Raw genomic sequence first — 111862 nt, 5'->3', positions numbered from 1 at the left:
GGAGGGCGGCCGCGTGGCGTACCGGGCTCGCCGCCCTGAACGGTGATGACGCGCACTGGTCGGCCCGCCGGGACGAGGCGCTGGCGGGGCTCGCCCCTTGCGCGCCGCGCGACCGTGCCCGCGCGCAGTGGTTCCTGGCGTTCGTCGGCAGCGAGACCGACGATACGGCGACCGGGGAGAGGCTGCTCGACAAGGCGCTGGCGACGTTCGACGAGCACGGCGACCAGTGGGGCGAGGCGGCGACGCTGATCCTGCGGTCCAAGCACGCGCACGCGCGCGGGGAGCCCGCGGCCCTGGAGCGCGAGGGCGAGCGCGCCACCCGGATGTTCGCCCGGCTCGGCGACCGGTGGGGGCAGCTCCAGGCCGCGGGATGGCTCGCCGCCCACGCCGAGCTGACCGGCGAGTACGGGCGCGCGGGCGTCCTGCAGCTGGACGCGCTGCGCATGGCCGAGGAGCTCCACCTGTGGCCGGATGTCGCGATGGGGCGGGTCTTGCTGGGGTGGATCGCGATGCAGCGCGGCGAGTTCACGGAGGCCCGCGCGTACTGCGAGCGGCCCCTGGAATCCGCGCACCAGCCCGCCACGGTGCTGGCCGAGCTGGTGCTCGGTTTGCTGGCCCGCCACGAGGGCGACGCCGACGACGCCGAGTCGCGCCTGACGGCCCTGCTCAAGTCCGTCCCGTTGGACGAGGACGAACCGCCCCCGCTCTTCCTGCCGCTGGTCTATGTGGGCCTCGGCTACACGGCCGAGCTGCGCGCCGACCCGGCGAGGGCCTTCGCCATGCATCAGGAGGCGTTGTCGGTCGGGTTGCGGATCGACGGCCCGCGTGACATGGCCTTCTCCCTTGAGGGCATGGCGAGCGCGCTGAGCCTCGCGGGCCACCCGGAGACCGGCGCCCGGTTCCTGGGGGCGGCCATGGCGATCCGTCGCACGACCGGGTTGACGCCGGGTCCCGTCGAGCGCGCCGACATCGCCCGTATCGAGGCCAGGATCGGCAACGCCCTGGAGCCGGCCGCCGTGGAAGCGGAAATGGCCGCGGGAGCGCTGCTCACCCCCACCGCCTGTCTGGACCGCTCGCGTTCCCTGGCACTCTGACAGTGGAGAGGAGCGGCGATCACGCGCCGCTCCTCTCCACATCACCTCGTCCTACGAAGCCCTCACCTGCATGCCGTAGCGGGCGCCGGCCGCGACGACCCGCTGCAGGTCGGCCTGGGCCGTCGAAGCGGGTGGCAGCTCCCGTGCCGTCGCCGGTTCCCCGATCTCGGCGAAGAACTTGTCGATGTCTTTGCCGGGCAGGTACTCCGCGAGCACACGCACGGTGCTCATCGGCTCGAAGTGCTCCCAGGTGCCCGCGGGGATGTAGAAGAAGGAGCCGGGCTCTCCCTCCATGGTCTCCTCGCCGATGTGGAAGCGGAGCGTCCCGTCGAGGACGTACACCGCCTCGGCCCCTGGGTGCGTGTGAGGCATCGCGCCCATCCCCTCGGGGATGGTCATATGCATGACGACCAGCTCGCCGTCGGACTCCTCACTCGACACCTTGACCTCGTAGAGACCGCCCAGCACCCAGTAGGCGTCCCCCACGGCCGGTTTACGCGCGACTACCGTGGCTGTCACGTGAGTCCCCCTTTCTCACGTTCCCGTCGCGTCGCCAGGGCGGCCATCCACCCCCTCCCATGAGACGCCCAACGCACAGGGCCGTCAAGGAAGCGGACTCGGCGCCGCGAGAGCGCGCGCGACCGCACGCCGGTCACCTTTAACGGGTTCGGTTCGTCAGGGGGACGACGGCACTGATGGAAGGCTGCGCCCCGTGGATGACAAGGACTTTCTGGCCGACCGCTTCGAAGGGCACCGCTCGCATCTGAGAGCGGTGGCCTACCGGATGCTCGGTTCGCTGAGCGAGGCCGAGGACGCTGTGCAGGAGGCGTGGCTGCGGCTCAGCCGTGCCGACGCGGACGGCATCGAGAATCTGGGCGGCTGGCTGACCACGGTCGTCGGGCGGGTGTGCCTTGACATGCTGAGGTCGCGGACGGCTCGGCGGGAGACGCCCCTGGAGTCGCATCTGCCGGACCCGGTCGTGAGCCGCGAGGACGGCGCCGACCCGGAGGAGGCGGTCCTGATCGCCGACTCGGTCGGGCTGGCGCTGCTGGTGGTGCTCGAATCGCTGAGCCCCGCCGAACGGGTCGCGTTCGTCCTGCACGACATGTTCGGCGTGCCGTTCGATCAGATCGCGCCGCTGGTGGGCCGTTCGGCCGACACGACGAAGAAGCTGGCCAGCCGGGCCCGCCGCCGGGTGCGCGGCGAGGCGCCCGTGCCCGACTCCGATCCGGCCCGCCAGCGCGAGGTCGTCGAGGCGTTCCTGGCCGCGGCGCGGGAGGGGGACTTCGAGGGGCTGCTCGCCGTCCTGGACCCGGAGGTCGTGCTGCGCGCGGATACGGGTGCGGCCGCGGCGGGTGGCATGCGGGTGCTGCGCGGTGCGGCGGTCGTGGCCGGGAACGCGGTCGGCTTCCAGCGGTTCGCCACCGCCTACGCCACGCGTCCCGTGCTGGTGAACGGGGCCGCCGGGATCCTCAACAGCCAGGACGGCCGCCCGGTGTCGGTGCTGAGCTTCATCGTCGTGGACGGCAGGATCGCCGAGATCCACGTCCTGTCCGATCCCGACCGGCTGGCCGGGCTCGACCTGACGGCGTTCGACGGCTGACGGGTGGGGGCCGGGCGCGGTGCGCCCGGCCCCCGGCCCCATCCGGGGGCTTACTTGAACGCGGGCATCAGCTCGTCGTGGATCAGGCGCAGCTGGCCGTCCACGTCGGGGACGCCCTCGAGGTCGCGGCCGGTGAACGACTTCACCAGCCCGGCGTCGGTGATCGCGGCGATCAGGTGGTTGACCCCGGTGGGGGCGATCTCGCTCTCGATCTTGGCGCGGACCTCGTCCGGGGTGCCGGCCAGCGACAGCTTCTCGGTGATCTCCGGGGTGGTCAGCTCGATCGCCTTGGCCAGGTCGCCCGCGCCGATCGCCTCGATGATCGGGGTCACGTCGGCCGGGTCGACGCCGTTGCGCTGCAGCTGCTCGACCGGCATCGCCGAGGCGTACAGGCCGACCATGCTGCGGGCGGCCTCCTTGGCCGCGGCCGAGTCCGGGCCGACCGCGAACACGACCCAGGCGCCGATGTCGAGCGACTGCGGGTCCTTGCCGGCGCGCTCGGCGCCGATCTTGAAGTTCTCGACCGCGTACTCGTAGGCGCCGCGCGAGTAGCTGAGCGCGTGGTGCACGCCGTCGGAGAACTCACCGGCGGCCTGGAACGACTTCGGCCCGCGCATCGCGCCGATCTTGACCGGGAGGTGCTCCTGGACGGGCCGGGCGAAGGTGAACAGGCCGTCGTAGCTGTAGAACTCGCCGTCCCGGGTGATGGCGCCCTCGTCGAGCAGGGTGCGGACGACCTCGACCGCCTCCTTCACGCGGGTGAGCGGCTTGGTCTTGGCCCAGTCGATCTTGTACTGGGCGAGCACGCCGAAGTTGCCGCTGCCCAGCACGACCTCGGCGCGGCCGTTGGTCAGCTCGTCCAGGGTGGCGGCGGCCTGCGCGATCAGCGACGGCTCGCGCAGCGTGACCGCCGAGACGGACGGGCCGAGGCGGACCTGGGAGGTCTGTGCGGCGGCGGCCGCGAACAGCAGCCACAGGTCCTTGTGCCACGGCTCGTCGGCCGCGTAGACGGCGTAGAACCCCAGCTCGTCGGCGAGCTTGATGGAGGCCAGCGACTCCGAGAGCGGGTAGTCGGGCAGCATTGCGTAGCTGAACTTCACGGAAACGTCTCCTTATGGTGCGCCATCGCACTCGTACGGGGATTGGGAGATCGGTTGTGCTGCTGTTCGGTCAGGGGCTCGGGGCGGTCACCTCTTCTATCCCTTGATTTCTGCCCAGGCCTGCGACCAGCGTGAGTAGTCCACGCAGGAGTCGCCCCGGTCGTCGCCGCAGTTGGCCACCGGCGTCTTCCAGAACGCGATCTTCTTGTAGAAGTCGGCGTCGCCGATCTTGTACTCGGAGCAGAACGACTTGGCGGTGTAGCGGCACGCCTTGGGGTTGGCGGCCGCCTGGCCGAACCACTGGGCCACCTGCGACTGCACCTTGGCGGTGGTGATCCAGTTCATCCAGCGGTACATGCAGTTCGGGTTGCGGGCCCGCGAGGAGATCATCCAGGTGTCGGACCATCCGGTGGCGCCCTCGACGGGCAGCACGGTCTCCACCGGCGCCTTCTCGGCCTTGGTCGCCAGCGCGGTCACCTGCCAGGAGGTGCCGGCGGTGATGTCACCGATCTTGAAGGCCTGGACCTCGTCGAGGAAGTTGTGCCAGTACTGGCCGACCAGCGCGCGCTGCTGCTTCAGCAGCGCGATCGCCGCGTCGAACTGCTTCTGGTCGAGCGCGTACGGGTCTTTGATCTTGAGGTCGGGACGCTTGGACTTCAGGTACAGCGCCGCGTCCGCGATGTAGATCGGCGAGTCGTAGGCGGTGATCTTTCCCGCCGCGGGGGAGTTCTTCTCGAACACCACGCTCCACGACGTGGGCGGCTGCGGCAGCTTGTTCCTGTTGTACATCAGGTAGTTGGCGCCGTAGCCGTGCGGGGCGCCGTACATCTGCCCGCCGACCGAATTGTAGGGCTGCTCCTTTAGGTAGTCGGCGATGTCCGGGTAGTTGGTCAGCAGCGAGGTGTTGACCGGGGCCACGTCGCCGCCGTAGATGAGCCGCAGGCTGGCGTCGCCGGACGCCGACACGCCGTCGTACTTCCCGGTCTTCATCAGCGCGACCATCGAGTCCGAGGTGTCGGCGATCTTGGTCTGCACCTTGCAGCCGGTGGCCTTGGTGAACGGGGTGACCCAGTCGACCTTCGGGTCGGTGGTCCCGTCTTCGGCGTACCCCGCCCAGGCGATGAGGTTCAGCTGGCCCTCGGTGGCGCCGATGACCTGCTGTGCGGGGATCTGCGGCAGCGCGGTGCGGGTGGCGTCGGAGGAGCCGCTGCAACCCGCGGCCAGTGCCGCGGTCAGCGCCGCGGCGGCGGCCACCGCCGTCGACAGCCGCCCGCGTCCGTGGGGGGACCGCACGCCGGACGGGCGGGAGCCGGGCGTGGTCGGTCGGCGTTGGAGCTGATTGGGCAGGCTGTTGAAGATCACGCTCGCGGATTGTACGGGGGCAGCTACCGGTCATGCCCAGCAAACCGGAATGATTTGGATCTCTGTCCACAACTCACGCAAAGGATCACGTAGCCCTGTACCCTCTCGTGCGGTTAGTGACCGTCGGCTAACGGAGAGCCTCCCCAGTGCAAACAAGGGACCGTCGAATGAAGTCACGCATCAGTCATCGGCGTCCACGACCCGGGTCCGGACGGTTCAGGACAGTACGTTTCAAGGTCACGGCGCTCGTGCTCGTCTCGCTGGTGTCGCTGTCCATCCTGTGGGCGTTCGCCGCGAGCGTCACCCTCGGGGAGGGCCTGAACCTGCGCAACGTCGAAACGGTCCAGGACCACTACGAGTACCCCTCGGGCGCCCTCGGCAGCGCCCTGCAGGTCGAACGCCGCACCACCATGGTCTACCTCGGCTCCAAAGCGCCGACCGACTTCGCGGTGATGGAGTCCGCCCGGCTGGTCACCGACCGCCAGGCCGGCCTGTTCCGCGAGCTCGCCGGGGACAAGGGCGCCCTGGAAGACGCGCCGCAGCAGACCCGCCAGCTGGCCAACGAGATCGTCACCGGCCTGAACGGGCTGGCCGGCAAGCGCACCGCGATCGACACCGGCGGCACCGCCCGCGCCCAGGCGTTCGCCGACTTCACCGCTCTGCTCGGCGGCATCGGCACCCTGCAGGGCACGATGGCCACGCTGAGCAACGCCGAGGTCGCCAAGGACGCCCGCAACCAGGTCGCGCTGGCCCGCGCCCGGGAGGCGCTCTCCCAGGAGGACGCGCTGCTGGCGGGCGTGCTGGCCGCGGGGCAGATCACCCGCGCCGAGCACGCCGAGTTCGTCAAGCTGGTCGGCACCCAGCGGGCGCTGTACGACATCGCCTCGCCCGAGCTGCGCACCGGCGACCGCACCTACTTCCGCCGGGTGACGAGCACGCCCGAGTACGCCCGGCTCCGCCAGCTGGAGGACCGGTTCGTCGCCGTCCCGCGGATGCCCAGGGGCGCGGCCGACGAGACCCCGGCGCTGTGGAAGAACACCGTCGACACCAACCTGATCAAGCTGCGCGGCCTGGAGCTGTCGCTGATCGGCGCCGCCGAGCAGCGCGCCAAGCCGATCTCGGACGCGATCATCCTGCGGGTGGCGCTGGCCGGCGTGCTCGGTCTGGTCGCGGTGGTGCTGTCGGTCACGCTGGCGATCTGGGCCGCCCGCTCGGTCATCCGCGACCTGAACGGCCTCAAGCGGGAGGCGCTGGACCTGGCCAGCTCCCGGCTGCCGGGCGTCATCCAGCGGCTGCGCCGCGGCGAGGAGGTCGACGTCGTCGCCGAGGCGCCGCCGCTGTCGTTCGCCACCGAGGAGATCGACCAGGTCGGCCAGGCGTTCAACGCCGCCCGCCGGACCGCGATCCAGGGCGCGGTCGAGGAGGCCGGGCTGCGCCGCGGCATCAGCGAGGTGTTCGTCAACCTGGCCCGCCGCAGCCAGACGCTGCTGCACCGGCAGCTGAACCTGCTGGACTCCATGGAGCGCCGGATCACCGAGCCGGACGACCTGGAGGACCTGTTCCGGATCGACCACCTGGCCACCCGCATGCGCCGGCACGCGGAAGGCCTCATCATCCTCTCCGGCCAGGCCCCGGGCCGCGGCTGGCGCAACCCGGTCGCGGTCATCGACGTGGCCCGCGCCGCCGCCTCCGAGGTGGAGGACTACACCCGGGTCTCGGTGGCGCCGATGTCGCAGGCCGCGATCACCGGGGTGGCGGTCGCCGACGTCATCCACCTGCTGGCCGAGCTGATCGAGAACGCCGCCTCGTTCTCCCCGCCGCACACCAGCGTGCAGGTCACCGGGCAGGCGGTGGCGCGCGGGTTCACCATCGAGATCGAGGACCGCGGCCTGAGCATGGACGAGGCCAGCCTGGCCGCGGCCAACGAGCGGCTGGCCAACCCGCCCGAGTTCGACCTGTCCGACAGCGCCCAGCTCGGCCTGTTCGTGGTCGGCCGGCTGGCCCAGCGGCACCGGATCAAGGTCACGCTGCGCACCTCCCCGTTCGGCGGGATGAGCGCCGTGGTGCTGATCCCCGAGGACATCGTCGTGCACGACACCGACGAGTACGACGCCGACGCCGAGGCGCAGCTCGCGCTCACCCGGCGCAGCCAGGACGCGCTGATGCCGGTCGGCGTGGTCCGGGGCGCCCCGGGCCACGACCGCGCCGCACTGCCCGCCGGGACCGGCGGGCCGGTGCTGCGCCTGCACTCCAACGAACCGGAGGTGCCGCAGGGCTCGCGGCACCGCAGACCGCACGGGGAACCGTCTCAGCCGATGCCCGAACCGAACGCTCCCGTCCCGCCGCATGCCGTTCCACCGCAGGCCGTGCCCCCGCATGCCGTGCCCCCGCATGCCGTGCCGCCCGCTCCTGTGCCCGAGCCGATGCCGGAGCCGCCGCCGGCGGCGCCCCGGCCCGTCCAGGAGGCCCGTTCCGAACGGCGGGCCGGCGGCAGCGGCGGCGGGAACACCGGGCCGCCGCGCCGCCCGCCCGGCGGTGGCTCGCGCGGCGGCGGGGGCGGCCGCGGCGGGCGCGGCGAGCGCCCCGACCTGCCGCGCCGGGTCCGGCAGGCCAACATGGCACCGCAGCTGCGGGACGAGCCGAGCGGGGAGAACTCCCTCCCCGCCGACCAGCCGGCGCCGCGCGCCGACCGCTCGCCCGAGGAGCTGCGCTCGATGATGTCGTCGATCCAGCGGGGCACGCAGCGCGGCCGCACGGAGTCGACGATCGAGTTCGACGAGGGGTCGTGACAGTTCGATGAGCGGCCCCGGAAACGAATGGCTCGACGAGGACGCGGGCCCCCTCGTCCGCTCGTACGCGCTGACGCGGGGTCGCGCCCGGCCCCGCACCCGCGGCGAGGGCTTCGAGATGATCGCCATCATCGCGACGGTGGCGACTCCCGCCTCCGCCTCGCCCGACATCGGACCCGAGCACCTGGCCATCGTCGATCTGTGCGTGCGGCCCCATTCGGTGGCGGAGGTCTCCGCCCGGATGGGGCTGCCGCTGGTCGTGGTGCGGGTGCTGCTCGGCGACCTGCTCGCACACCGGCTCATCGCGGTACGGCGTCCGCAACAGGAGAACCAGACCGTGACCGAACATCTGCTCAGGGAAGTGCTCCATGGACTCGAGGCGCTCTGACTCTCCCGATGCCGCGATGCCCCTCGCGGTCAAGATCCTCGTGGCGGGGGGCTTCGGCGTCGGCAAGACCACCTTCGTCGGCGCGGTCAGCGAGATCCGCCCGCTGCAGACCGAGGAGGTCCTCACCGAGCAGAGTGTCGGCATCGACGACATCTCCGGCGTGGACCGCAAGACGACGACCACGGTCGCCATGGACTTCGGCCGGATCACCATCCGGGACGGGCTGATCCTGTACCTGTTCGGCACGCCCGGACAGGACCGGTTCTGGTTCATGTGGGACGAGTTGTCGCACGGCGCGCTGGGGGCGATCGTGCTCGCCGACACGCGCCGGATGGCCGACTGCTTCCCGGCGGTGGACTACTTCGAGAGCCGCGGGCTGCCGTTCATCATCGGCGTCAACTGCTTCGACGACGGGTTCGACTACGCCGCCGCCGAGATCCGGGACGCGCTGGACCTGAACCCGCAGACGCCGGTCGTGCTGTGCGACGCGCGCAGCCGCGAGTCCGCCAAGAGCGTGCTGACGTCGCTGGTGAAGTACCTGCTTCAGGTGAACGGCGGGGAGCGGCCTTCGTCGCGGAAGGCCGGCCAGCTGAGCTGACCCTCGGCTCAGCCGTCGAGGGCCCAGTCGTCGGACTCGGTGTCGGACTCGGTGTCGGACTCGGTGTCGCACTCGGTGGCGGTGTCGGTGACGGGGGCGATGCCGATCCCGGGGTCGGTGTCGTCCCAGTGCGGTCCGGCGTCCACGGGCGGGGCGGGCGGCGGGATGAACATCGCCAGCCGTCCGTCGATGGCGCGCAGCAGCGCCACGTCCTGCGGGGTCTCGCGGTAGAGCGCGGCACGCAGGTCGCGCAGCTCGTCGGGCGTCATGGCGTACAGGGGCTTGGAGATCCAGGCGGGCGGCGCGGCGGTGAATTCGCGCAGCGACGCGTTCACGCCTCCCCCCTGGCCAGGACGACCAGCCGCTTCCTGTCCGAGCCCTTGGGATGGCAGCTGATGAGGGTGAGGGCGCTGTGCCGGGGCGCCTTGCCCCGGTGGAACGGGACCGGTGCGAGGACGCTCGTCCTTCTCGGGGAGATGATCTGCTTCGAGTACACGCGGAAGGTGTGCGTCGTGCGGCCGGCGCGCACGATGACGCGGTCGCCCGGACGCATCCAGTCGATGTTGTGGAAGGGGGCCAGGTAGGTGGTGCGGTGCCCGAGCAGCACCGCGTTGCCGATCCGGCCAGGCATCGCTGTCCCGGGGTAGTGGCCGATGCCGCGGGCGAGGACGCGCTGGGACACGCCTTCGCGGATGGGGCGGTCCTTCAGGTTCAGGCGAGGGATCGAGATCCGCGCGAGCACGCGTCCGGGAGCCTGGGCAGGAGCGGCTGCGGGGGCGGGCGCGGGGGCGGTCACGGAGGGGGGCAGGTGGGCCGACGCCGCGGCGGGTACCGGCGCGAGCGTTACCAGCAGGACGCCGATGACGGCCGGTGAACGCATGTCCTCTTGCTCCTTCGGCTGGTGTCCGGGGGTGTGTGTACGGGGGGTGTGTTCGGGGGTGGGTGTCCGGGCGTGCCGGTGCGGGCGCGTGTGGAGCGGCGCGCCCGCACCGTCACGGGTGAACCCCGGTCTCCGGTCAGGGGCTCAGCGGAGTCCCGCGGCCGATGTTGATCGGCAGCCCTTCCAGCGGCAGGGTCGGCTTGTTGGCCTTCTGCTGCTGGTCACCGTCGGGCCTGGGGCCGCCGTCGGACTTCGCGGGCGACTGCGCGGGCGGACGGCCGGGCTGCTGCGTCTGCGACTGCTTCTGCAGCTGCTGCTGGAGAGGCTGCTGCGGCTGCGTCTCCTGCTCGTCGGCCTGGTCCTCGGTGGGCACCTTCACCTGCTCGAACGGGCGGACCGGGACGCCGAGCGCCTCGACCAGGTCGCGCACGGCGTCGAACGGGTCCGGCGGGTTCTGGACGGCGAAGCGCTTGGCGGCGGGCGCCGGGAGCGTGGCCGGGTCCTTGGCGCGCGCGCTCTGCCCGGTCGGGACGTCCGTGGTCAGCGCCATCCCCTCCATGATGCTGTCGGTGAGGCCCTGCGCCCCGGGCAGGCCGGTGGCGTCGGGCAGCCCCTCGGTGGCGGGCAGGCCGAGCGTGTCGGCCATCCCGCGCGTGAGGCCGTCCGAGTCGGGGACGTCGCGGCGCTGGTTGGCCGTGCCCTGCTCGCGCTTGGTGGACGGCAGCTTGACCGGCGACGGGACGTGCAGCGGCTTCTTGGCCGCGGGCGACTTGGCGACCGGGGCCTTCTTGACCGGCTTCTTGGCGGGCTTCTTCGCCGCCGGAGGCACGGCCTTGGGCGCGGGCGCGGCGGGGGGCGCGGGCTGGGGCAGGGCGGGCGCCCTGTCGGGCAGGCCGATCGAGCCCGCGAGGTCGCCCACCGACCGCACCGGGTCGGCTCCGTGCAGCGGCCCGGTCGGCAGCCCGTCCAGGGCGCCCGCGGGGGCCTTGCCCGAGCCTTCGGCCGAGGTCCGGTGCTGCGAGTAGCCGTGGCCGCCGTTCGGCTCGCCCACCGTCGCCCCGCCCCGGCATTCGGCCTTCGCGACGCCGATGACGCCGATGGCGTTGCCGCAGACGTTGATCGGGGTGTTGTCCGACCGGTCGGTCTGGTTGCCGCTGCCGATGCTGTGCTTGCCGGAGGTGACGTTGCCCTTGCCGTGGTACACGTGGGCGCCGCCGTAGCACCAGGCCTTGGCCACGCTGACGATGCCGACGGCGTTGCCGCAGACGTTGATGGGCGTGTTGTCGGGCGCGTACAGCTGGTTGCCGCTGTAGGCGCCGTAATCGCCGTTGGTGATGTCGGCGGTGGCGGAGCCGGGGCCTAGCCCGGCCCCCACCATGGCGAGGCCCGCCGCCACCAGGGCGGTGCGGGCGATGTTGTTCGTCCAGTTCCGCATGTCCTACTCCTTCAATGCGCAATGCGGTCTAACGGATCGGATGGATCGGGCAATGGCGCGCGGACGCCCACTGCGTGAGATGGGTGAAGCGGTCGTGCTGGAAGCCGGGATCGAGTGGGCGGCACTTGGCGGCCGGCCTGGATCCGTTGGGCGCACCCTCCGCGGTTGGAGGGCGCGGGCCGGTACTGGCGACCGGCCGTGGACGTCCTAGTCGGGGACGACCATCGGGCGCGCGGGGGAGGACTTGTCCTCCATCGCCGCCGCCGGCAGGGCTCGCGCGTCCACTGTCGCGGGCGCGGCCTGAACAGGGGAGGGAAGGGTGCCGCCCGCCATCGGACCGGGCGCCTGGCCCGTCTGCAGGAACGCGGCGCTCACGTCCTCGTGGCCCGAGGGCATGACCGGCTGCGGGGCGGACGGGGCGTGCCCGGTGCGGGCGCAGGACCGGCAGCCGGCCCCCGCGGACGCGCCGGAACGCAGCCCCGGGGCCATCGTCGAGAACGCGTCCCGCGGGCTCTCAGGCCGCCGTGCGTCCGTTTCGCTGTCCTGGGCGTCTCCGGGAACGCTGAATCCGCCGGAGTCGAGCAGCGTGCCGTTGGGCGCCTTCTGGCCGGTAAGCGGGGACAGCAGGTCGTCCACCGCACGCCGGTCCGAGGGAAGGCCGGTCTTCCTGATGAGCGCCGTCCCGGCGGGACGCAGCTCCTCCAGCCCGGACGCGTCGGAGACCCTCCGCACGCCGTCCACCAGCCGTCCGACGGTGGTGGAGGGGGCGTGCAGCAGCCGCCTGCCGCCGACCACGCCGTCCAGCTCCCCGGCGGGAGTGTGCGAGAGCACCTCGCCGTACGCCCGCTCAGTGTGCGCGGTAAGGGCGGGGGCGAGGTCGCCCGTCTCTCCGCCGAGGTCCGTTGCGGACGCGGAAGCGGCGGCCCCGGACAGCGCGGAGAGCAGGAGCCAGCCCGCCAGCGCCAGCCCGGCGACGGCCGCCGCCTGGGCGAGCCGACGGGAGAGGCTCCGCGGGGGCTCGGCGGCGGACCGCCGTGCGCGGGCGCACGGCACCGGACCCGGGGCCCAGTGGGCCCCTTCGCGGATCGGTGCCGGCTGCATGCGCGGAACTCCTTGGAACGTGCGTCCGATTGACGTTGGGCGACAATAGCAGCACTGACAGTAATCATCGCCCGTATTGGTTTCCGGTTGGCGTGTCCTCGTGTTCGCACCCAGCCTGTGCCGCGGCGCCGTTATGGGCGCGGCGTTCTACCGATTGTTTGCCTTGCTGTGGCGACCTTTGGATCGGGTGTGCCCGGTCGGGTGTGCGCGATCAGCCCGGCGGGGTGGTGCCGGCGTACGGCGGCGCGTCCCGCGCATCATCGGCCCTGGTCACAGAGCTCTTGCTGGACACGCTCCCGCTCTTTGCCCGCGCCGCGATGTGCGCGGCGATCCGGCGCGCGGTGAAGTCGGCGCCGTGCACGAAGCGCATGACCGGCCCGAAACTCGCAGCCGCGGCCAGCCCGGTGAAATACAGCTTCGGCAGAGAACTGTCGAAATAGCCGCCGAGCACGGGCGAACCGTGCGTGAGGCGTACCCGCTCCCGCAATTCCGGCGCGAGTATGCCGATCCGGTCGAGGTCGGGAATGTATCCGGTGGCGGCGATGACGTGGTCGACCTTGTGCTCCCACCGGTCGCCCTCGCGCCCGGTCGTCGCGACGACCGCCTTGCCGCCCGCCTCCTCGGCGCCGGTGACCACCCGTCCGGTCATCACGTGCACGCGGTGGTCGAGCCGGTCCCGCAGCCACCACGCCCCGGCGGGGCCCATGGTGGTGCGGACGAGATGCCGCCGCGCCCCGTCGGGCAGCAGCCGCGTCGCCCACGGGTGCTCGGACCAGATCCACGTGCGGTAGCCGCGGCCGAGTCCCGAGTGCGGTCCGCGCACGGCCCGGTCGGCCAGCGACGGCGACGGGACGGGCACCGCGTTCCAGGCCAGTCGCTGGGTGCGGGCGAGGACCTGCGGCCGGGCGCCGGCGTCGGCCAGCAGCACCGCGGTCTCCAGCGCGGACTGCCCGGCGCCGATCACCGCGACGTCCTGGCCCTCGAACCGGCTCAGATCGCGGTGCGCGACGCTGTGCGTGGCCAGCTCGGCGGGCAGCGCGGCCAGCTCGGCGGGCGTGTGCGCGAACGCCCGCACGCCGATCGCCAGCACGACCGCGCGTGCCCGCGCCACCTCGCCGGTGGACAGCTCGACCGCGTAGTCGTCCCGCCGGTCGTCCCGTTCGACGCGCACGACCTGGGCGTCCTCGGTGTCCGGGACGTGGGTCTCGGCGAACCAGCGTCCGTACTCGACGAACGTCCGCAGCGGGATGGGGCGTCCGGCGCGCCATCCCGGATGCCGGTCGGTGAACGTGGCGCCCGCGACGGGGGCGCCCAGGCTGGAGGCGAACGGCTCGGACTTCAGGAACATGCCGCGCGGCATGCCGGTGTCCCAGAACTCCATCGGCGTGCCGATGACGCGGACGTCGAGGCCGAGGTTCCCGAGGTGCGCCGCGGTCGAGAGACCGTAGGGTCCGGCCCCGACGATGAGCGCGTCGGCCGTCGAGTCGTGCATGCGTTCCCCCCGTGGTGGTGGCCCGTGGTGGTGGCACGTGTGATGGTGTTCCGGCTACCGCCCGGTCCTGCCGCGCCGGGACCCGGCGCGGAGGCCGCGGTCGAGGCCGCGCTGGAGGACGCGCTGCAGGCTCCGGCGGGTCATGGACGCGAACGGGGCCGGGTCGTCGGCGGCGAACCAGGCCCGCTCGCCGGCCTCGCGCAGCCGCCGCAGGATCGGCGGGCGCCCGGCCGGGTGGGTCAGCGCGTGGTGCAGGAAGTGGTTCTCCACCAGCAGCGTGCGCCCGTACCGGGGCCGGACGGCGGGCACGGCGCGGCCGGACTGCTCGAGATGGACGATCCTGACCAGGTCGAGGTCCAGCCCGTCGCGGAACAGCCGGAACTGCGCGCCGAGCCGGGGGTTGAAGTCGAGCAGGTGGTAGGCGCCGACGCGGGCGTCGAAGCGGAAGTCCAGGTCGGCGGTGCCGACGTAGCCGAGCATCTCGACGATCTTGTGGGCGAGCCGTTCCAGCGCCGGGTTGAGGACCCATTCGCCGAGGACGGTGTGGCCGGCGTCGCGGGGATGGGCCAGGTGCTTGCGCCCGGTGGCGCCGAACAGGCAGGCGCCGTCCCGGTCGAAGTGGCCGTGGAAGAACCAGTCGCCGCCGTCGGGCGGCACGTGCCGCTGCAGGATCGGCGGGCCGGCCGCGCCGCCGCCTTCCGGGCCGCCGGGGTCGCCGGTGGTGCCGGAGGCGAGGAGCCGGTGGACGCCGGCGGCGGTGCGGGCGACGACCGTGCCGCGCCGTCCGGGCGGCAGCAGCCACGGCCGGGGCCACTTGACGACCAGCGGAAGGCCCAGCCGCGCGATGGCCGCGTCCACCTCGGCGGGCGAGCGGGGCACGCTGCTCTCCGGGCAGTCGATGCCGTACCGCTCGCACTGCTCGATCAGCAGGGACTTGTCGGCGACGCGCCGCGGGGCGGACGGGTCGGGCGCGGTGAAGGTGAAGCTCTCGGCGAGGGCGGGCGCGTGCTCGGCGATGAAGATGGCGCCCGCGTCGTCCAGCGGGATCAGCAGCGGGCGGCGGCCGATCCGCCCGCCGACGAGCCGCAGATGCTCGGCCAGCGCCTCGGGCGCGGTGTGCGGCGACGGCCCCCACGGGTGGCGCCGGCGCAGATGGCGCGAGCGCGCGGCCGGGACGGAACGGCCCTCCAGGATCGCGTGCACCGGCACGCCGGCGCGGCCCAGGGACCGGATCGCGCCCAGCGTCCCGTGGTGGAACGGGTTGCGGTCGGTGCGCAGGAGCAGCACGGGGAGCCCGCCGTCGAGCGCGGGCGTGCCGGCCGGAGCGCCGGCCGGCAGAGGCGGCGACATGGTCAAGCCGCCCATTCCGCTGGGATTTTCATTCTTTTTGGTGCTTCCTCTGGAAACGTAAATTCTGCTTTCGGTGCGGTGGTCCGGCTGTTCATCCGCACGGCTCATCGGGCATACGATACGCATGAGATCCGGCGCTGACCATCGTGCCCGGCGGCCATTCGGCCATGGCCGGGCAAGATCTCCTTTTGGTATTCTGTGCCGAACGGCGGCGGGTCTGACGGCCGTCGTCGCGGTGGCGGTCACGGCGATCGTCGAGACCCGGCCCGATCCCGGGGCCGCCGGGCGGACCGCGCGCGGAACCCGGCCCGGAACATCCCCCGAAAATCTTCCCGAAAACCTCCCCGGAACGGCGCGCGAAAGGCGCCGCGAAAAGCGGTCCGGCATACCGCTGGGCGCGTTTCTCGGGTCCGGTGCCGAGGGGGTCGCGCGGGTCGCGGCGTTCGAGCGCTGGCTCGGCGCCCCGGTCACCGTCGGCCGCACCTACCTGCCCGGCGGGACCTGGCAGGGCGTCGAGGGCCCGGCGGAGGTGCTGCGGCCGTGGACGCAGTGGCGGCGCGGCGGGCGGAACCGGATGCTGGTGGTGAACGTCCCGATGCTCGCGCCGAACGAGCCCGGGATGCCCGACCCGGTGGTCGCCGGGCTGCTGCGCGACGGCGCGTCCGGCGCCTTCGACCAGCACTTCCGCACGCTGGCCGAGCGGCTGGTCGCGGAGGGGGCCGGCGACACCGTGCTGATCCCCGGCTGGGAGATGAACGGCATCAGCTACAGCGGCCGGTGCGGGCCCGACCCGATGGCGTGGAAGGGCTACTGGCGGCGGATCGTGGCCACCATGCGGGCCGTCCCGGGCGCCCGTTTCCTGTTCGACTTCACCGCCTCGCGGGGCCGCGACGCGGTGCCGTGGACGGAGTGCTATCCGGGGGACGACGTCGTCGACGTCATCGGCTCGGACAGTTATGACCAGCCGCCGGGCGGAACCTTCGCGCAGTATGTGCACGAGCCGTTCGGGCTGGCCGACCAGGCGCGGTTCGCGGCGGTTCGCGGCAAGCCGCTGTCATTTCCGGAGTGGGGGCTGTTCCGAAACTCCGACAATCCGGATTATGTGCGGGGGATGTACCATTGGATGGCCGAGAACGGCGTGCTCTACCACACCATCGCCGATTACTGCCCGCACGGCGTGTGGCAGTGCAAGGAGAATCCGCGTTCGTCGGCGGCCTATCGCGAGCTGTTCGGCGGAAGGGGCGGAAAGGCGTCGCCCGCGCGGCCGGCGGCGACCCCGGATTCCGTGCCCGCGTCCCCCGAGGGAACCGGCACCGGCCCCCGTCCGGCCAACTCGGCGGTGAGAGCGGACAGCAGCCCCAGCGTCCCGGACAGGTCGAAGCCCTCGGACGCGACCGCGCCGGCACGGCCCTCGGCGTCCACGTCCTCGGGACGCGCCAGCCTTGAGACCAGTTCGGCGGCGAGTGCCCCGGGTTCTTCGGGCGGGACGAGCGCGCCCGCCCCGTAGGGGAGGACCTCCGCGAGCCCGGGAACGTCGCTGCACACCAGGGACCGGCCGCGCGCGAGAGCCTCCAGCGCCACCAGCGGCAGCCCTTCCCAGCGGGAGGGCAGCACCACGAGGTGGGCGGCGGCGAGCCAGGCGCGCGTGTCCGGCATCGGCGGGACGAACAGCACGCCCGGCAGCCCGTCCGCCGCCCGCCGCAGCCGGGGCAGATCGTCCCCATCGCCGACGAGGGCCAGCAGGGCGCGCGGGCAGCGTTCCCTGACCGCGGGCCACGCGGCGAGGAGCACGTCCTGGCCCTTCTGGCGGGTCAGCCGTCCGACGCACACCGCGAGGGGCGCGTCGGCGGGCAGGCCGAGCGCGGCCCGCGCGGCCCGGCGTTCGGCGTCGCCGGCGGGGGTGAACAGGCTCCGGTCGACGCCGTTCCTGACCAGCCGGTACGGGCCCCGCACGCCGGCGTCCTCGCCGAGCCGCAGCTCGCCCGAGCCGACGCAGACCAGCGCGTCGGTGCGGCGCCGCGCCGCGTGCCGTTCCCAGCGCAGCGCGGCCGCCGCCCCCGCGCCGGTCGCGGCCAGCCACGACCAGCCGTGCGGCTGGAAGATCGTCGCGGGCCGCCGCGTCCCGGCCGGGCGGAGCAGGCGCCCGGCGAGGCCCGCCTTGGCGGAGTGCAGGTGCAGGACGTCGGGTGCGAAGTACCGCACGATCCACCGCAGCGCGCGGGCCTCGTCGAGCGTGCGCGGGCCGGGCGAGCGTCCGGCGTTCCAGGGGATGTGCGGGACGCCCGACTCCGCCAGCCGAGCCGGGAGCCCATCGCGGCCCACGCGGGTCTCCGGGCAGGCGACCGCCACGTCCCAGCCGCGGCGCGCTTGGTCGGCGGCGGCCTGCGCCACGTACACCGCGACGCCGCCGTCGGTGGGCTGGCTGACGTGCAGGACGCGCACACCCTCAGCCACGCGCGGCCCCGCCCGCGGGCACCGCGCCGCGGCGGCGGTGCCTGCGGGCGCTCAGCTCGGCGCGGCAGCGCGCGGCGGCCGCGTAGGTGGAGGCCACCGAGGGCGTGCGCGCCAGGATCAGCCGCTCGTTCGGCACGGCGAGGGGCCGCCACTTGCGCTTGTACGGCTCGTCCCCGCGCAGCATGCTGAGCGACGGGACGCCCGTCCCCCGCGCCACGCCCAGGTCCTGCCGCAGCAGCATCAGCGTCACCTCGATGATGTCGCGCAGGCCCGCCTCCGCCCCGTACAGGTACGCGCCCACGAAGTCGTGGCCGATCAGCACCAGGTCGGAGGCCACCAGGCCGCCCTCCCAGCGGTACTCGAAGAGCGCGGCCTGCTCGTCGCGGATCATGCCGGTCAGCGCCTCGGCCAGATGCCGGCGGAACCGCGGCCGGGTGTGCTCGGGGTTGATCGGACGGCCCTGCCACTGCTGGATGTGCAGGTCGAGCAGCCGGTCGACGCCGGCGGCCGCGAGCCCGGCGGGCACCGGCGCGACCGCGATCCCGCACGCGTCGATCCGGCGGAGCTTGGCGCGCAGCTTGCCCGCGCTGCGGCCCGGCAGCCGGGCGATGATGTCGCCGATGTCGGCGGCGGGCAGCTCCAGGCAGGTGGACGCGGGAGTGCGCCACGACGGCCGCGGCCACGTCTCGGCGACCGCGTGCGCCGCCGAACCGGGCCTGACCTCCTGGAGGTCGAGCGCGGACCAGCCGGGCGCGGCCAGCAGCGCGCGCGTCAGGTGCCAGACGGCGGCCTGGCCCTCGTCCCCGGCCACGAGGAAGTCGGTGTAGTCGCTCTGCGGCGAGGCCAGCGGGATGAGCACCGGGCAGCCCCAGCGCCGCACCGCCATCATCGGGGCGGCCGCCACCAGACGGCCGTGCCGCCGGACGAGCACCAGGCGCAGGCCGCCGCGCTTGCCGTAGTTGCGCCACCACGCCGTCAGCCACGCGTGGGTCTGGAACGGGGTGGCGGCCGGGCTCCGCGCGTAGAGGTCCCGCCACTCGCCGGCGAGACGGTCCAGCATGGTCCCGTCACGGTAGAGCTCGGCGGTCCAGCCGGTGGAGCAGCCGCTTCCCACGCCGGCCACCGCATCGGTGACGGTGGCGGCCTCCACGTCCGTCCTCACTCCGACGTCGGTCATTGGCCCGCCTCCGCTGTTAGCGCGGATCCCTTCGTCTTGGCCTCCTTAGGCTCCTTGGCCTTCTTGCCGGCTCCGGCTCCGGCCTCGGCTTCCGCGGCGATCTCGGCCCTGGCCGCGGCGGTCGCGGTCTGGACGACCTCGCGGACGCGCGCGGCCACGCCCGTCGCCGCCACCAGCCCGCCCAGCAGCAGCCCGGTCGCGAGCCCGACGGCCGCGTTCAGCGGCGGGTTGGGCGCGCTGGGCGCGAGCGGCACCGAGGCCTGCGTCATGAGGGCGACGCGCACGCCCGTGTCGTGCTGGTGCGCGTTGCCGTACCGGACGAGCGCGTCGGCGGTCGTGTTGGCCAGCTCGGCCGACAGCATCGCCGTCGCGGCCGAGGCGGTGAGCCGAACCAGCGGGGTGTCGGGCGAGGACGACGCCTGGATGTGCGCGCGGGAGCGTTCCAGCGCCGCGGCCGGGATCGGCTTGGCGGCCCAGGACAACGTCTCCCGCAACGCGGCCAGCCGGCCGTACGCCTGCGCGAAGTTGGTCGCCGCGGGACCGCCGTCGGGATCGGACACCACCAGGACGTAGGCCGTGGCCGAATAGGTCGGGGCCTTGAAGAGCCCGTACCCGAGCCCGCCCAGAAGGCACGTCAGCACGATGGCGATCGGCACGCCGAACCGGCGGCCGAGATTCTTCAGGACGCGAACGGTGAGAACGCGCATTACTTGCATGCCTGGCCCTTTCGATGGAGGCGCGAATTTCGATGAAGAGTTCGATGGAGGCGCGGGCGTGCCTGTCAGGTGGCCGCGCGGGTCTTTGCGATGAGCACGCCGTCGGATACGGGCCGGACCGCTGCCGGGCCGTCGTGGTAGAGGTCGATGAGCTGGTGGACGCGGGCGTGCACGGAGTAGTGCTCGACCGCCGGGGGCGGCGGCCCGTGCGGCGCCCCCGGCAGCGGCACCTGCGGGAGGGAGTCGATGGCGGAGCTCCAAGCCGCGAGCCGCGCGGGCAGCTTCCGGGCGCCGGGCGCCATGCGCGGCGGCAGGTCGTCCAGGGCGGGGCAGGTGGCGTAGAGCACGGGGAGCCCGGACGCCAGCGCCTCCAGGACGCCGAGCCCGAAGGTCTCCTGGGTGGAGGGGGCGGCGTACGCGTCCATCGCCGCGAGCATCCCGGCGACGTCGCCGGTGTCGCCCGCGAAGACCGTGCGCCCGCCGACGCCGACCCGCTCGGCCAGTTCCTCCAGTGCGGGACGGGCCGGGCCCGCCCCCACGACGAGCAGCCGCCCGTCCCGTTTCGCCCGCGCGAACGCCTTGATCAGCGCGTCGACGCGCTTGCCGGGCACCAGGCGTCCGGTGGTCCCGACGACGAACTCGTCGGGTGCGATCCCCAGCGCGCGGCGCGTCGCGGCCCGGCTCTCCGGGACGAACGCGAAGGCGGCGGGGTCGATGCCGTTGGTGATGGTGACCAGGCGTTCCGGCCGTAGACCCCAGTCCCGCAGCCGCCGTGCGACCGTGGGGGACACCGCGACGGTGGCGTCGCCGAGCTGTTCGGTCGCCCGATACAGCATGCGAACGCCGGCCGTCGTGCGACGCCCTTCGATATGGCCGTCGCCAAGGGAGTGCTCGGTGGCGATGATGTACGGCGTCCCGGCCAAGCGGGCGGCCACACGTCCAAAGACGCACGCGCGGTACAAGTGCGTGTGTACGACGTCGTACCGGCCCCAGCGGATGAGCCGGACGAGCCGTGGCAGCGCCTTCACATCACGGTTGCTCCGCATACCGATCTCATGGACCGGGATGCCCTCGGCCCGGATGCCCTCGGCCAGGGTCCCGCCACGCGTGAGGACGGCCACCTCGCACTCGACGACGTCCTTGGGCATATGACGCAGCAGCAGCGCCAGTTGCCGTTCGGCGCCGCCGTACTCCAGCCCCGTGATGATGTGAAGGACTCGCGTCATACCCGGACCAGCCACTGCAACTCGTGCCGGACGACCTTGGCGCGCAGCCGCAGCCCCCGGTCGCGCTCCCCGACATAGGTCCGGGCCAGCGCGTGCCGGCTCGGCTCGTCCGGACGGATGGCGCAGGCGTAGTCGTACCCGGCGATCCTGACCTCCGTCACGTCCCTGGGGCTGACATGGCCGTAGGGGTAGGCGAACCCCGTCACCGGCCGCTGGACGATCTCCTCCAGGGCGAAGCGGCTCTGCTGCAGCTCGTCCCGTACCTCCTCGGCGGGCGCCCCGGGAAGGGACACGTGCCGCACGCCGTGGGAGGCGACCTCCATGCCGAAGTCGGCGACGGCGCGGAGCTGGCCCGCCGTCATCAGCGGCTTGGGCGGCCCGGAGTCCCAGGTGTTGTACTGGCCGACGTGCCCGGCCACCGCGAACACCGTCGCCGTGAACCCGAACCGCACCAGCGCGGGCACCGCCCGGGTGGCGAAGTCGGCGTAGCCGTCGTCGAAGGTCAGGCCCACCAGCCCGCGGGTGCCGCGCTCGGCGTGCGCGCGCAGCAGCTCGCCCACGCTCACGCCGCGCAGCCTGCGCGACTGCAACCAGCGGAGCTGCCGTTCGAAGCGCTCCGGCGTGACGGTCACCAGATGCGGGTCGCGGTCGTAGTGGTCGACCGAGTGGTACATCAGGACCATCGGCATCCCGGTCAGCGGATGCTCAGGGTTCTCGGGGTGATTCACGAGGCTTCCTTCTGCCATTGGTGAGAGAGCCGAGCGGCCCGGCCGCGCGGGCGCGGCCGCGTACGGCCAGGGCCAGCGCGGCGGCGAACACCACGGTGATCACCGCGAGACCGCCGCCGACCTGGTAGAGCGGGTGGGCGTCCGCCGGGACGAGCGGCACCGGGCCCGCGAACCCGCCCGTGGCGGCCAGGCCCGCGACGCAGGCGGCGGACGCGGCCGCCAGCAGCGCGGCGATGTCGCCGCCGACCGCGCGCGCGGACACCGGCGCGACCCGCCTGCGGACGAGGTACAGCAGCGCCACCGCGGCGACCGTGATCCCGGCGGCGTTGGCGGCGGCCAGCGCGCCGGTGCCGCCGGCGCCGACCAGGGCGGCGCCGAGCGCGCCGGTCACGGCCAGCCCGGCGGCCATGGCCAGGACGGGCTGCCAGACGGGCCGGGCGCGGGCGAAGAAGGCGCGGGCGGCGACGCCCACCATCGCCTGCCCCCACACGCCCAGCACGTAGATCCGCAGGATCAGCGCGGTCCGCTCGCCGTCGGCCGCGGTGAACCGGCCGTGCTGGAACAGCAGCGCGACGATCTGCGGGGCGAGCGCGATCAGGCACGCGGTCGCGTACAGCACGATGCCGCTGACCACGACCAGGTCGGACTCGACGCGGCGGCGCACCCGCTCCCGGTCCCCGCCGGCCGACGCCCGGGCCAGCCGCGGGAAGGTCACCGTCACCAGCAGCAGCGAGGCCACCATCGGCACCTGGCCCACCTTCTGCGCGTAGTTGAGGTGGGAGATCGACCCGGCGGCCAGGCCGGAGCCGAGGAAGCGCTCGATGAAGACCTGCGACTGCCGGGTCAGCGTGTAGACGACGATCGGCGCGGCCGCCGCCAGCGTCACCACTGAAGTGCCGGGTGCCGCCGCGACCTTCGAGGGCCGGGGCCGCGGCCGGCGGCCCGCGCGCAGGCACCGGACGAACGCCGGGACCTGCACGGCCACCATGAGCAGCCCGCCGCACGCCACCCCGAGCGCCGCGCTGGTGATGCCCAGCGGCACCGCGAACGCCGCGACCATCCCCAGGATGCCGAGGTTGTAGGCGAGGTAGATGGAGGCCGGGGGCCCGAACCGGTGGTGCGCCCGCAGCGTCGCGCTCATGAACCCGGCGACCCCGAACGCCAGGACGGTCAGCGCGGTCAGCCGCACGCACCGCGCCGCCGGGACCGGGTCGGCCAGGCCGGGCGCGAGCACGTCCACCAGCGCCGGCGCAGCCAGCACCAGGACCAGCGACGTCATCGCCAGCCCGGCGCACAGCCGCGGCAGCACCGTCGCCACAAGCCTGCCCACCCCGTCCGGCTCGCGCAGCAGCCGCGTCACGACCGGCACCATGAGCAGCGCCATCGCGTCCTCGATCAGCAGCGGCGACACCGTCTCCGGGATCGTCCAGGCGACCAGGAACGCGTCGGTGCCGCTGCTGGCGCCGAACCGGTACGCCATGACCAGGTCGCGCAGGAAGCCCAGCCCGGTGCCGGCCGCGAGGAGCAGCCCGGTCAGCAGGGTCGCGCGGCGGATCGAGCCGTCCCGGACCGGCTGCCGCGCCCCGACCGCGGTCATGACGCCGTGCCCCCGCCCGGTTCCGGCTCCGCGGGGCGGGCGGTGGCGGCGCCCGCGGCGACCAGCCCGAGCGTGATCGCGACGAGCATGCTGCTCGCGCCGCTGACGTCCGCGTACAGGAAGTTGATCAGCAGCCCGGCCAGGAAGCCCGCCCCGGCCAGCCACAGCGGGTCGCGCGGGTCGCGGCGGCGCCACAGCCCGTACAGCAGCGTGCCGAACAGCACCACCTGGCCCACCAGCCCGACCACGCCCTGCTCCGCCACCACCAGCAGGTACTGGCTGTGCGGCGACAGCAGCGCCTGGCGGCGGTAGCCCTTGGCCCGGTCCTGGATCTCGCCCGCCGACGACAGCTCGATCGGCGCGTACGCGTCGCGGTGGGCGGCGAAGTTCTTCACGCCCACGCCGGTGACGGGATGGTCCCCCCACATGCCGCGCGCGGCCGTCCACAGGCTGTAGCGGTCCACGACGGACTGGTCCGGGTCGTCCATCACCGAGGTGATCGACTGCGCGCGGGCGGCCAGCGACGCCCCGCCGCCGTCGGAGCCGGGCCCCAGGCCCAGCCCGCCCACCGCGACGACGGCCAGCGCCGCCGCGACCACCGCCGTGCGCAGCGCCAGCCGGCGGCTGTAGGCCACCAGCACCAGCGCGGCGGCGGCGCCGATGGCGATCCAGCTGCCCCGGCTGAGCGCCAGCACCAGCGCCGTGCCCAGCACCCCCAGCGCCGCCCCGGCGAGCGGACGGACCAGGCGCGGGGCGGGCAAAGCGGTCCCGGCCAGCAGGAACGCCAGCGTGATGACCACGCCGAACCCGGCGACGACCGACAGCGCCATCACGTCCCCGGCGCCGAACGTGCCGACCGCCCGCACCGTCTCGCCCGCGATCGCGGCGCCGTTGCCGGTGAGCGCCTGCCAGATGCCGTGGCACGACTCGATCAGCGCCACCGCGACCACCGCGCCCGCCACGACCAGGCCGTCCGCGCGGTCCCTGACCAGCGTCAGCACGGCCAGCGGGACCAGCACGAAGACCTGCACGATCCGCACGAACCCCGGCATGCTCGACGCGATGTCCTGCGAGCACAGCGTGGCGATCCCGGCCGCCGCGGCCACCGTCCCGAACGCCGGGAGCGTCCACACCGGCGGGGGCTCGACCCGGCGCGCCGCGACCAGCACGGCCGCGACGGCCACCAGCACCACGCCGGCCAGGTCCCCGGCCGAGATCTGCACCGCCGCGGGCCCGCTGAGCGTCTCGATCCTGGTGAACTCGGCCAGCCGGGCGACCATCGCCGCCCCGAGATCCGGCGGCACGCACACGCACAGCGCGGCCGCGGCCACCAGCAGGCTCCGCGACCGCCGCGCCAACCCCGCCGCGTTCACGGGACGTTCCTGGTCAGCACGGCCCGGACGGTCATCAGCAGGATCCTCAGGTCGGCTCCGAACGTCCAGGTGTCGATGTAGCGGTTGTCGAGCCTGACCCGCAGCTCGATCGAGGTGTCCCCGCGCAGCCCGTTGACCTGGGCCCAGCCGGTGATGCCCACCGGCATCCGGTGCCGCAGCGCGTACTCGGGGCAGGTCTCGGAGAACAGCCGGACGAAGTGCGGCCGCTCGGGACGCGGCCCGACCAGGCTCATGTCGCCGCGGATCACGTTCCACAGCTGCGGCAGCTCGTCCAGCGAGGTCTCCCGCAGGAACCGGCCGACCGGGCCCATCCGGGCGTCGCCGTCCACCGACCAGCGGGTGTCGGCCTCGTGGTCGTCGGCCGGGCGCAGCGAGCGGAACTTCAGCAGCGTGAACGTGCGGCCGCCGAGCCCGACGCGGCGCTGCCGGAACAGCACCCCGGGGCCGCCTTCGAGCCGCACGGCCAGCGCGCAGGCCAGCAGCACCGGCCACACCAGCAGCAGCACGACGATGGCCGCGGCCACGTCGAACACCCGCTTGGCGGTCCGCGCCGCCCGCTCGCCCGGCCGCGGGCCGAGGCGCAGGTACGGGACGCCCTCCAGATGCTCCACCGGCGCGCGGCCCGTCCGGGATCCGGCGCGCGCGACGAGCAGGTCCGCCGTCGCCGGCACCAGCAGCGTCTCGCAGGCCAGCGCGGTGCAGACCCGGACCAGCGGGTCCAGCCGGGACCGCGGCACGTCCTCGGCGACGATCACGACGGTGGCGGTGCCGTGCGCCTCCACCGCCCGCCGCAGGTCCAGCGGCCGGCCCAGGACGGGCAGCCCGGCGGCGGGCGGGTCGCCCGGGTCGCCGGCCAGGATCTGGCCCGCCGGGTCCAGCCCGAAGTCGCGGCGCCGGCGCAGGACGGCGGCGACGTGCGCGGAGGCGGGACCGGCGCCGATGAGGATCGTCGGCCGCCCGCGGCGGCGCAGCCTGCGGTACGCCCGCACCGCCGTGTGCACGACCAGCCGTCCCGTCCCGGCGAGCGCGCAGTACAGGCAGGCGATCCAGAACCATGTCGCCGCGGCCTGCGGGAAGCCGGCGCGGAAGGCGGCGCACACGAGGGCCGCCACGAGCGCGGCGCGGACGGCCAGCGCGGGCGCGTCCTCGGCGAGGGAGGGGCGCCGGCGGCACCGGTTGAGCCCGCCCGCGGCGTTCACCGCGACCGCGCAGGCGGCCGCCGCCGGCGTCGCCGCCGCCGGTACCGCGGCCGTCCACGTCACGGCGGCGGCCATGGCGAGCCCGTCGGCGGCGCCGAGCGCGAGCGGGTAGAGCGCGGGAAGCGTCCGCCGCCGGGGCGCCCGGCCGGGACGCGGCGCGGTTTCGCGCGGGACGGGGAGCACCCCCGTCGCCGGCGCGGTCATGGTGAGCGTTTCTCCGCCGTGCCCCTCGGGCCTTTCCCGATGATCGTCCAGATCCCCTTGGACGTCCCCCTCGACGGCGGGGACGCTCAGCCCCTGAGAGCCCATCGCGGTCGTCCTTTCCCAGAGGGGCTAAGCGGCTGCCCGGTCCTGCTGATCCACGCTGATCACGGAATTCTGTCCGGCGTCTACCCGTTGATCGCCAGGACGCCACCAGGACGTCCCAGGGCTTTAACAAAGGCCGACACGCTTTTGAGGACGATCGTGCCGCCGACTGCGAATGATCAGTGGATTTCCCGTTATCGCCGCCGAATTGTGCATATTTCGGCGGCCCTTGTGGGGCGGATTTTGGGCATCGATGGTTTTATCTCGTGAGCCGCGCGCTCAGGAATGCGATGTGCTTTCACACATGCTTCGGATGCGGTCGCTGGCCGTCGCGATGGCGGCCGCCGGTTGCGCCGCCCCGGCACCGCCCGCCCTGGCGGGCCCCGCCGTCGCGGACCGGTGCCGTCCCCTGGAGGCGGGCGCACTGCCCCAGGTGGTGGAACTCGACCGGTGCGACGTGCGCGGAAGAGTGATCAGGGGCGTGAGCGGGGCGGCCGCGACCGTGCCCGCCGACGGCACCTCGGTCACCGCGCGGACGCTGCGCCCCGAGGGCACCGCGGAACTGGAGATCCGGGTGGACGGGAAAGCCCGGACGGCCACCATCGTCGAACGCCCGCCCGAAGCCCGCCCGCACCCGGCCGCCGCACCCCTGCGCGCCTGCTCCGACACCGCCCGCAGGCTCGCCACGGTCCGATGGCCGCGCGGATCGCGGATCGACTGGCACTACTACCAGGGCAGCGCCGCGCACAGCGGGATGCGGCCCGCGCTTGCCGCGACCGCCGTCCGGCGCGGCGTCTCCGGCGCGGTGAACGCCCGCACCGACTGCGTGCGCGGCTCGACGACCTACCGTCCGAAGCCCGACATCGGGCAGCGGTACGCCGGCACCACCCGCGCCTACCCGAACATCGGCGGCCCCGGCGACTGCCGGGACCGCGACGGCGTCAACTCCTTCGGCTATGCCACGCTCTCGACCGTCGACGCCGACGCGCTCGCGGTGACCTGCACCTGGCACGTGGGCGGCACCATCCTGGAGGGCGACATCGCGATCCAGACCAACGGCAAGCGGTGGTGGACGCCCCGCTCACAGCGCCGCGGCAGCGCCCAGCCCGTCCCCGGCTGCCCGGCCGGACGGTACGAGGCCGTCTCCGTCATCACCCACGAGATGCTGCACGTCCTCGGGCTCCAGCACTACGAGGGGGCCCGGCACCAGAACCTCAGCATGAGCCCGTACGTCCGCACCTGCGACGACCGCGCCGCCACCCTGGGACGGGGCGACTACCAGGGCCTCATCGCCCTGTACGGAGCCGATTCTCGCTGACGCAACCGGCCAGGACGTCGAGCATGCCCGCGACGGTCGCGTCCCACGGGAACCCTTCGGCGCGGGCCCGGGCCGTGGCGCGGCGCCGTTCGCGCGACCAGGCCAGCACCTCCTGGACGCCGTCGGCGAACCGCGACGGCACCGGCGGCGCCGCCACCCCCGCGCCCGGGACCAGCAGTTCCGGCGCCGCGCCGCGGTCGGCCGCGACCACCGGCGTCCCGCAGGCCAGCGCCTCCAGCGCCGCCAGCCCGAAGGACTCGACCGGGCAGGTGGCCAGCGCGACGTCGGCGTCCGCGAGCAGCCGGGCGACGTCGGCGCGGTCGGGCACGTGACCGTGGAACCGCGCCCGCAACCCGGCCCGCGCGGCGGCCGCACGCAGCCGGCACGCCTCGGGGCCCTCGCCGACCAGGTCGAGGACGACCGGCACGCCCCGGCGGTGCAACTCGATCGCGGTCGCGACGGCCAGCCCGGGCCACTTCTCCTTCGACAGCCGCCCGAGATGCATCAGCCGCACCTTGCCGCGTTCGGGCGCGCGCGCCGCCTCCGGCCGGAACGTGTCCAGGTCCACGCCGAGCGGGACCAGATGCAGCGCGGGAGCGCCCAGCCGGTCGAACTCGGCCGCGGCGAACGCCGACGTCGCCACGATCGCGTCGAACGCCCGCGCCAGCCCGCCGTTCCAGCGGTCGGTGAGACGCCGCAGCGGGAACCCGTCCGGGACGCGCGGCGCCAGGATCGCGTCCAGCCGCTCGTGCGACAGCAGCACCGAACGCACGCCGTGCCGGCGCGCCCACCGCGCGGCCACGGTCAGCGTCGCCTTGTCCGACACCTCGATCACGTCCGGCCGCAGCCGGGCGAGCGCGCGCAGCACCGGACGCGGGTCCAGGACCAGCCGGTAGCCGGGCGCCACCGACGGCCCCGGCACCGTCACGACGGTGCCGTTCGCGGTGCGATGCCGGCCGTGCTCCCGCCCGGGGACGACCAGCGCGCGCTCATGCCCGGCCGCCGTGTACCCGCGGCCGAGCATGTCCACCGCCGTGCGCAGGCCACCGGAGACGGGGCTGTAGAGATTGGCGAGCTGGACGATCCTCACGCGCCCACCATCGCCCGGTAGGTGAGCGGCCGCCCGTTCGCGGCGAGCGCGAGGTCGACCGCGTCGAGCGCGGCCTCCCGCAACCCGGGCCGCTCCAGGTCGGCCGGATGAAGCGCGATCCGGAACGGCCTGCGCGAGCGGGCCAGCGTCCGCGCCGCGGCGACCATCAGCCGGGCGCCCGCACGCTCGCCCGCGCCGCCCGGCCGGTGCGACAGCGCGGGCATCCGCCGGGAACGTCCCCCGGTGAGGTCGTGCAGCGCCAGGTGGCTCGTCCAGTACGCGAAACCCAGGTCGGCCAGTGCACGCCGGGTGCCGGGGGAGGCGAGCCAGCCCGGCGGGGTGAAACCGACGACCTCGATGCCGGCCGCGTCCAGCGCGTCCCGCCCGGCGCGCAGCAGCCGCCGCGCCTGCGGCTCGGGCAACGCGCAGAACTCGCCCGCGCCGCGTGCCATCACCTGGTTCACCGCCCGCCGCCAGACCGCGCCGCCCGGCACCCGCGCGTGGTGGAAGCCGTGCAGCGAAAGCTCGTGCCCCCGCCCACCGGCCTCGCGCAGCCACCCGACCAGCCCCGCGTCCTCACCGGCCGCAGGCCCGTCCTTGTACGGCCCGGGGATGACCAGCAGCGTGCACGGGACCCCCCGCCGGTCCAGCTCCCCCACCCAGTCCGCGGAGGCGTCCCAGGTAGCGGGCGCCACATCATGCACCGAGACCACGAACGGAAAGCTCATGCTCTGCTTCTGTGGGGGGGACGACCCCCCAGGCCCCCGGCAAGAGCCGGCGCTCATGCCCTCGCTTCGCTCGGTCATGCCGCCTCGCTGGCCGTGGCGCCGCCGAGGACGCCCGAGTAGTGGGCGAGCAGCCGGTCGCAGATCATGTCCCAGCCGCGGCCCCGTACCGAACGCGCCGCGTTCAGGCTCATCAGCCGCCTGGCCAGCGGGTCCGCGACCAGGGCTCCGACCGCCGCGCGCAGGTCGGTGGCGTCGTCGGGAGCGAACAGCAGGCCGTTGTGGCCCGGCCTGACGAGGTCGAGCGGGCCGCCCGCGGCGGGCGCCACCACCGGCACCCCCGCGGCCAGCGCCTCCTGGACGGCCTGGCAGAACGTCTCGTCGGCGCCCGTGTGCACGAACACGTCCAGCGACGCCACCAGCTCCGACAGTTCCCGTCCGGTGCGGAACCCGGTGAACGCGGCGTCGGGCAGGAGCCTGCGCAGCCGGTCCAGCTCGGGTCCGTCGCCGACGACGACCAGCCGGGTGCCCGGGAGGCCCGCCAGGTCGGCCAGCATCCGGGGGCGCTTCTCGGCGGCGAGCCGGCCCACGTACCCGATCAGCGTCTCGCCGTTCGGGGCCAGCCGCGCGCGCAGGTCGTCGGACCGGTGCCGCGGATGGAAGCGCTCCTGGTCCACGCCCCGCGGCCAGAGCGCGAGCCGCGGCACGCCGCGCCGCTCCAGCTCGTCCATGACCGGGGTGGACGGGACGAGCGTCAGATCGGCCCGCGCGTGCAGGCGGCGCAGCCAGTGCCAGACGGCCGGCGAGATGGCGCCCAGGCCGTACCGCCGCACGAACGCGGCGACGTCGGTCTGGAACACCGCGACCGCGGGCACGTCCAGCTCCCGGGCGGCGGCCAGCCCGCCCGCGCCGAGCACGATGGGGGAGGCCAGGTGGACGATGTCGGGGTCGAACTCGCGCACGGTGGCGCGCATCCGTGCGGTCGGGACGCCGAGGGCGAACGACCGGTAGCAGGGGAGGGTGAGCGCGGGGACCGTTCGCACGGCCTGCCCGGCGTAGTGTTCGCGGCCGGGCGCCGGGGCGACCACGAGGACCTCGTGCCCGCGCGCCGCGAGCTGTTCGGTGATGCGGCAGACCGAATTCGTGACCCCGTTGACCCGGGGGAGGAACGACTCGGTCACGATGGTGACCTTCACACCACAGAGAGTGCGGACGGCGTCCGACGCGCGCGTCGCCCCCCGGTACCACTTGACCGAACACTAGGCGAACGTCCGGTTTGTCTGGAGCTTTCGGTCAGCCGCCCTTCAGACGAGGTCGAGGAGACGCGCCAGCGTGTGGGACTTGGTGCCGCCGAGCGCGAGGTCCTTGGCCGCGTAACCGAACAGGTGGTGCATCATCCGATCGCGCAGATCCCGGTACTGGAGGTAGTCGCGCTTGGCGAACAGCTCCGGGGCGTCGAGGTCGGTCGGCACGTGGTACGGCCGCGTCACCAGGACGCGGCCCGCGGCCCCGCCGGTGCCGTTCGCCGTCCCGGACCCGGCGGCGAGCGGCGGCGGCTCGGCGCTCGTGCCGTGATCGGTGAACATGCCCGCGTGGGAGATCCCGAACTCGACGGTGTGCACCGTCCGGGAACGTCCGGTCAGCGGATCGGTGCCGGTCGCGGTGTCGGCGCTGAGGTCCACCGTCGTCGAGTGCGCCAGCTCGAAGGAGTACCGCACCCGCTGCGCGGTGACGACCAGCCGCGGCGCCAGCCCCTCCCAGCCCCGGGGTTCGGCCAGGTCGGGCCGGTTCCCCAGACCGTCGGCCAGGATCCGGGCGAAGGCGTTGTCGACCCCGCCGTCGGCGAGGAACTCCCGCAGCCGCGCCGGGACGACGGGCTCGGCCAGATGCACCTGCGAGGCCAGCCGGATCCGCTCGCCCGGCTCCCCGTCCCGGGCCACCGTGCGGCCCTTGACGGCCAGCAGGAAATCGCCCGCCTCGGCCGAGCTGATCCGGCGGCGCCGCAGCACGATCGCGCGGCGCAGCAGCGCCAGCTCCGGGATGTCGTAATAGGTGTCGGTGCACCGCCGGACGTCCTCGGCCGACATCAGCTCGACGCCTAGCGACTTCAGCTCCTCCGGCCTGGAGTACAGCGCCCGCAGCTTGGCCACCACCGAGACGTGCTGCTCGCCGGAGATGAAGAACTCCGACTCGGCCTCCAGCGCCGTGGCCATCTCCATGCCCGGCCGGAGCAGGTCGCCGAACGCGCGGTAGACCGGACGGCTGGCGCGCAGCGGCTCGCCCACCGCCCACGCCGTCTTGGCGCGCCGCTCCGACGCCTTCAGATCGTCGGCGGTCACCGGGCGCAGGTCGATACGGCCCGATCCGTTTTTCTGCTCGATGCCGCCGCTGAAGTAGGCGGGGGCGTTCGGGCCGGTCTTGGCGTCCCACCACTCGGCCCTGATCCCCGCCTGCGGAAGCGCTTCCACGACGGCCGCCCGGACGGGCACGCCCTCGGGCCGTTCCAGGCCGAGCAGCTTGGCCAGCTGGTTCCAGGTGTAGGACGCCGAGAAGGTGCACACGTTCTGGTCGGGCGGCGGCGTCAGGATGATGACCGTGTCCAGGCCGCGGCCGCCCGGGGCCTCCAGCGTCACCGGGATCAGGTCGTGCGGCACCGCGACGTGCGTGAGGTCCGACAGCACGGTGACCTGGAAGCTCAGGCCGTCGTCAGTGACGCCGTAGCCGTTCACGATCAGGCGGGCCAGGTCTTTGAAGCGGTGGTCGCGGGAGAACAGCGGCGGCGTGACGGTGGGCCGGTTGGACAGGTCCATGCCGAAGACCCGCTCGCGGGCCCGCTCCCGCTGCCGACGCAGGAACGCGGGCGTGCGCTTCTCCTCCTGCTGGAGCGGGTCGGGCGCGGACGCGTCGGGGTGCACGGCGTGCCGGGGCTCGCGGCCGTCCGGGCCGACGGGACCGGCGCCCGTGGCCGCGGACCGCGACGGCGGCGCCGGGTCGGCGGGCGGGGCGGGGACGACGGCACGCCTCCGGTACACCGTCATCCCGCTGATGGGCTCCGCGGCACCCGTACACCGGTAGTAGACGTAGCCGTTGGCCTTGACCTCGGAGCCGATGATCACAGCGTCGCCGGTCGAGGGGGTCCACACCTCCGCGCCGTCCGGGAGCGGTGGGTTGGTCCACCCCACCGGCGCCGGGGTGGAAGTCGGCATGTTCTCTCCCGATTCCATTAACGGAGCGATAAACCCTCGCGGGGATCGATTCCGGTCTGCGCTTCCAGTGTTGCCGATGACGGACACCGGATCGTGATCAGAACCCCGCTACGGCCGGTACTGGCCGCGCTTACGAAAGACGAATCGTCCGCACCCGGAAAGGCGCTCGGTTGTTTCGCCGGTACGGTGCGTTTCCGCGGTGTTTGCGGTCTGCGTGTTATGGACGCGCGGGCTCGGAGAACGCGGCGCGGTACGCGGTCGGGGTGAGCCCGGCCCGCCGGACCAGATGGGCGCGCAGCGAGTCGGCGCTGCCCAGGCCGCTGAGCCGCGCCACCTCGGCGACCGGGAGCGCGGTCGACTCCAGGAGCTCCTTGGCCCGCTCGACCCTGGAGTGCAGCAGCCACTGGAGCGGGGCCATGCCCGTCTCCAAGCCGAACCTGCGGGTCAGCGTGCGGATGCTGACCCGGGCGTGCCCGGCCAGGTCGGTGAGGGTCAGCGGCCGGTCGAGGTTGCGCAGCGCCCACTCGCGGGTGACGGCCAGGGACTGCGCGCCGTCCCCGGCGGGCGGCGGAGCCGCGATGAACTGGGCCTGCCCGCCCTGCCGCCCGGGAGCCATGACGACGTGCCGGGCGACCTCGTTCGCGACGGCCGCGCCGAAATCGGACCGGACGATGTGCAGGCACAGGTCGATGCCCGCCGCCAGGCCTGCCGAGGTGAGCACCGGGCCGTCGTCGACGAACAGCACGCGCGGATCGAGGTCGACAGAGGGGAAGCGGCGGGCGAACTCGTCGGTCCACCGCCAGTAGGTGGTGGCGCGCCGGCCGTCCAGGACCCCGGCCAGGCCGAGCATGAACGCCCCGGTGCAGATCGACACCAGTCGCCGCCCGTCGGCGGCGGCCCCGCGCAGCGCCTCGGCCACCCGCGGGTCGGCCGCCTCCCAGCCGTGCGTGCCGGGCACCACGATCGTGTCGGCCTCGTCGAGGATCTCCAGCCCGTGGCGGACCATGATCTCCACATCGGTGGTGGTGGCGACCGGCCCGGGACGCGGCGTGCAGGTGCGCACCTCGTAATGGGGCCGCCCGCCCGTCTTGGCGCAGCCCAGCACCAGGCCGGGGATCGCGCTGTCGAACGCCACGACCGGCGGCACCAGCAGTACGGCGACACGATGGGTCATGGCCGGATCCTCCGGAAGATTGGCATTTTGGCCACTGTCACAGACGATACGCGATGGAGCAAAGTGGGCGTTCGCGCCCATTCCTGGAGGTTCCGTGTTCCGTCGTCCGCACCGTGCCTGGATCGTGGCCGCGGTGGCGTTCGTCGCCCTGATCGGCGCGGCCGGCTTCCGCGCCGCGCCCGGCGTGCTGATGGTGCCGCTGCAGGACGAGTTCGGCTGGTCGCGGGTGACGACGTCGATTGCCGTCTCGGTCAACCTGGTCCTGTACGGCCTGACCGCCCCGTTCGCCGCCGCGCTCATGGAACGCTTCGGAGTCCGCCGCGTCACCGCGCTGGCACTGGCCCTGGTGGCGGCGGGCAGCGGGCTCACCGTGTTCATGAACGCCGGCTGGCAGCTCGTGCTCTGCTGGGGCGTGCTGATCGGGCTGGGCACCGGATCGATGGCGATGGTGTTCGCCGCGACGGTGGTGGGCCGCTGGTTCGTCCGGCACCGCGGCCTGGTGCTGGGCGTGCTGACCGCGGGCGGCGCCACCGGGCAGCTGGTGTTCCTGCCGCTGCTGGCCTGGCTGTCCGACCGGCACGGCTGGCGGTCGGCGTCGCTGTCGGTCGCGCTCGCCGCGCTGGCCGTGGTGCCGCTGATCCTGCTGGTGATGCGGGAACGTCCCGCCGACGTCGGCCTGCTGCCGTACGGGGCGACCGAACCGGAACCGGAGCAGCCGTCCAAGGGGAACGCCGCCGGAATGGCGCTGGAGGCACTGCGCACGGGAGTGCGCAGCAAGGCGTTCTGGCTGCTGGCCGGGGGCTTCTTCATCTGCGGCGCGTCCACGAACGGGCTGGTCGGCACCCACTTCATCCCGGCCGCGCACGACCACGGCATGCCCGAGACGACCGCCGCGAGCCTGCTCGCCCTGGTCGGGATCTTCGACATCGCCGGCACCGTCGCCTCCGGCTGGCTGACCGACCGGGTCGACAGCCGCAAGCTGCTGGCCTGGTACTACGCGCTCCGCGGGCTGTCACTGCTGACGCTGCCGGTGCTGCTCGGCGACTCGGTGCGGCCCAGCATGCTGGTCTTCGTGATCTTCTACGGGCTGGACTGGGTGGCGACCGTCCCGCCGACGATCGCCCTGGCCCGCGAGGTGTTCGGCCCCGTCCAGGGCACGCTGGTCTTCGGCTGGATCTTCGCCGCGCACCAGCTCGGCGCCGCGGCGGCGGCGGCCGTGGCCGGCCTGATCCGCACCGAACTGGGCTCGTACACCATGGCCTGGTGGGGCGCCGCCGTCCTGTGCCTGTTCGCCGCCGGAATGTCGATGACCATCCGAGCCACCCGCACCGAGCCCGTCCCCACCCCCAGAACCCCCGCCGCGGCCGCCTGACTGGAACACCACCGCGGGTCAGCCGCTGCGTCCTCGGGTCGAGAAAATCATGGGAATGGTTCGTATGTTTGTCTAAGCTGGCCGTGGCAACCCGGCGAACGAAAGGAGGCGCCCATGCGTGCCTACCGCCTTTACGCCCCCCACGATGCCCGTCTCGTTGAGATCGACGAGCCCGAGCCCGGCCTGGGAGAGGTGCTCCTGCGGGTACTCGCCGCCGGCGTCTGCCACTCCGACCTCAACGTGCACGACGGACTGGCCGGCGCGGCATGGGACCTCCCCTACACACTGGGCCACGAGGTGTGCGCCGAGGTGGTGGCGCAGGGGCCGGGAGTCTCCGGGCCGGCGCCCGGAGAACGGGTCCTGGTCCACGGCCCGCTCGGCTGCGGCTCGTGCCGCCGGTGCGCCGCCGGAGACGAGAACATCTGCGTGCGGCGGCCTTCGACGGCGTTCGGGATCGGGCTCGGCACCGACGGCGGGATGGCGGACCTGCTGGTCACCGACGCGCGGCGGCTCGTTCCCGCGGGCGCCCTCGACCCCGTCGCCGCCGCCCCGCTCACCGATGCGGCGCTGACGTCGATGCACGCCGTCTCGTCGTGCCGGCCGCCGGTCGAGGGCGACACCGTCGTCGTCGTGGGCGCGGGCGGGCTCGGCCATCTCGCGATCCAGATCCTGCGCGCGCTCACCGCCGCCACAGTGGTCGCCGTGGACGTCCGTCCGGAGGCTCGCGAGCTCGCGGCCGACTGCGGCGCCCATCACGTCGCCGACGCGGGAGCGGACGTGGACAGGATCGTCCGGAAGGTGTCCGGCGGCCGAGGGGCGGACGCCGTCCTGGACTTCGTGGTCACCCCGCCGACCGTCGAGATGTCCGCGAGCCTGCTCTCCACCGCCGCCGACCTCGTTCTCGTCGGCAGTGGCGGCGGAGAGGTACGGATCAGCAAGCCCGGAACCCTCCCGCCGGACACCCGGGTCTCCGTCCCTTCCTGGGGCACGCGCGACGAGCTGGCCCGCCTCGTCGCTCTCGCCCAGGGCGGCGACATCGCCACCGAGACCACGGCCTTCCCCCTGGACGCCGCCGACACGGCCTTCGCGGAGCTGCGGCGCGGCGGCGTCAGAGGCCGGGCCGTCCTGGTCCCCTGATCGGCCTGCACTTCCTGACCGGCTGAGCCCCCGGCCCCTGGCCGCGTGCGGAAACATCGGAATCGACCCCGAATTCGATCCTGCGCTGTACACCCGGATCGACGACCTCAGACAGCCGGCGATATCTGGTGTTATGGACGCCTGTCCAGCGAGCCGAGCCAGGCGTCCAGGGTTTGCTGGGATGCCTGGAGCCGGGTGATCGCGTCGGTGACGCGGGCACGTTCCCGCCGCAGGTGGTCGATCATGCCTGGACAGCGCGCGGGCACCAGCCGCTCACCGTCGGCGTGGACGCAGTGCAGCACCTGAGCGATGACGGCGGTGGGCAGGTCGGCGGCCAGCAGGGCGCGGATGTGCCGCACGGCGGCGACGTCCGCTTCGGTGTACTCGCGGTAGCCGTTGGGCAGCCGGACCGGCCGCAGCAGACCTTGTTCCTCGTAGTAGCGCAGCAGCCGTCGGCTGACTCCCGTCTTGCCGGCCAGATCGCCGATCTTCATGCGCACCCTTCCGTTCGCGCGGTTGACCTTCACACGATGTGACGTCCTAACGTCGCGACCCGCGACGATCATCCAGGGGAAGGGGATTTCCATGCCGGGAGCGGTGGTCATCGGAGCGGGGCCGGGGATCGGCCGGTCGGTCGCCCGCCGGTTCGCACGGGAGGGCCTGCCGGTCGCCGTGCTGGCTCGAAGGGGCGAGACCGCGCGGGCGGTGGCCGAGGACGTCGCCGCGCTGGGCGTCCGGGCCGTGCCGCTGACGGCCGACAGCGCTGATGAGGACGCGCTGCGCGCCGCGCTCGATGCGGCGGCCGGCGAGCTCGGGCCGCCGGACGTCGTGGTGTACAACGCCGCGGTCGTCCGGCCCGACGCGCTCGGTGAGCTGCCGGTGCGCGCGCATCTGGACGCCTGGGCCGTCAACGTGGTCGGAGCACTGGCGACCGCCGCGCTGGTGGCGCCGGCGATGGCGCGGCGCGGCGGCGGCACCTTCCTGATCACGGGCGGGATGCCCGAGCCCAAACCGCAGTATGCGAGCCTGTCGCTGGGCAAGGCAGGAGTGCGGACACTGGTGAGGTTGCTGGACCTGGAGTACGGGCCCTCGGGCGTGCATGCGGCCTCCGTCACCGTGGACGGCCCCGTCGCCCCGGGCACCGCCTTCGATCCGGACGACATCGCCGAGCACTATTGGCGCTTGCACACCCAGCCGCGGCACAAGTGGCAACTGGAGGCTCTCCACAGCGGCCTCAGCCTCATCGAGGGAGAAGCCGTCACTCGCGCATGACCTCTCAGGAGGAACCGCACTCTTCGTGGATTGTGGTGAGGAGGGCGTGGGCGTCGTTCAGGTCGGCTTGGTGGTCCTCGTCCTGGGCTGGCTCGGACAGGGCGCGGTGTAGGGCGGCTTCCGCTTCGGACGGGTTGTTCAGCTCGTACCAGAGTTGGGCGGCCATCAGGTCGCCGCGGGTGACGAAGGCGCGGTCGGTGGTTCGGCGGAACGTCTCGGCGGCGAGTGAGGCTTCGGTGGCGGCCTCGGTCGTGCGGTCGTGGGTGGCGAGGATGCGGGCCCGGTCGTAATGCAGGACGGCCAGCTCCCAGGTGCTTCGCTCCTCGTCTTCGGGGAGCTGTTTGATGACTTCGTGGGAGCGTTTGGCGAGGGCCAGGGCCTCGTCCAGGTTGTCTGACCAGTTGTGGGCCAGTGCTGCCTGGCGCAGGCATACCGCCTCCTCGAAGGCGTCTTCGGAGGTGGCGAAGTGGGCGGCTGCCTCGGTGTAGCGCGCGGCCGCTTCTGTGTCGCGGTCCAGTTCGCCTAGGATCTCGGCTGCCTTCTTGCGTGCGCGGGCCAGTGTCGCGGGTTCCTCGGTTCGGTTCGCCATCTCGTCGAGCATCCGCAGCGCGTCGTCATGCTGGCCCAGCTTGGGGTAGGCGCTGGCCAGCACCCAGCGGGCCTGGAGGCCGGAGTGCTCGGTGTCGTCCTCGGCGGGGATGTCGGGCAGGGCCTCCTCCGCGCACTCGGCCGCGTCCAGTGGACGGCCTACGGTGAGGTAGGCCGTTGCCAGGTCGACGCGCGCGAACGCGGCCAGCCGGGTGTCGCCCAGCGCGGTGAACTGGGCCGCGGCTTCGATGAACTCCGGGATGGCCTGGTCTGGGTCGCCCGAGTTCAGCAGGTCCTCGCCGCGGCGGGCGTGTGCAAGGGTCTCATCGCGTGTGTCGAACGACGGTTCCTTGGCGGCTGCGAGTTCGGGGACGTCCGCTGCCGCGATCTCCTTGCGGCGGGCTGCCAGGGGGGTCAGGGGGAGGCTGTCCACGATGGGTTCGGCGTGGATGATCGCTTGGAGGCGGTCTCCTATGTGGGTGTGGCCGTTGCGCTCGTCGTATCTGGCCGCGAGTGCGGCGGTGTCTTGGGAGAACTCCTCGTACAGGCCCTGGAAGGTCCACTCCTCGTCCTGGTCGTCGGGGAAGTCGGGGTTGGCGGGCCAGTGCAGCACCTCGTCGCCGCGGCCGGCGTCCACCAGCGCGCGGCACACCAGGGCCGCCGACGCCGACAGCTCCAGTTCGTACATGGAGCCCGGGGTGCCCTCCAGGAGGGGGAGGTGGCGCTTGAGGATCGTCAGTGCCCGTTCGAGGTTGCCCGACAGCACGCAGAACCGCAGGTGCTGTGCCACGTCCGGCTCTTCGTTCCGGTCGAGCCCCCGGTAGGCCAGCCGGTGCGCGTCGCGTGCCTCTTCTAGTTCGCCCAGGCGCAGGTAGCACGTTTGCAGGACGTGCAGGGCGTCGGCGGGCTGCGCGCCGGTGTCGCACGGGATCTCCCCGGACACCAGCGGACCCGCCGCCGCGATCGCCTCCGCGTCGCGTCCCACACCGGCCAGGTACCGGACCTGGTAGTTCGCCAGGCACGCCGGGCAGGCGTACCCGGGCGGCTCACGGTGCCGCAGCCCGGCCAGTGCCCGGTCGCCCATCTCGGTGTCGCCGGTCACCTCGGCCAGCAGCAGCCGGATCGACAGGACGGTGGTCAGGTCGTCGCGGTCCGGCCGGCAGCGCCGCTCCATGTCGTCGAACACGCCCCGCACCAGGCGCAGCGGGTACTCCACCATCAGCGACAGCGCGATCCCCAGCGCCGTGAACTGCCGCCACAACGCGTCCAGCAGGTCGTCGTCGAACCGGTCCGGATGCTCGCTGTAAAGCCCGACGCAGCGGGTGAACGCGGTGATGAGCTCGTTGACGTCGGCGGAGTCCTGGGCGATGACCATGAGCGCGTCGACCAGGACCAGCCGGGCCTGGATCTCGATGTCCAGCAGCCGGCCCGCCTCGGCGTGCCGGAGCACGTCCCGGACCGCGGTCACCTGCGCCTCGCCCTGCGGCATGTCCTCCGCGTCGGAGAGCATCTCCAACAGTTCCGCCGGGGTGTGGACCATCAGTCGTCCTCCACGTTGTGCACGGCCCATTCGACGAGGCCGAGGAACGAGCGGTTGAGTGCCGCCGTGTCGGCCGGGCGCATCGGGTGGTGCCCCTGCATGAGCGCGTGCCCGTACATGGCCTCCACGACGAGCCGTGCCAGCAGCGGGTCCGCCAACGTCGTCACCCGGCGGACCAGAGGGTTGTTGTGGTTGAGGATCAGCTGCGGGCGGGTCGGGCCCGCGGGTTCGGCCTCGTCCAGGCCGTCGAGCATGTCGGCCCACGCGCCGTCGGCCGATTCGAGGGCGGCGTGCCGTTCCGCGTGGCGCGCGGCCGCGCGGCCCTCCAGGTACAGGGCGGGCAGCGTGACGGGCTCGAACGCGCGCAGCACCGGTTCGCAGCCCAGCCGGTCGAGCGCGCGGCGGGCGTGGCCGAGGAACCCCTGGACGGCGGTCTCGGCGGACGGGTCGAGCGGGTCCATGTGCGTCGCCAGCTCGGCCGGGTCCAGCCGGGTCACCGCGATGTCCGGGTCGAGCAGCGGCAGCCGGTTGAGGATCTCGGCGTCGTAGGCGTAGCCGGCGTTGACCAGGCCGACGCCCTGCGCTGTTGCGACGCCGGCGAACTGGCGGAACTCGTCCACGCTGGCCGAGTAGCGGATCCGGCCGTGCCGGCGGCGGAACTCCGCCAGCGTCATCTCGCCGTCGCCGGTCTCGACCGGCAGCCACCGGTCGACCAGCCGCAGCATGTCGGTGTCGTGCACGGCCAGCGCCTTGACGCCCAGGTGGTGGACGGCCAGGAACCGGCTCAGCCGGGCCGGGGCGGTGGTGGACAGCCGTACCAGCCAGGCGCGCAGCTGCTCGCCCAGCGCGTCGCGGGTCTCGGCCAGGAGGTCGTCCTCGTACAGCTGCTCCCGGTCGGCGGTGGGGCGCAGTTCGGTCGCGTCCACCACGCAGCGGGCGAAGAACGCCCAGTCGGGCAGGAGCCGCTCGACGCGTTCGCCGAGGAGCATGCGCTTGAGGTAGACGCGGTGGGTGGCGCGGGCGCTCGCGGGCAGCGGCGTGGGCAGGACGTAGGCCACCCCGGTCAGCCCGGCCGCCGGGACGTTCAGGTCGATGACGTCGAACGGGCGGAACTCCAGCGCGGTCTCGGCGTAGCGCAGCAGTTCCTCGCGCCGCGCGCGCGGGTCGGCGTGCTCGGTCCGCCAGGGCGGCGGGCCCTCGGTGACGAGCCGGTCGCCGACCTCGACCGGGTACGGCAGCAGCGAGCCGAAGTGGCCGGCCAGGTGCAGGACGGTGTCGTCGGAGAGCCAGTGCTCGGAGCCGTGCCGCGCGCGCAGCGTGACCGTCGTGCCCGGTTCGGGCCGGGGACCGGCCGTTTCGACCGTGTAATGCCCGCCCGAGTGCCCGACCCACCGGACGGTCTCGCCGCCCGCGACGCTCCTGGTCACCACCTCGACCTCGTCGGCGACCAGGAAGCACGACAGCAGCCCGATGCCGAACTGGCCGAGGAACTGCTGCCGGGAGAAGCCCAGCTCGTCGCGTTTGGACGAGCGCCCGATCGTGGCCAGCAGCTCGTGCACCTGCGCCTCGGTGAGGCCGATCCCGTTGTCGTGGACGCGCAGCGTGCCGTCCCCGGTGGCCGAGGGCGGTTCGATCGTGATCCGCGGGGCGGCGGGGCGGTGCGCGCTGAGCGCGTCCACGGCGTTCTGGAGCAGCTCGCGAAGGTAGGCGCGCGGGCTCGGGTAGAGGTGCCGTCCGAGCAGGTCGACGATCCCCCGCAGGTCAACGTTGAAGCTGTGCCGCACCGGTCGACGCCTCCCGCCCGTACCCCCGTCAGTACCGATCCGGGTAAACCCTGCCGTAATGGGTGGCGCCGTGCGAGTGGATTAGGCCAGGTGGGAGAGCATTGTCACAGTGCGTGACGGCTACGGCGAACTGGAGGATCCCGAAGCCGAGGACCGGGTCCGCGACCCGATGTCAGCGCGCTGACAGGACCCGGCGCAGCAGTAGGACCAGCAGCAGCACCGGCGCCAGCAGCGACGCGGCCCGCAGCCCGGCGAGGTCGGCCAGCGCGCCGAGCAGCGGTGGTCCGGTGCCGATCGCCACGCCCGAGGCCAGCGCGCAGCGCGCGGCGGCCCGTCCTGGACGGTCCGGCCACTCCTCCAGCGCCGCCGCGAGGATCAGCGGGTACAGCAGTGCCACGCCCAGGCCGGTCACGAGCAGGCCGGCGAGCGCGACGGCGGGCTGCGGGACCGTCCAGAAGACCGCGAACCCGGCGGCGGCCACGGCCGGGGCGCCGATCAGCAGGCGTTCCTCGCCGAGCCGCACGGCCCGGCTCGCCGCCGATCGTCCGAGGGCCATGCCGAGCACGAACGCGGCGGACGCGGTGGTGGCCGTCCCCGATTCCAGCCCTTTGACGGTGTGCAGGAAGTCGGCGGCCCAGAACAGCACGCAGAACTCGACGGCGACGGCCAGGACCAGGTCGGCCCACCGGTTCCAGAAGGCCCGGGGAGCGCGCCCTCCCGGGTCCGCCGGCGCCGCCGTCGCGGTGACCGCGGCCCGCCGGAGCAACAGCACGACCGGGACCGCCGCGGCGGCCAGCGGCACCCCGGCGAACGCGGCCCGCCAGCCGAGACCGGCGGCGAGGGCGGCGCCGACCAGCAGCGGCGCGAGCACCGAGGCGGCGCTCGACACCGCGTTGGCCTCCCCGATCGCGACCGCGCCGCCGTCGCCGTCCGCGCGCAGCGCCGCCGGGACGAGCTGGACCAGGCCCGCACCGCCCAGCCCGAGGATCAGGGCGCCGGCGCCGGTGCCGAGGCGGCCGTCCCCGAGCGCCAGGATCGCGGCCCCGCCGACCAGCGCGGACAGCGCGGCGGGCAGGGCGTGCCGGCCGAGCCGCGCGGCCGCGCGGTGCCCCAGCAGGCCGACGACGACCAGCCCGAGCGCGAACGCGGACGGGTACAGGGCCGCCTCGCCGCGCGGCAGATCACGCTCGGCGCGCAGCTCGGGGAGGATCGCGCCGAGCCCCGCCAGGAGGTACCCGAGGCAGCCGAAGGCCGCGTACAGGCCGAGGACGGCCGGAGTCCTGGTCACCGGATGCCGGACGGGCCCCATGCGCTCACCTCGCGAAGGTTATGCTCGTTCAACGAGGATAAAATGCCGGGCCAGGATTGTCACCATGCAGAAGACGACCGCCGCGCACCGCGCCCGCACCCTGCGCAGCCAGGGCGCCCTCGCCCTGCTGCGGCACGCGCACGCGCACCCGGCGGCGACCAGGGCGGACGCGGCCCGCGCGCTGGGCCTCAGCAGCGGCTCGGCCACCGAGATCACGGCCCGGCTCAAGGCGCTGCGTCTGATCGACGAGACCGCCCCGCCGCAGACCGGCGGGCGCGGCCGTCCCTCGCCCGCGCTCACCGCCCACCCGCGCGGGCCGCTGGTCTGCGCGGTGAGCATCGGGCACGAGGGATGGCGGACGGCGACGGTCGAGATCGGCGGCCGGACCGTCGAGCAGGATTCGGGCCGCCACCCCGGCCCCCGGCCCGGCCCCGTCCTCGACGTGCTCCGCGCGCGGACCGCCGCCGCGTACGCGCGGCACAGGCACCGCATCAGAGCCGTGTCGGTCGCGGTGGCGGGCACGATGCGCGGCACCACCATCGTGCAGGCGTCCGGCCTGAACTGGTACGGCGTCGACCTCGAACCGCTCCGTCCCGCGCCCGGCACGCCGCTGCTCGCCGGCAACGACGCCTCCATGGCCGGGCTCGCCGAGGCCCGCCGCGGCGCCGCCGCGGGCACCCGGGTCAGCCTGCACCTGACCGTCGAGGTCGGCGTCGGCGGCGTCCTCATCGTGGACGGCGGCCCCGTCTACGGCGCGACCGGCGCCGGCGGCGAGTTCGGGCACATGCCGTTCGGCGACCCCGAACTGGAGTGCCCGTGCGGCGCCCGCGGCTGCTGGGACCTGGCCGTGGACGGGCGCGCCATGGCCCGCGCCCTCGGCCGTCCCGAACCGCGCGATCCGCGCACCGCGGCGGAGCAGATCATCACCGCCGCCCGCACCGATCCGGATGCCCGCGCGGCCGTCGGTGCCGCGGCCCGCGCCCTGGGACGCGGCGCCGGCGCGCTCGTCAACGCCCTCGACCCCGAGCTGGTGAGCCTGTCCGGGCTGGCCACCGAGCTGATCGAGACGGCGCCGGAGGAACTGCGCGCCGCCTACACCGCCGCGCTGATGCGCTTCCGCCGCGCCGACCCGCCGCCCCTGGCGCCGTCCGCGCTCGGCCCCGCGAGCCCGCTCGTGGGCGCGGCGGAGGCGGCCTTCGACCTCGTCCTCTCCGACGCCGGATTCGAGTCCTGGAGCGAGGCGGAGCGGTGAGGGTCAGCCGTCCTGCCGCCCCGGGGAGGAGAGTGCGCGGGTGACGGTCCGGGTCACGTGCTCGACCGCCTCGACGCCCTCGTCCATCGAGGCGTTGCGATCGGACAGCACGGCGATCAGGTAGTCGTGGCCGCCGGCGCGGACGCGGCCGATCGAGTTGACCGTCCAGGCGCCGCCGTCGACCGCGCGGGGCAGCCAGCCGTTCTTGAGCGCGGCCCCCTTCCCGGCGGCGCTCACGCCCCACGCCTGTTCGGGCACGACGTCCTCCATCAGGCCCAGGACGTAGCGGCGGTGCTCGGCGGTGAGCGGGCTGCTCGACGAGGTCAGCGCCGCCAGCAGCCGTACCTGGTCGGCGGCGCTGGTCGTGGTCGCGCCCCACGCCGTCCCGGGGCCGGGTTCGGTGTCGCGCATGCCGAGCCTTTTCGCGGCGCGGGCCAGCCCGGGACCGCCGCCGACCTCGTGCCACAACGCGGTGGCCGCGTCGTTGTCGCTGACCGTGATCGCCCGGTCGGCCCAGGCCCGCTCCGCCGCGGTCGGCGCGCGGTCCGCGCGCTGCGCCTTGAGCAGCAGCGCGGCGACGATCGCGACCTTGACGATGCTGGCGGTGGCGGGACGGTGCCGGCCGCCGTACGAGAACGACCGGCCGGTGGCCGGATCGCGCACCGCCACCGAGAGCCGCCCCGGACGGCCGTCCAGGTAGCGGTCCAGCTCCCGGGACAACCTGGCGTCCCGCTCCGCGTCGGACGCGGGCGGCGATGTGCTCGGAACAGGGGACCGGGAAGTCGTCATGGGGATCGGTACGGTACGGGCCGCGACGCGCTCATCATGCAGCATCAACGCGACCAGCGGCGAGACCATGATCAGGGCGCAGCCCACGGCGATGATCGCGTACAGCACGCGCGGCTCGCGCGGCGGCTCGGCCCACCGGGGGCATCGTCGGCTCATGGCCGCGGAGTCTTCCGGTGCGGGTGTTACCCCCGTGTTTGCCGCCGCGGAAGCCGCGGCTCTTCGCGGCCATCCGCGCCGCCGCGCAGCGGTCCCGGCCGCCTCCAGCGTGTTGACCGCGGTGGCGGCGGCCGCTTCCGTCAATCGCGGGGCCGCGGTAATTGCCGATCACCGACGCAACGATGGACGGCTTTTTCATCGCGCGGCTCTTTTCCTTTCCGCGTTCGGGTACTCCAGGCTTCAAGATTCCCGGGCTCCCGGACGGTCCACGCGCCGTGCCGTCCGGGCAGAGGCCGGACTCTGAAGAAGGAGTGCTTCGGGACCGGCCGAACGGGGCGGTGGGAGATCTCTCCCGCCGCCCCGTTCCGTTATCGCTCTTGGCCGGATCCGGCGCCGTGTGCGCGCCCCCTGACGGCCGTCGCCGCCATCGCGAGCAGCAGGCCGGCCAGCACCGCCCAGTACGCCGCGACGACCGTGCTTCCCCCCGTCCACGACAGGTTGACCAGCGTTGACAACTCGCCGGGCAGCACGTAGAGCGCCGCGGCCAGGGCCCAGCGTGGGCTGCGCGTGGCCCACGTGAGCCAGATCCCGGCCAGTAGCAGCCCGCCCTCAAGGCCGGCGCGGCCCAATGAGCCGAGGCCGGAGTACAGCTCGATGCCGAGCAGCGCATCGGCGCCGACCGTCGCCGCCGGGACGGCCACCCACCACCAGGAGCGGACGCGCAGGTCGCGGGAGCGGCGCGCGGCCAGCGCCATGGTGCCCGCCGCCATCAGCCAGTACGGGGTCAGCGACACCCAGCTGTGGTGCACCGTCGCCTGGTTCAGGCCCAGCGAGCTGGTCGCCTCAGGCCCGAACAGCATCGACCGGCTCACCGTGAGTGCCACCGCGAGCGCCAGCGGGAGGGCGAGCCAGACCTTGCCGCGCAGCAGCGCGAGCACGAGCGCGACCGAGGCGGCGACCCAGGCCCAGGCGGAGCGTCCCTGCAGGACGATGTCGGCGAACGCGTGGACCAGGTGGACCACGGCGAGGACGAGCACTCCCAGGTGCAGGCCGTCGGCCCACCAGGGCACCGGGCCCTCGACCGTCCGCCGCGCCCGCGCGGTCAGGCCCTCGCGGACGAGCGCGGCCGCCTCGCGGAGCGGCGGTACGCGGCGGCCGGGCTCGGCGGCCGCCAGGAGGGTCCCGACGATCTCGGCGCCGTGCTCGGCCCGGTACGCGGCGGGATAGCAGCGCAGCAGCAGCTCGTAGCGTCGTTCGAGCGCGCCGCTCATGCCGGGGCCGTCCCGGGGTGCACGGCCGCCGGTCCCGGGGATCCGGCCCGCTTCCGGACGAGCGCGGCGGCCCGTTCCATCCGCAGCGCCTCCTCGGCCACCGCCTGCCTTCCCGCGTCGGTGATCCGGAAGTAGCGGCGCGGCCGTCCGGCGACCGTCTCCTCCCGGTCCACCGCGACCAGCCCGTCGCCCGCCATCCGGTCGAGCGCGCCGTACAGCGTGCCGACCGCCAGCCGGACCCGTCCGCCGGACAGCTCACCTGCCCGTTTGATGATCCCGTAGCCGTGCAGCGGGCTCTCCAGGAGCGCGGCGAGGATGTGGTACACCGCCTCGCTCATCGTCGATGACCGTTTCGTCATGGCCCCGGACCATACTTCGGCTGCCGAAGTATCGCAACCCTCCGGCCCGGACGCCCTCTCCGGGCTTTCCTGATCTTTATCGGGGCAATAGGAGAACGCTGTGAACATGCGTCCGAAAGTGGACGCAATTTCACCTGTGTGGCCGTAGGGGTTGACCATTGAAATGTTTGACGCTGCACTAGTGATGCTCGACGCGTGACTTAACTCGGGACATATCAAATCGGTTATAGATCGCCTAGGTCGTTCGATTTCGGGGGTCCGGCTTTTCGTGCGGCAGGAACGATCGTGGTCTTCTCCGTCTGGGGGGCGAGGGATGAGCGACTGGCGGCTGGACGGCTACACCGAGGTGGCGGAACTCGGCCGGGGGGCGCAGGGACGGGTCGTGCTGGCCCGCCGCGGCACCACCGGCTCCTACGTGGCGATCAAGTACATGACCGGGGACGGGCGGCGCGTCCCGTCGCGGGACGAGGCCCGGCTCATGGCGTCGGTCGACGACCCGCACGTGGCCCGCCTGTACGAGCTGGTGGAAGGCCCCGACGGCGTCGCGATCGTCATGGAGGCGGTGAAGGGCGTCTCGCTGTGGCGGCTGCTGCGCGAGCACGGGCGGCTGGAGCCCGAGGCCGCGCTGCTGGTGCTGAAGGGCTCGCTGCTCGGCCTGGCCGCCGCGCACCGGGCCGGGGTGGTGCACCGCGACTACAAGCCCGGCAACGTGATCGTCCAGGGGGACGGCGCCAGCAAGCTGATCGACTTCGGTGTCGCGACCCGCGCCGGGCAGGGCGGCCTGGTCGGGACGCCCGCGTACATGGCGCCGGAGCAGTGGAGCGGCGCGCCCGCCGGCCCGGCCACGGACGTGTACGCGGCCACCTGCGTGTTCTTCGAGTGCGTGACCGGCCGCCCGCCGTACGGCGGCGACGACCCGCTGGCGCTGATGGCGCAGCACGCCACCGCCGCCGTCCCGGTCGAGGCCGTGCCCGAGCCGCTGCGCGGGCTGGTGGCGCACGGCATGGCCAAGGACCCGGCGGTGCGCCCGGCGGAGGCGGGCGAGTTCGTCCGGGAGCTGGAGGAGGCCGCGACGGAGGCGTACGGCGACGACTGGGAGCGTCGCGGCGCCCTCGTGCTCGCCGCCGGCGCCACCGCGCTGGCCGCGCTGTTCCCGCACGCGCTGGCCACCGGCACGGCGGTGAGCGGCGCCGCGGGCGGCGGCGCGGCGAGCAGCATGATCGGCCAGAGCACGATCGGCGGCGGACGGCGCGCGGCGCGGAACGCGGCCGGGCGCGCGGGCGGGCACGCGGGCAGGGTCGGCCGCACGCAGCTGCTCGCAACGGCGGCCGTCGCATCCGTGGTGGTGATCGCCGCGTCCGTGGTCGCGCTCGTCCTGTACAACATGCGGAGCGAGACCGAGCCGGTGGAGCTCACCAAGCCCAAGCCGTCCGCGACGTCGCCGGCGCCCGTGACGGTGCCGCCCTCGCCGGGGGTGTCGGAGTCGCCCGCCGCGTCCGCGACGCCGCCCGGGCCATCGCCCGCGGCGGGGAGCACCAGCCCGGCGCCGACCGGGTCCACGTCGCCGTCGCCTGGCCCGTCGTCCCCCGGCGCCCGCGCGCCCAATGACGGGGTGACGCCCTCCCCGGTGGTGTCCACCCGGCCCCCGCCGGTGACGTGCCCGCGCGTGACGCAGGCGGCGCGGGCGTTCGGGCCGGTGGACGTGGGCGGGACGACCCGCGAGACGATCGCGATCGCCTGGAACGCCTGCTACGACGCGTCCCGCATCCGCGTCGAGGGCGCCGAGGCGTTCGCCCGGCAGCCCGCCACCACGTGCCCGCCCGCGTCCGGCACGTCCTGCACCGTCACGGTGGTCTACAACCCCAGGGCGACCACCAGCGACGCCGCCACCCTGACCATCCCCGACCGGGACGGCGCGACCGCGGTGACCGTCCCGCTGCGCGGCACCGCGCGGGCCTCCGACTGCTTCCCGTACCAGAGCACGCGCGACCTCGGCGCGGCCCGAGTCGGGCGGACCGTGGAGCGGAACTTCGTCTACCCGTGGCGGGTGTGCGACGACGAGCGGCGCGTGGCCGTCGTCGGCGGGGGCGGCCAGTTCACCGTGACGCTGACCGCCTGCCCGCCGGCGGCCGACGGCGGCGACTGCGGCTTCCGGGTGCGGTTCACGCCCACGGGCACGGGCGCCCGGTCGGCCACGATGGTGATCCCCAGCGACACGGGCGGCAGGGCCGTCGACATCACCCTCACCGGCACCGGCACCGGCACCGGCGAGGACACCGAAGGCGGCGACGGCGGCGGGGAGGGTGACGGCGGCGAGGGCGGCGAGGGCGGCGAGGGCCAGGAGCCCACGACGGAGACGGAATCCACCGAGACGGACGCGGCGAAGCCGAAGCCGGACGGGCCCGGGAAGTCCGCTCCCGAGCCCACACCGTCACCCTCCCCGTCACCCAGCCCGTCGCCCACGCCGTCGCCCGAACCCAAGACCGCCAAGCCCGAACCCGAGCCGTCCACCACCGCTCCGGAACCCGTCCTCGAACAGGCGCCGCAGGCCAAGGCGACGCCCACGGGCACCGGATGACGGCCGAACTTCCCGCCGGGGTCAGGCCGCCGCGGCCCGGCGACCCGCGCGCCTTCGGGCGGTACGAGGTCGTCGGCTCGCTCGGCGAGGGCGGCATGGGCCGGGTCTTCCTCGGCCGCGGGCCGGACGGCGTGCTGGTGGCGATCAAGGTGGTGCGGGCGGAGCTGGCCGAGGACCCCCTGTTCCGGGTCCGGTTCCGCCGGGAGGCGGCCAGCGCCATGCGGGTGCCCCGGTTCTGCACCGCCGAGGTGCTGGACGCCGGTCCGGACGCCGCCGAGCCGTACCTGGTCACCGAGTACATCGAGGGGCCGACGCTGGAGGCCGCGGTGCGGTCCGGCGGGCCGCTGCGGGGCGCCGACCTGGAGCAGCTCGCCGTCAGCACGGCGGCGGCCCTGGCCGGGGTGCACGCCGCCGGGATCGTCCACCGCGATCTCAAGCCCGCCAACGTGCTGCTGTCCCGGACCGGCCCCAGGGTGATCGACTTCGGGCTCGCCGGGGCGGTCGACGCGACCCGGGTGACCGAGGACGGCAAGATCCTCGGCACCCCCGCGTACATGGCGCCCGAGCAGCTGCAGGCCAAGCCCGGCCCGGCGTCGGACGTGTTCGCCTGGGGCGGGGTGATGCTGTACGCGGCGACCGGCCGGCGCCCTTTCGGCGGCGCCTCGCTGCCCGCGATGGCCGTCGCGATCATGGAGACGGAGCCCGATCTCGCCGCGCTGAGCGGAGTGCTGCGGGACGCGGTCGCCGCGGCGCTGGCCAAGGACCCGGAGGCCCGCCCGTCCCCGTCCGGGCTGCTGGCGATGCTCGGGGTGACCGGCGGAACCCCCGGTCCGGTCCTCGGCACCAGGCTGGACGGCCTGGCCGGCGCCGACGACCGCGAACCGGAGAGCGAGCTCCCCGAGGACTGGCGTCCCGTGTGGATGCCGGAGCACCCGCACCGGAGCGCCCGCCGCCGCAGATGGCGCCGGGCCGTCTCGCTCCTCACCTTCCTGCTGAGCGTGGTCGCCATCGCCCTCGTCGTGGGATGGGCGCTGCTCCAGGACCGTCCGCGGGAGTTCCTGGTCACCGGCGCGGACGTGCGCACCGCGGATCTCAAGCCGGGATGCGGCCCGGTCGACGTGGTCGGGACGATCACCACCAACGGCGCCGCCGGTCAGATCATCTACCAATGGCAGCGCAGCGGCCGAAAGACTCCCGATCCGCCCATTCAGTACAAAATGGAAAAAGGGAGCAAACAGGCCATCGTCCATCTTCGATGGGAGATCGGCGGTACCGGCTCCAGGACATTCACCGCGACGCTGATCGTCCTCAACAACGCGGCCGTGCGGGATTCGATCACTTTCCGGTACTCGTGCCGGGACTGAACCGGAAACTGTCGGCCGGGCGGCCCCGGACGGACGTGGGCGCCGCCAGAACATGACCATCGGCGGCGCCGGGCGGCCGGTCGTCCAGGCCGTGGAAGGCCGTCGTCACCAGCACCCGGTACGGCGGCGACGGCGACACGCACACGCTGGTCGGCTGCTCGGCCGGCACCGGGATCGCCGCGAGCAGCTCGCCCGACGGCGCGTACCGGTGGACGGCCGACGCGCCCCAGACCGCCGACCACACGCAGCCGTCGGCGTCGACCGTCATCCCGTCCGGGGAACCGTCCGGAACGCGCGCGAAGACCTCCCGTTCGCCCAGGTCCCCGGTTACCGGATCGACCGGTACGCGGTAGATGAGGCCGTGCGCGCTGTCGGCCAGGTACATCGTCCGGCCGTCGGCGGTGAAGGCGGGCCCGTTCGGGACGGTGAGCCCGCCCAGCACCGCGCGGACCGTGCCGTCGTGGTCCACCCGGTAGAGCGAACCGGCGCCGCGCGTGCCGTCGCAGGCCATCGAACCCGCCCAGAACCGTCCGCTCGGGTCGGCCGCCCCGTCGTTCATCCGCATCGCCGTCGACGCGCCGTCCTCCGGCCGCGCCAGCCAGCGCACCTCCGGCTCGGCCGCCCCGTTGAGGAGGGCGATGCCGGTGCCGGCGGCGGCGATCCAGCCGTCCGCCGCCTCGACCGGGGCGACCGCGCCCAGCGGGAAGGGGACCGAGAGCGCGAGCGCGGCGGGTTCGAGCCGGTGCAGCCGCCCGGCCAGCAGATCGACGGCGACGAACCCGCCGCCCGTGGCGCGCAGCCCCTCGCCCAGCTCCCACGGCCCCGCGCCCTCCACCACGGACCAGGGTCCGACCACGTCGCTCATCGCAGTGCCGCTCCTTCCGGGAGGCCGATCAGGTCGAGTTCGTCGCGGAACGGGAGGCCCTCCCAGTCGCCGCGGCTCGACACCGCGAACGCGCCGACCGTGTGGGCGCGCCGCAGCCGCTCCTCGACGTCCAGGCCGTCGAGGAGGCCGGAGAGGTAACCGGCGACGAAACCGTCCCCGGCGCCGATGGAGTCCACGGCCTGGACGCTGTGCGCGGGCAGCGCGCGGACCCCTTCCGCGGTGAACGACCGCGCGCCCGCCCCGCCGTCCTTGACGACGATCTCGGTGGCGCCGCCGTCCAGGAGCCGGGCGGCGATCGTCTCGACGGTGCCGCCGGCGTCCAGCAGCGCCAGCTCGCCGGGGGAGGCGATGATGAGGTCGGCCGCCGCCGCCAGCGGTGCCAGCGCCTCGGCCGCCTCCTCCCGCGTCCACAGCCGGGGCCGGTGGTTGATGTCGAGGCTGAGCCGCGCGCCGCGGTCCCGGGCCAGGTCGCGCAGGGCGGCCACGGCGTCGCGGCAGGACGCGCTCAGCGCCGGGGTGATCCCGGTGACGTGCACGATCGACGGCGCGTACGGCGCCGCGGCCACGTCGTCCGGGGACAGCCGGGACCCGGCGGAGCCGTCCCGCACGTACTGGACGCGGGTCACGTCCGGCAGCCGCTGCTCGAACATGATCAGGCCGGTGGGCGCCGCGCCGTCCCGGGGCACCGCCGAGACGTCGACGCCCTCGGCGCGCAGCGTCCGGGTGACCAGCCGCCCGGGTTCGTCCGCGCCGACGCGGCCGAGCCAGGCGGCGGTGTGGCCGAGCCGGGCCAGGCCGATCGCGACGTTGCTCTCCGCGCCCGCGATGCCGCTGGTGAAACCCGCGCCCAGATGGATCGGGCCGGTGGCCCGCAGCGCCATCATGGTCTCCCCGGCGGTGAGCACGTCCACAGGTGTCATGCCGAGGCCACCACCGCGAGGAACGCGCGGGCGCGGCGCCGCAGCGCGTCGAGGTCGCCGCCGGACGGGGCGTCCCCGCACAGCGGCGAGCCGACGCCGACCGCCAGGGCGCCGCGCGCGAGGAACGCCGCGGCCTCCTCCTCACCGACCCCGCCCACCGGGATGAACGGCACGTCGGGGAACGGGTCGCGCAGCGCGCGGAGGTAGCCGGGCCCGTTCGCGCTCGCCGGGAACAGCTTCACCGCCGTCACCCCGGCCGCGACCGCCGCCGCCACCTCCGTCGGCGTGAACGCCCCGGCCAGGACGGGCAGGTCCAGCCGCAGCGCCTCGTCGACGCCCGCGCCGAGCGAGGGCGTCACCATGAAAACGGCGCCCGCGTCCCGGGCCCGCCGCACGTCGTCGCCGGTCAGCGTCGTCCCGGCGCCGAGCGTGAGCGCGCCGCCGGCGGCGCGGGCGATGTCCTCGATGGCGCCCAGGGCGTCGTGGCCGCTCAGCGACACCTCGATCAGCGGCACCCCCTCCTCGGCCAGCGCCAGCGCCGTCCGCACCGAGGCGGCCCGGTCCGAGCCCCGGATGACGGCGACCAGCCGGTGCCGCCGCAGCTCCGCAAGCAGCCCGCCGCTCGTGATCATCTTTCCGTTCACCATTCCGCGTGTCCTCCGTCGGGGTGCCGCCACACCGGCGGCCGCCACCGGTGCCCGGTCCGGTCGGCGCGCCGGACCGCGGCCTCGTCGATCTCGATGCCCAGGCCGGGCGCGTCCCAGCGCTCGATCGAGCCGTCCACGAACGCGAACGGCGACCGGTCGGCCATGTAGTCGAGCAGTTCGGCCCCGGTGTTGTAGTGGATGCCGATGCTCTGCTCCTGGATGAGGAAGTTCGGCGTCGCGAACGCCACCTGCAGGCTCGCCGCCAGCGCCAGCGGCCCCAGCGGGCAGTGCGGGGCGAGCAGCGCCCCGTACACCTCGGCGAGCGAGGCGATCCGCCGGACCTCCGAGATGCCCCCGGCGTGCGACAGGTCCGGCTGGACGATCCCGATCCCCGCCTGCAGCGCGGGCAGGAACTCGGCGCGCGAGAACAGCCGCTCGCCGCACGCGATGGGCGTGGTCGTCGCGGCCACCACGTCGCCCAGCCGGTGCGTGTGCTCGGGCAGCACCGGCTCCTCCACGAACAGCGGCCGGTACGGCTCCAGCAGCGGCACCAGCCGCCGCGCCGCCGGCACGCCCACCCGGCCGTGGAAGTCGACGGCCACGTCGTGCCCGTCGCCGATCGCCTCGCGCACGCTCGCGACCCGCCCGACGATCGCGTCGATCTCCCGCACCGTGGGCAGCGGGGCGAGCCGTCCGGACGCGTTGATCTTCACGGCGGTGAGCCCGGCCGCGATCTGCGCGGCGGCCGACTCGCCGACCGCGGCCGGCTCGTCCCCGCCGACCCAGCCGTACACGCGGACCCGGTCGCGCACCGCGCCGCCGAGCAGCTGGTGCACCGGGACGCCCAGCGACTTGCCCAGGATGTCCCACAGCGCCTGGTCCAGCCCGGCCACCGCGCTCGACAGCACCGGGCCGCCCCGGTAGAACGCCGCCTTGGTCATGGTCTGCCACAGGTCCTCGACGCGCCGCGGATCGGCGCCGATCAGCAGGTCCGACAGCTCCTCGACGGCGGCGCGGGTGGTCGCGGCCCGGCCCTCCACGACCGGCTCGCCCCAGCCGGTGACGCCCTCGTCGGTGGCGATCCGGCAGAACAGCCAGCGCGGGGGGACGAGAAAGGTCTCCACCCCGGTGATCTTCACGTTTTCCCCCTCGGTCCCGTCACGACGAGCTCTTGGTGATGCTCCAGCCGCCGTCCACGAACAGCGACACCCCCGTGATGTACGAGGCGTCCGGCCCGGCCAGGAACGCGACCGCGGCCGCGACCTCGTCCGGGCGGCCCAGCCGCCCCGCCACCGTCTCGGCGGCGCTGCGCGCCCGGTCCTCCTCGCCGATCCCCTCCCACTGCGCGGTGAGGATCGGGCCCGGCAGGACGGCGTTGACCCGTACCCGCGGGCCGTACTCGACGGCGAGCTGGCGGGTGAGCCCGGTCAGCCCGGCCTTGGCCGCGGCGTACGCGGGCCTGTCCGGCAGCCCGAACGCGGCGTGCACGGACGAGACGATCACGACCGCGCCGCGCGTGCTGGCCCGCAGATCGTCCAGCGTCGCCCGGACGCCCAGGAAGGCCCCGGTGAGGGTGACGTCGAGCTGGTTGCGCCACGACTCCAGCGGCAGCTCGTGCGCCGCGCCGGGCTCGTAGCGCAGGGCGTTGGAGACCAGGACGTCGACCGGGCCGAGCGCTTCGCGGCAGTCGCGGACGGCGCGCTCCCAGTCGCCGGGGTCGCTCACGTCGCAGACCATGCCGAGCGCGTCGGCGTCCCCGGCGGCCAGCTCGGCGGCGACGGTCTCGACCTCGCGGGACACGTCGAGCAGCGCGACGCCGTACCCGTCGGCGGCCAGGCGCCGCGCGGTCGCCGCGCCGATGCCGCGCGCCGCCCCCGTGACCAGGGCCACCGGCCGGGAGCCCGTCATGGCGTCTCCACCCGTACGCGGACGCCGAGGGACGCGGCGGCGCGGGGCGCCAGCGGCTCCCACGGGCCCAGCGCCTCGCACTCGACGATCCGGTCCGGCGGGTTGAGCCCGCCGAGGTGTTCCAGCGGCCGGTCCAGCGGATGCTCCATCCACACCTCCGCGCGCGAGCCTCCGTCCGGGTACGAGGCGTCCGCGCGTACGTCGAACTCCATCGTGATCCGGTGCCGTCCGCGCGTATAGGTCAGCCGGCCGGTGGCGCCGGGAAAGCCGAGCTTGCCGACGACGTCCTGCGCGGGGATCTCCACCACGCCCGGCGCGGGACTCGTCCAGGACGGCGCCGCGGTGCCGACGGCCAGCTCGACCGGCTCGGCCGACCCCGGCTCGACCTCCACCCGGACGACCCCGCCGCCCGGGTACTGCGCGATGTTCCACAGGGCCCAGCGCACGGGCGCGGACGAGGCGTTGACCGCGGTGAGCCGCAGATCGTATGACGCGGCCCCGGCGTCCAGCCGGATCTCGCGGCGCAGCCGCAGCCCGGTGCGCGGGTCGTGGCCGCTCTCCAGCGTCACGACCGCGTACGCGCCGTGCTCCACGCGGAACGCGGCCGTGTACGGGCCGGAGTCCAGGACCGGGTCCGGCGGCCCCGCCCATTCCTCCGGTGACGACCATCCCTGCGGCGCGGGCCAGGTCTTGTCGCCGCCGTAGTTCAGCCAGTTCGCCATAGAACCCGAGGTGGGCTCGGGCCGGTGGCCGCCGACCGGGTGCAGGCGGTCGTCCAGGAGCGCGGGATTGCGCCACAGCAGCTCGGTGCCGTCGTGGACGAGGCTCAGCAACCGACCGCCCAGCCGCGGCACGACCCCGAGCCGCAGCCCCCCGCTGTCGAGCCACACCACCTCGTACGGCCCGGACGAATCCGTCCAAACCTCCGTCATGAGGCATCAGGAACGAGGACGACCTTGCCCTTGCTCGCGCCGGCGGCGAGCGCGTACGCCTCGTCCGCCTGTGCGAACCCGAAGGTGTCGCTGACCACCTTCTCCGGTCGCAGCCCCCAGCCGACGAGGTTGCGCGCCAGCTCGCTCATCGCCGGGAGCGAGGTGACCCAGGACGCGTGGATGGTGAGCTGCTTGTGCAGCAGCGTGTCCGACACCTCGGTGTGCAGGTCGCCGCCTTCGCCGACCAGCGACACGTGCCCCCATTCGGCCGCCGCCTCCAGCGCCAGGCTCCGGCCGGGGCGGGTGCCCGAGCAGTCGATGGTCACCGCGGCCGCGGTCCCGTCCCCGGCGGGGAGGGTGCGGTCGAAGACGCCGAGCGTGCCGGCCCACGCGCGCCGCTCCTCGGACGGCTCCACGCCGACGACCTCGCGCGCGCCCAGGCCGCGGCCGATCATGCCGGCCGCCAGCCCGACCGGGCCGAGCCCGACGACCAGCAGGTCGGTGTCGCCGCTGACCCCGGCGCGCCGCAGCCCCTCGTACGCGGTGCCGAAGCCGCACGCGATCAGCGCGCCGTCGACGTAGGACAGCTCGTCCGGCAGCGGCACGCAGGTCCGCTCCTCGGCCAGCAGGAACGGGGCGTGCCCGCCGTCGCGCTGCCAGCCGTACGACTCGCGGCCGTGCCCGCAGCTGATGTAGTGGCCGCGGCGGCAGTTGTCGCACAGCCCGCAGCCCACGATGTGGTAGACGATCACGCGGTCGCCCGGCCCGAACCGGCGCACCCCCGGCCCGGCCGCCACGATCCGCCCGGCCGGCTCGTGCCCCGCGATCACGCCGCGGTAGGCCGGGCCGTCGACGCCCCGGTAGCCCTTGTAGCCGCGGTAGATGAAGCCGATGTCGCTGCCGCAGATCCCGGACGCGCCGATCTCCACCAGGACCTGCCCGTGGCCGGGCCGCGGCACGCCGTACTCGCGCAGCACGGCGGTCGAGTCACCGGGCAGGAAGACGCCCCGCATCGTCCCGTTCGTCGAAGTCATGGTCACCGCCAGGTTTCGTCAGGAGGTCGTGGCGCGGCCGCGGCGCGCGACGATCACGTTGATCAGCACCGCGGCCACGATGATCACACCGCGCACCACGTTCTGCAGGAAGGAGTCCACGCCGAGCAGCACCAGCCCGTTACCGATCACGGTGATGAACACCACGCCCAGCAGCGTGCCGAGCATCCCGCCGCGGCCGCCGGCCAGCGCGGTGCCGCCGATCACCACCGCCGCGATCACGTCGAACTCCAGCCCGGCCGCGGCGCCGCCGCTGCCCGAGCCGAGCCGGGCGGCCAGCAGGACCCCGGTGATCGCCGACAGCAGCCCGGTGGTGGCGAACAGGGCCACCCTGACCCGGGTCAGGTCGATGCCCGACAGCCGCGCCGCCCCGGCGTTGCCGCCGATGGCGTACACCGAGCGGCCGTACGGGGTGTACCGCGCCACGTAGGCGAACACCCCGAACAGCACCAGCATGATGACCGCCGCGGTCGGGACGCCCAGCAGGTCGCCGCCCAGCAGCTCGAACACGCCGCTCTCCGGCAGCGTCACCGGCAGCGCGTCGGTGAGGTAGAGGCCCAGGCCGCCGAGGATGCTCCACACCCCCAGCGTCGTGATGAACGACGGCACGTCGAACACGGCGCGCAGCCAGCCCGCGACCGCGCCCCACGCCAGCCCCAGCACCAGGGTGAGCGCGATCGCGCCCGCCACCCCGAGCCCCCACTCGGCGCTGCCCTTGGCGACCAGCACCGAGGAGAACGCCACCGCCGGGCCGATGCTGATGTCGATCTCCCCGGCGATGATGACCAGGGTGACGCCCCAGGCGGCGATGCCGATGGTGGCGGCGTCGCGCAGCATGCCCAGCTGGTTGTGCACCGACAGGAAGCCCTCGGCGGAGCTGCCCAGCGCCAGGTACAGCACGATGATGGCGGCCAGCAGCCCGATCTCGTTCAGCTGGTGCGCCCGCCCGGCGAGCAGCCGGGCCGCGGTCCCGCCGCCGGCGGGCGCGCCGGGCGGGGCGGCCCGGCCGGTCTGTGCGGTGGTCATGGTGATCGGTTCTCCTCGGTCGTACGGCGCGGCTCAGGCGGCCATCGCGGCGGACAGGACTGCGTCGACGGTGACGTCCGCGCCGGTGAACTCGGCGGCGACCGTGCCGCCGCGCACCGCGATGACGCGGTCGCAGACCAGCGGCAGCTCCTCCAGCTCCCCGGACACGAACAGGACGGCGTTCCCCCGGTCGGCCAGCTCGCGGACCAGCCGGTAGATCCCCTCCTTGGCCTCCACGTCGACACCGCGGGTGGGCTCGTCCAGGAGCAGGATCCGGCTGCCCGCGTGCAGCCACCGGCCGATCACGGCCTTCTGCTGGTTGCCGCCGCTGAGGGTGGCGATGGGGCTGCGGCTGGACGCGGTCGCGATCGACAGCCGCTCGATCAGCCCGCGCGCGGCCCGGCCGACTTTGGCAGGGGTCACGGCCGGCGCCACGGAGGTGCCCGTGCTGACCGCGCGGTAGTCGGACATGACCATGTTCTCGCCGACGCCCAGCAGCGGGACGATCGCCTCCCGCTTGCGGTCCTCCGGGGTCAGCCCGACGCCGCGCCGCTTCATGCCGGCCGCCGTGACGCGCGGCACCTCGGCCCCGTCCACCCGGACGGTCCCGGCGCCGATCGGCGTGAAACCGGCGAGGGCGCGCAGGATCTCGGTGCGGCCCGAGCCCATCAGCCCGGCCAGCCCGAGGATCTCGCCCGGGTGGAGGTCGAAGGAGACGTCCACGACCTTCGGCGGGACGCGCAGGCCCGACACCGACAGCAGCGGGGTGCCGGTCCGGTCGACCGTGCGCGGGCGGGGCCGGACGGCGGCCTCGTAGGCGGCGCCGAGCATCATCGCGACGGCCTCGTCGGTGGAGGTGGCGGCCAGGTCGACGGTGCCGACGACCTCGCCGTCGCGCATCACGGTGGCGGTGCGCGCGATCCGCCGGATCTCGTCCAGCCGGTGGCTGACGTAGATGACCGCGACGCCGCTCTCGGCGATCCGGCGCACCGCGTCCAGGACGGTCTCGACCTCGGCCGCGGCCAGCGCGCTGGTGGGCTCGTCCAGGATCAGCAGCCTGGGGTCGCGGCGCACCGCGCGGCAGATCTCCACGAGCTGCTGCTCCGCCAGCGGGAGCGTGCCGACCTGGGCGTCCGGGGAGATCGCCAGCCCCAGCCGGTCGAAGATCTCCCGGGCCGCGCGGCGCATCGCGGCGTGGTCGACCCGGCCCCCGCCGGTCCGCGGCCAGCCGCCCAGGAACAGGTTCTCCGCCGCCGTCATCCCGGGGACCAGGCTCAGCTCCTGGTGGACGGTCCGCACGCCCAACTCGCCCGCGCGCCGCACACCGCCGCCGTCCAGCGGCACCCCGTCGATCTCGACGGTGCCCGCGTCGGGCCGCTCCACCCCGGACAGCACCCGGATGAGCGTGGACTTGCCGGCGCCGTTGCGGCCCAGGAACGCCCGGACCTCGCCGGCCCCGATCTCCAGGTTCGCGCCGGTCAGCGCCCGGACGCCGGGGTAGTGCCTGGTCACGTCCGTGACTCGGACGAGTGGGGGACTGCTCGGCGGGGTGGTCATGAGGGGTCCTTCTCTCGGGGCGGGGACGTTCTCTCAGGAAGCAGGCGGTCTACGGGATGCCGTCGGGGTGCTCGCGCAGCCAGCGCGCGCCGTCCTGGGCGCCGAGGTAGCGGTCCACGGGCGCCGGGATGACGAACCCGGTCTGCGGCCTGCCCGCCAGCACGTCCTGGGCGGCCCTGCCGGCCAGCCGGCCCACCTTGATCCCGGAGATGTCGGCCACGCCCTTGAGGACCCGGCCGTCCTGGAGCTTCTTGGCCGCCTCGACGGACATGTCGCCGCCGAACACCGCGATCTTCCCGGCCTTGCCGCGCGCCTCGACGGCCCGTACCGCGCCGAGCGTCTGCGAACCGGCCTCGCCGTAGAACGCGTCCAGGTCGGGGTGGGCGATCAGGAGCTGCTGGGCCCGCTCGACGGCCTCGTCCAGTTGCAGGCCCTGCTGGCTGGCCACGATCCGGGCGCCGGGCACCTTCTCCTTGAGCGCCTGCTCGAAGCCCTTGCGGCGCTCGACGCAGACCTCGAACTGCTCGCAGTTGACGACCCCGACCTGCGGGTCCTTGAGCCCCGCCCGCAGGAAGTGGTCGCCCATCTGCTCGCCGCTGACCCGTCCGAAGCCGGTGGGCGAGCCGAGCACGAAGGCGCGCACGTACTTGCGGGCCTGCGCGTCCTCGACGCAGGTGTTGTAGCAGATCACCGGGACGCCGCTCTCCTCGGCCAGCCGCATCGCCGGCACCGACGCGGTGGCGGAGGCGGGCGACACGATGAGCGCGTCGGCCTTGGCCGAGCTCATCGTGTTGATGAACGAGCTCTCCTTGGCCGGGTCGGACTGGATGTTGGTCTGGAGGAGCTGCGGCCCCTCGTCCTCCTGGCCGAGCGTCCCGCGCAGGCCGCGCTCGACCCCGGCGTAGTAGCCCTCGGCGTTGAGGTAGACGACGCCGATCCGGCCGTTCTCGCCCACCCGGCCGCCGCACGCGGCGGTGACCGCCAGGACCGCGGCCATCACGAGCGCGGGCAGGGCGGCCCGGCGCTTGGCATGCTTCATCGGCGTCTCCTCGTTGACCTGCTCGTTCACCCAGTGGGTGTCCGCCGTGCCTGTTTAACGTGCAGGTAGCGGGCGTGTCAATAATAATTAGTAATTTATGATTACTGGGGTGACCGGCGATGCCGCTAAGGTGCTCGCCGACGGCCGGAGCGGAGGGGGACCCGTGGCGCGCTACTCGGAACGCGGCCTGCACGGCCAGACCGTGCAGGAGATCGCGCGCCGCATCCTCACCGGCGAGCTGCGCCCCGGCGACACCATCGACCTCGCCGCCCTCGGCGCCGAGCTCGACCTCAGCCTCACCGCCCTCCGCGAGGCCCTGAAGGTCCTGGCCGCCAAGGGCCTGGTCGCCTCCCGGCAGAAGCGCGGCACCTTCGTCCGCCCGCGCTCCGACTGGAGCCTCCTCGACCCCGACGTCATCCGCTGGCAGTTCGCCAACCGCAACGACGACGCCTTCCTGGAGAACCTCGCCGAGGTCCGCGGCATCATCGAGCCCCAGGCCGCCCGCCTGGCCGCGCTCCGCCGCACCCCCGAGGACCTCGCCGTCCTGGACGCGGCACTGACCGCCATGCACGACGCGAACGGCGACCCGGCCCTGGCCGTCGCGGCCGACCTCGCCTTCCACCGCGCCCTGCTCACCGCCACCCACAACGAGCTCCTGGAACGCATGGAGATCGTGATCGAGGTCGGGCTGGCCGAACGCGACCGGCTCGTCCACGGCGTCCGCCGCCACGACGACCCGGTGCCCAGTCACCGCGCCGTCCTGGACGCCGTCCGCGACGGCGTCCCCGGCCGGGCCGAAGAGGCCATGCGCGACCTGCTCGCCAAGGCCCGCCGCGACCTCGACACCGTCCGCGAAGACTGAGACCGATGAGTTCCGTCCCGCGGGGGAGTCTCTACCGGAGACACCTTCGAGAGGACGGCACGCCATGTCCGAGGACCAGAAGCAGATCCGCGCCCTGATCGAGCGATGGGCCGTCGCAGTGCACGAGGGCGACCTCGACGGCGTCCTGGCCGACCACGCCGACGACATCGTCATGTTCGACGTGCCGCCGCCCTACGACGGCGTCCGCGGCCGCGACGCCTACCGCGAGACCTGGCCGCCGTTCTTCGAATGGCAGGCCCAGGGCGCCTCGTTCGAGATCGTCTCGCTGGACGTCACCGCGGGCAATGACGTCGCCTACGCGCACGCGCTCCTCCGCTGCGGCACCCAGAAGGAATTGGCGGACAACCCGTCCAACCGCCTGCGCCTGACCCTTGGCCTGCGCAAGGAAGACGGCCGCTGGCTCGTTGCCCACGAGCACCACTCGTTCCCGATCTGAGGCGAGCGGATCAGATCCAGCCCTGGGGAATCCACCCGACGGGTACTGCGATCGGCCGGGTGCCTGACCGGCCGCGCCTGGTCCGATTTCCGTACTTTTCCGTTATTTCCGGATCTCCTCTCCGGTGAACCGGGAAAAGAACACCTTCGCGCCTGATGACCTCCCAGAAAACAGGGAAAGGGGGAAAGGGGGACAGAGGATCGGGGGGAGAGATGAACGAACGAACATCGCCGCTACGGCTGGACGCCCGGCTCGACGAACCGCTCTCGCGCTGGCTGTGGCTCGTGAAGTGGCTGCTGCTGATCCCGCATTACATCGTGCTGTTCTTTCTATGGATCGCCTTTGCCGTGCTCACGGTTATCTGCTTCTTCGCGATCCTGATCACCGGCCGCTACCCGCGCACCTTCTTCGATTTCAACGTCGGCATCCTGCGGTGGACCTGGCGGGTGACCGCCTACGGGTACGGAGGCCTCTTCACCGACCGGTACCCGCCTTTCAGCCTTGGCGAGGCCGAGGATTATCCGGCGCACCTGCGCGTCGCCTACCCGGAGCGTCTGTCGCGGGGCCTGGTGCTGGTCAAGTGGTGGCTGCTGGCCATTCCGCACTACCTCGTCGTGGCGTTGTTCTCCGGCGCGGCGACCGGTTCGGATGACTGGTATTCGGCCGGCTGGTACGCGATCGGACTGATCGGCCTCCTCGTGCTGTTCGCGGCCATAGCCCTGCTGTTCACCGCCCGCTACCCGGACGGCATCTTCGACTTCGTGATGGGCATGAACCGCTGGTCGATGCGGGTCGCCGTGTACGCCCTGCTGATGTCCGACCGCTACCCGCCCTTCCGCCTGGAGCAGGGCGGCGCCGAACCGGCCGCGCAGGACGCCGTCCAGGAGCCGAGCACGCCCGCCTGAGGCATCGTCCCGATTCAAGACGTCGGGAAGGGGAGGGCCAGCAGGTGGTAGGTGATGCACAGCTTGTAGAAGGGGACGGACAGCAGCACCAGGACGGTCAAGGAGATCCGGCCGGTCAGGCCCCACCAGCCCTTCCACCACGCGGCGACGGTGCCCGCGGCGAGCGCGAGCGCGGCGATGAACGACGCCGTCGCGACATAGGGCAGCGCGGTCAGCTCGGGTGAGCCGAGCGCGACCAGTTCCATGACCGCGTTGCCGTCCGACATGACCATCGCCATCCCGGTGAGGAAGCCGGTGACGAGCGCGGCGGCGACCCAGGCCAGCGCCCGCGTGAGCCGGGCGGGCACCGGATGGGCGGGCCGGTGCCGCACCCCCCGGACCAGCGCGACCACCGGGACGGCGAAGAACGCGACGAGGAAGGCGGCGGCGCCGGCGAGCAGCAGGCCGAGGTGCAGCGACGGCCCGTCGTACCAGGCGAGCCGCTGGAAGGACTCGGCCGGGTTCGCGGAGGTGACCAGCGTCTTCCCGGCGAACGCGATGCTGTCCCGGCCGCCCTTCTCGACGAACAGGCCCGGCCGGGTCTGCACCCAGTGCTGCGTCGTCCTGGCCGGGTCGAGCGAGATCCCGGACGTGGTGAGGGTGCCGTTCGCGCCGCCGGTCACCCTGATGTTGACGATCAGGCTGTTGAAGCGGGTGAGGTCGGAGCCGCTGGTCCGGTTGGACCGGTACGTCCCGGTGTACCGCGACACGTCGCCGGTCAGGCGGGCGCCCGCCGGAGCGCTCGCGGCGAGCCGGGTCTTGGCGGCGGCGTAGTGGTCGGTGACCGCGTCCATCACCTGCCGGCCGAGGAAGGACGCGTTCCCCTCCGCGCCGTCCCCGTTGTAGACGACGTACACCCCGGCCCGCTGCTCGGGCAGCAGCGCGAGCACGGTGTGGAAACCGGGGACGTCGCCGTCCTTGTAGAGGCGGGCGCGGCCGTCGCGGGGGCGTTCCTCGAACGTGAAGCCCATGCCGGGCATCCGCGCGTCCTGCGCGAACTGGCGCCGCCGCAGCGGACGGGTGACGTCCGGGCCGCCGAGGCGCGGGTCGTCGCCCAGCTGCGCGATCATGAACCGGCCCATGTCGGCGGGCGTGGTCACCGGGCCGGACCCGGTCGGCGTCCACGGGCCGTACTGGCCCGCGGCCGCGGTGAAACCGCCGCCGGACGGGCGGTACCCCTTGGCGAGGCGCGCTTCCAGGGCCGCCGGGTGCCGCACCGCGAAGCTCGTTCCCGACATGCCGAGCGGGCCCAGGACGTGCCGCTGGACGTAGTCCGCGAACGGCCGCCCCGACGCGATCTCGACGAGGTGGCCGGCGAGCGCGACTCCGTAGTTGTCGTACGCGACGCGCGTCCCCGGCGGCCGGACCCGCTCCGGCTGCCACTCCCGGACGCTGCGGCCCAGGGACTCCACCTTGCCCGGATCCCGCTCCGCCAGACCCAGCATGTGCTCGTCGAACCCGGCGGTGTAGGTGAGCAGGTGCCGTAGCGTGACCGGCCTCCCCGGAAAGGTGTCCTTGATCTTGAAGGTGGTGAGGTAGCGGTTGACGTCCTCGTCCAGGCCGAGCCGCCCGGCCCGGACGAGCTGCATCGCGGCGGTCGCGGTGAACACCTTCGCCGTCGAGCCGGTGAAGAACCCGGTCCGCGCGGGGTCGACCGGCGTTCGGGACCGGACGTCCGCGACCCCGTAACCCTTGGCGAACACCGGCCGCCCGTCCTTCACCACGACGACGGCCGCGCCCGGGATCTTGTTCTTGGCGAGCTGCGCGGGCACCAGCCCGTCCACGACGCGCGCGACATCGCCGCCGTCGGCGTGCGCGGTGAGCGGAAACGGGACCAGGACGGCGAGCGCGAGCACCAGCGTCAGCAGGACTTTCTTCATGCGACCAGATTCGCCGCGCCCCGCGCCCCCGCCCAGTGCCGGCGGACATCACCTCGATGTGAATATCGCACGAACCGGACAGATGGCTAGAGTTCCCCACGTGGCCGCCGTGGTGATCGCCGTCGTGCTCGCCGGCCTGGTCGCGGCGCCCGATCAGCCGTCGCCCGTCCCGGCGACGGCGGCGATGCTCGTCCTGCAACTCCTGCACAGCCTGCCCCGCACGCGGCCGATCCGGGACCGGTTCGGCGCCTGGACGCTCACGCTGCAGGCCGTCCTGCTGCCGCTCGGCGGCCCCGCCGGGTTCCTCGCCGCGTCGGTGCTGCTCATCGTGCCGCGCCGGGCCCGCTGGGCGCTGTTCGCCGCCGTCGTCGGCGCCGCGGGCCTGCTGCACGACGGCGACCTCTACACGCACCTCAACGCCATGGGCAACGCGCTGTGCCAGGGCCTGCTCGTGTTCGCGCTGACCCGGCTGAGCGACCTGCGGGACGAGCTGGCGGCGACCCGCGGCGAACTGGCGGCCAGATCCGTCGCCGCGGAACGCGCCCGCGCGTCAGGCGCACTGGAGGACGCGCTCGGCACCGCCCTCTCGGAGATCATCCGGCTGGCCTCCGAGGGCCGCCCGGCCGCGATCGTGGAACGCGCCACCGCCGCCCGCGCCGAGATCCGCCGCGCCCCCGAGCCCGCGCCGCTGCCGCCGCCCGGCGACATGACCCCGCGGACCGCGCTGCCGATCATCGTCATCGGGCACCTCTGGTACCCGGTGATCGCCGTCCTGTACCTGGTGCCGGTGGGCCCGCCGCCCGTCCTGCTCGCCCTCTACATCGCCGACATCGTCGCCGTCGTGGCGCTCCAAGTGCACCACGTGCTGCCCCGCCCGCCCGGCGTCCCGCCCCGCCACGCGGCCTGGACGCTGCCCGCGCAGGCACTGCTGGCCGCGGCGCCGCTGCTCGCACCCGACCGCCCGTACCCCCAGCTCATGTGGTTCGCGGCGGGCGCGATCCTGATCGTCCTCGCCTCCCGGCCCGGGTGGGCGTGGACGCTGTTCGCCGCCTACGCGGCACTCGTCCCGGCGACACTCCCGGCCCGCGGCTGGGACGCGCTCGACACCGCGCTCTGGACGGCCGAGACCGCGGGCGGCGCGATGATGTTCTACGGGCTGGCGCTGCTGGCCCGGCTCGTCCACCGGGTGCGCGAGGTCCGGATGTCCCTGGCGTTCCTGGCCGTCGCCGAGGAACGCCGCCGGATCGCCCGCGACGTGCACGACCTGCTCGGCTCCGGAATGTGGACGATCATGGTGAAGGCCGAGCTGGCGGCCCGCGATCCGGCTGCCGGCGCCCTCGCCGACGTCGCCGCCGTCGCCCGCCGCACGCTCGGCGACCTGCGCGCCATCCCGGACGAGGGGACGGCCCTCTCCGCCTCCGCCGAACTCGACTCCGCTCGCGACCTGCTCACCGCAGCGGGCATCGACCTCACCGTGACCTGGCCGCCCGGCCTCGATCTCCCGGAACCGGCCGGGATCGTGCTGCGCGAAGCGGTCACCAACGTGATGCGGCACAGCGCCGCCCGGCACTGCCTGATCGAGGCGTCCCGCGACGGCGACCGGCTCCGGCTCCGCGTCGTCAACGACGGGGCCGTCCCCGCCGGGACGCCCGGGCAAGGACTGGCGAACCTGGCCGCCCGGACGGCGGAGCTGCACACCCGTTCGCTGCCCGACGGGACGTTCGAGCTGTCGGTCGTCCTACAGCCAGCCGGCCTCGGCGGCGATCCGGACCGCGTCGAGCCGGTTGCGGGCGCCCAGCTTGCCGACGATCACACCCAGGTAGTTGCGGACCGTCCCCCGTGACAGGTGCAGCGTCGCGGCGATCTCGGCCGGCTCCGCGCCGGACGCCGCCATCCGCAGCACGTCCACCTCGCGGTCGGTCAGCGGATTCTCCGGCGCGGTGAGCGCGCGCACCGCCAGCGCCTGGTCGATCACCTGCTCGCCGGCCGCGACCCGCCGGATGGCGTCCGCCAGCTCGCGCGGCGGCGCGTCCTTGACCATGAACCCGGCCGCGCCCGCCGCCAGCGCCCGGCGCAGCGCCGCGGGCGTCGCCGCGCCCGTCACCATCAGCACCCGGCAACCGGGCAGCTCCGCGGCGATCCGGGCGGCCGCCTCCAGCCCGTCGACGCCCGGCATCCCGATGTCGAGCACCGCGACGTCCGGCCGGTGCACGCGCGCCGCCGGAACGACCCCGGCCCCGTCCCCGACCTCGGCGACGACGGCCAGGTCGTCCTCCCGCTCCAGCAGCGCGATCAGCGCCCCCCGGACCAGGTGCATGTCCTCCGCCACCAGCACCTTGATCATCCGCGCGCCTCCCCGACCCGGATTCTAGCGATCCGGGACCGCGGAGACCGCTACCCCTTCAGCGACGCGACGTCGATCACGAACCGGTAGCGCACATCGCCCGCCACCACCCGGTCGTAGGCCTCGTTGACCTGGTCACCCGAGATCACCTCGATCTCGGCGCCGAGCCCGTGCTCGGCACAGAAGTCCAGCATCTCCTGCGTCTGCCGGATGCCGCCGATCTTCGATCCGGCCATCGACTTGCGGCCCATGATCAGCGAGAACTGGCTGAAGGAACTGGGGTTCTCCGGCGCGCCCACGTGCACCAGCGTGCCGTCCCGCTTCAGCAGCGACAGGTAGCCGTCCAGCGGGATGTTCGCCGAGACCGTGTTGACGATCAGGTCGAACGATCCGGCCAGCTCGGCGAAGGTGGACTCGTCACCGGTCGCGTAGAAATGGTCGGCGCCCAGCCGCAGCCCGTCGTCCTTCTTGCGGAGCGTCTGGCTCAGCACGGTCACCTCGGCGCCCATCGCGTGGGCGATCTTGACGCCCATGTGGCCCAGGCCGCCCAGCCCCACGATGGCGACCTTCTTGCCGGGACCGGCGCTCCAGTGCGCCAGCGGGGAGTAGAGGGTGATGCCGGCGCACAGCAGCGGGGCCGCGACGTCCAGCGAGAGCCCCTCGGGGATGCGGACCGCGTAGTTCTCGTCCACGACGATGTGGGTGCTGTAACCGCCGTACGTGGGGGAGCCGTCGTACTCCTCGCCGTTGTAGGTCTGCACCTCGCCCTTGAGGCAGAACTGCTCCTCGCCCGCCCGGCAGTTCTCGCACTCCCGGCAGGAGTCGACGAAGCAGCCGACGCCGACCCGGTCGCCCACGGCGTACTCGGTCACGTCCGGGCCGACCTCGGTGACGACACCGGCGATCTCATGGCCCGGCACCATCGGGAACAGGGCACTGCCCCACTCCTCGCGGACCTGGTGGATGTCGGAGTGGCAGATGCCGGAGTACGCGATCTCGATGAGGATGTCGTGACCGCGCAGTGCGCGGCGCTCGATGGTGGTCTTCTCCAGCGGAGCCTTCGGAGCGGGGGCCGCGTAGGCGGTGACGCTGGTGGTCATATCGGTGCTCTCCTTGGATTTCAGTGACATCGCCCCAGCTCGGCCGGGGCGTGAATGTTCTGCGCAGCCCAACGTAAACGCGTGTTCGCGAAGCTGGCAGTCCCTCTTAGTGCCCCCCAGACGCGGTGGCCGGGTCGGCCTACGCGTTACGGGCGGTGCGCCAGTGCGCGTCCTGGTCGTTGGCGTCGTCGCGCGCCCAGATCGCCAGGAGCTTCAGTGAGTCGTGCGCGGGCGTGCCGGGCTCGGGGTTGAACACCAAGACCGACAGGTCCGGATCGGCGGCGAGATACAGGTTCTCGTAGGGCAGGTCCATGCGGCCGACGGCCGGATGGTTGACCGACTTGGTCCCGGTCGAGTGGCGGTGCACATTCTGGGACGCCCACCGGGTGGCGAACTCCTCGCCGTCGAGCAGATCCTCGATGAGTTCCGCAAGGTCGTGATCATGCGGCTGCACGCCGAGCTCCGCGCGCAGGACCGCGGCGATGTCGTCGGCGACCGCGCTCCAGTCGACCCAGAACGCACGGGCCGCCGCCTCGTTCCGGAAATGGAACCACGCCGAGTTCACCGGGTCGCGCGTGCCGTCGTACATCGGCGCGTAGAAGGCCCGGCCCACCAGATTGGCCGCCACCACGTCCAGGCGCTTGTTGAGCGCGAACGCCGGCACGTCGCCCAGCGCGTCCAGCAGGCGCTGCACCTCCGGCCGCGCGCGCGTCACGATCCGCACGGGTGTGCCGCCCTCGTTGGAGGCGAGGAACAGCCGGCGAAGGTGCTCCCGCTCGATGTCGTCGAGGCGCAGCACCCGCGCGACCGCGTTGATGACCGACGGCGACGCGCCCGCCGCATCGCCGCGCTCCAGGCGCGTGTAGTACTCGACGCTGATGCCCGCCAGCAGCGCGACCTCCTCGCGGCGCAGCCCCTTCACTCTGCGCCGCGGGTCGTGTCCGGGAATGCCGACGTCGCCGGGAGTCACGCGGGCACGACGAGTCACGAGAAAGTCGCGGATCCGGGCGCGAATCTCCCTGTCATCAGCCATACCGCCAGGTTACGGGCTTGGATCGGCCGGAAGGGAGTCACTCTCAGTACCCCCTCAACGGCTCAGGCGGGACCTGCCGTCTTCGGCGGGCGGAACTCCATCCGGAGTACGTCGGTGAAGATACCGATCGGGTCGTCCCAGGGACCGTTGGCCCAGTCGCCGTTGACTTCGATGACGGCCATGTGCTCGCCGTCGCGGGTTCCGTAGGTGTAGGACCACGAGCCGAAGATCGCGCCGCCCATGCCCCACACCGTGGCGCCGCACGGCAGCGTCACCGAGGAGATGCCCAGGCCGTACGCTGTGTCGGGGATCCAGTTCTTGGTCGGGACCGTGGTGAACATCTCGCCCTGCTGAGCGGGCGGGAGGAGCCGGCCGCCCAGGAGCTCGCTGAAGAACCGGTGAAGGTCCCCGGTCGTGGAGATCATGCTGCCGGCGGCCCAGAACATGGACGAGTCCAGTTCGGTCGCGTCATGGATCTCGGCATCGGGGGCGGGGTCCAGCAGCTTCGTGTAGTGCCGCGGGTGTGGTTCCTGGATGGTCGGGTCGGCGCCGCTCGGCAGATACGTCCCGTCCAGGCCGAGCGGCCGGGTGATCCGCTGGGCGATCTGATCGGCCAGCCCCTGGCCGGTCACCCGCTCGACGAGCAGCCCGGCCAGGATGTAGTTGGTGTTGCTGTACCCCCAGTCCGTGCCCGGTTCGAAAGCCGGCGGATGGGCCATGGCGATGTCCACGAGCAGGTCCGGGGTGTGGCTCTCGTGGCTGTTCACCATCTCCGGGTCCTCTGTGTAGCTGAAGATCCCGCTGGTGTGGTCCAGCAGCCGTCGAATGCTGATCTTCCCGCCGTCGTGACCGTGGCCGCGGACCCTTCCCGGCAGCCATTCGTCCACGGTGTCGTCCAGGCTCAGCCTGTGCTCGGCCGCGAGCTGCAGTATCACCGTGGCCACGAAGGTCTTGGTGGTGCTCCCGATGCGGAACCGCTCCTGCGGCGCACGTTCGCGCCCGGTCTCGGTATCGGCCACTCCCGCCGAGCCGAACCACCGCCCGCGGCCCTCGCGGATCTCGGCGACGATCCCGGGAACACCGCCCTCGGTGACCGCCCGGTCGAGCAGCCGCTGGAGGGTGGTTCGCGGGTGGCGCTGTGTCATGTCGACTCCTCCGGACTGTTTGCGAGGTAGGGAAAGCTACGTTGCATTTCATAGATCGTCAACCTCCCTTCTGTGCCTACTCTCCCACTGAACAGCGATCTCTCGCGAAAAAGTTGCAATGGCCTGTAGGTGATTGCAATGGCTGGACCGCGTGGCTGTTGCAATGAATTGATCGCGAATGCATACTGCACGGATGCCGGGAAGCAGGCTGAACGAGGAGGACCGCCGGCGCATCGCGTCGTGGCTCACGGAAGGGCGCGGCTACGCCGAGATCGCCAGGCGGCTGGGCAGGCAGACCTCGACCATCAGCCGGGAGGTGGCTCGCAACGGCGGACCCGGCGGCTATCGGGCCGCCCCCGCCCAGCAGGCCACCGAGCGGCGTGCCCGCCGGCGCAACCCCGCCACGCCCTCACGGCCCCCGGCCGCCACGGGCGCCTACGGGCGTGACCCTGAGGCGGTGAGCGCCTTCGCGGAGGGTTTCGCGGCGCTGATGGTGCAGATCGGGATTCCCCGCATGGCGGGACGGGTGCTCGCGCACCTCATCACGACCGACTCCGGCGTCCTGACCTCCGCCGACCTGGTCCGGCAGTTGCAGGTCAGCCCGGCGTCGGTGGCCAAGGCGATCAGCTACCTCGAAGGCCAGGACGTCGTTCGCCGCGAACGCGACCCCCGACGGCGCCGCGAGCGGTACCTCATCGGTGACGATGTCTGGCTCCGGACATGGACGGCGAGCGCCCGCAAGAACACCCTCTGGGCCGATACCGCTCGGCGGGGAGTGGAAATCTTCGGCGCCGCCACACCGGCCGGAGCCCGGCTGAACGAGATGGCCCGGTTCTTCGCACAAGTCAGCGCCGACATGGCCGGCAGCCTTGACCAGGCCGCCATCGGCGACATCCTGACCGTGCTCGCCGCCCTCGTGCATGCCGGCCGGCCGCTCACCATGGAACAACTCGCCACCGCGTTGGGATGGCAGCCGGACCGCGTCGCCGTCGCCCTGCGCGACGCCGGGAGACATCCGGACATCAGCGACCCGGTCACGTTGCAGCCCATCGAGTCCGGCGCCTACTCCGTCACCGCCAGACGCCACCGGCTCACCGCAGCACAGCGCGAAGCACTCAGCGGACACCAGTAGCGGCGGTCTCCCTAGCCCATCCCCCTACGACGTGGTTCTGCGACGTCCGGCCGGTGCAGCACCCTGATCCGGGCCGGCCCGCCGTTACACCCCGGCTCCTTGGCGGGCCGCCGGCTCGACCGGCTCCGCCTCCTGGCGCCGGGCGGGCACCGCACGGTAGAGGAACGCGGCCCCCACGCCGAGGCAGGTGTAGAGCGCGGGGACGAACCACCCGGGCAGCACGTTGGTCGCGGACCAGGTCAGGGTCCCCACCACCAGCGCCGCCCGGACGTGCAGGTTGTAGACCGCGATGTGCCGCGTCCTGGACGCCTCCGGGATGGAATCGGCGAGCCGTGCCTGCTCCACTCCCACGTACAGCAGTTCCCCGAGGGTCGCGATCAGCATGCCGAACAGCAGCAGCGACACATCCGAACCGACGCCGAGCAGCACATATCCGGCCGTGTACGCGGCGATGCCGCCGTACAGCCGCGGACCTTCGCGGAGCCGCTTCAAGAACCGCTCGGCGAAGAGCGCGAGAAGGACGATCAGCAGGGTGTTCTCGCCGCGGAGAACGCCGACCATCTCCGCTCCGTCGACCCGCACCTCCCACGGGCCGAACGGCACGAGGTCCTGCTCGGGCATGGAACGCGCCAGCCTGACCGCGATGTAGTTCGTGAGCTGCACCTCGAGCGCCATCAGCATGGTCGCCGCCAGCACGAACCTGAGCAGAGCGCCGTCCCGGACGACGGGCCCGTAGTCGGCCAGGACGCGGGCGATGCCCGGACGCCCCCGGCCTCGCGGGCCGTCCCGCCGGGGACGGGTCTCGCCGACCAGGACGAAGGTCAGCAGGGCCATGCCGGCGCCGAGGACCGCGGCCATGGCCAGCATGTGCGGCAGGTGATCGGGGAAGAACGCGGCCCCGGCGAGCGAACCGCCGACGAGCGCCAGATTGATCGTCCAGTAGTTGAGCGTGTAGACGCGCTTGCGATCGCCGGTGTGCGTCACATCGATGATCACCGCGTCATGCGCGGGGAGACCGAGGTTGCCGAGCGCGTTGGCCAGTACGAAGAACGCGTACACGGCGATCGGCGAGTCCCACGACGGCATCGCGGCCACGGCCATCGCGGCGAAGGCCGCCGCGGCACCGGACTCGCTGAGAAGCAGCACGGGCCGCCGTCCCAGCCGCTCCGACAGGTGCCCCCCGTAAAGTCCCGCCAGAATGCCGAGCAGCACTCCGGCCAGCACCATCGTCGCGGCGTGCCCCTGCCCGAACCGGCGGTCCAGGTAGATCGCCATGAAGGGCAGGAGCATCGCGTTGAGGAAGCGCTGGACGAACCCGATGAGCAGCCGGATCCGCAGGCTCCGTCCGAGCGGCCGTGCCGGGCGCCCCCGCATCGCCTCAGACATGCGACTCGACGTTTCCGCGGCTCGGGAAGGCGTGCCGGGCGGCGAACGGATCCAGCACCTCGTCGACGTCGGAGAGCAGCGCGGCCAGGGTGTCGTCCGGCGCGTCCGGCACCGCCGCGGTCCGGATGCTGATCAGCTCGGCGGCCTCGCCGGCGATCCGTTCCGCCGTCGGACCGTCGCAGGCGTGCACCAGGACGTACCCGCACCTGTCCTCCGACCAGCGCAGCGGGTTCACCACGTCGCCGGGGACGACCTGGACCCGCACTTCGACCACGCCCTCCATGGCGGTCGCCCGCTCGACCCCCTCGACCGAGACCACCTGCCCCGGTTCGGCGACCAGGAATCGGATGGCCGCGCCGCCCTCGCCCCTGGGGGCCGCCCGCAGCGGATCCGCGGTCAGCGCCAGCCGGAAGGCCAGCGTTTCCATGTCCACGCCGTAGACCATCCTGACCAGCTTGTTGATCTGGTCGCCGCCGCGCCGGCAATGGGACTCGATCGCACGCGGTCCGTCCGCGGTGAGCATCACCTCGGTGTGGGCGAGACCGTCGACCAGGCCGACGGCGTCCAGTACCCGTCGGGTGAATTCACCGACCTGTGCGAGGTCGGCGTTCTTCAGCGGCGCCGGAACGACGTGCCCCAGCTCGACCACTCCGTCGCCGGTGTCCTTGCCGGTCACGGCGAGAACGGTGTGCCGGCCCCGTGCCGAGAAGGTCTCCACGCTGACCTCGGTACCGGTGAGCAGTTGCTCGGCGAAGAAGTCCCGCACGCCGGAGGAAAGGATCCAGGACCAGACCTCGTCGACGTCCTCCACGCAGTGGATCTTGCGTACGCCGAGACTTCCCGAGCCCATCGTCGGCTTCACCACGGAGGCGCCATGCCGGACGGTGAAGTCGCGCAGCGCCTCCTTGGTCGTGACGGCCTGGACGGCCACCGGCCCGACGCCGTGCTCGTTCAGCCGCGCCCGCATGGCCGGCTTGTCATGAAGGGTCCTGACGACGTCCACGCCGTTGCCTGGCAGACCGAGCCGGCTCGTGAGATGGCCGCACACGACCTGCGCGGCCTCGTTCTGCGTGAACACGCGCGTGAAGGGGTCCGTCCTGTGCAGGGCCTCGACCAGCGTTTCCACAGCCGGAACGTCCTGATAGTCGACGAGGTGCACCTGTGACGCGTGCTCCAGGACGGCCGGATCGAAGGCACTGGGCTTCTGGACGTTGACGATGTCCAGGCCGAGCGCCGCGGCCTTCCGGATCACGTCGGGCCTTCCCCCGAGGACCATGACCCGCGGCGCACGCCGAGCCGGCTCGGGCGGCCGGCCCCCATCGGTGACGACCGCCGACCTGAACCACCGGGCGAGGTCCCGCAGGTGCCGTTCGACCTCGGCCGCGTCCTTCCCCCGCACGACCGCCTGGGCCGCGCACACGCTGGACGCGTCGCGTTCGTGCGGCATCTCCTCGCCCGGGACGGCCATGACGCGGGCGTGGACGACCCCTGGGCGGGCGCTGATCTCGTCCTCACCGGGAATTTCGATCAGGCGGCCGGGAGGCGGGGTCAGGTAGATGTCACCGAACGTCGCCTCCGACTTCGCCGGGGCGACCTGCGATGGCTCGCCGAGGACCGAGAGAGCCCACTCGTCGTGCAGGTCGACCCCGAACTTCTCGGCCAGCAGCACATCCGTCCGGCCTCCTGAGACCCGCCCCGCGCACTCACCGAAGACGAGCCCGCCGGGCTGATCGAAGACCTCCATGTGAAAGATGCCGTTCCGATGACGCAGAGCCCGGAGAGCCGCGTCGGCGAGCCCTCGGGCACGTGCGTAGCGTTCCGGTTCATCAGCGGGATCCAGGACGATCGAGGCGTTCAACCCGCCGTCCCGCACTTCGATCAGATTCTGGAGGTACTTGGACACGGCGAGGAACTCGATCTCACCGTCCCGCACCACCCCGTCGATCTGGAGTTCGGCTCCGTCCACGAACTCCTCGACCAGCCAGGGGCCCGGCACGCGCCGGTGCCGGATCTCTTCGACGGCCGCTTCAGGGTCGGTGACGACCAGCACATTCCGCGAAGAGGAGGAGGCGAGCGGCTTCAGGACGCAGCCCGGGGCCAAGGCCGACTCCAGCCGATCGAGGTCGGTGACCACTTCGAACCCGGCCACCGGGATCCCGGCCGCGCGGACGGCCTCCTTCTGGACGGCCTTGTCGCGGAGCCGGATCACCGTGTCCATGGGCAGATGGCTTCGATCTCCTCCGCCCAGCGCGGACGCGGCGGCGAGTGAGAACTCGTGCTGACTGCACACGATGTCGAATTCACCCAGGTCGATGCCCTCGCGTTCCAGGCCGCCGACCACGTCCTCCAGGTTCGAGTGGGCGGTCACGCGGACCTTCCGGACCGCCGCGGACGGGAGGCTCTCGCCCGGCGCGACGACACAGGTCACCTCCGCACCGCGCCGTCGCAGGGCATCGACCGACTCCGGTCGGCAGCCGAGGACGAGAACGCGCTTCGCGGGGACGGGGTACATTCCAGCTCCCTTGTGTTTGTGCATGGTTTTATGTCAACCGACGAAGGTCGCTCGAAATAGGCGCTGCTCATCGCGAGGCCGCCCGGATTGCCGACCTTTACGGCGCCCGCCGCCGCCGTACGGGCGGGCCATAGGTCAGCATCCGCACCGCGAGAGTGGTGCGCACCTGCGCGCCCTGCTCAAGCGAGGTTGTCCGGATCATTGCGGACACCGTCGAGCCCGGTCGTGCGGATCGCCACTTCCCGGTGCCGGTGAAACCGCGAGCTCGGCGGCGATTCCCGCCACGTCGAGATCCGGTCGTTGCAGGAGAGGTTTGCAGGTTTCTCGGCGAGTGCGTCCAGTCTGAATGATTCCAGCACAGCAGGTGTCTCCCAATCCCACAACCTCAAGATCATTTAGATTGTGCACCCATTACGAATGAATGGGCAAGGAGACATGAGTCCGACCTGTGCGAGCGCCTGTGCCGCCAGGCGGTCCACGTCCCGAGCAGGGGCGGACGCTCGATCAGGGCAGCTTAGCAGTGCTAAGATATTTGTCATGTCCAACGGCAGGCGGTTGCCGAGACGGCATCGCATTCGCTCGCTGATGATGCGCAGGCTCGCCGTCCGGCCCGACGCGCAGAATCCGTACTTCCGGAACAAGCAGGAAGTGCTCGGAGTGATCAACGGGGATGGGTCGGCATCGTCGCCAGTGCCAGGCTGGACCCTCCAGCGAACCCCGGAGCGGTCGGAGGCGGCGAGATCGCACCCCACCTCGACCCCGACCTCATGTTCGTGGGCGCGGAAGTCGCCGGTGGGCGGCCGCCATCAGGGACCGCGGCGAACTGCTCGGCGGTGTCATTTCGACTCACGGCGGTGTCCACGCCTTGGACGCAGCCGTGCTGGACGATCGCCTGGCCCTCATAGCGGGAAGCCCAGCGCCCGAGCACTACGAATGGGATCCGTCGTCCCCGGAATGGACCGATGAGCGCTGCCGGGAACTTGCCGGGCGCGAACTCGTGGCATCAACATGCGGCGACGAAGTGCTGGTGACCATGGACGCCACCGCGTCCGCTCGCGGTGGCCGGCGGCGAGGGCATCCGGCTTGGAGCGCCGATGGAGGGGCACGAGGGAAAGATCGACACAGTGGCCGCCACAGAGATCCAGGGCCGCCCGGTCGCGATGACCGCTGGTAAGGGCGGCGTGGTCCGCGTCTGGGATCTCACGCCCTGAGTTCGGCACGAGCGCTGACTCGCATCTCCACCCCCGAACGCAAGGGGTCGAGCCGCCTTTCATTTCAATTGATACCGTATCGAATGAAAGGATGGCTCTCATGACCGCCGACGTTCCGCCCAGAACCACCGCCTCGCTTGCGACCGACCGCCCCGGCGACGCCTCGCCTTTCGCCCTCGGCTTGCTGCTGCGCCGGGCGCACTGGCGCGCGGCCACGGTGATGGCGGAGGCGCTTCGGCCGCTCGGCATCGAGTTGCGGCATTTCGCCGTGCTGATCGTGCTGGTCGACCGCGGGGCCACGGTGCAGCGGGACTTGGCGGCGGCGACGGGGTCGGACAAGGCTGGGATCATGCGGGTCGTGGACGATCTGGAGCGCAGGGGACTGGCCGTACGCAAGGCCGTTCCGGAGGACCGGCGGGTGCGGGCAGTGGAGATCACGGCTCAGGGCATTGAGCTCTTCGAAGCGGCCCATGTGGCGGCGGAGCCGCTGGCTGAGCGTCTGGTCGCCCAGATGGAGCCCGGCGAGCCCGAGCGGCTGACGGATCTGCTGACCCGGTTCGCCTATCCCGCAGGCGGCGATTCGTAAGTCATGCAGTGCCGGCCAACGGCCGGGGCTGCCGATAGCGCAACGAGCGGCCGAGGCCGGCTTGCTCGAACCGGCAGGTCAGCCGATCGAGTCGATCAACGGGCGTCGCCACCTGGGTCACCCGGCACATCCTGGCGATGGTCGCCGCAACCAACACACCGACCACTGATCACTTCGGAACTTCTCGTCGCCTGGCTCACGCACCGCGCCAGATAGTATTGAATGATACCGTCACGAACGTAACGGAGTGGCGGAGGCAGGTTAGGCTGATGTCGATGGACGTCTATGAGGCGGTCACGAGCCGACGGGCGGTGCGCGGGTTCACCGACCGGCATGTCCCGAGGGACGTGCTGGAGCGCGTGCTGTCCGCCGCGGCCTGGTCGCCGTCCGGATCGAACCTCCAGCCCTGGCACGCCTACGTGCTGACCGGCGGGCCACTGGCCGACCTCAAGAAGCGCGCCGACGAGCGCGTGGCCGCGGGCGACCCCTGGGACGAGCGGGAGTACGAGATGTACCCGCCGGAACTGAAGTCCCCGTACCACGAGCGCCGATCGACCTTCGGCAAAGAGCGCTACAGCGCACTCGGTGTTTCGCGCGAGGACTGGGAGGCGCGCCAGAGGGCCGCTTCCGCGAACTGGCAGTGTTTCGGCGCGCCCGCCGCCTTGTTCTGCTACATCGACCGCGACCTGGGCTTGCCCCAATGGGCCGACGTCGGAATGTATCTGCAGACCGTCATGCTGCTGCTCCGCGCCGAAGGGCTGCACAGCTGCCCCCAGATGGCGTGGTCGGTGTATCGCAAGACCGTCGCGGAGATCCTGTCACCTCCGGACGGGCTCATCCTCTTCTGCGGCATGTCGATCGGGTTCGAGGACGTCACGGTGGATTACATCCGTACGGGCCGGGCGCCGCTCGACGAGACGGTCACGTTCGTCGAGGGCGGTACTGCTGCGGTCGATCCGCGCGAGCAAGCGCATCCGCTCCAGCCGACCGGACCGGACAGTGGTCGACCCGATGACGCCGCCAGGGCGAGCGGGCATCGTCGCCTTCACGGTCGCACCTGACGGCGCTCGCCACACGTTGACTTCCTCAGGCTCCTGAGGAACTGGATCCCCGGCTCGTGCCGCGGGGAGTTTTGCTCGGCGCCGACAGAAGCGACGGTCCCGTTTCTCACAGGCACCACATCACATCACGAGGAGAGACATGACCAACCATTTCCGCCTCGGCGGCGACCTTGCGATCGACCGGCTCGGCTTCGGCGCCATGCGCCTGCCCCAGGGCGGCCCGGGCGGACCCGCCCGCGACCCCGAATCCGGTCGCGCCGTCCTGCGCCGCGCCGTTGAGCTCGGCGTGAACCACATCGACACCGCCGACTTCTATCGCAGCGAGAACGGCTCGGTGCGCGCCAACACGCTGATCCGCGAGGCCCTGTCCCCGTACCCGGACGCCCTGGTCATCGCCACCAAGGTCGGCCCGATCTTCGGCCCCGACGGTCCCCGCCAGGGCACCGCCGCCGACCTTCGGCCCCAGGTCGAAGCCAACCTCGAAAGCCTGGGCCTGGATCGCCTTGATCTGGTCTACCTGCGCATCGGCATGATGGAACCCCCGCGCGGCGAATCGCTCGCCGAACGCTTCGAGGTGCTCGCCGCGCTGCGCGAGGAGGGCCTGATCCGCCACCTGGGCATCAGCAACGTCGACGCCGGCCATCTCGCCGAGGCCCGCACGATCGCTCCTGTCACGGCCGTCCAGAACAACTTCCACATCGCCAACCGTGACGAGACGGCCGTCCTGGACGCCTGCGCGAAGGAGGGGATCGCCTTCGTCCCCTTCTTCCCCCTCGGCGGCGGCAGGGCCGACATCAACGACGCCGGCCTGGTCAAGGTCGCCGAACGGCACGGCGCCACCGTCCATCAGATCGCCCTGGCCTGGCTGCTGGCCCTGTCCCCGGTCGCCCTGGCCATCCCGGGCACCGGTTCCGTGGCTCACCTGGAGGAGAACCTGGCCGCCCGGTCGATCACCCTCACCGAAGAGGACCTCGCCGACCTCGCCTGACCGCAAAGGGGGCCGCTTCATTGCGGGAGCGGCCCCCGAGCCGGCATACGCAGGTGTCGAGCGTCGGCTTCTGGGCCGTGCCGCGACACTCAGCTGCGGGCCTTCACGTCGCACACCGCTGGCAAGTCCCGAGTCATACCCGGTGTGCGGGAACCTGCCGCGGCAAGCCGACTCCTGCGGGTTCGGCCGACGCGAGGAACACCGGAGCGAAGGTGCTGATCATGGCTGGACTGCAAGTTCTCGCTTTAGCTGAGGCCCCGGGCTGCTGGTGAGGTACGGCGCGGTGCCGCCAGGGCTTGCCTGGGCCTTCAGGCGCCGACGCCGCCGTCCACCGGCACGATCGCGGCGCGGGGCTCCTCCTGGTCGTGTGCACTTCGCAGAGCTTCGGCGACGGGCCGAACGGCCTGCTGTCCAACGACGTTCGCACAGGTCAGGGGCTCTCTTTAGGTGGTCAGGAGGGCGCCCCCGGCAGGATTCGAACCTGCGACACCCGCTTTAGGAGAGCGGTGCTCTATCCCCTGAGCTACGGAGGCTTGTCGTCGCTCGCCGGACGAGCGTAGCGGACGGCACCTACAGGGTAGGGGACCGGAGGGGAGATCGCTCCATCTTAAAGACGGGATGAGCGAGACAACTAGGCCGAGTAGGTGTGGGTCGGTACGCTTTGGCCCCGTGAAGGGGCGGCATGTAGCACGGTCGAGCGGGGACCAACGGCGGACGTACGCTCTCGTCGGGGCGATCGCGGTGTCATTCGCGGTGGTGCTCGGCCTGATCGTGATGGGCGGCCGGGGCGGGGCGGAGCCGGAGGGGCGGCAGCAGACCGTCCAGGCGCTGCCTGAGACGCCGAGAGCGGTACCAGAGACGCATCCCACACGCGGGGAGTACGTGCCGCCGCGGCCGGCGCCGACGACGCGGGCGCCGAAGCCGGTCGAACGGCCGAGGACGACGCGTCCCAGCCAGCGACCGGAGCGGCGCGCGCATCGCGAATGTCCCCGGGGATGGTCGGACGTGCCGTGGCTCAGGAAGTGGTGTCACCGAAACGGTTACCGGACTCGGTGAAGTCGTCTAGGAACTTGTAGTAGCGTTCCTGCCGCTGTCATGCTTTTGGGCATCAGGAGGAACCACCGTGCCAATCCCCCGGTCGGCGGTGCTGACCGCGGTCTTCCTGGTGATGGCGGCGGTCGTCGCGCTGCCGGGAGGGGCTGCCGCGCGTGAGGATCCCGTTCAGGAACTGCGCCGTTCCGCGGCCAAGGCTCGCTCGGAGCTGGAGAAGGCCACCGAGCGGATGGAGTCGCGCAAGAAAGAGCTGTCACGCTCCCAGGACAAGCTCCGAGCAACACTGAAGGATTTGGCCAAGGCGGAGGCCGAGCTGAACCGGATCCGCGAACCGCTGGCCAGGCTGGCCAACGCCTCCTACCAGCAGCCGGGCGCCGCCGGATCGATGTCGATCTTCGGTGGCGGTGACGCGGGCGACGCGCTGCGGGCCACCGCGGACGTCACCCATATCGCCAACGGGCAGCAGGCCCTGGTCAAGCAGGCGGACGAGCTCCAGCGCCGCCGGGCGCAACTGACCTCCACCGCCCAGGACCTGCAGTCGCGGAATGCTGTGGAGCAGACCCGGTTGCAGCAGGAGGTCGACGCGCTGAAGCAGAAGTCGTCGCAGCTCACCAAGCAACTGGTGGCCAAGCTCAAGCGGCTGGAGGCCGAGCAGGAGAGGCGGATACGCGCCATCTGCGACAAGGGCCTCTCGACGGACGCGCGCAAGTTCCCGAACGGCCTCATCCCCGACAAGTACCTGTGCCCGCTCCCGCAGAAGGGCGAGCAGCTCAGGGCCGACGCCGCCCTGGCCTTCTACAAGCTGAACGCCGCGTACAAGCGGCGCTTCGGAGGCGACATGTGCGTCACGGACTCCTATCGGAACCTGGCCAACCAGCAGCGGGTCTACTCGCAACGCCCCGGGTTCGCGGCCGTGCCCGGCACCAGTAACCACGGCAAGGGACAGGCCCTCGACCTGTGCGGCGGGATCGAGAACGCCAGTTCGGCGCAGTTCAACTGGATGGAGGCCAACTCCCGCAAGTACGGGTGGTTCCATCCTTCATGGGCCTATAGCAACCCGTACGAGCCCTGGCACTGGGAGTACGGCAACGAAAGCGACAGCTGAGCCAGCGCCGGCCGTGAACGGTCCAGGTCGTCCGGCCAGGGAGGTCCGGCGCGGAGCGCCGCAGCAAAGCTGCCGACGCTTGTGGTTCTCGATGTACTCCTTGAGCCTGGCCAGTGGGCCTCCGCAGGAGCCCGCGAAGTAAGACGGTGACCAGCTCTCCCCACAGGTATTTGCGGATGTGGTGGGGAACTCCTGGCGCGGTCGGTGGTCGCCGCTGTGGCGTATGGTCTCCGGCGGCCCCAGAACGGCTTGCGCGACGCTCCGTGGCGTGGGTTGGTGACGGTTTGTGTGGTGGTTTCGGGTGGCTTGCGCGGCGGTCGTGGGGGGTGGGGGGACGGCCCCCGCCGGGAGCTGGTCAGGGCCGAGGTACGACCCTGACGGCGGCCCGTATCTGTCGGCGGTGACCGGTGGGCCGTGCAGCTCGGCGCAGTCCGGGCACTGGCGGCTGGTTGGGGCGGCCCGGGTGCCTTGGCGGTCCGTGCGGTGGCTTCGGCGGCTTACTCGATGTTGGGGTCGAGTGGCTGGATTGTTGGTGTTTGGGGGCGGTTCAGGGCGTTGGGGCGGTGGCCAGGTCCGAGGTGCAGAACTTGCAGCGGGTCGCCTTGATGGGGATGTCGCTCAGGCAGTGCGGGCAGGGGCGTTCGGTGGCCTCCTCCGCCTTGATCAGGCGTTCCAGGAGCTTGGCCACCGGCAGTACGACCAGGAAGTAGATGACCACTGCCATGATCAGGAACGAGATCAGGGCGGTGAGGAAGCCTCCGTAGGGGAACTTGGTGCCGTTGACGGTGAACGCCAGGTCGCTGAAGTCGGGCTTGCCGCCGACCAGCGCGATCAGCGGGCCGATGAAGGAGTTGACGAAGGCGGTGACCAAGCCGCTGAACGCCGCGCCGACGACGACCGCGACGGCCAGCTCCACCAGGTTGCCGCGGAAGAGGAACTTCTTGAAGCCGTTCATGTGCCTTTCCTGGGTGACTCTTGGTGATGGAAAGAGTGCGGAAAGACGCTACCAAGGCTTGGTGATGGTGAGGGACAGGTGGGGGCCCGCTCCCGCGAGGGCCGCGGCCTGTGCGCGGTCGGCCGCCAGCACGATCAGGGCGCCGGCCGCCTCACCTTGCGGGCGGGGGATCGCGACCACCGGGGCGGCGGCCGCGATCAGCCGCGCGCGGTGCGGCCGGGTTGCCGGAGTGAGTTCGTCGGTGCTCGGCGCCGGGGCCAGGACGTCCACACGGTCGCCTCTGTGCAGCAGCCGTACGGCGCCCGCGTCGGCGATCCGGACCGGTACCGCTACCGTGCCCGGCCCGTACCCGTTGAGCAGCCCGGATGAGATCAGCCGCACGTCGGTGAGCGGCTCGCCGCGGCGCATCGGCCCGGCCAGGACCCGTCCCGTGGGTTGATTCCGAAGCGCCCCCGCGGGTACCGCGGCCAGCGGTAGTGACGCTGTGCGGAGATCTTCGTGGCGCAGGACCGTCCCGCTGGGCAGATCGCGTGCCGCGATCAGGATGCTCGTTCCGCCGGCCGGTCGCGGTTGCAGGGCCAGCAGCGCGAAGCCGGTTCCGAGGGCGGCGAGGACGGCTGCCAGGACCCTTCGGTGTGCGGCTAAGCGGCGACCCACGAGATCCCTCTTCTCTTGCATGGAGGGATCGCTTGGCGCATGTGGATTCGGGGCATGTGGCGTCCTTCCTGGTGTGACCGCTAGCTGATGCGGCGTTTGGGTCGGGTATTGAGGCGCACGGCGGCGGCTTTGCTGCATTCGGCGGGGCGTGGTCTCAGTTAGGGGAGGGGGATGGGGAGCTTCATGCCGTCCAGGGAGTGCGGGCAGGGGCAGGTGCGGTCTTCGGGGAGGGACTTGATCACGTCGGCCACCAGTGGGCGGAGGCGGTCTATGTTCTGGGCGAAGACTCGGAAGACCTCCTCCATCGTCACGCCCTCGCCCTCTTCGATGCCGGCGTCCAGGTCGGTGACGAGGCAGAGGGGGGTGTAGCAGAGGGCCAGTTCGCGGGCGAGGACGGCTTCGGGGTGGCCGGTCATGCCGACCAGCGTCCAGCCCTGCGCGGCGTACCACTGGGATTCGGCGCGGGTGGAGAAGCGGGGGCCTTCGATGACGACCAGGGTGCCGCCGTCGACCGGTGGCCAGCCGGCCTCGCCTGCGGTGGCGAGGGCGGTTCGGCGGCCTGCGGGGCAGTAGGGGTCGGCGAAGGACAGGTGGATCGCGGCGCCCTCGTCGTAGAAGGTCTGGGCGCGGCCGTGGGTGCGGTCGACGAGCTGGTCGGGGACGGCGAGCGTGCCGATGCCGTGGTCGGGGGTGAGGGAGCCGACGGCGCTGGGGGCCAGGACCTGGCGGACGCCCAGGGCGCGCAGGGCCCACAGGTTGGCCCGGTAGGGGATCTTGTGCGGCGGGTAGCGGTGGTCGCGGCCGTGCCGGGGGACGAACGCGACCCGCCGCCCAGCGATCCCACCGATGGCGATGGGATCGCTGGGCGGGCCGTACGGGGTGTCGGGGAGTACCTCCTCGATGTCGTCGAGGAAGGAGTAGAAGCCGGACCCGCCGATGACTCCGATCTCGGCGGCGGGCTGGGTCGTTTGCGCCATGCCGCTGACATTAACGACCCGCCCGTGGCCTCCGGGAGGCCCCGCGTCAGTTGTGGATAACCTCGGCCTCGGCCGGGGCCGGTGCGGCGGCCGGGGCGGGCCGGGCCAGGCGGCTCGGGGTCCAGATGCGCCGGCCCAGGTCGTAGGAGAGGGCCGGGAGCAGCAGGGACCGGACGATGATCGTGTCGAGCAGGACGCCGAAGGCGACCACGAACCCCATTTCCGCCAGGCTCACCAGGGGGAGGGTGGCGAGGGCGGCGAAGGTGGCCGCCAGCACCACGCCGGCCGAGGTGATCACGCCGCCGGTGACGGTGAGGCCCCGGACGATGCCGCGGCGGGTGCCCAGGTTCTGGGACTCCTCGCGGACCCGGTGCATGAGGAAGATGTTGTAGTCGACGCCCAGGGCGACCAGGAAGATGAAGGCCAGGAGGGGGAAGCCGGAGTCGGTGCCCTCGAAGCCGAACACGTGCCGGAAGATCAGCGCGGACGCGCCCAGCGAGGCCAGGAACGACAGCACGACGGTGGCCATCATCAGCAGCGGCGCGACGAGGGCGCGCAGCAGTGCCACCAGGATGAGGAAGACCACGGCCAGGACGATCGGGATGATGAGCCGGTTGTCGCGGTCGGCGGCACGGTTGATGTCGAGGGTCGTGGCGGTGTTGCCGCCGACTTTGGCTTCGGCGCCCGGCACGGCGTGGACGGCGGCGCGGAGCCGGTCGACGGTCTGCTGCGCGGCCTTGCTGTCGGCGGGGTCGCGCAGGGTGGCCTCGTACTGGACCAGGTCGCCGGCGGTGGCGGGTTTGCCGAGTTCGGCGATGCCGCTGGTGCGTTCGACGGCGGCGGCGACCTGGGGTGCGGTCGGGGCCTTGGCGATGACGACGGCGGGCGAGCCGGAGCCGGCGGGGAAGTGCCGGGCGACGGCTTCGGCGCCGGCGATCGAGTCGGGCTTGTCGACGAACTGGCCGGCGTCGGAGAGCCCGTCGGCCTTGAGTGAGCCGAGGCCGAGGGTCATGGCGACCAGGCCGACCGAGGTGGCCGCCCAGAGGGCGCGGGGGTGGGCGCCGACGAGGCGGGCGATGCGGCTCCAGATGCCGTGCTCGGCCTCGTAGGCCTCCGGGACGAGGTACTTGTCGTCGTAGCGGGGGATCAGCGGCCAGAAGATCCAGCGGCCGAAGATGACCAGCAGGGCGGGCAGCAGGGTGGTCATCGCGGCGAGCGCGGTGATGACGCCCGCGGCGGCGACCGGGCCCAGGCCGGCGGTGGAGTTGAGGTCGGCGACCAGCAGGCAGAGCAGGCCGGCGGCGACGGTGGCGGCGGAGGCGAGGATGGCCGGGCCGGCGCGGTGCAGCGCGTACGCCATGGCTTCGTGGCGGTCCCGGTGGCGGTGCAGTTCCTCGCGGTAGCGGGCGACGAGGAGGAGGGCGTAGTCGGTGGCGACGCCGAAGACCAGGACGGTCAGGATGCCGGCGCTCTGCCCGTTGACGGTGAGGTCGGCGTTCTTGGCCAGCAGGTAGACCACCGACTGGGCGAGGCCGAGGGCGAACACCGCGCTGAGGACGGGGACGATCCACAGCAGCGGGCTGCGGTAGATGAACAGCAGCAGGACGATCACGACGCTGCCGGCGGCCAGCAGCAGGAAGCCGTCGATGCTCTCGAAGACCTTGAACATGTCGGCGCCGCCGCCGGCGGGCCCGGTGACGTGCGCGTCCAGTCCGGGCGGGCCGCGTTTGGCGAGGTCGCGGGCGTCGTCGACGGCCTTGACGACGTCGACGTCGGTGAGCGGGACGAGGGTCTGCAGGGCCTTGCCGTCGCGGGCGGGGAAGGGGCCCTGCGGCTGCTGCGCGCCTGGGAGCTTGGCGAACGCGGCGGTGTCGGACTTGGCCTTGGCCTGGTCGGCGGGGGTGATGCCGCCGGCCCGCTCGTAGACGATCACGGCGAGCATGGTCTCGTCGGCGCGGAACCGTTCCTGGAGCTGGACGACCTGGGTGGATTCGGCGCCGCCGGGCAGCCAGGAGGCGGCGTCGTTCTCCTCGACGTCGCCGAGCTTGCCGGCCAGCGGGCCGAGCGCCGCCAGCAGGACGACCCAGATGGCCAGCACGGCCCATTTGGCGCGTCTGCCGGAGATCACGGCGGCCAGTCGGTGGGCCCATGTACTCATCGGTCTGCTCCCATTTCGAGATATGTCTTGAGATCGCAGATTGTCTCGGTTTTCGAGGGTTGTCAAGTACTATCGCGAGTCTTCGGAGGGGTGTCCGGCGCGTGTTCTCATGGTCTCCGCGCGGGGCACTCCGGCGCGTCCGGCGGAAGGCGTGAGCGCCACTACGCCTCAGGGGTCATCGCGGATCGTCCGGCTACGGCTGGAGAAGTACGGCGAAGCTCGGGAACCGGGCAGCGGCGAGCGGCCGTCCAACGGAGCGGAACGATCGCGGACGGGGCGTTGGGAGACCGGTGGAGAACACGGTGTGGCGGGCGGCGTCGCTCCTGCTCGCTTACCCTGACCAGCGTCTTTACGACCAGCGGCCGATGCTGCGCGCCGCGGTCGCCGAGCTGCCCGGCGGGGTCGCCCGCAGCTGCCTGGACGGGCTGTATTAATGCAATCCCGGCCCAGGGTGCTCGCCTAGCGGCTCGCACCCTGACCGGGCTTGTGCGAGCGCGACATCGCTCCGCGATCTGGTCGGCGACGCTTGCCTTCGGCGTCGCCTCACCGGCCAGGTAGCGCGCTCGCGCGGCACCTGGGGTCCCTTCGAGACAGGCCCTAGACCAGGACACGTCCCGAAGTGCGCTTGCGCACTGCGGGGCGAGCGTGCGGACAATCGGAGGCCGGGCGGGAGGCGTCGCCGCTTATCCGGCCGCCGGAGAAGCGGCGGTCAGGCCACCTTTTCGGAAGAGGAGGAAGAGGAGGAGCTCGTCTTGGAACCCGAGGACGAGTCTCCGGAGCTCGAGGACGAGTCACTGGAACCCGAGGAGGCCGTGGAGTCGGACTTCTTCTCCGAGCCGTTCGACGAGCCCGCCGGCGCGTTGCTCGGCGTCGCGGACTTGCCGGAACCGCGGCTGTCGTTGCGGTAGAAGCCCGAGCCCTTGAAGATGATGCCCGCCGCGGAGAAGACCTTGCGGAGGCGGCCGCTGCAGGCCGGGCACTCGGTCAGCGCGTCGTCGCTGAACTTCTGCACGACCTCAAGGGGTTCGCCGCACTCGGTGCAAACGTACTGATACGTCGGCACGGTTTCCTCCTCGCCGCCCTCAGCCCGGCTTGTCCGGGCTGGCACTCATCTCAATCGACTGCTAATCGTACCCATGTATTGAACACGATTCGCCGCCGCCCCTGTTCCCGTCAGGAGCCGGTCTCGCCGAACCAGCCGGCCAGCTTGCCGCGCCGGCTGATCGCGCGCAGCCGCCGTTCCGCCGCGTCCCGCACCTTGTCGGTGGTGATCACCAGGAGGGTGTCGCCGGCGCGCAGCGAGGTGGTGGGCTCCGGGACGAAGCTGGTGCCGTCCCGGACGATCAGGGTGACCGAGGCGCCGTGCGGCAGCCGCAGCTCGAAGATCTCCACGCCGTTCAGCCGGGAGTCGGCGGGGACCCGGACCTCCAGCAGGTCGGCGTGCAGTTCCTCCAGCGGGGCGGCCTCCACGTCCAGTTCCCGGGCCTCCTCGTCGGCGCTCAGCCGGCACCAGCGGGCGACCAGCGGCAGCGTCGGCCCCTGCAGGGCGGTGAACAGCACGACGATGTTGAAGACGATCGCGAACAGGTCGGCGGCGCCGGGGACGTTCTCGACCATGGGGATGGTGGCGAGCACGATCGGCACGGCGCCGCGCAGTCCGGCCCAGGAGGCGAACAGCTTCTCGCCGAACGTCACCCCGAACCCGATCGTGGACAGCATCACCGACAGCGGCCGCGCGACCAGCAGCAGGACGAACCCGATGATCAGGGCGGGCACGATCTGGCCGGGCAGGTCGCCCGGCGAGGCCAGCAGTCCCAGCAGCACGAACACGCCGATCTGGGCCAGCCAGCCGATGCCCTCGGCGAAGCCGCGGGTGGCGGGGCGGTGCGGCAGCCGGGAGTTGCCGAGGACGAGCGCGCTCACGTACACCGCGAGGAAGCCGCTGGAGTGGGCCAGCGCCGCGGCTCCATAGGAGCCGATCGACAGCGACAGCACCGCGATCGGGTAGAGGCCGGAGGCGGGCAGCGCGATGCGGCGCAGGGTGACCGCGCCGAGCCAGCCGATGAGGAGGCCGATGGCGGCGCCGGCGACCAGCTCGTACAGCATGAGGCCGGCGAGTTCGAGCAGGTTGGGGGCGGCGGCCTGCGCGCTGAGCGTGACGACGACGATCACGACGGGGGCGTCGTTGAAGCCGGACTCGGCCTCCAGCAGCCCGGTCAGCCGGGACGGCAGCGGCAGCCGGCGCAGCACGGAGAACACCGCGGCGGCGTCGGTCGGCGCCAGCACGGCGGCCAGCAGGAAGGCCAGCCGCCAGTCCAGGCCCAGCGCCCAGGCGGCGGCGACGGCGACCACCACGATGCTGATCAGCGTCCCGATGGTCGAGACGGCCAGCGCGGCGGGCACGGACGGGCGGACGTGCCGCCAGTTGGTGGTGATCCCGCCCTCGGCGAGGATCAGGACCAGCGCGGCCAGGCCGAGCGTCTCGGCGAGCTCGGCGTTGTCGAAGTTGATGTGGATCGGGCCGCCCTCGCCGATGAACAGGCCGATGCCCATGTAGGCGAGCAGGGTGGGCAGGCCGAGGCGATGGGACAGCCGCACGGCGACGATCGCACAGAGTACGAGGACCGCCCCGAGGAGTAGCCAGATGTCGAGATGCACATCCCACCCTTCGGGGTCGCTGAAGCCGGGCCGGAGCCCTGTGGAAGATTGATCGTTTAGGGATCCTATAGATACATGTGTCGATCACATAATGACGGCTGACGCGAGGTGACCGGTAGGTGTCCGGTCAGTGCCTTTTGACCTGCGGGTCCATGTCGTTCACCACATTTGTCACAGGATGTCCCATGACGGCGGCGGTGACGTTGTCCCGCACCGCCGAGATGATGTTGATCTGCGCCTGCCCCGTGGCGCCCGCGCCATGCGGGGACAGCAGGACGTTCTCGTGCGAGCGCAGCGGATGGTCCGCCGCCGGCGGCTCCTCCTCGAACACGTCCAGCGCGGCTCCCGCCAGCCGGCCGGACTCCAGCGCCCGCAGGACCGCCTCGTCCGGGGCGATCCCGCCGCGCGCCACGTTCACCAGCAGCGCGTTCTCCGGCAGCAGCGCCAGCCGCGCCGAGTCCAGCAGTCCGGCGGTGTCCGGGGTCAGCGGGATCGCCAGCACCAGGATGTCGGAGTGCGCGAGCAGGTCGTCCAGCTCCCGGTACTCGGCCGACGCCTCCGGACGGCGCCGCCGCGACCAGTACGACACCGCGCAGCCCAGCGCCTCGAACAGCCGGGCGGCCTCGGCGCCGATCGGCCCGTACCCGACGATCCCCACCCGCTGGGTGTGGATCTCGCGGGTGTTGCGGGCCAGCAGCTCCCGCTGCGGCCACCTGCCCTCGCGGACGCCGCGGTCGGCCCACACCAGGTGGCGGCAGAGCGCGAAGGCCGCGCCGACCGCCCATTCCGCGACCGCGCGGGCGTTGGCCCCGGCCGCGTTGGCCACCGGGACCCCGGCGGCGGCCAGCGCGGCGGTGTCGACCGTGTCGGTCCCCACGCCGGGCGTCTGGACGAACGCCAGCCGCGGCGCCGCGGCCACCGCCGCGGCGTCCAGCCGGAGCGCCCCGGTGAAATCGCCGATGATCACCTCGGCGCCGGGCAGCGCCGCGAACAGGCCGTCCCGGTCGCGGGTGGCCGGGAAGTCCAGCTCGACCGCGTCGCCGAGCTCGGCGAACAGCCCGCTCATCAGGTCCCTGCCGAGGGGCGCGAGGGTGAGGATCCGCCACGGTGCCGTCATCTGAGACCTCCAGGGTGTGGGGCGGCTGAGCGGAAGCTCACTTTATGATCAGCGGCGCCCGGGCTCAGCCGAATCGGACCACGCCGCCGGACGGCGTCACGGCGGCCCGGACGTGCCGGTCGTGCGGATCGGCGGGCAGCTCGTCGACCAGCTCGCCGTCGTACAGCAGACCGACGGTCAGGATCGCGGGGCCGACTCTGGCCAGGGCCCGGTCGTAGGAGCCGCCGCCGCGCCCGAGCCGCACCCCCTTGCGGTCGACCGCCAGCGCCGGGGCCAGCACGACGTCCGCGCTCGCCACCGCGCCCGGCCCGCGCGGCGGCTCGGTCGGCTCCAGCAGCCCGCGCGGCCCCGGGGACAGCGAATCGGGGCCCTCGTACGACGCCCAGTCGAGGTCGCCGTCCGGCAGCAGCCTCGGGAGCAGCACGTACGTCCCGCGCTTCCACAGCGCGAACAGCAGCCCCCGGGTGTCCGGCTCGGTGCCGATCGCCGCGTATGCGGCGACCGTCCCGGCCATCTCCAGTTCCGGCGTGCCGAGCAGCGCGTCGCGCAGCGCCCGGGCCGCGGCCGCCCGCGCCTCCGGTTCCATCGCCGCCCGCCTGGCCAGCGATTCGGCGCGGAGCCCTGTCTTGGGGCCGATGTGCTGCACGCTGCGCACCTCCAGGGTGACTAAGGTCTGTTCATGGCCGACTTCGAACCCGTACTCAAGGCCGTCGTCCCGGCGGCCGGCCTCGGTACCCGATTCTTGCCCGCCACCAAGGCGACTCCCAAGGAAATGCTCCCCGTCGTCGACAAACCGGCGATCCAGTACGTCGTCGAGGAGGCGGTCGCCGCCGGGCTCAACGACGTCCTGATGATCACCGGCCGGAGCAAGCGGTCCATCGAGGACCACTTCGACCGGGCCTACGAGCTGGAGGAGGCGCTGCGCGCCAAGGGCGACGACGACCGCCTCGCCGCCGTCCGCGAGTCCAGCGACCTGGCCATCATGCACTACGTTCGGCAGGGCGAACCGCGCGGCCTCGGCCACGCGGTGCACTGCGCCCGCCAGCACGTGGGCAACGAGCCGTTCGCGGTGCTGCTCGGCGACGACATGATCGACGCCCGGGACCGGCTGCTCACCCGGATGATCGAGGTGCGGCGGCGCAACGGCGGCAGCGTGGTCGCGCTGATGGAGGTGGAGCCCGACCAGGTCTCGGCCTACGGCTGCGCCGCCATCGAGGGCACCGACGAGGACGACGTCGTCAAGATCACCGACCTGGTGGAGAAGCCGCCGGCCGGGGAGGCCCCCAGCAACTGGATCATCATCGGCCGGTACATCTGCGACCCCGCGGTCTTCGACGTCCTGGAGAAGACCCCGCCCGGGCGCGGCGGCGAGATCCAGCTGACCGACGCGCTGCGCACCCTCGCCGACATGCCGGTGGAGAACGGCGGCACGGTCTACGGCGTGAAGTTCCGCGGCCGCCGCTACGACACCGGCAACAAGCTGGAGTACCTGCGGACCGTCGTGCAGTTCGCCTCAGAACGTCCCGACCTGGCCCCGGAGTTCATGCCGTGGTTGCGCGAGTTCGTCCGGCGCGACGGCGTGGAGACGCCCGCGGAGTCGTGACCGCGCGCCAGACTAGGGTCCGTGGGCATGAGAACGGTCGATGAGCACCTCGCGGACATCCTGGCCGCGCTGCCGCTGGTACCGCCCCTGACCCTGGCGCTGCTGGAGGCGCGGGGCGCGGTGCTGGCCGAACCGGTGGAGGCGCCGGTGCCGCTGCCGCCCTTCGACAACTCCGCGATGGACGGGTACGCGGTCGTGGCGGCCGACGTGGCCGCGGCCAGCGAGTCCGACCCGGCGGTGCTGCCGGTGATCGGCGACATCGCGGCGGGCGATCCGGGTGTGACGGCGCTCCGGCCCGGGCTGACCGCCCGGATCATGACCGGCGCGCCGATGCCCGCCGGGGCGGACGCGGTCATCCCGGTGGAGTGGACCGACGCCGGCACCGCCACCGTGCGGATCACCCGTCCGGCGCCGCCCGGGCACTACATCCGGCGGGCCGGCGAGGACGTGCTCGCCGGGCAGGTCGTGGTGCCCGAGGGCACCCGGCTGGCCGCCGCGCAGCTGGCCATGCTCGCCGCGGTGGGCCGCTCGCACGTGCTGGTGCGGCCCCGGCCGCGCGTGGTGGTGCTGTCCACCGGCACCGAGCTGCGCGAGCCCGGCTCGCGGCTGGCGCACGGCCAGATCTGGGACTCCAACAGCTTCATGCTCACCGCCGCGGCGCAGGAGGCCGGCGCGGTCGGCTACCGGCAGGAGACCGTCGGGGACGACCCGGAGCACGTCCGCGACACCATCGAGGACCAGCTGGGCCGCGCCGACGCGATCGTCACCTCCGGCGGCGTGTCGATGGGCGCCCACGACGTGGTGAAGCTGGTCTTCACCGGCGCGGCCGAGCGCTCGGTGGTGTTCAGCAAGGTCCGGATGCGCCCGGGCAAGCCGCAGGGCTTCGGGCTCCTGCAGGGCACGCCGATCTTCACGCTGCCCGGCAACCCGGTCAGCGCCTACGTGTCGTTCCAGGTGTTCGTGCGGCCCGCGCTGCGCGCCATGCAGGGCCTGCCGCCCGAGCCGCTGCCGACGACCGGCGCGGTGCTGACCGATGACATCAAGTCCCCGGCCGGGCTGCGGCACTACATGCGCGGCCGGTTGTCGCACCACCGCGGGACGTACTCGGTGACCCCGGTCGAAGGGCAGGGGTCGCACCAGCTCCAGTCGCTGTCGTCGGCCGACGCGCTGATCGTCCTGCCCGAGGACGCCGAAGCGGTCCCGGCCGGTTCGCATGTCGAGGTCATGAGGATGCCGTCATGAGCATGGGCTCGGAGTTCACCCATCTGGACGCGGCGGGCGCGGCCCGGATGGTCGACGTCTCCGCCAAGGACGTGTCCGCCCGCACCGCGACGGCCACCGGGTTCGTCCGGCTGGCGGCCGCGACGGTCGCCGCGCTCCGCTCCGGCGACGTGCCGAAGGGCGACGCGCTGGCGGTGGCCCGGATCGCCGGGATCATGGCCGCCAAGCGCACGCCCGATCTGGTGCCGCTCTGCCATCCGATCGCGTTGCACGGGGTCGAAGTGGCCCTGGAGGTGCGGGACGACGGGGTGGCGATCACCGCGCAGGTGCGCACCGCCGACCGCACGGGCGTGGAGATGGAGGCGCTCACGTCGGTGACGGTGGCCGCGCTGGCGCTGATCGACATGGTCAAGGCGCTGGACCCGGCCGCGGTCGTCACCGACGTGCGGGTCGAGGAGAAGACCGGCGGCAAGACCGGGGTGTGGCGCCGTGAGGGCTGACAGCGGAGGCGGCGCCCCGATCCGGGCCCTGGCGGTGACGGTCTCCAACCGGGCGGCGGCCGGGATCTACGCCGACAAGTCCGGCCCCGTGCTGGTGGGACTGCTGGAGGAGCTCGGCTGCCGGGTCGACGGCCCGGTCGTCGTGCCCGACGGCGAGCCGGTCCTGGAGGTGCTGCGGGACGCCGTCGAGCAGGGCTATGACACCGTCGTGACCTCCGGCGGCACCGGTCTCACCCCGACCGACCGCACCCCGGAGATGACCCGGCGGGTGATCGAGCGGGACGTCCCCGGGATCGCCGAGGCGATCCGGCTGGAGGGCCGCGACAAGGTGCCCGCCGCGATCCTGTCGCGCGGCCTGGCCGGGGTCGCCGGCCGCACCCTGATCGTCAACCTGCCCGGGTCGACCGGCGGCGTCCGGGACGGGATGGCCGTGCTGGGCCGGGTGCTCGCGCACGCCGTCGACCAGATCGGCGGCGGCGACCATCCGCGCCCGCCCGCGGACGGCGCCTGACCGGCACCGCTACCGGGGCAGGCCGAGGCCGTCCAGGACGCGGGTGACGATCTCCTCGGGGGAGCCGGCGACCGGGACGGTCAGGACGTGCTCGTCCGGCCCCGGCCGCTCCAGGTCGCGGAACTGGCTGTCGAGCAGCCCGGGCTTGAAGAAGTGCCCGGAGCGGGCCCGCATGCGGCGGGCGATCATGTCGCGGTCGCCGTCCAGCAGGACCAGCCGCACCTCGGGACGGCCGCCGGCCAGCAGCTTGCGGTAGGAGCGCTTGAGCGCCGAGCACGTCACGACGCCCGGGTCGGCGGCCTCGACGCGTTCCCCGATCCATCCGGCGATGGCGCGCAGCCAGGGCAGCCGGTCCTCGTCGGTGAGCGGGACACCGGCGCTCATCTTGGCGATGTTGGCGGGCGAGTGGAAGTCGTCGGCCTCGGCGTACTCCCAGCCCAGCCGCCCGGCCAGGGCCTCGCCGACGGTCGATTTGCCGCTGCCGGACACCCCGGCGACGACGATGACGGTGGGCGCGGGGGGATCGTGGGGGGCGGCCACGGTCAGCCGTTCAACACCGGCGTCCCGGCCAGGGCGACCCCCTCGGCGCGAAGCTGCTCCAGCGCCCGGACGACGGTCTCCGCGGCCACGCCCGCGGTGAGGTCGAGCAGCACGGTGGTGCGCAGCCCGGCGCGCGCGGCGTCCAGCCCCGTGGCGCGCACGCAGTGGTCGGTGGCGATCCCGGCGATCTCGACCTCGTCCACGCCGTGCTCGCGCAGCCAGTCGATCAGCGCGACGTCCTGGTCGGACACTCCCTCGAACCCGCTGTAGGCGGCGGTCGTCCGGCCCTTGCTGAACACCGCCTCGATCGGGTCGAGCCCCAGGTTGGGGTGGAATTCGGCGCCCTTGGTGCCGATCACGCAGTGCGGCGGCCAAGTGTCGATGAAGTCGGGTTCGTCGGAGAAGTGCCCGCCGGGATCGAGGTGGAAGTCCCGGGTCGCCACGATGTGCCGATATTCCGACCGGTACGCGGTGACATAGCCGGAGATGGCGGCCGCGACGTCCGCGCCGCCGGCGATGGCCAGCGACCCACCCTCGCAGAAGTCGTTCTGCACGTCCACGATGATCAGAGCCTTGCCCATGACCGCTCCTCGATCCGGTTCCCGAGCGCCCCGGCCCCGGTTCCTCCCGGGCACAAAACGACGCTACCTCAGGGGGCCGCGGGTTGGCCCTGTGGCTCAGGAGCGCGGGCCGCCCTCCACGAACTCGGTCGGGATCGCGGGCCCGCCCTTGGACAGCTGGAGCGCGGTCGGCGGCAGCTCGCGCACGGACTGGGCGTGCCGCTCCCGGGCCCGTTCGAGGCTCTCCCGGCCGACCACGGCGCCCTCGCGCACCAGCGGGACGTGCAGCACCCGGTCGCGCGGCCCGGGCGTCGGCTCGCCCGTGCTGATCACCTCGGCGAACGCGGTGCCGTGGGCGTCCATCCGGCGGACCGCGGACTTGCGGCCGCCGCGCGTCGGCTTGCCCGCGGACCGCTTGGCGACCGGCCGCATCGGCGCGTCCGCGTCCGGCCCGTCGGCGCGCGCGACCAGCTTGTAGACCAGCGAGGCGGTCGGCGCGCCCGAGCCGGTCACCAGGGACGTGCCGACGCCGTAGCCGTCCACGGGCGAGGCGGCCAGGGCGGCGATGCCGTACTCGTCCAGGTCGCCGGTGACGACCACGCGGGTGTCGGGCGCGCCCAGCGCGTCGAGCTGGTCGCGCACCCGCCGGGCCATCACGGCCAGGTCGCCGCTGTCGATCCGCACCGCGCCGAGCGCGGGCCCCGCCAGCTCGACGGCGGCGCGCACCGCGCGCTCGACGTCGTAGGTGTCCACCAGCAAGGTCGTGGCCTCGCCGAGCGAGGCGAGCTGGGCCTTGAACGCGTGCCGCTCGCTGTCGTGCAGCAGCGTGAACGCGTGCGCGCTGGTCCCGGTGGTGGGCACCGCGTAGCGGCGGCCCGCCGCCAGGTTGGACGTGGTGGCGAATCCGGAGATGTAGGCGGCGCGCGCGGCGGCGACCGCGGCCATCTCATGCGTGCGGCGCGACCCCATCTCGATCAGCGGCCGGCCCTGGGCCGCCTGCGCCATCCGGGACGCCGCCGAGGCGATCGCGCAGTCGTGGTTGAGGACCGACAGCACCAGCGTCTCCAGCAGGACGGCCTCGGCGAACGTCCCTTCCACCACCAGGATCGGCGAGTCCGGGAAATAGCAGTCGCCTTCGGGGTAACCCCAGATGTTCCCGGAGAAGCGGAACGACTCCAGCCATTGCGCGGTGGGCTCGTCCACGATGCCGTGCGAGGTCAGGAACTCCAGCGCGGGGTCGTCGAAGGTGAACGCCTCGATCGCGTCCAGCAGCCGCCCGGTGCCCGCGACGACGCCGTAGCGGCGGCCGTCCGGGAGGTGCCGCGCGAACACCTCGAACACCGCGCGGCGCCCCGCGGTTCCGCTGTTCAGCGCGGCCTGCAGCATGGTCAGTTCGTACCGGTCGGTCAGCAGTGCGGTGCCGCCGCCAAGGTCACCATGGTCCACATGTGGAACCCTAAGGCCCGCTGTGTGCACCATGGACGTGCAGGCCGCCACACTCGGGACTGCGAAGGGCGAATACGATCGGTGCGTTGGGCGGACGGACTTCGCGGGGAAAGGGACGGTCGCGAGGAGATGTTGAGCGCGAGCGGAGCGGGCCGATGAGCACCGCGCCGGCGCCGGTCGAACTGGACCGGCCGGACGTCGGGGAGGAGCGGAGCGCCGACCGGCCGTGGCTGGCCATCGTCTGGAACGACCCGATCAACCTGATGTCGTACGTCACGTACGTGTTCCAGACGGTCTTCGGCTATCCCAAGACGAAGGCGGAGAAGCTGATGCTGGACGTCCACCACAAGGGCCGCGCGGTGGTGGCCAACGGCACCCGTGAGGAGATGGAGCGCGATGTGGAGATCCTGCACTCCTACGGGCTGTGGGCGACGGTGAAGCGCGACGACTAGCGGGGCTGAGATAGCGGCTATGAGCAGTGTCGAGCAGGTGGAGAAGGGCGTCCGGATCCGGTTGGAGGCCGAGGAGGCCGCGCTCGTCCGGGCGTTGATGGAGCAGTTGCTGGAACTGCTGGGCGAGGGGCCCGCCGCCGATGACGAGTTGGCCGCGGTGGGTATCGCGGAGAAGGCGAGCAAGCCGGACGACCCGGTGCTGGCGCGGCTGTTCCCGGACGCCTACCGCGACGACGGGGAGGCGGCCGGCGAGTTCCGCCGGTACACCGAGATGGGCTTGCGCGACGGCAAGCGGACGGCGGCCGGCACCGTGCTGGAGTCGCTGGGCGAGGTGCGGTCCAAGGGCGCGGAGGTGCTGCTCGACCGGGAGGGCGCGCAGGCGTGGCTGCGGGCGCTCAACGACGTGCGGCTGGCGCTGGGCACGCGGCTGGACATCTCCGAGGAGTGGTACGAGGAGGCGGCGCGGCTGGATCCGCGCGATCCGCGGACGGCGATGTTCGCCGCCTACGACTGGCTGACCATGATGCAGGAGAGCCTGGTGCGGGCGGTCTGGTGAGCGCTGGCCGTCTTCGGTCAGCGACCCTTCCGGGATGCTACACAATGTCCTGACATGGTCGCTTTGGGTGTTGGTATGTTGATCTCCATGGCGTTCTCAGCGGCCGGCACCGCGGTCGGACGGATGGAGCTCGGCGACCACCTCTGCCTGGCCTACGGGCACGCCGACGAACGCCGCGCGATCCTGTCGTCGTACGTGCGGGACGGGCTGGCCGCCGGGCACAAGATCGTCTATCTGGCCGAGCAGGACGCGCACGACGTGCTCCCGGCGTGCCTGCGCCCGGTGCCCGCCTGCCGCGAGACGCTCCCGCGGGCGGCGCGCCCCGACCTGGCCGGTGCCCTGGACGACGGCCGGCTGGTGGTCCGGACGGTCGCCGAGGTCGCCAGGGCCACCGGCCGTTTCGAGCCCGACGAGGTCCTGGGCCTGATGGCGACCGAGATCGAGCTGGCGCTGGTGCAGGGCTTCCGCGGCGTCCGGCTTACCGGGGAGCGGCCCTTGGCCCTGTCCGGTGGCTCCGACGGCGCTCGCCTCGACGCGGAGACCGCCGGACGCTTCGCCGCGTGCGAGCGCCGCATCGGCGAGGTCTTCGGCGCCACCCGCACCCTCGCGATGATCCTCTGCCAGTACGACCGGAAGCGCTTCGACGCCGTCCTGGTGGATCAGGCCGAGTCCTGGCACCGCACCCGGGTCCGCGCCGACGACCTGTACGACGACGGAACGCTTCGCGTCGCACCGCTGTTCGGGCCGCCCGGCCTGGCCCTGGCCGGTGCGCTCGGCCCGGCCAACCGGCCCGCCCTCGACCGCGTGCTGGCGCTGCTGCCGCCGGGTGCCGGGCTGGTCTGCCTGGAGCTGTCCGGGCTCGGCGGGTGCGACGAGGAAGGGCTGCGCCGCGCCGTGGAGGCCGGGCGCACCAGCGGCGGCCGGCAGCGCCAGCTCCTGCTGCGCGGGGTGTCGCCGCGGCTGGCCGGGATGCTTCGCAAGACCGGGCTGGAGCGGGCGCCGGGCGTCACGATCGAGGAGCACGCCCGCTAGGGCGTGGCTTTATGGATCTACGTTCTGTTGCGCCCCGCTCACGACGAACAAGACCCATAAGCCACACCCCGGCGATTTCGGGGTGTTCGCCCGCCGATGCGTGCTTCGGTTGATACCTTGACGCCACGATGACGTCCGGCGGGATCGTTCTGACAGGGTGGCCGCCGACCCGCACGGCCGCCCGCCGTTGGGAGGCCGTTGATCGTGCGTGATCATGACGCCTCGTCGGCGCGGACGCTCGGCCGGCACGGACCGGCGGGCGGCTCGCTCGTCCACCAGGCGGTGGTGCACGGGACCGGCCGGGAGCTGGCCGCGGCCGCGGTCCCGTACCTGCGCGAGGGGCTGCTGAACGGCGACGCGGTGGTGGCGATCGTCTCCCCGGCCTCGGGCCGGCTGCTGCGCCGCAGGCTGGGCGCCGACGCGTCCGGCAGCGTCGAGTTCATCGAGGCGGCGCGGTGGTTCGGCGCGCCGATGCCGACGCTGGCGGCCTGCGACGACCGGGCCGGCCGCGACTGGTGGCCGCGCGGCCGGCTGCGGCTGCTGGCCGAGCCGGTGTGGGAGGGCCGCACCCCGCTGGAGATCCGCGAGTGGAAGCGGCACGAGGCGCTGCTGAACGTCGTCTTCGCCGGCACCCCCACCATGATCATGTGCGCGTACGACGCGGCCGCGCTGCCCGCCCACATCGTCTCCGACGCCGCCCGCACCCACCCCGAGCTGGTGGACGACCGCGGTCCGCGGCCGAGCGACCGGTTCGTCGACCCCGCGGCCTTCTACGCCGAGTGCAACGCCCACCCGCTGCCCGCCCCGCCCCCGGACGCCGCGCGGCGCTCGTTCGGCGGCGGGGAGCTGCCGGGCGTGCGCGGCTTCCTGACCGCCGAGGCGGCCCGGCTGGGGCTGCCCGCCGACCGCTCGCTGCCGTTCGTGCTGGCGGTGAACGAGGTCGCCACCACCGTGATCAGCGAGGGCGGCGGGCAGGGCACGGTGTGGGTGTGGTCCGAGGACGGCGAGCTGGTCTGCGACGTCGGCGATCCCGTGGGCCGGCTGGAGGACCGCTTCCTGGGATGCTTCCCGCCGCGGGTGCAGCGGCCGGGCGACGCCGCGCTGTGGGCGGTCCGGCGGCTGTGCCACATCGTGGAGATCCGTTCGGGGGCGGGCGGCACCCGCGTCCGCATGCGGCTCAAGCCGGGCTGAACGCGCTCCGGCGGCTGGGGCTCCTGCCCGGTCCCGGGCGCCCGCTCGTCCGCCCGCCGGAGTGACGCGACGAGCGCCGAAGGTAGCCTTCGGGGCATGCTGACGATCGAACGCGCCCTGGTCAACAAGATCATCGAGCATGCGCGCGCCGACCATCCGGACGAGGCGTGCGGGATCGTGGCCGGGCCGGAGGGGTCGGACCGGCCCACCCGGTTCATCTCGATGACCAACGCCCAGCGGTCCCCGACCTACCACGACTTCGACTCGAAGGAATGGCTCCAGGTGGACAGGGAGATGGACGCCAACGACGAGGAGATGATCGTCCACTACCACTCGCACACCTCCACCGAGGCGTACCCGTCCCGGACCGACATCGGCTACCTGCGCTCCTCGCTGGCCGATCCGCGGGTGCACCGGCTGATCGTCTCCACCCGCGATCCGCACGAGGCGGAGGTCCGCTCCTACCGCATGGTGGACGGCGAGGTGGTCGAGGAAGAGCTCGTCATCGTCGAGTCGTACGCGTGACCCGGGCCGCCCGGGGCGGCGAAGGGCCTGCTCGGAGCGGGTTGGGCGGGGCCGGTAAAGTGGAGACCATGCGGAGTAGCGAGCAGCGGGCGGGCGCCGGGCGTCCGGGGCGCGTTCGCGGTGGCTCCGCGCGCAGTTCGGATCCGGCGAACGCGGTGCCGCCCGTGCAGAGTTTCCTGTTCGGCCACTCGCGTGCCGAGGTCGTCTACGACTGTCGCTGACGCGCGATCCCCGCCCGGAATTCCCCCGCTCCCCGCCCGGTTGTCATGCCGTGGGCGGGGCGCCCGTACGACCTAAGGAGATCTTCGCGATGGCGATCGAGGTCCGGATCCCGACGATCCTGCGCAACCTCACCGGCGGTGCCAAGGCCGTCGAAGGCAAGGGCGGCTCGCTCGACGAGCTCTTCACCGACATCGACGTCCGGCACCCCGGCCTGCGGGCCAAGCTGGTGGACGACAAGGGGCTGCGCAAGTTCGTCAACGTCTATCTGAACGACGAGGACGTGCGCTTCCTCGGCGGCCTGGAGACCGAGCTGTCCGACGGCGACAGCGTCACCATTCTCCCGGCCGTGGCCGGCGGCTGAGTCGGAGGCCCGTGCCGACATGCGTTTCGACTCGCTGCTGGATTCCCTGGGCCGCACCCCGCTGGTCGGCCTGCCCCGGCTGTCGCCGAGCCCCGAGGTGCGGCTGTGGGCAAAACTGGAGGACCGCAACCCGACCGGTTCGGTGAAGGACCGGCCCGCCTTCTGGATGATCGACAAGGCGGAGAAGGACGGGCTGCTCAGCCCGGGCTGCACGATCCTGGAGCCCACCTCCGGCAACACCGGCATCTCGCTGGCCATGGTCGCCAAGCTGCGCGGCTACCGGATGGTCTGCGTGATGCCGGAGAACACCTCGGCGGAACGGCGCCAGCTGCTGGAGATGTGGGGGGCCGAGATCATCCCCTCCCCGGCGGCCGGCGGGTCCAACGAGGCCGTCCGCGTGGCCAAGCGGCTGTCCGCCGAGAACCCCGACTGGGTGATGCTCTACCAGTACGGCAACGAGGCCAACGCGCTGGCGCACTACGAGACCACCGGCCCGGAGATCCTCGACGACCTGCCGTCGGTCACGCATTTCGTGGCCGGGCTGGGCACCACCGGCACGCTGATGGGCGTGGGCCGGTTCCTGCGCGAGCGGGTGCCGGACGTCAAGGTCGTCGCGGCCGAGCCCCGGTACGGGGAGCTGGTGTACGGGCTGCGCAACATCGACGAGGGGTTCGTCCCCGAGCTGTACGAGGAGTCGGTGCTGACCACCCGGTTCTCGGTGGGGTCGCGGGACGCGCTGCGCCGTACCCGCGAGCTGCTGGAGCAGGAGGGCATCTTCGCCGGCATCTCGACCGGCGGGGCGCTGCACGCCGCGCTGGGCATGGCGGCCAAGGCGGTCAAGGCCGGTGAGCGCGCCGACATCGTCTTCGTCGTCGCCGACGGCGGCTGGAAGTACCTGTCCACCGGCGCGTACGGCGGCACCCTGGAGGAGGCCGAGGCCCGCCTCGAAGGCCAGCTCTGGGCCTGACCGCCGATCGGCAGGGGGCGCGTTGCAGGAGCGCCGAACCGGACGGCATACTCGAACGCGATTCTAGGAACGTCTCGGGGAGCCCGGCCCGCACGGGCCGGGCCCCTCGACCGGAGCCGGAGAGTGCGGATGAGCAGGTTCGGGGACGCGACCGAGATCAGGCGGATCGCCGAAGGACGGTACGAGGCCGATCTCGACGGCGGTTTCGCCATCGGCGACGCGCTCAACGGCGGCTACCTGCTGGCCGTGCTGGCCCGCGCCGCCGTGGACGCCGCACCGCACGCGCACCCGGTGTCCACCGCCGCCGCCTTCCTGCGGGTGGCCGAGGGGGGCCCGGCCGAGATCCTGGTCGACACCCTGAAGACCGGCCGCACCGCCGCCACCTCCCGGGTCACGCTCGTCCGGGACGACCAGGCGCTGGTGGAGGCGCTGATCACCACCGGCACCCTGGAGCCGGACACCGAGCCGTCCTGGGCGGGCGCGCCGCCCGCGCCGGCGCTGCCGCCGTACGAGGAATGCCTGACCTCCGGCAGCGGCGAGGTGCGCGGCCGCGGCTTCGCCGACCAGGTCGACATGCGCTTCGACCCCGCGACCATGGGCTGGCTGGACGGGCAGCCCAGCGGCCGTCCCGAGATCAGGGGGTGGTTCGGGTTCACCGACCCGTACGAGCCGGACGCCTACGCGCTGGCCGTGGCGGTGGACGCGCTGCCCCCCGTCGCGCTCAACCTGGGCGCCCGCGGCTGGGCCCCGACCGTCGAGCTGACCTGGCACATGCGCGCGCTGCCCGCTCCCGGGCCGCTGGCCCTGCACGGCAGCGGGCGGCTGGTGACCGGCGGCTGGTTCGACGAGGAGGTCGAGGTGTGGGACTCGGCCGGGCGGCTGGTCGCGCAGAGCCGCCAGATCGCCCGCGTCGGCCGCAAGGCGTGACCCGATCTCCGGGTGGCGCGCGCGTGACCTTGTGCTGACCCGCTCTTGATAAGGCCGTGACCGGTGAACGTGGGATCGGCCACAGACACGACCGATCGGTGCCGGTTTCGGCTGTGTGACCGTGTGATGTACGACGCATGACGCGCCTGTACGGCGGTATCTCGCCTAGCCTTGTGGACCATGTCAGATTCTTTCTGGGAGGGCGACCTCCCAGACTCTCCGGCGCGAGCCGGTCTGGCCGAGGCCCCGATCGGGATCTTCGACAGCGGGTTCGGGGGGCTCACGGTGGCCCGCGCGATCCTCGACCAGCTGCCGCACGAACCGGTCGTCTACCTCGGTGACTCGGCCCGCCAGCCGTACGGGCCGCGGCCGATCGCCCAGGTCCGGGCGTACGCGCTGGAGATGCTGGACGAGCTGGTCGCCCAGGGCGTCAAAATGCTCGTGATCGCGTGCAACAGCGCCAGCTCGGCGATGCTGCGGGACGCCCGCGAGCGCTACGACGTCCCGGTGGTGGAGGTGATCCACCCGGCCACCCGGCGGGCCGCCCGCGCCACCCGCAACGGCCGCGTGGGGCTGATCGCCACCCGCGCCACGGTGACCAGCCGGGCCTACGAGGACGCCTTCGCCGCCGCCCCGCACATCGAGCTGGTCAGCGCCGCGTGCCCGCGCTTCGTGGAGTACGTCGAGTCCGGCGTCACGATGAGCGACGAGCTGATCGAGCACGCCGGCGAATACCTCGCCCCGATCGTCGAGGCGGACTGCGACACCCTCATCCTCGGCTGCACGCACTACCCATTGCTAACCGGCGTGATCTCGTATGTGGTCGGCGACGGAGTCACACTGGTCTCGAGTGCCGACGAAACAGCCAAGGACGTCTATCGCGTGCTGCACGACGAGGGGCTGGCCCGCGCGGAGGCGCTGCCGCCGCCCGCGCACCGCTTCCGGGTGACCGGCGACCCCGCCGTGTTCGCCGCGCTCGGCCGCCGTTTCCTGGGGCCGGAGATCGGTCTGGTGGAGGCCGCCGAGAGTAAGGCTCTGACCACCTGATTCCTCGGGGACCAAAGAGGAGGAGAGCGTGCGGGTCACTGTGATCGGCTGCTCCGGCAGCTTCCCGGGGCCGGAGAGCCCCGCGTCCTGCTATCTGATCCAGGCCGAGGGCTTCTCCCTCGTGCTCGACCTCGGCAACGGGGCACTGGGCGTGCTGCAGCGCTACCAGCCGCTGTACGAGATCGACGCGGTCTGCCTGTCCCACCTGCACGCCGATCACTGCCTCGACCTGTGCGGGTACTGGGTGGCGCGCACGTACCGCCCGGCCGGTCCGCTGCCCCGGATCCCGGTGCACGGCCCGTCCGACACCCCGCGGCGGATGGCGCTGGCCTACGACCTGGAGCCCGACCCGGGCATGTCGGGCACCTTCGACTTCCATACGCTGCGCCGCGGCCCGTACGAGATCGGGCCCTTCCAGGTGACGACGGCGCTGATGCCGCATCCGGTGGAGGCGTTCGCGTTCCGGATCGAGTACGGCGGCCGGGCCGTGGCCTACTCCGGTGACACCGGGCCCTCGTCCGAGCTGGTCGAGCTGGCCCGGGGCGCGGACCTGTTCCTGTGCGAGGCGTCGTTCCTGACCCAGCCGGATCTGCCCAACGACCTGCATCTGACCGCCCGGGAGGCGGGCGAGCACGCCGCCCGCGCCGATGTCGACCGGCTCGTCCTGACCCATCTGGTGCCGTGGAACGATGCGCAGCGCTCGCTCATGGAGGCCAAGGCCAGCGGGTTCGGCGGCGACATCGAGCTCGCGCACGTGGGACTCACGTACCAGCTCTGACCGCGGTCACGCCCCCGTTCCGGGGCGTTCGGGCGGCCGCCCGTCGAGGTCCGGGGACGGCTCGTTGGGCGTCCGATCGGGGAAGGTCCGCATGAACGGCTCGGCCAGCGCCGCCAGCGCGCCGCCGAGCAGCGGCGCGATGATGAACAGCCACAGCTGCGCCATCGTCGTGGCCCCGCCGAACAGGGCCGGTCCGATCGACCGGGCCGGGTTGACCGACGCGCCGGTCAGCGGGATCCCCAGCAGGCTCACCAGGCTCAGGGTGAGGCCGACCGCCAGCCCGTCGAAGCCGTAGACGTCGTTGCGGCGGGTCACCATCAGCATGACCAGCACCAGCGTGAACGTCATGATCGTCTCCAGCAGGAACGCCCCGGCCGCGTTGATCTTCTCCCCGTAGCTGTTGGCCCCGTTCACCTGCATCGTCGCCCCGCCCACCGCCGCGACCAGCCGGATCAGGGCCATCCCGACGATCCCGCCGACGACCTGCGCGACGATGTAGACCCCGGCCTCGGTCGCCGTGATCCGCCGGGCGACCAGCATCCCCACCGTGGTCGCGGGGTTCACGTGCGCTCCCGACACCGGGCCGATCGCGTACGCCAGCGCCGCCAGCACCAGCCCGAACGCCAGCGCCACCCCGAGCGCGCCGATCTGCGCCAGCCCGAAGACGGCGCTGCCCACGGCCAGGAACACCAGCAGCGCCGTGCCGGCCCCCTCGGCGATGTACCTCTTCATCAGAAACGCCCCCCGCCATGACTCTCCGTCATTCATAGCCGCAGAAAGTGAGATCAACCCGCTTTCGGCGGCCGCCCGGACGGGCCGCGGCGCCGCGGAAAGCGGTGCTGGACGGTGCCGCCGGGAGGCTAGGGTGGAGGCCATGGCCCGTCCAGATGATCGCGCAATCGACCAGCTCAGGCCCGTCCGCTTCCAGCGCGGATGGCTCGACCACGCCGAGGGCTCGGTGCTGGTGGAGTTCGGCGGCACCCGGGTGCTGTGCGCCGCCTCGGTGCAGGACTCGGTGCCGCGCTGGCGGCGCGACAGCGGGCTCGGATGGGTCACCGCGGAGTACGCGATGCTGCCCCGCGCCACCAACACCCGCACCGACCGCGAGTCGGTCAAGGGCCGGCTGGGCGGCCGCACCCAGGAGATCTCCCGGCTGGTCGGCCGGTCCATCCGGGCCTGCCTCGACTTCAAGGCGCTCGGCGAGAACACCGTCCAGCTCGACTGCGACGTGCTCCAGGCCGACGGCGGCACCCGCACCGCCGCGATCACCGGCGCGTACGTCGCGCTGGCCGACGCGGTCGGGTGGATGCGCGAGCGCGGGCTGTGCAAGGGCGATCCGCTCATCGCCTCGGTCGCCGCGGTCAGCGTCGGCGTGGTCGACGGGCAGCCGCGGCTCGACCTGTGCTACGAGGAGGACGTGGCCGCCGGCACCGACATGAACGTCGTGTGCACCGGCGACGGCCGCTTCGTCGAGGTCCAGGGCACCGCCGAGGGCGCCCCGTTCGACCGCGCCGAGCTGGACGCGCTGCTCGACCTGGCGGCCGGCGGCTGCGCCGAGCTGACCCGGCTGCAGAACGAGGTCCTCGGCCGGTGACCACGATCGTTCTCGCCTCCCGCAACAACGCCAAGATCGCCGAGCTGGAGCGCATCCTCAACGGCCTGGGCGTCGAGGTCACCGGGCTGGCGGCGTTCCCGGACGCGCCCGAGGTCCCCGAGACCGAGCTGACCTTCGAGGGCAACGCGCTGCTGAAGGCCCGCGCGATCGCCGCCTGCACCGGGCTGCCCGCCGTCGCCGACGACTCCGGGCTGTGCGTGGACGCCCTGAACGGCATGCCCGGCGTGCTGTCGGCCCGCTGGTCGGGCCGGTTCGGTTCGGCCGCCCCGGACAAGGACCGCGCCAATCTCGACCTCGTCCTCGACCAGCTCGCCGATGTCGGCGACGAGCACCGCGGCGCGCACTTCGTGTGCGCCGCCGCGCTGGTGGTGCCGGGCGGCGCCGAGCACGTCGTCGAGGGCCGCATGCGCGGGCACGTGATCCGCGCGCCGCGCGGCGCGGGCGGCTTCGGCTACGACCCGATCTTCGTGCCGGAGGACGACACCCGCACCAACGCCGAGCTGACGGCGGCGGAGAAGGACGCGATCAGCCATCGCGGCCGGGCGTTCCGCGCGCTGGCCGCGCTGCTGCCCGACGCGCTGGCCACCGCCCGCACGCTCTGACGCCCGCCGCTCCGGCGTCCCCGCGAGAAAGTCCGCGGGCGTGACAACCGCGGGGACGGCGGCGGGGGTTGAAGGGGGTGAACGGAAACGTCCCCCCCGAGGAGCGACATGATCGACAAGCGTCCGCGCCGCCGGCTGGTGGCCGCGGTGACCGGTATCGGCGGCGCCGGTGTGGTGGCCGCCGGGCTGTTGCTGGCCGCCGCGTCCGGCGACGATTCGGCGCAGACCCGCCGGATCGCGGCCCAGTCCGGCGCGCGGCCCGACATCGTCACGCCGGCCCCCTGCTCGAACCCGGGCGTGCCCGCCCCCGGGGGACGGGTGGTCGATCCCCCGGGCCGTCCGACCCCCGTCCCGCCGCCTGCGACGAGGCCTGGGGCGCCGCGTCCGGAGGTGCCCAAGCCGCCTACGGCGAGGCCTGGGGCGCCGCGTCCGGAGGTGCCCAAGCCGCCTACGGCGAGGCCCGCCCAGCCGGGGGAGCCCAAGCCGCCTACGGCAAGGCCGGTTCCGCCGCGCCCGGAGCCGTCCAAACCGCCGACGGCGACGCCTGTGCCGCCGTGCGCGGAGCCGTCCACGCCGGCGGAGACCAGGCCGCCCGAGCCGTCGCGGGCTCCTGGGGTCCCGGTGCCGTCGGTGACCCCGCCGGAGCCGGGGCCCACGGCGCCGCCGACGGCGTCCCGGTCCCCGAGGTAGGTGCGATCTGTTGACGGTGAACGCGGAGGAGGTCCGCGGTGGGGAGATCACGTTCGAGGAGTTCGTGGCCTCCACCGCGGGCCGTCTCCTGCGCACCGCGATGTTCCTGGTGTACGACCGGCACCTCGCGGAGGACCTGCTCCAGGTGACCTACGAGCGCGTCGCGCGGCGCTGGAAGCGGGTCGCGGCCGGGGAGCCCGAGGCGTACGCGCGCAAGGTGCTGGTCAACCTGGCCATCGACGAGAACCGGCGGCGGGCCCGGCGGCGGGACGTCCCGGCCGGGTCGCCCGCCGACCTGGAACGGCTGGCCGGGACGTCCGCCGGGACGTTCACCGGGCTCGAAGGCGGCCTCGACGAGGTGCTGCGGGCGCTGCCGGTGAAGCAGCGCGCGGTGGTCGTGCTGCGGTACTGGTGCGACCTGAACGAGCAGGAGATCGCCGACGCCCTGCGGATCTCGCGGGGCACGGTCAAGAGCCACACCTCGCGCGCGATGGCCACCTTGCGCCGGCACGTCGACGCGCGCACGCGAGACGGGGAGAGGGAGGAGGGCCGGGCGCATGAACGATGAGCTCGAGACCCTGGTGCGCGAGCATTACCGGCGCGCCGCGGACGGCATCCATCCCGATCCGGCCCTGCTGCACCGGCTCCAGAATCCCGGCCCCGGGCGGCCCGCGCGGCCGGGTACGGCGTGGCGCAGGCTGTTCAAGTGGGCGGTGCCGGTGCTCGCGGCGACCGCCGTCGCGGTGGCGCTGGTGTTCCTGTGGCCGGGGGAGGAACGTGCGCCGGCGCCGGGGCCGATGGGCCCGCCGCCCGGCACGACCGCGCCGAGCACGCCCACACCGAGCACGCCCGCGCCGATGTCGACGCGGCCTGGGGCACCGTCGCGGGTACCGGAAGACGAGCCGCCCGTCACCGCGCGGCCGCCGTACCGCAAGCCGCAGCCATCGGGACCGGCGCCGTCCGCTCCTCCAGGTGTACCCCAGAGCAGCGCCCGGCCGCCCGAGCCGAGCGCCACGCCGGCTCCTGGCCGCCCCTGAGCGGGGGCGGAGCGGTCAGGAGCCCAGGCGCAGGCCGGGCAGCATGTGCCAGCCGACCGTCTCCATGACGGTCCGCAGCTGCGGCGACAGGCGGTCGAGCACCAGCGCGGCCCGGTTGTCCGGGTGCCCGGCCGTCTGGGCGAGGATGTTGAGCGCGCCCAGATCGATGAAGCCGAGCCCGCCCAGGTCGAGGTGCACCTCCTGGTCGCCCGCGCTCGTCATGACCGTCGCCAGCGCCTGGACGAGCACGGCGTGCCGGGACGCGTCCAGCTCACCGCTGAAGGCGAGGCCCGGGGGCTTGAACGTACGCACGACACGGAGCACGGAGTCCTCGAATTCCGGGTCGGGATCGACCGCGACGCCGTGCGCGGCGCCGAGGGCGTCCAGTTCCGCCGGGGCGCAGCGGGACCGGTCGAACTGGCAGACGGCGATCGCGCGGGTGCTCGGCCCGATCACCAGATCGATGTCGCGCTCGCAGCGCAGCAGCGTCTCCAGGCCGTCGGGCAGGCGCAGCGTCCAGGTCAGGTCGGCGGCGATCCGGACCCCGCGGCGGCCCCGCTCCTCGGCGCGGGCGATCTCGCCGGTGAGGGTGTCGAGCAGGACGTCCGGGAAGGCCGTCGGGCCGTGCCGTCCGGCGGCGGGCGCGCGGTCGAGGGCGACCACGCGCAGCAGCCCGTCCGGGACGGGCTCGGGCGGCAGCCCCGGAACGGTGATCGGGGCGGTGCCGGCGATGTAGACGACGGCCTCCCCGGCGGCCAGCCCGGCGCGGACGTAGGCGCCGGTGACGTGGCGCCGCTCGGCCTCGCCCGCGTACGCCAGCCAGCCGTGGTCGCCCGGCCGCAGCTCGCGGACCGGTCTGCGCACGGACCAGAGGGTCTCCATGACGCCTCCCATCCCGCCTGCGGCGCCGTCGTGGGTTCCTGTTTCGCCGTACGTCCAAGGCTACGGCGCGCCCCGGCGGCCGTGCGGCGCCCGGAACACCATGTTTCCTCGCCATGTGAGACTTTCACGGGGTGGCCGCCGCGGCCGGATGTGGACGCGCCCGGACGGCCGGGACGGGTCATCGGCGGACGTGGAGGCGGACGAAGGTGCCGTCCCAGCCCGTGCGCAGCTCCATCAGGTCGACCAGCAGCCGGACCGTCCACAGCCCGAAGCCGCGCTCCAGGGCGGACTCGGGCGGGATGAACCCGGTGTGCGGCCCTGGGCGCCACAGGCCGTTGTCGCCGATCTCGCACAGCAGTTCGGGCCCGTCGGACCAGATCCACGCGCCGACCGGCGGCGAGCCGTGCCGCAGCGCGTTGGCGGCCACCTCGTTCACGGCGGTGACGAGGTTCCGCGCGGCCGGGTCGTCGAGGCCGTGCGCGCTCGCCCGCCCGCCGACGAAGGCGCGCAGGGCATGCAGGTCGTCGGAGGCGACGGCGAAGTACGCGGCGCCGCGGCGGTCGCCGAAGCGGCGGGCCCGGTCGCATTCCGCGCCGAAGTCGGCCGGGTCGACGTAGTCGCGGCTGCCGGCGGTGCCGGCGTCCCACGCGAGCAGGGGGTGGGTGCGGCGGGCGTGGTCGATGACGGCGGGCGGCAGGGCGGCGAGGTCGTACGGGCACATCGCGCGGGCATCGGCGTCCTTGAACACCACGTTGACGAGCGACTCGTAGCGCGCCCATTCGAGGGTCTCGCGGGGCGTCCGGCCCTGCCAGACCGGCTCGGCCAGCGCCCGGATCGCACGCGGCGCCTTGGCGGCGAGCAGTTCCTGGTAGCTCTTCAGCGTGCGGACCGGATGCAGGTAGAAGGCGTCGGACGGGTAGAAGTCGATCTGCCCGGCGAAGGGGGCGAGCACGTCGCGCAGCGCGCTCAGGCCCGGTTCGCGGAGCACCACGACGACGGCCTCTTCGGCCTCCACGCCCTCGCGCAGGTACGGGACGGCGACCGTGAGGAACCGCTCGATGCCGTCGTACAGGAACGCCCTGTGCTCCAGCGTCACCGGCACCGCCCTTCCCCTCGCGTCCCTCGGGCCCGTCCGCCGGCGTGCTCCGGACGGCCGCGGCGGCGGCCGGGGACGATCCCGGGCAGCCGGTGCCAGCCGACCGCCTCGATGATGTTCTCGACGGCGGGCGCCAGGTCGTCCAGCACGAGCGTCCGGTCGCCGCCCCGCGCGGCGGCGTGCCGCGCGAGCAGGCGCAGCCCGCCGAGGTCGATGAAGCCCAGCCGGGACAGGTCGAGGTGGATCCGGTGGTGGGACCGGACCAGCGCGCCGAGCCGGTCGGCGAACGCGGCGTGCCGGACGTCGTCGAGCTCGCCCTCGACGCGCAGGCCGTGGGGGTCGAAGGTGCGCACGATCTTGAGGATTCCGTCGTCGTATTCGGGATTGATCTCCACCAGCACCTCGTGGGTGTCGCGCAGCGCGGCGAGCTCGTCGTCCCGGCAGGCCCGCCGCGCGACCTGGCAGATGGCCATCGCCATGGTGCTGGGCGAGACGGTGTCGCCGAAGCGGTGCTCGCAGCCCAGCATCTCGGCCAGGTCCGCGCGGCCGGGAGCGTTCATCACCCAGGTGTGGTCGGTGGTGAGCCGCACCGCGCGGAAGCCCTGGCCGAAGGTCTGCCCGGCCTCGTGCGCGAGCGTCTCCAGCATCTTCTCCGGGACGAACCGGCCGCCGGCGTCCAGGCACGCCTGCTCGCGCGGGATCACCCGCAGCTGCCGCGACTCGACGAACGCGTCCAGGTCCGGCGAGGTCCGCGCGCGCATCCCGGGCAGGCCCTCCGCCGGGGTGTCGGTCACGTAGACGACCTTCTCGTTGTTGTCGAGCCCTTCCCTGATGAAGGCGCCGATGACGCGGTCGCGCTCCTCGGCGCCGGAGTAGGCCAGCCAGGCATGGTCACCGGGGCGGACGTCGCTGACGGGGCGCTTGGCGAACCAGGTGGTTTCCATGGCCTGCCCATCGGGGTCGGCTGGGTCTGGTTCAGCGTACGCCGGTTCGACGGGTTTGGAAGCCCAACGCATGGAGTCCCTCACGCTGTGTTGACCGTGGTCGCCGTCGCGGCGGGTGCGGCGCCGTCGGCGGGGTCGGGTAGGCGGAGCCGCAGCCGCACCGTGGTGCCGCGGTCGCCGGTACGGATCTGAACACCGGAGCAGAGCAGGCGGACCGCCCACAGCCCGAACCGGCCGGGCCCTCCGGGACGGGGCGGGATCAGGCCGAGGTCGGCGCCGGGCGGCCACCGGCCTCCGTCGGCGACCTGGCAGACCAGCGAGCGGTCTTCGGGGTCGGCCCACATCGTCAGTACGATCGGGGGCCTGCCGTGCCGGGTCGCGTTGGTGACGATCTCGGTCACCGCGACCAGGAGCCGCTGCAGGTCGTCATGGGGGAGCGGGGTGCGCCGGGCGAAGTCGGCGACGTACTGCCGCAGCCAGTACAGGTCCGGGAGGTCGAGCGGCAGCGTCTCGGCGCCGGGCGGCGGGGCGGGCAGCGGCGCGCTGTCGCATTGCGTGCTGTAGGCCCAGGGGTCGGTGTAGAGGGGGTTGGCCAGCGCGGCGCCGCCCTTGACGATCTCGGGGTGGGTGCGGCGGGACGCCGCGATCACGCCCGGCGGGAGCGTCCGCGCGTACGCGCACAGGATCGCGGCGCCGGTGCCGGTGAACGCGATGTTGACCAGCGCCTCGACCCGCTGCCATTCCAGTACCTCCAGCGGGCGGCGCGCGGCCCACGCGGGCTCGGCCAGCAGCCGCAGCCGGCGGCCGTTCCAGGCCGGCGCGTCGGCCTCGCAGAGGCAGTCGGACAGGGTGCGGGACGGGTGGGCGAACCAACCGGCGGAGTCGGTGAAGCCGATCTCGGCCGCCGTGTCCGTGCCGAGGGCGTCGCGCAGCAGCATCCGGGAGGCCAGCGGGGTCACGGCGAGCACCCGGTCGCCGGCCTCGACGCCGGCGCGC

103 protein-coding genes, 1 tRNA gene and 2 pseudogenes (2 of these 106 only partly in view) are annotated in these 111862 nt (G+C 73.1%); 43 read left to right on the top strand and 63 right to left on the bottom strand.

Features of this window, described 5'->3' with window-relative positions; genetic code table 11:
- Positions 1-1094, top strand: partial view of an AfsR/SARP family transcriptional regulator gene (locus ABD340_RS28705; RefSeq protein ID WP_344593085.1) — the 3' end only. 2101 nt of this gene lie to the left of the window's left edge; the window shows 1094 of its 3195 coding nt (coding positions 2102-3195); the start codon falls outside the window, past its left edge; its stop codon occupies positions 1092-1094.
- A 51-nt stretch (positions 1095-1145) separates the two neighbouring features.
- Here ABD340_RS28705 and ABD340_RS28700 read toward each other — a convergent pair whose 3' ends face one another.
- Positions 1146-1613, bottom strand: coding sequence for a cupin domain-containing protein (locus ABD340_RS28700; RefSeq protein WP_344593083.1), 468 nt, complete (start codon positions 1611-1613; stop codon positions 1146-1148).
- Positions 1614-1806: 193 nt separating this feature from the next.
- On the opposite strand from ABD340_RS28700, the gene sigJ reads away from it, so the two are divergent.
- The gene (gene sigJ / locus ABD340_RS28695) at positions 1807-2697 is read left to right on the top strand and encodes an RNA polymerase sigma factor SigJ (protein ID WP_344593081.1); all 891 of its coding nucleotides are present in this window, start codon (positions 1807-1809) and stop codon (positions 2695-2697) included.
- Positions 2698-2747: 50 nt separating this feature from the next.
- Here the strand turns inward: sigJ and ABD340_RS28690 are convergent, their stop codons facing one another.
- Together ABD340_RS28690 and ABD340_RS28685 are read right to left on the bottom strand one after the other, a co-directional pair.
- Positions 2748-3797: an LLM class flavin-dependent oxidoreductase gene (locus ABD340_RS28690; protein WP_344593080.1), complete on the bottom strand. Its 1050-nt coding sequence runs from the start codon at positions 3795-3797 to the stop codon at positions 2748-2750.
- A gap of 96 nt (positions 3798-3893) precedes the next feature.
- Positions 3894-5159 (bottom strand): ABC transporter substrate-binding protein, encoded by a 1266-nt coding sequence (locus tag ABD340_RS28685; RefSeq protein ID WP_344593079.1) that lies wholly within the window; start codon positions 5157-5159, stop codon positions 3894-3896.
- Between the two features lie 248 nt (positions 5160-5407).
- Here ABD340_RS28685 and ABD340_RS28680 point away from each other — a divergent pair, with 248 nt between their 5' ends.
- Genes ABD340_RS28680 through ABD340_RS28670 form a run of 3 tightly spaced genes read left to right on the top strand, consistent with a single transcriptional unit; the run spans position 5408 to position 8934 of the window.
- A complete protein-coding gene (locus ABD340_RS28680) occupies positions 5408-7948 on the top strand; it encodes a sensor histidine kinase (RefSeq protein WP_344593078.1) in 2541 nt (846 codons plus the stop codon).
- 7 nt (positions 7949-7955) lie between these two features.
- Positions 7956-8336, top strand: a complete 381-nt coding sequence (locus ABD340_RS28675) for a DUF742 domain-containing protein (RefSeq protein ID WP_344593077.1) — start codon at positions 7956-7958, stop codon at positions 8334-8336.
- On the top strand, positions 8317-8934 hold the full coding sequence (locus tag ABD340_RS28670; RefSeq protein WP_425547451.1) for a GTP-binding protein: 618 nt from the start codon (positions 8317-8319) through the stop codon (positions 8932-8934). The genes ABD340_RS28675 and ABD340_RS28670 overlap by 20 nt, the downstream gene beginning before the upstream one ends.
- A gap of 8 nt (positions 8935-8942) precedes the next feature.
- On the opposite strand, the gene ABD340_RS28665 is transcribed toward ABD340_RS28670, so the two are convergent.
- The 6 genes from ABD340_RS28665 to ABD340_RS28640 all read right to left on the bottom strand — a co-directional run bounded on the left by ABD340_RS28665 (position 8943) and on the right by ABD340_RS28640 (position 15192).
- The gene (locus ABD340_RS28665) at positions 8943-9269 is read right to left on the bottom strand and encodes a hypothetical protein (protein ID WP_344593075.1); all 327 of its coding nucleotides are present in this window, start codon (positions 9267-9269) and stop codon (positions 8943-8945) included.
- Positions 9266-9814, bottom strand: coding sequence for a class E sortase (locus ABD340_RS28660; protein ID WP_344593074.1), 549 nt, complete (start codon positions 9812-9814; stop codon positions 9266-9268). The genes ABD340_RS28665 and ABD340_RS28660 overlap by 4 nt, the downstream gene beginning before the upstream one ends.
- A 136-nt stretch (positions 9815-9950) precedes the next feature.
- Complete coding sequence (locus ABD340_RS28655; RefSeq protein WP_344593073.1) at positions 9951-11249, bottom strand: chaplin family protein; 1299 nt, start codon at positions 11247-11249, stop codon at positions 9951-9953.
- A gap of 207 nt (positions 11250-11456) precedes the next feature.
- Entirely contained in the window at positions 11457-12350 is an 894-nt protein-coding gene (locus ABD340_RS28650) for a hypothetical protein (RefSeq protein WP_344593072.1), read from the bottom strand.
- Positions 12351-12561: 211 nt separating this feature from the next.
- Positions 12562-13842 carry an NAD(P)-binding domain-containing protein gene (locus ABD340_RS28645; protein WP_344593071.1) on the bottom strand — a complete coding sequence of 427 codons (1281 nt, stop codon included), beginning with the start codon at positions 13840-13842 and terminating at the stop codon, positions 12562-12564.
- 54 nt (positions 13843-13896) lie between these two features.
- Complete coding sequence (locus tag ABD340_RS28640) at positions 13897-15192, bottom strand: carboxylate--amine ligase (protein WP_344593070.1); 1296 nt, start codon at positions 15190-15192, stop codon at positions 13897-13899.
- Positions 15193-15316: 124 nt separating this feature from the next.
- On the opposite strand from ABD340_RS28640, the pseudogene ABD340_RS48100 reads away from it, so the two are divergent.
- Positions 15317-16138 (top strand): annotated as a pseudogene (locus ABD340_RS48100) (glycoside hydrolase family 26 protein); the annotation flags it as partial.
- A gap of 269 nt (positions 16139-16407) precedes the next feature.
- Here the strand turns inward: ABD340_RS48100 and ABD340_RS28630 are convergent.
- From ABD340_RS28630 to ABD340_RS28595, 8 genes are all read right to left on the bottom strand, one after another.
- Positions 16408-17646 (bottom strand): glycosyltransferase, encoded by a 1239-nt coding sequence (locus ABD340_RS28630; RefSeq protein WP_425547450.1) that lies wholly within the window; start codon positions 17644-17646, stop codon positions 16408-16410.
- Positions 17639-18823 carry a GNAT family N-acetyltransferase gene (locus tag ABD340_RS28625; RefSeq protein ID WP_344593066.1) on the bottom strand — a complete coding sequence of 395 codons (1185 nt, stop codon included), beginning with the start codon at positions 18821-18823 and terminating at the stop codon, positions 17639-17641. Before ABD340_RS28625 ends, ABD340_RS28630 begins: the two co-directional genes overlap by 8 nt.
- Positions 18820-19539 (bottom strand): YveK family protein, encoded by a 720-nt coding sequence (locus ABD340_RS28620; protein ID WP_344593065.1) that lies wholly within the window; start codon positions 19537-19539, stop codon positions 18820-18822. Before ABD340_RS28620 ends, ABD340_RS28625 begins: the two co-directional genes overlap by 4 nt.
- 65 nt (positions 19540-19604) lie before the next feature.
- Complete coding sequence (locus ABD340_RS28615; protein WP_344593063.1) at positions 19605-20765, bottom strand: glycosyltransferase; 1161 nt, start codon at positions 20763-20765, stop codon at positions 19605-19607.
- Positions 20762-21493, bottom strand: a complete 732-nt coding sequence (locus ABD340_RS28610) for a polysaccharide deacetylase family protein (protein ID WP_344593062.1) — start codon at positions 21491-21493, stop codon at positions 20762-20764. The genes ABD340_RS28615 and ABD340_RS28610 overlap by 4 nt, the downstream gene beginning before the upstream one ends.
- Positions 21471-23090 carry a lipid II flippase MurJ gene (locus tag ABD340_RS28605; protein WP_344593061.1) on the bottom strand — a complete coding sequence of 540 codons (1620 nt, stop codon included), beginning with the start codon at positions 23088-23090 and terminating at the stop codon, positions 21471-21473. Before ABD340_RS28605 ends, ABD340_RS28610 begins: the two co-directional genes overlap by 23 nt.
- Positions 23087-24463 (bottom strand): O-antigen ligase family protein, encoded by a 1377-nt coding sequence (locus ABD340_RS28600; RefSeq protein WP_344593060.1) that lies wholly within the window; start codon positions 24461-24463, stop codon positions 23087-23089. The genes ABD340_RS28605 and ABD340_RS28600 overlap by 4 nt, the downstream gene beginning before the upstream one ends.
- Positions 24460-25992 carry a sugar transferase gene (locus tag ABD340_RS28595; RefSeq protein ID WP_344593059.1) on the bottom strand — a complete coding sequence of 511 codons (1533 nt, stop codon included), beginning with the start codon at positions 25990-25992 and terminating at the stop codon, positions 24460-24462. The genes ABD340_RS28600 and ABD340_RS28595 overlap by 4 nt, the downstream gene beginning before the upstream one ends.
- A gap of 301 nt (positions 25993-26293) precedes the next feature.
- Here ABD340_RS28595 and ABD340_RS28590 point away from each other — a divergent pair, with 301 nt between their 5' ends.
- Complete coding sequence (locus ABD340_RS28590; RefSeq protein WP_344593058.1) at positions 26294-27307, top strand: matrixin family metalloprotease; 1014 nt, start codon at positions 26294-26296, stop codon at positions 27305-27307.
- Here the strand turns inward: ABD340_RS28590 and ABD340_RS28585 are convergent.
- From ABD340_RS28585 to ABD340_RS28565, 5 genes are all read right to left on the bottom strand, one after another.
- A complete protein-coding gene (locus ABD340_RS28585; RefSeq protein WP_344593057.1) occupies positions 27276-28397 on the bottom strand; it encodes a glycosyltransferase in 1122 nt (373 codons plus the stop codon). The two genes, ABD340_RS28590 and ABD340_RS28585, sit on opposite strands and share 32 nt — an antisense overlap.
- Positions 28394-29125, bottom strand: a complete 732-nt coding sequence (locus tag ABD340_RS28580; protein WP_344593055.1) for a DUF2334 domain-containing protein — start codon at positions 29123-29125, stop codon at positions 28394-28396. The genes ABD340_RS28585 and ABD340_RS28580 overlap by 4 nt, the downstream gene beginning before the upstream one ends.
- A 74-nt stretch (positions 29126-29199) precedes the next feature.
- Entirely contained in the window at positions 29200-30318 is a 1119-nt protein-coding gene (locus ABD340_RS28575) for a glycosyltransferase family 4 protein (protein ID WP_344593053.1), read from the bottom strand.
- Between the two features lie 108 nt (positions 30319-30426).
- Positions 30427-32328 (bottom strand): hypothetical protein, encoded by a 1902-nt coding sequence (locus ABD340_RS28570; protein WP_344593052.1) that lies wholly within the window; start codon positions 32326-32328, stop codon positions 30427-30429.
- Positions 32329-32545: 217 nt separating this feature from the next.
- Positions 32546-33502 carry a GlxA family transcriptional regulator gene (locus ABD340_RS28565; protein WP_344593051.1) on the bottom strand — a complete coding sequence of 319 codons (957 nt, stop codon included), beginning with the start codon at positions 33500-33502 and terminating at the stop codon, positions 32546-32548.
- Positions 33503-33596: 94 nt separating this feature from the next.
- Here ABD340_RS28565 and ABD340_RS28560 point away from each other — a divergent pair, with 94 nt between their 5' ends.
- Together ABD340_RS28560 and ABD340_RS28555 are read left to right on the top strand one after the other, a co-directional pair.
- On the top strand, positions 33597-34874 hold the full coding sequence (locus ABD340_RS28560) for an MFS transporter (protein WP_344593049.1): 1278 nt from the start codon (positions 33597-33599) through the stop codon (positions 34872-34874).
- 114 nt (positions 34875-34988) lie between these two features.
- The gene (locus ABD340_RS28555) at positions 34989-36011 is read left to right on the top strand and encodes an alcohol dehydrogenase catalytic domain-containing protein (protein WP_344593047.1); all 1023 of its coding nucleotides are present in this window, start codon (positions 34989-34991) and stop codon (positions 36009-36011) included.
- A gap of 131 nt (positions 36012-36142) precedes the next feature.
- Here ABD340_RS28555 and ABD340_RS28550 read toward each other — a convergent pair whose 3' ends face one another.
- Positions 36143-36505 carry a MerR family transcriptional regulator gene (locus ABD340_RS28550; RefSeq protein ID WP_344593046.1) on the bottom strand — a complete coding sequence of 121 codons (363 nt, stop codon included), beginning with the start codon at positions 36503-36505 and terminating at the stop codon, positions 36143-36145.
- 91 nt (positions 36506-36596) lie between these two features.
- Here ABD340_RS28550 and ABD340_RS28545 point away from each other — a divergent pair, with 91 nt between their 5' ends.
- Positions 36597-37283: an SDR family NAD(P)-dependent oxidoreductase gene (locus ABD340_RS28545; RefSeq protein ID WP_344593044.1), complete on the top strand. Its 687-nt coding sequence runs from the start codon at positions 36597-36599 to the stop codon at positions 37281-37283.
- Between the two features lie 4 nt (positions 37284-37287).
- On the opposite strand, the gene ABD340_RS28540 is transcribed toward ABD340_RS28545, so the two are convergent.
- The 3 genes from ABD340_RS28540 to ABD340_RS28530 all read right to left on the bottom strand — a co-directional run bounded on the left by ABD340_RS28540 (position 37288) and on the right by ABD340_RS28530 (position 42504).
- Positions 37288-39411 carry a tetratricopeptide repeat protein gene (locus ABD340_RS28540; RefSeq protein ID WP_344593043.1) on the bottom strand — a complete coding sequence of 708 codons (2124 nt, stop codon included), beginning with the start codon at positions 39409-39411 and terminating at the stop codon, positions 37288-37290.
- Positions 39411-41195, bottom strand: coding sequence for an HSP90 family protein (locus ABD340_RS28535; RefSeq protein ID WP_344593042.1), 1785 nt, complete (start codon positions 41193-41195; stop codon positions 39411-39413). Before ABD340_RS28535 ends, ABD340_RS28540 begins: the two co-directional genes overlap by 1 nt.
- A 172-nt stretch (positions 41196-41367) precedes the next feature.
- A complete protein-coding gene (locus ABD340_RS28530) occupies positions 41368-42504 on the bottom strand; it encodes an MFS transporter (protein WP_344593040.1) in 1137 nt (378 codons plus the stop codon).
- Positions 42505-42568: 64 nt separating this feature from the next.
- On the opposite strand from ABD340_RS28530, the gene ABD340_RS28525 reads away from it, so the two are divergent.
- Positions 42569-43756: an ROK family protein gene (locus ABD340_RS28525; RefSeq protein ID WP_344593038.1), complete on the top strand. Its 1188-nt coding sequence runs from the start codon at positions 42569-42571 to the stop codon at positions 43754-43756.
- A 3-nt stretch (positions 43757-43759) separates the two neighbouring features.
- Here ABD340_RS28525 and ABD340_RS28520 read toward each other — a convergent pair whose 3' ends face one another.
- The 3 genes from ABD340_RS28520 to ABD340_RS28510 form a co-directional block, all read right to left on the bottom strand.
- The gene (locus tag ABD340_RS28520) at positions 43760-44701 is read right to left on the bottom strand and encodes a serine hydrolase (RefSeq protein ID WP_344593037.1); all 942 of its coding nucleotides are present in this window, start codon (positions 44699-44701) and stop codon (positions 43760-43762) included.
- 368 nt (positions 44702-45069) lie between these two features.
- The gene (locus ABD340_RS28515; RefSeq protein ID WP_344593035.1) at positions 45070-45972 is read right to left on the bottom strand and encodes a hypothetical protein; all 903 of its coding nucleotides are present in this window, start codon (positions 45970-45972) and stop codon (positions 45070-45072) included.
- Entirely contained in the window at positions 45969-46331 is a 363-nt protein-coding gene (locus ABD340_RS28510; RefSeq protein ID WP_344593033.1) for a PadR family transcriptional regulator, read from the bottom strand. The genes ABD340_RS28515 and ABD340_RS28510 overlap by 4 nt, the downstream gene beginning before the upstream one ends.
- A 313-nt stretch (positions 46332-46644) precedes the next feature.
- Here ABD340_RS28510 and ABD340_RS28505 point away from each other — a divergent pair, with 313 nt between their 5' ends.
- Both ABD340_RS28505 and ABD340_RS28500 read left to right on the top strand, forming a co-directional pair.
- Positions 46645-48909 (top strand): protein kinase domain-containing protein, encoded by a 2265-nt coding sequence (locus ABD340_RS28505; RefSeq protein ID WP_344593032.1) that lies wholly within the window; start codon positions 46645-46647, stop codon positions 48907-48909.
- Positions 48906-50273: a serine/threonine-protein kinase gene (locus ABD340_RS28500; protein ID WP_344593030.1), complete on the top strand. Its 1368-nt coding sequence runs from the start codon at positions 48906-48908 to the stop codon at positions 50271-50273. Before ABD340_RS28505 ends, ABD340_RS28500 begins: the two co-directional genes overlap by 4 nt.
- Here ABD340_RS28500 and ABD340_RS28495 read toward each other — a convergent pair.
- From ABD340_RS28495 to ABD340_RS28450, 10 genes are read right to left on the bottom strand one after another with little or no spacing between them, the layout of a single operon-like run.
- Positions 50245-51138, bottom strand: a complete 894-nt coding sequence (locus tag ABD340_RS28495; RefSeq protein ID WP_344593028.1) for an SMP-30/gluconolactonase/LRE family protein — start codon at positions 51136-51138, stop codon at positions 50245-50247. The two genes, ABD340_RS28500 and ABD340_RS28495, sit on opposite strands and share 29 nt — an antisense overlap.
- Positions 51135-52079, bottom strand: coding sequence for a sugar kinase (locus ABD340_RS28490; RefSeq protein WP_344593027.1), 945 nt, complete (start codon positions 52077-52079; stop codon positions 51135-51137). The genes ABD340_RS28495 and ABD340_RS28490 overlap by 4 nt, the downstream gene beginning before the upstream one ends.
- On the bottom strand, positions 52076-52726 hold the full coding sequence (locus ABD340_RS28485; RefSeq protein WP_344593026.1) for a bifunctional 4-hydroxy-2-oxoglutarate aldolase/2-dehydro-3-deoxy-phosphogluconate aldolase: 651 nt from the start codon (positions 52724-52726) through the stop codon (positions 52076-52078). Before ABD340_RS28485 ends, ABD340_RS28490 begins: the two co-directional genes overlap by 4 nt.
- On the bottom strand, positions 52720-53865 hold the full coding sequence (gene dgoD, locus ABD340_RS28480; RefSeq protein ID WP_344593025.1) for a galactonate dehydratase: 1146 nt from the start codon (positions 53863-53865) through the stop codon (positions 52720-52722). The genes ABD340_RS28485 and dgoD overlap by 7 nt, the downstream gene beginning before the upstream one ends.
- Before the next feature lie 19 nt (positions 53866-53884).
- Positions 53885-54634 (bottom strand): SDR family NAD(P)-dependent oxidoreductase, encoded by a 750-nt coding sequence (locus ABD340_RS28475; RefSeq protein WP_344593024.1) that lies wholly within the window; start codon positions 54632-54634, stop codon positions 53885-53887.
- Positions 54631-55566, bottom strand: a complete 936-nt coding sequence (locus ABD340_RS28470; protein WP_344593023.1) for a DUF4380 domain-containing protein — start codon at positions 55564-55566, stop codon at positions 54631-54633. Before ABD340_RS28470 ends, ABD340_RS28475 begins: the two co-directional genes overlap by 4 nt.
- Positions 55563-56600: a zinc-dependent alcohol dehydrogenase family protein gene (locus ABD340_RS28465; protein WP_344593022.1), complete on the bottom strand. Its 1038-nt coding sequence runs from the start codon at positions 56598-56600 to the stop codon at positions 55563-55565. Before ABD340_RS28465 ends, ABD340_RS28470 begins: the two co-directional genes overlap by 4 nt.
- 18 nt (positions 56601-56618) lie before the next feature.
- Positions 56619-57644: an ABC transporter permease gene (locus tag ABD340_RS28460; protein WP_344593020.1), complete on the bottom strand. Its 1026-nt coding sequence runs from the start codon at positions 57642-57644 to the stop codon at positions 56619-56621.
- A 33-nt stretch (positions 57645-57677) separates the two neighbouring features.
- The gene (locus ABD340_RS28455) at positions 57678-59201 is read right to left on the bottom strand and encodes a sugar ABC transporter ATP-binding protein (protein WP_344593019.1); all 1524 of its coding nucleotides are present in this window, start codon (positions 59199-59201) and stop codon (positions 57678-57680) included.
- Positions 59202-59250: 49 nt separating this feature from the next.
- A complete protein-coding gene (locus ABD340_RS28450) occupies positions 59251-60270 on the bottom strand; it encodes a substrate-binding domain-containing protein (protein ID WP_344593017.1) in 1020 nt (339 codons plus the stop codon).
- Positions 60271-60349: 79 nt separating this feature from the next.
- On the opposite strand from ABD340_RS28450, the gene ABD340_RS28445 reads away from it, so the two are divergent.
- From ABD340_RS28445 to ABD340_RS28435, 3 genes are all read left to right on the top strand, one after another.
- Complete coding sequence (locus ABD340_RS28445; RefSeq protein ID WP_344593015.1) at positions 60350-61102, top strand: FadR/GntR family transcriptional regulator; 753 nt, start codon at positions 60350-60352, stop codon at positions 61100-61102.
- Between the two features lie 64 nt (positions 61103-61166).
- Positions 61167-61559, top strand: coding sequence for a YybH family protein (locus ABD340_RS28440; protein WP_344593014.1), 393 nt, complete (start codon positions 61167-61169; stop codon positions 61557-61559).
- 212 nt (positions 61560-61771) lie between these two features.
- Positions 61772-62464 (top strand): DUF4389 domain-containing protein, encoded by a 693-nt coding sequence (locus tag ABD340_RS28435; RefSeq protein ID WP_344593013.1) that lies wholly within the window; start codon positions 61772-61774, stop codon positions 62462-62464.
- Between the two features lie 14 nt (positions 62465-62478).
- Here ABD340_RS28435 and ABD340_RS28430 read toward each other — a convergent pair whose 3' ends face one another.
- Positions 62479-64383 (bottom strand): serine hydrolase domain-containing protein, encoded by a 1905-nt coding sequence (locus ABD340_RS28430; RefSeq protein ID WP_344593012.1) that lies wholly within the window; start codon positions 64381-64383, stop codon positions 62479-62481.
- Between the two features lie 100 nt (positions 64384-64483).
- On the opposite strand from ABD340_RS28430, the gene ABD340_RS28425 reads away from it, so the two are divergent.
- Positions 64484-66226 carry a sensor histidine kinase gene (locus ABD340_RS28425; protein ID WP_344593010.1) on the top strand — a complete coding sequence of 581 codons (1743 nt, stop codon included), beginning with the start codon at positions 64484-64486 and terminating at the stop codon, positions 66224-66226.
- Here the strand turns inward: ABD340_RS28425 and ABD340_RS28420 are convergent.
- The 4 genes from ABD340_RS28420 to ABD340_RS28405 form a co-directional block, all read right to left on the bottom strand.
- Positions 66122-66727, bottom strand: a complete 606-nt coding sequence (locus tag ABD340_RS28420; RefSeq protein WP_344593009.1) for a response regulator transcription factor — start codon at positions 66725-66727, stop codon at positions 66122-66124. The genes ABD340_RS28425 and ABD340_RS28420 overlap by 105 nt on opposite strands.
- A 50-nt stretch (positions 66728-66777) precedes the next feature.
- A complete protein-coding gene (locus ABD340_RS28415) occupies positions 66778-67827 on the bottom strand; it encodes an NAD(P)-dependent alcohol dehydrogenase (protein ID WP_344593007.1) in 1050 nt (349 codons plus the stop codon).
- A 139-nt stretch (positions 67828-67966) separates the two neighbouring features.
- Positions 67967-68860 carry a helix-turn-helix domain-containing protein gene (locus ABD340_RS28410; protein ID WP_344593005.1) on the bottom strand — a complete coding sequence of 298 codons (894 nt, stop codon included), beginning with the start codon at positions 68858-68860 and terminating at the stop codon, positions 67967-67969.
- Positions 68861-68922: 62 nt separating this feature from the next.
- Complete coding sequence (locus ABD340_RS28405; RefSeq protein WP_344593003.1) at positions 68923-70005, bottom strand: serine hydrolase domain-containing protein; 1083 nt, start codon at positions 70003-70005, stop codon at positions 68923-68925.
- 193 nt (positions 70006-70198) lie between these two features.
- On the opposite strand from ABD340_RS28405, the gene ABD340_RS28400 reads away from it, so the two are divergent.
- Positions 70199-71137 carry a helix-turn-helix domain-containing protein gene (locus ABD340_RS28400; RefSeq protein ID WP_344593001.1) on the top strand — a complete coding sequence of 313 codons (939 nt, stop codon included), beginning with the start codon at positions 70199-70201 and terminating at the stop codon, positions 71135-71137.
- Positions 71138-71221: 84 nt separating this feature from the next.
- Here ABD340_RS28400 and ABD340_RS28395 read toward each other — a convergent pair whose 3' ends face one another.
- Together ABD340_RS28395 and ABD340_RS28390 are read right to left on the bottom strand one after the other, a co-directional pair.
- Positions 71222-72523 (bottom strand): MFS transporter, encoded by a 1302-nt coding sequence (locus tag ABD340_RS28395; RefSeq protein ID WP_344593000.1) that lies wholly within the window; start codon positions 72521-72523, stop codon positions 71222-71224.
- Positions 72516-75035: an ATP-grasp domain-containing protein gene (locus tag ABD340_RS28390; protein WP_344592999.1), complete on the bottom strand. Its 2520-nt coding sequence runs from the start codon at positions 75033-75035 to the stop codon at positions 72516-72518. The genes ABD340_RS28395 and ABD340_RS28390 overlap by 8 nt, the downstream gene beginning before the upstream one ends.
- Before the next feature lie 1311 nt (positions 75036-76346).
- Here ABD340_RS28390 and ABD340_RS28385 point away from each other — a divergent pair.
- The 3 genes from ABD340_RS28385 (at position 76347) to ABD340_RS28375 (ending at position 78881) form a co-directional block, all read left to right on the top strand.
- Positions 76347-76832: a MarR family winged helix-turn-helix transcriptional regulator gene (locus ABD340_RS28385; RefSeq protein ID WP_344592998.1), complete on the top strand. Its 486-nt coding sequence runs from the start codon at positions 76347-76349 to the stop codon at positions 76830-76832.
- A gap of 275 nt (positions 76833-77107) precedes the next feature.
- Positions 77108-77893, top strand: a complete 786-nt coding sequence (locus tag ABD340_RS28380) for a nitroreductase (RefSeq protein ID WP_344592997.1) — start codon at positions 77108-77110, stop codon at positions 77891-77893.
- 139 nt (positions 77894-78032) lie between these two features.
- Positions 78033-78881: an aldo/keto reductase gene (locus ABD340_RS28375; protein ID WP_344592995.1), complete on the top strand. Its 849-nt coding sequence runs from the start codon at positions 78033-78035 to the stop codon at positions 78879-78881.
- Positions 78882-79341: 460 nt separating this feature from the next.
- Here ABD340_RS28375 and ABD340_RS28370 read toward each other — a convergent pair.
- A tRNA-Arg gene (locus ABD340_RS28370) sits at positions 79342-79414 on the bottom strand.
- Positions 79415-80004: 590 nt separating this feature from the next.
- On the opposite strand from ABD340_RS28370, the gene ABD340_RS28365 reads away from it, so the two are divergent.
- Entirely contained in the window at positions 80005-81039 is a 1035-nt protein-coding gene (locus ABD340_RS28365; RefSeq protein WP_344592994.1) for a D-alanyl-D-alanine carboxypeptidase family protein, read from the top strand.
- Between the two features lie 547 nt (positions 81040-81586).
- Here the strand turns inward: ABD340_RS28365 and mscL are convergent.
- The 4 genes from mscL to ABD340_RS28345 all read right to left on the bottom strand — a co-directional run bounded on the left by mscL (position 81587) and on the right by ABD340_RS28345 (position 85786).
- Entirely contained in the window at positions 81587-81994 is a 408-nt protein-coding gene (gene mscL, locus ABD340_RS28360) for a large conductance mechanosensitive channel protein MscL (RefSeq protein WP_344592993.1), read from the bottom strand.
- A gap of 48 nt (positions 81995-82042) precedes the next feature.
- Positions 82043-82651, bottom strand: coding sequence for an SAF domain-containing protein (locus ABD340_RS28355; protein WP_344592991.1), 609 nt, complete (start codon positions 82649-82651; stop codon positions 82043-82045).
- 158 nt (positions 82652-82809) lie between these two features.
- Complete coding sequence (locus ABD340_RS28350) at positions 82810-83628, bottom strand: S-methyl-5'-thioadenosine phosphorylase (protein ID WP_344592990.1); 819 nt, start codon at positions 83626-83628, stop codon at positions 82810-82812.
- Between the two features lie 46 nt (positions 83629-83674).
- Positions 83675-85786, bottom strand: a complete 2112-nt coding sequence (locus tag ABD340_RS28345) for an MMPL family transporter (RefSeq protein WP_344592989.1) — start codon at positions 85784-85786, stop codon at positions 83675-83677.
- Positions 85787-86076: 290 nt separating this feature from the next.
- On the opposite strand from ABD340_RS28345, the gene ABD340_RS28340 reads away from it, so the two are divergent.
- Together ABD340_RS28340 and ABD340_RS48095 are read left to right on the top strand one after the other, a co-directional pair.
- Complete coding sequence (locus ABD340_RS28340) at positions 86077-86220, top strand: hypothetical protein (RefSeq protein WP_344592987.1); 144 nt, start codon at positions 86077-86079, stop codon at positions 86218-86220.
- A gap of 318 nt (positions 86221-86538) precedes the next feature.
- Positions 86539-86694, top strand: coding sequence for a hypothetical protein (locus ABD340_RS48095; RefSeq protein WP_425547461.1), 156 nt, complete (start codon positions 86539-86541; stop codon positions 86692-86694).
- A 14-nt stretch (positions 86695-86708) separates the two neighbouring features.
- On the opposite strand, the pseudogene ABD340_RS48090 reads toward ABD340_RS48095, so the two are convergent.
- The 4 genes and pseudogenes from ABD340_RS48090 to ABD340_RS28320 all read right to left on the bottom strand — a co-directional run.
- Positions 86709-86849, bottom strand: a pseudogene (locus tag ABD340_RS48090) (FmdB family zinc ribbon protein); the annotation flags it as partial.
- 110 nt (positions 86850-86959) lie between these two features.
- Positions 86960-88444 (bottom strand): potassium/proton antiporter, encoded by a 1485-nt coding sequence (locus ABD340_RS28330; RefSeq protein ID WP_344592984.1) that lies wholly within the window; start codon positions 88442-88444, stop codon positions 86960-86962.
- A 127-nt stretch (positions 88445-88571) separates the two neighbouring features.
- Positions 88572-89561, bottom strand: coding sequence for an NAD(P)-dependent oxidoreductase (locus tag ABD340_RS28325; protein ID WP_344592983.1), 990 nt, complete (start codon positions 89559-89561; stop codon positions 88572-88574).
- A 64-nt stretch (positions 89562-89625) separates the two neighbouring features.
- Positions 89626-90207 carry a 5-formyltetrahydrofolate cyclo-ligase gene (locus tag ABD340_RS28320; RefSeq protein WP_344592981.1) on the bottom strand — a complete coding sequence of 194 codons (582 nt, stop codon included), beginning with the start codon at positions 90205-90207 and terminating at the stop codon, positions 89626-89628.
- A gap of 33 nt (positions 90208-90240) precedes the next feature.
- Between ABD340_RS28320 and galU the strand changes: the two genes are divergently transcribed.
- From galU to ABD340_RS28300, 4 genes are read left to right on the top strand one after another with little or no spacing between them, the layout of a single operon-like run.
- Positions 90241-91164 (top strand): UTP--glucose-1-phosphate uridylyltransferase GalU, encoded by a 924-nt coding sequence (galU, locus tag ABD340_RS28315; protein WP_344592979.1) that lies wholly within the window; start codon positions 90241-90243, stop codon positions 91162-91164.
- 27 nt (positions 91165-91191) lie between these two features.
- Positions 91192-92406, top strand: coding sequence for a molybdotransferase-like divisome protein Glp (gene glp / locus ABD340_RS28310; RefSeq protein WP_344592978.1), 1215 nt, complete (start codon positions 91192-91194; stop codon positions 92404-92406).
- Entirely contained in the window at positions 92403-92885 is a 483-nt protein-coding gene (gene moaC / locus ABD340_RS28305) for a cyclic pyranopterin monophosphate synthase MoaC (RefSeq protein WP_344592976.1), read from the top strand. Before glp ends, moaC begins: the two co-directional genes overlap by 4 nt.
- Positions 92875-93396, top strand: a complete 522-nt coding sequence (locus tag ABD340_RS28300) for a MogA/MoaB family molybdenum cofactor biosynthesis protein (protein ID WP_344592974.1) — start codon at positions 92875-92877, stop codon at positions 93394-93396. Before moaC ends, ABD340_RS28300 begins: the two co-directional genes overlap by 11 nt.
- 9 nt (positions 93397-93405) lie before the next feature.
- Here the strand turns inward: ABD340_RS28300 and ABD340_RS28295 are convergent, their stop codons facing one another.
- The 3 genes from ABD340_RS28295 to ABD340_RS28285 all read right to left on the bottom strand — a co-directional run bounded on the left by ABD340_RS28295 (position 93406) and on the right by ABD340_RS28285 (position 95882).
- Positions 93406-93936 (bottom strand): gluconokinase, encoded by a 531-nt coding sequence (locus ABD340_RS28295; protein ID WP_344592972.1) that lies wholly within the window; start codon positions 93934-93936, stop codon positions 93406-93408.
- 2 nt (positions 93937-93938) lie between these two features.
- Positions 93939-94517 carry an isochorismatase family protein gene (locus ABD340_RS28290; protein ID WP_344592971.1) on the bottom strand — a complete coding sequence of 193 codons (579 nt, stop codon included), beginning with the start codon at positions 94515-94517 and terminating at the stop codon, positions 93939-93941.
- 96 nt (positions 94518-94613) lie between these two features.
- Positions 94614-95882 carry a nicotinate phosphoribosyltransferase gene (locus ABD340_RS28285; RefSeq protein ID WP_425547459.1) on the bottom strand — a complete coding sequence of 423 codons (1269 nt, stop codon included), beginning with the start codon at positions 95880-95882 and terminating at the stop codon, positions 94614-94616.
- A gap of 215 nt (positions 95883-96097) precedes the next feature.
- Here ABD340_RS28285 and clpS point away from each other — a divergent pair, with 215 nt between their 5' ends.
- The 10 genes from clpS to ABD340_RS28235 all read left to right on the top strand — a co-directional run bounded on the left by clpS (position 96098) and on the right by ABD340_RS28235 (position 104000).
- Positions 96098-96394: an ATP-dependent Clp protease adapter ClpS gene (gene clpS, locus ABD340_RS28280; protein ID WP_344592967.1), complete on the top strand. Its 297-nt coding sequence runs from the start codon at positions 96098-96100 to the stop codon at positions 96392-96394.
- 19 nt (positions 96395-96413) lie between these two features.
- A complete protein-coding gene (locus ABD340_RS28275; RefSeq protein ID WP_344592966.1) occupies positions 96414-96950 on the top strand; it encodes a DUF2017 domain-containing protein in 537 nt (178 codons plus the stop codon).
- Positions 96951-97037: 87 nt separating this feature from the next.
- The gene (locus ABD340_RS28270; RefSeq protein ID WP_344592965.1) at positions 97038-97982 is read left to right on the top strand and encodes an MEDS domain-containing protein; all 945 of its coding nucleotides are present in this window, start codon (positions 97038-97040) and stop codon (positions 97980-97982) included.
- Positions 97983-98186: 204 nt separating this feature from the next.
- On the top strand, positions 98187-99173 hold the full coding sequence (locus ABD340_RS28265; RefSeq protein WP_344592963.1) for an anti-sigma factor RsbA family regulatory protein: 987 nt from the start codon (positions 98187-98189) through the stop codon (positions 99171-99173).
- A 96-nt stretch (positions 99174-99269) separates the two neighbouring features.
- Complete coding sequence (locus tag ABD340_RS28260) at positions 99270-99698, top strand: M67 family metallopeptidase (protein WP_344592962.1); 429 nt, start codon at positions 99270-99272, stop codon at positions 99696-99698.
- Positions 99699-100008: 310 nt separating this feature from the next.
- Positions 100009-100281 carry a MoaD/ThiS family protein gene (locus tag ABD340_RS28255; protein WP_344592960.1) on the top strand — a complete coding sequence of 91 codons (273 nt, stop codon included), beginning with the start codon at positions 100009-100011 and terminating at the stop codon, positions 100279-100281.
- Positions 100282-100300: 19 nt separating this feature from the next.
- Entirely contained in the window at positions 100301-101248 is a 948-nt protein-coding gene (locus ABD340_RS28250) for a PLP-dependent cysteine synthase family protein (protein WP_344592959.1), read from the top strand.
- A gap of 129 nt (positions 101249-101377) precedes the next feature.
- Positions 101378-102175, top strand: a complete 798-nt coding sequence (locus ABD340_RS28245; RefSeq protein ID WP_344592958.1) for a thioesterase family protein — start codon at positions 101378-101380, stop codon at positions 102173-102175.
- Positions 102176-102355: 180 nt separating this feature from the next.
- Positions 102356-103222: a glutamate racemase gene (murI, locus tag ABD340_RS28240; RefSeq protein ID WP_344592956.1), complete on the top strand. Its 867-nt coding sequence runs from the start codon at positions 102356-102358 to the stop codon at positions 103220-103222.
- Positions 103223-103250: 28 nt separating this feature from the next.
- Complete coding sequence (locus tag ABD340_RS28235; protein WP_344592955.1) at positions 103251-104000, top strand: MBL fold metallo-hydrolase; 750 nt, start codon at positions 103251-103253, stop codon at positions 103998-104000.
- A gap of 6 nt (positions 104001-104006) precedes the next feature.
- Here the strand turns inward: ABD340_RS28235 and ABD340_RS28230 are convergent, their stop codons facing one another.
- Entirely contained in the window at positions 104007-104732 is a 726-nt protein-coding gene (locus tag ABD340_RS28230) for an MIP/aquaporin family protein (RefSeq protein ID WP_344592953.1), read from the bottom strand.
- A gap of 142 nt (positions 104733-104874) precedes the next feature.
- Between ABD340_RS28230 and rph the strand changes: the two genes are divergently transcribed.
- The 5 genes from rph to ABD340_RS28205 all read left to right on the top strand — a co-directional run bounded on the left by rph (position 104875) and on the right by ABD340_RS28205 (position 107944).
- Positions 104875-105594 carry a ribonuclease PH gene (gene rph, locus ABD340_RS28225; protein WP_344592952.1) on the top strand — a complete coding sequence of 240 codons (720 nt, stop codon included), beginning with the start codon at positions 104875-104877 and terminating at the stop codon, positions 105592-105594.
- Positions 105591-106217: an RdgB/HAM1 family non-canonical purine NTP pyrophosphatase gene (gene rdgB, locus ABD340_RS28220; protein WP_344592950.1), complete on the top strand. Its 627-nt coding sequence runs from the start codon at positions 105591-105593 to the stop codon at positions 106215-106217. Before rph ends, rdgB begins: the two co-directional genes overlap by 4 nt.
- Positions 106218-106325: 108 nt before the next feature.
- The gene (locus ABD340_RS28215; RefSeq protein ID WP_344592949.1) at positions 106326-106907 is read left to right on the top strand and encodes a hypothetical protein; all 582 of its coding nucleotides are present in this window, start codon (positions 106326-106328) and stop codon (positions 106905-106907) included.
- A 16-nt stretch (positions 106908-106923) separates the two neighbouring features.
- Positions 106924-107475 (top strand): SigE family RNA polymerase sigma factor, encoded by a 552-nt coding sequence (locus ABD340_RS28210; RefSeq protein ID WP_344593257.1) that lies wholly within the window; start codon positions 106924-106926, stop codon positions 107473-107475.
- Positions 107465-107944 carry a hypothetical protein gene (locus tag ABD340_RS28205; RefSeq protein WP_344592947.1) on the top strand — a complete coding sequence of 160 codons (480 nt, stop codon included), beginning with the start codon at positions 107465-107467 and terminating at the stop codon, positions 107942-107944. Before ABD340_RS28210 ends, ABD340_RS28205 begins: the two co-directional genes overlap by 11 nt.
- Before the next feature lie 15 nt (positions 107945-107959).
- Here ABD340_RS28205 and ABD340_RS28200 read toward each other — a convergent pair whose 3' ends face one another.
- From ABD340_RS28200 to ABD340_RS28185, 4 genes are all read right to left on the bottom strand, one after another.
- Positions 107960-108826 carry an MEDS domain-containing protein gene (locus ABD340_RS28200; protein ID WP_344592945.1) on the bottom strand — a complete coding sequence of 289 codons (867 nt, stop codon included), beginning with the start codon at positions 108824-108826 and terminating at the stop codon, positions 107960-107962.
- 178 nt (positions 108827-109004) lie between these two features.
- Positions 109005-109928 carry an anti-sigma factor RsbA family regulatory protein gene (locus ABD340_RS28195; protein WP_344592943.1) on the bottom strand — a complete coding sequence of 308 codons (924 nt, stop codon included), beginning with the start codon at positions 109926-109928 and terminating at the stop codon, positions 109005-109007.
- Positions 109919-110866, bottom strand: coding sequence for an MEDS domain-containing protein (locus ABD340_RS28190; protein WP_344592941.1), 948 nt, complete (start codon positions 110864-110866; stop codon positions 109919-109921). Before ABD340_RS28190 ends, ABD340_RS28195 begins: the two co-directional genes overlap by 10 nt.
- An 80-nt stretch (positions 110867-110946) precedes the next feature.
- Positions 110947-111862 carry the 3' portion of an anti-sigma factor RsbA family regulatory protein gene (locus ABD340_RS28185; protein WP_344592939.1) on the bottom strand. 80 nt of this gene lie beyond the right edge of the window, so only the last 916 of its 996 coding nucleotides appear in the window; the start codon falls outside the window, past its right edge; its stop codon occupies positions 110947-110949.

Source organism: Actinomadura vinacea (assembly GCF_039532545.1).
GTDB classification, from domain to species: Bacteria; Actinomycetota; Actinomycetes; order Streptosporangiales; family Streptosporangiaceae; genus Spirillospora; species Spirillospora vinacea.
Note: the sequence above shows the minus strand (reverse complement) of the source record. Positions and strands in the feature narration are given on the sequence as shown.

Excerpts from the sequence above, each read along its gene's own strand:
- ABD340_RS28645 (WP_344593071.1), bottom strand. The coding sequence starts at position 13,842 with ATGCACGACTCGACGGCCGACGCGCTCATCGTCGGGGCCGGACCCTAC.
- ABD340_RS28555 (WP_344593047.1), top strand. The coding sequence starts at position 34,989 with ATGCGTGCCTACCGCCTTTACGCCCCCCACGATGCCCGTCTCGTTGAG.
- ABD340_RS28420 (WP_344593009.1), bottom strand. The coding sequence starts at position 66,727 with ATGATCAAGGTGCTGGTGGCGGAGGACATGCACCTGGTCCGGGGGGCG.
- ABD340_RS28440 (WP_344593014.1), top strand. The coding sequence starts at position 61,167 with ATGTCCGAGGACCAGAAGCAGATCCGCGCCCTGATCGAGCGATGGGCC.
- ABD340_RS28670 (WP_425547451.1), top strand. The coding sequence starts at position 8,317 with ATGGACTCGAGGCGCTCTGACTCTCCCGATGCCGCGATGCCCCTCGCG.
- ABD340_RS28605 (WP_344593061.1), bottom strand. The coding sequence starts at position 23,090 with ATGACCGCGGTCGGGGCGCGGCAGCCGGTCCGGGACGGCTCGATCCGC.
- ABD340_RS28430 (WP_344593012.1), bottom strand. The coding sequence starts at position 64,383 with ATGAAGAAAGTCCTGCTGACGCTGGTGCTCGCGCTCGCCGTCCTGGTC.
- ABD340_RS28245 (WP_344592958.1), top strand. The coding sequence starts at position 101,378 with ATGAGCAGGTTCGGGGACGCGACCGAGATCAGGCGGATCGCCGAAGGA.
- ABD340_RS28625 (WP_344593066.1), bottom strand. The coding sequence starts at position 18,823 with ATGACCGACGTCGGAGTGAGGACGGACGTGGAGGCCGCCACCGTCACC.
- ABD340_RS28395 (WP_344593000.1), bottom strand. The coding sequence starts at position 72,523 with ATGTCTGAGGCGATGCGGGGGCGCCCGGCACGGCCGCTCGGACGGAGC.
- ABD340_RS28550 (WP_344593046.1), bottom strand. The coding sequence starts at position 36,505 with ATGAAGATCGGCGATCTGGCCGGCAAGACGGGAGTCAGCCGACGGCTG.
- ABD340_RS28460 (WP_344593020.1), bottom strand. The coding sequence starts at position 57,644 with ATGACCACCGCACAGACCGGCCGGGCCGCCCCGCCCGGCGCGCCCGCC.
- ABD340_RS28595 (WP_344593059.1), bottom strand. The coding sequence starts at position 25,992 with ATGGGCTCTCAGGGGCTGAGCGTCCCCGCCGTCGAGGGGGACGTCCAA.
- ABD340_RS28465 (WP_344593022.1), bottom strand. The coding sequence starts at position 56,600 with ATGACTTCGACGAACGGGACGATGCGGGGCGTCTTCCTGCCCGGTGAC.
- ABD340_RS28470 (WP_344593023.1), bottom strand. The coding sequence starts at position 55,566 with ATGACGGAGGTTTGGACGGATTCGTCCGGGCCGTACGAGGTGGTGTGG.
- ABD340_RS28215 (WP_344592949.1), top strand. The coding sequence starts at position 106,326 with ATGATCGACAAGCGTCCGCGCCGCCGGCTGGTGGCCGCGGTGACCGGT.
- ABD340_RS28565 (WP_344593051.1), bottom strand. The coding sequence starts at position 33,502 with ATGACCCATCGTGTCGCCGTACTGCTGGTGCCGCCGGTCGTGGCGTTC.
- ABD340_RS28640 (WP_344593070.1), bottom strand. The coding sequence starts at position 15,192 with ATGTCGCCGCCTCTGCCGGCCGGCGCTCCGGCCGGCACGCCCGCGCTC.
- rph (WP_344592952.1), top strand. The coding sequence starts at position 104,875 with ATGGCCCGTCCAGATGATCGCGCAATCGACCAGCTCAGGCCCGTCCGC.
- ABD340_RS28540 (WP_344593043.1), bottom strand. The coding sequence starts at position 39,411 with ATGGTCCACACCCCGGCGGAACTGTTGGAGATGCTCTCCGACGCGGAG.
- ABD340_RS28660 (WP_344593074.1), bottom strand. The coding sequence starts at position 9,814 with ATGCGTTCACCGGCCGTCATCGGCGTCCTGCTGGTAACGCTCGCGCCG.
- ABD340_RS28275 (WP_344592966.1), top strand. The coding sequence starts at position 96,414 with ATGAGCAGTGTCGAGCAGGTGGAGAAGGGCGTCCGGATCCGGTTGGAG.
- ABD340_RS28675 (WP_344593077.1), top strand. The coding sequence starts at position 7,956 with ATGAGCGGCCCCGGAAACGAATGGCTCGACGAGGACGCGGGCCCCCTC.
- ABD340_RS28495 (WP_344593028.1), bottom strand. The coding sequence starts at position 51,138 with ATGAGCGACGTGGTCGGACCCTGGTCCGTGGTGGAGGGCGCGGGGCCG.
- galU (WP_344592979.1), top strand. The coding sequence starts at position 90,241 with ATGGCCGACTTCGAACCCGTACTCAAGGCCGTCGTCCCGGCGGCCGGC.
- ABD340_RS28655 (WP_344593073.1), bottom strand. The coding sequence starts at position 11,249 with ATGCGGAACTGGACGAACAACATCGCCCGCACCGCCCTGGTGGCGGCG.
- ABD340_RS28230 (WP_344592953.1), bottom strand. The coding sequence starts at position 104,732 with ATGAAGAGGTACATCGCCGAGGGGGCCGGCACGGCGCTGCTGGTGTTC.
- ABD340_RS28375 (WP_344592995.1), top strand. The coding sequence starts at position 78,033 with ATGACCAACCATTTCCGCCTCGGCGGCGACCTTGCGATCGACCGGCTC.
- mscL (WP_344592993.1), bottom strand. The coding sequence starts at position 81,994 with ATGAACGGCTTCAAGAAGTTCCTCTTCCGCGGCAACCTGGTGGAGCTG.
- ABD340_RS28435 (WP_344593013.1), top strand. The coding sequence starts at position 61,772 with ATGAACGAACGAACATCGCCGCTACGGCTGGACGCCCGGCTCGACGAA.
- ABD340_RS28500 (WP_344593030.1), top strand. The coding sequence starts at position 48,906 with ATGACGGCCGAACTTCCCGCCGGGGTCAGGCCGCCGCGGCCCGGCGAC.
- ABD340_RS28285 (WP_425547459.1), bottom strand. The coding sequence starts at position 95,882 with ATGCTGCAGGCCGCGCTGAACAGCGGAACCGCGGGGCGCCGCGCGGTG.
- ABD340_RS28205 (WP_344592947.1), top strand. The coding sequence starts at position 107,465 with ATGAACGATGAGCTCGAGACCCTGGTGCGCGAGCATTACCGGCGCGCC.
- ABD340_RS28290 (WP_344592971.1), bottom strand. The coding sequence starts at position 94,517 with ATGGGCAAGGCTCTGATCATCGTGGACGTGCAGAACGACTTCTGCGAG.
- ABD340_RS28390 (WP_344592999.1), bottom strand. The coding sequence starts at position 75,035 with ATGTACCCCGTCCCCGCGAAGCGCGTTCTCGTCCTCGGCTGCCGACCG.
- ABD340_RS28415 (WP_344593007.1), bottom strand. The coding sequence starts at position 67,827 with ATGACCACCAGCGTCACCGCCTACGCGGCCCCCGCTCCGAAGGCTCCG.
- ABD340_RS28545 (WP_344593044.1), top strand. The coding sequence starts at position 36,597 with ATGCCGGGAGCGGTGGTCATCGGAGCGGGGCCGGGGATCGGCCGGTCG.
- ABD340_RS28385 (WP_344592998.1), top strand. The coding sequence starts at position 76,347 with ATGACCGCCGACGTTCCGCCCAGAACCACCGCCTCGCTTGCGACCGAC.
- ABD340_RS28350 (WP_344592990.1), bottom strand. The coding sequence starts at position 83,628 with ATGGCGCAAACGACCCAGCCCGCCGCCGAGATCGGAGTCATCGGCGGG.
- ABD340_RS28410 (WP_344593005.1), bottom strand. The coding sequence starts at position 68,860 with ATGGCTGATGACAGGGAGATTCGCGCCCGGATCCGCGACTTTCTCGTG.
- ABD340_RS28255 (WP_344592960.1), top strand. The coding sequence starts at position 100,009 with ATGGCGATCGAGGTCCGGATCCCGACGATCCTGCGCAACCTCACCGGC.
- ABD340_RS28475 (WP_344593024.1), bottom strand. The coding sequence starts at position 54,634 with ATGACGGGCTCCCGGCCGGTGGCCCTGGTCACGGGGGCGGCGCGCGGC.
- clpS (WP_344592967.1), top strand. The coding sequence starts at position 96,098 with ATGAGCACCGCGCCGGCGCCGGTCGAACTGGACCGGCCGGACGTCGGG.
- glp (WP_344592978.1), top strand. The coding sequence starts at position 91,192 with ATGAGAACGGTCGATGAGCACCTCGCGGACATCCTGGCCGCGCTGCCG.
- ABD340_RS28515 (WP_344593035.1), bottom strand. The coding sequence starts at position 45,972 with ATGAGCGGCGCGCTCGAACGACGCTACGAGCTGCTGCTGCGCTGCTAT.
- ABD340_RS28380 (WP_344592997.1), top strand. The coding sequence starts at position 77,108 with ATGGACGTCTATGAGGCGGTCACGAGCCGACGGGCGGTGCGCGGGTTC.
- ABD340_RS28530 (WP_344593040.1), bottom strand. The coding sequence starts at position 42,504 with ATGGGGCCCGTCCGGCATCCGGTGACCAGGACTCCGGCCGTCCTCGGC.
- ABD340_RS28485 (WP_344593026.1), bottom strand. The coding sequence starts at position 52,726 with ATGGTGAACGGAAAGATGATCACGAGCGGCGGGCTGCTTGCGGAGCTG.
- ABD340_RS28570 (WP_344593052.1), bottom strand. The coding sequence starts at position 32,328 with ATGCCGACTTCCACCCCGGCGCCGGTGGGGTGGACCAACCCACCGCTC.
- murI (WP_344592956.1), top strand. The coding sequence starts at position 102,356 with ATGTCAGATTCTTTCTGGGAGGGCGACCTCCCAGACTCTCCGGCGCGA.
- moaC (WP_344592976.1), top strand. The coding sequence starts at position 92,403 with ATGAGCATGGGCTCGGAGTTCACCCATCTGGACGCGGCGGGCGCGGCC.
- ABD340_RS28325 (WP_344592983.1), bottom strand. The coding sequence starts at position 89,561 with ATGACGGCACCGTGGCGGATCCTCACCCTCGCGCCCCTCGGCAGGGAC.
- ABD340_RS28400 (WP_344593001.1), top strand. The coding sequence starts at position 70,199 with ATGCCGGGAAGCAGGCTGAACGAGGAGGACCGCCGGCGCATCGCGTCG.
- ABD340_RS28510 (WP_344593033.1), bottom strand. The coding sequence starts at position 46,331 with ATGACGAAACGGTCATCGACGATGAGCGAGGCGGTGTACCACATCCTC.
- ABD340_RS28190 (WP_344592941.1), bottom strand. The coding sequence starts at position 110,866 with ATGGAAACCACCTGGTTCGCCAAGCGCCCCGTCAGCGACGTCCGCCCC.
- ABD340_RS28590 (WP_344593058.1), top strand. The coding sequence starts at position 26,294 with ATGCTTCGGATGCGGTCGCTGGCCGTCGCGATGGCGGCCGCCGGTTGC.
- ABD340_RS28525 (WP_344593038.1), top strand. The coding sequence starts at position 42,569 with ATGCAGAAGACGACCGCCGCGCACCGCGCCCGCACCCTGCGCAGCCAG.
- ABD340_RS28505 (WP_344593032.1), top strand. The coding sequence starts at position 46,645 with ATGAGCGACTGGCGGCTGGACGGCTACACCGAGGTGGCGGAACTCGGC.
- ABD340_RS28615 (WP_344593063.1), bottom strand. The coding sequence starts at position 20,765 with ATGACGCGAGTCCTTCACATCATCACGGGGCTGGAGTACGGCGGCGCC.
- ABD340_RS28455 (WP_344593019.1), bottom strand. The coding sequence starts at position 59,201 with ATGACCACCCCGCCGAGCAGTCCCCCACTCGTCCGAGTCACGGACGTG.
- ABD340_RS28200 (WP_344592945.1), bottom strand. The coding sequence starts at position 108,826 with ATGGAGACCCTCTGGTCCGTGCGCAGACCGGTCCGCGAGCTGCGGCCG.
- ABD340_RS28270 (WP_344592965.1), top strand. The coding sequence starts at position 97,038 with ATGGCGTTCTCAGCGGCCGGCACCGCGGTCGGACGGATGGAGCTCGGC.
- ABD340_RS28260 (WP_344592962.1), top strand. The coding sequence starts at position 99,270 with ATGCTGACGATCGAACGCGCCCTGGTCAACAAGATCATCGAGCATGCG.
- ABD340_RS28580 (WP_344593055.1), bottom strand. The coding sequence starts at position 29,125 with ATGAGCTTTCCGTTCGTGGTCTCGGTGCATGATGTGGCGCCCGCTACC.
- ABD340_RS28345 (WP_344592989.1), bottom strand. The coding sequence starts at position 85,786 with ATGAGTACATGGGCCCACCGACTGGCCGCCGTGATCTCCGGCAGACGC.
- ABD340_RS28405 (WP_344593003.1), bottom strand. The coding sequence starts at position 70,005 with ATGACACAGCGCCACCCGCGAACCACCCTCCAGCGGCTGCTCGACCGG.
- ABD340_RS28490 (WP_344593027.1), bottom strand. The coding sequence starts at position 52,079 with ATGACACCTGTGGACGTGCTCACCGCCGGGGAGACCATGATGGCGCTG.
- ABD340_RS28250 (WP_344592959.1), top strand. The coding sequence starts at position 100,301 with ATGCGTTTCGACTCGCTGCTGGATTCCCTGGGCCGCACCCCGCTGGTC.
- ABD340_RS28620 (WP_344593065.1), bottom strand. The coding sequence starts at position 19,539 with ATGCAAGTAATGCGCGTTCTCACCGTTCGCGTCCTGAAGAATCTCGGC.
- ABD340_RS28520 (WP_344593037.1), bottom strand. The coding sequence starts at position 44,701 with ATGAGCCGACGATGCCCCCGGTGGGCCGAGCCGCCGCGCGAGCCGCGC.
- ABD340_RS28650 (WP_344593072.1), bottom strand. The coding sequence starts at position 12,350 with ATGCAGCCGGCACCGATCCGCGAAGGGGCCCACTGGGCCCCGGGTCCG.